The organism is Aeromonas sp. FDAARGOS 1408 (genome assembly GCF_019048665.1).
Lineage (GTDB): Bacteria > Pseudomonadota > Gammaproteobacteria > Enterobacterales > Aeromonadaceae > Aeromonas > Aeromonas dhakensis.
This window is the reverse complement of sequence record NZ_CP077394.1, coordinates 4,657,486-4,769,633: the sequence shown is the minus strand read 5'-3', so window position 1 is coordinate 4,769,633 and position 112,148 is coordinate 4,657,486. Positions and strand designations below refer to the sequence as shown.

The window sequence follows — 112,148 nt, the reverse complement described above, 5'->3', positions numbered from 1 at the left end:
CGTGGCCAACGCCATGGGCACGTCGGTCGGCACCAAATCCCTGACCATCCGTCAGGCGATCATCATCGCCATGATCTTTGAATTTGCCGGTGCCTATCTGGCCGGTGGTGAAGTCACCGCCACCATCCGCAACGGCATCATCGACAGCAACGCCTTTGCAGCCACCCCGGATCTGCTGGTGCTTGGCATGATCGCCTCCCTGCTGGCCGCCGGCGCCTGGTTGATCCTGGCCTCCTACTTCGGCTGGCCCGTCTCCACCACCCACTCCATCATCGGCGCCATCGTCGGCTTCGCCGTGGTGAGCGTGGGCCCGGAAGCGGTGCAGTGGAGCAAGTTCGGCGGCATCGTCGGCTCCTGGGTGGTCACTCCGGCCATCTCCGGCGTCATCGCCTACTTCATGTTCATCAGCGTGCAGAAGCTCATCTTCAACACCGATGATCCCCTCAACAACGCCAAGCGCTACGTCCCCTTCTACATGTTCCTGACCGCGCTGGTGATCTGCCTGGTCACCATCAAGAAGGGGCTGACCCACGTCGGTCTGCACCTGAGCGATGGCGAGGGTATCCTGCTCTCCGTCGCCATCTCCATCGCGGTGGCCTTTGCCGGCTGGATCTACATTCGTGGCCAGCAGTACAACCCGCAGGATGACAGCAAGATGCACTTCGCCAACGTGGAGAAGGTGTTCGGCATCCTGATGATCATCACCGCCTGTGCCATGGCCTTTGCCCACGGCTCCAACGACGTGGCCAACGCCATCGGTCCGCTCTCCGCGGTCGCCTCCATCGTGGCGGCCGGCGGCGAGATCGGCGGCAGCTCCCACATCGCCTGGTGGATCCTGCCGCTCGGCGGCATCGGCATCGTGATCGGTCTGGCCACCATGGGCGAGAAGGTGATGGCGACCGTCGGCACCGGCATCACCCACCTGACCCCGAGCCGTGGCTTCGCCGCCCAGCTGGCCACCGCCGCCACCGTGGTGATCGCCTCCGGTACCGGTCTGCCCATCTCCACCACCCAGACTCTGGTCGGTGCTGTCATGGGCGTGGGTCTGGCCCGCGGTATCGCGGCGCTGAACCTGGGCGTGCTGCGCAACATAGTGGTCTCCTGGGTCATCACCCTGCCTGCGGGTGCCATCCTGGCCATCGCCATCTTCTACGTGCTGCAGATCTGCTTCTCCTGAGGCGCACCGCAGTGAAGAGCCCGGGTCATTGACCCGGGCTTTTTTGTCTCTCTCCCCTTATCCCTCCCTGTCAATGCAGGCTGCTTGCATCACCCGCCCGGCAGGCGCAGACTGTTTGGCCTTGTCTCGACTCAAGGCTCTCATCATGACACCAGCCATCAACCTGCTGAAAAAGCTCAAGATCCCTCACAAGCTCTACCCCTACGAGTGCGAAGCCCACGACGACTTCGGCAAGCATGCCGCGACCCAGCTCGGTCTGCCGGAAGCCCAGGTGTTCAAGACCCTGATCGCCCATCACGACAAACAGGCGGTGGTGGCCATCGTCCCCTCATCCGGCCTGTGCAGCCTCAAGCAGCTGGCCAAGGCCACCGGTCTCAAGAAGGTGGAGATGATGAAGCCGGCAGAGGCCGAGAAGCTGACCGGCTACAAGGTGGGCGGCATCAGCCCGCTGGCCCAGAAGAAGCTGCTGCCCACCGTGCTCGACGACTCTGCCATGCAGTTTGACGAGATCCTGGTGAGCGGCGGCAAGCGCGGCCTCTCGGTCGGGGTGGCCCCCGCCGACATGCTGCGCCTGATGAAGTGGATTGCCGCCCCCATCGGCGAGCACCATGAGTAACGCTGAAATGACAGAGGCCCCGCGAGCGGGGCCTCGTATGTCTTGTCACTGCAACTGGCCATCGGCACGACAAGCGGTGGTCAGTTCGGACAACCGCAACCGCTGCCTGCCGCGCTCATCGAAGTTGTCGGGCGCCAGCCAGCGCGCAAAGCAATCCTGCAGCGCCGGCCACTCACTGTCGATCACCGAGAACCAGGCGGTATCCCGCGTGCGCCCCTTGTCCACCCTGCTCTGGCGAAAGGTCCCCTCATAGCTGAAACCGAGCCGCAGCGCCGCCTGCCAGGAGGGCTTGTTCAAGGCATTGCACTTCCATTCGTAACGCCGGTAGCCGAGGGCGAAGGCATTGGCCATCATCAGCGCCATGGCCGCCGTCGCCAGCCTTGAGCGCTGCAGGGCGGGGGAAAAGTGCAGCCAGCCCACCTCTATGCTGCCCGCCAGGGGATCGATGCGCAGGTAGCTGGCCAGCCCCAGCGGCTGTTCGCCATGCTCGTCGAAGATGGTGTAGAACTGGGGGTCTGTCTTGGCGGCGCACTCTCGCAGCCAGACCCGCATGTCTGCCTCCTCTGCGTAAGGGCCTGTGGTCAGATAGGTCCACATGGCCCCGTTGTCGGCACTGAAAGCCTGCCACAGGCCGGGACCGTGACGCTCGGGATCCAGCGGCTCCAGCCGGCAGCCCCAGCCGTTGAGCGTGCGGCGGGGCGGAAACTCGGCGCCCCGCCAGTCGGGCAGCGGCGCACCGACCGGCTGGCCGAACTCGTTCAGATGGATATCAGCAGCCACAGGCAATCCCTCCCGTTTGCAGCACGCCAGGTTCGCTACCGGTGGCGATGGCAAAGCCATCCTGCCGCCACCAGTGCAGCCCACCGATCAGCTCCTTGACCTGAAAACCGAGCGCCGCCAGCTTGCAGGCGCCCCGGGTCGAGCCGTTGCAGCCGATGCCGTCGCAATAGCAGACATAGACCTTGTCCCGCGCCAGCGCGGCCGTGCTGGCCGGGTTCATGGTGGCGTGGGGGAAGCTGATGGCACCGGGGATGTGCCCCTCGGCGTAGTGACCGGCAGAGCGGGTGTCGATGACGACGATCCGCTCTTCACCGGCCAGCAGATCGGCGGCCAGATCCGCCGGATCGGTGCGAAAGGCCAGCTGGGCCTCGAAGAAGAGGCGGGCCTGTTCGGCACTGGCCAGCCCGCTGCTCAATACATGACTCATAGTGACGCTCCTTGTACTCACACCCGGATCCGGGTGGTGATGACTGTGGTGACCGAGTTGGCGATGAAACACTCCTCGTGGGCCTGGTGGTGCAACTGCTCAAGCGCGGCCAGCTCCGGCTGACGTTCGCCGCCAAACTGCACCAGCGGCTGCAAAGTGACCCGGGTGATGGCCTGACGAGCGCGGGCATTGGCCTCCATGATGCCCACCGCCTCGTCCCGGTAGCTCTCCACCCGATAGCCAGCCCTGGCTGCCAGCCAGAGGAAGGTGAGCATGTGGCAGCTGGAGATGGCCGCGACGAAGGCCTCTTCCGGATCGACGTGCTCGGCCACCGACCAGGGCAACGGCACCACCTGGGGGGACGAGGAGGCGGGCACCCTGACGCCGCCGTCGAACTCCCACCAGTGGGCCCGGCTGTAGCGTTGATCGACGAAGGGCTCGCTAGCCCCGCGCTGCCAGCTGATGGTGGCGCTGTACTCCGACATGCAGACTCCTTTCATTGCCAATCGTTGTGGATCCCGAACCTTGCGCCTCAATGTAGCGACATAATGGCCTTGCCACGCCGACCAATTTTGCCAATATGAGCAGACCAATTCGCGCCCGGGAGCTCCCCATGCCTGCCCTGCCCACCCTGTTTGCCACCCAGCAAGCCAGCGATCTGCCGCTGCACGAACAGCTGGTGCGCACCCTGCGTTCGGCCATGCTGGCCGGCCACCTGCCCCAGCACAGCCGGCTGCCCGCCAGCCGCATGCTGGCCGCCGATCTGGGGGTCTCTCGCAGCACGGTGGAGCTGGCCTATGGCCGGCTGGAGGCGGAAGGCTATCTGGTGCGCAAGGTGGGGGCCGGCAGCTTCGTGGCGCTGGCCGCGGTCTCCCCGACTCCGCGCCCGCCCCAGTCGGCGGCCGGTCTGTCGCGCCGTGGTCAGGAGATGGCCGACCGCGGCGCCTGCCACGACGTGCCCGAGGTGGGCCGCTCCTTTGCCTCCAGCCAGCCGGATCCGCGCCTCTTCCCCCAGGCCCTGTGGGGCCGGTTGATGCAGCAGCAGTGGCGCCGGCACGCCGGCGACTGGATGAATTACGGGGATCCGCAGGGGCTGGAGGCGCTGCGCGGCGCCATCAGCAGCTATCTGGTGCAGTCGCGCGGCGTGGTGTGCGAGCCGGACCAGATCCTGATCCTCACCAGCTCCCAGCAGGGGATCCTGCTGGCGACCCAGCTGCTGATCGATGCTGGCGACACCGTCTGGGTGGAGGATCCCGGCTACCCCGGGGCCCGCACCGCCATGGAGAGTGCCGGCGCCCGGGTGCACCCGGTGCCGGTGGATGAAGAGGGGCTCAACCCGCAGGGGGCACACCCGGCGCCGCGGCTCATCTACACCACGCCCGCCCACCAGTATCCGCTCGGCGTGCCCATGAGCCTGCCGCGGCGGATGGCGCTGCTGGCCGAGGCCGAGCGGCACGGCGCCTGGATCCTGGAAGACGACTACGACGGCGAGTACCAGTACGATCAGCGGCCACTCCCCGCCCTGCAGGGGCTGGATGGTCAGGGACGGGTGCTCTACGTGGGCACCTTCAGCAAGGTGTTGTTCGGCTCGCTGCGCCTCGCCTACCTGGTGCTGCCCAGGCCGCTGATGGAGTCCTTCTGTCGGGCCAGGGCCGCGGTCGACGGCCACAGCAACCAGCTGCTGCAGGCGGTCACCGCCGACTTCATCCGTGCCGGTCACTTCGCCACCCACCTGCGCCAGAGCCGGCTGGTCTACCAGAGCCGCCGCGACCTGCTGCTGGCCGAGCTGGCCAGCCACTGTCCCGCCCTCACCCCCATTCACAGCGGAGCCGGCCTGCAATGTGCCGTGCTGCTACCCCCCGGCGGCGAGGCTCGCTGGACAGAGGCCGCCAACGCACAGGGGCTGGGGCTGCGCCCCCTCGGCCAGTTCTACCTAGGCCCGCCGACGCAGGAGGGGTGGCTGCTCGGCTTTGCCTCCCTCGACAACCAGGCCTTGCGCCGTCTCTGCCGCCAGCTGGGAGTGTTGCTGCAGATCTGATCTGCGCTCACGTTTCCCGATCGCAGTCTACCGCGCCAGATCCATCGAACTATAATGGGAGGCATCATGTCGTCGGGCCAAGCCAAGATGTATCGATTGTCGTTGTTGCTCCTCTCACTTGTCTTCTCTCCCCTGCTGCTCGCCAGCAGCCGTTTCAGCCTCATTGGCCCGGAAAGCCACGGTGATGAACGCATGCGTTATTACCGCGATGTGATGACTCTGGCGCTTGAAAAGACCCGGCCGGAATATGGTGATTACGAGCTGGTCACCTCATTGAGAATGAACAAGGCCCGCATGCGTCTTGAGGTACAGAAGCGCGGCAAGGAGGCGCTCTTTATCGTCGACAGCTGGCCGCTGCAATCCCAGCATGGACAGGCCGCCTTCATCCCCTTTCCCATCGACTTCGGCATTCTTGGCTATCGTATCTGCTTTGTGAACGAGCAAAAGGCTGAGACGCTGGGCAGGGTTACCACCCTCGCTCAGTTGCAAGACTTCACCCAGGTTACCGGCAGTGGCTGGCAGGATGCCGACATCCTGCGCCGAGGTGGCTTCAAGGTGCGTGAGGTGGATAACTACGAATCCCTTTTTCGCATGGTAGCCCGTGGTCGCAGCGACCTCTTTTGCCGCGGCGCCAACGAGATCTTGCCCGAATGGCAGGCTCATCAGCTCCTGCAGCCCACACTACGCGTCGACAGCCATGTTGCTATCTTCTACCCCCTCATTCACGTGCTCTACAGCCACGCCAGCTATGAAAAGGAGCGCGCGCGACTTCAACGGGGCATACTGCTGGCCTGGCAAGATGGCTCTTTGCAACGACTCTGGCGCGATCATTTTCGTGACTCCCTGCTGTTTGCCAATCTGGGACAGCGCCGCATATTCCGGCTGGCGAACCCACTGCTGCCGGAACAGGGGTTCGACTACCGGCCCTATTTGTATGATCCTGCACGGGATGACTTCGGCATTGCACCCTAAAGGATCGTCGAGTCGACAATGCCAACCCCGGAGGGACCCTCCATGGGCTACTTGAGTCTCCTGTTGCTATTCTGACTGCTGCCAGCCTGCGGCCGGGCTTGCATCGACAACAGCGACTCTCCCACCTGGCTGCCAGCGCATCTGGAATACTGTCGAAACCGTGCGCCGCGCTCCGTCCATACCTGCTTTATCGCCAGCGCTGAACCGGTAGCGAAACACCTGAAAAAGGTGTCAACGTGGCTCGCGGCAGAGCGCCAGCCAGGCCTCGGCGGTGCGGGAGAGGTAGCGCTCGCTCGGCCAGATCACCCCGAGCCGCCAGCTCAGCTCGGGCACCAGCGGCCTCAGCACCAGGCCGTCAGGCGCCAGCCGCCGGCAGATGGGCTCGGGCAGAAAGGCGACCCCCATGCCGCTGCGCACCATGGCTGTGAGAAAGTCCCACTGACTGCTGCGCGCCGCCACCTGGGGCTCGAAGCCGGCCGCTCGGCATGCCTGCTCCAGCCGCTCGCTCAGGGTGAAGGCCTGGGTGTAGAGCAAGAAGGGCTCGTCGCAGAGCGCCTCCAGCCGGATTTCAGAACAATCCCGCCAGCGCGGTAGGTCGGGCAACACCACCTGGATCGGGTACTGGTCCAGCTCCAACGCACTGAGGGCCCCCCCCTCTTTGGTCGGCAGCATGGTGATGGCGAGATCCAGCTCCCCTTCCAGCACCGCCTGCTCGATGCGCCGGCCGCCGTACTCGACGATGGAGAGTTCGACCTTGGGGTAGCGACTGCGGTAGGCGCGGATCAGATCGGCATAGACGTGACCCACCATGGGCGGAATGCCGAGCGCCAGCCGGCCGAATTGCAGGCTCTGCAGATCGGCGAGTTCCGCCTCCAGCTGCTGCATCTCGGCCAGAATGGTCTGGGCCCGGTTGAACAGCACCCGGCCGCTGTCGGTCAGGGTGAAGCGGCGCCCCGCGCGGCTCAGCAGCGGCTGACCCAGCTCCTCCTCCATATTGCGGATCATCTTGCTGATGGTGGGCTGGGTGACGAACAGCTTCTCGGAGGCGCGGGTGAAGCTTTGTTCCCGCACCAGTTCGACAAAGTAACGCAGGGCGCGGATGTCCATGGCTCTCTCCTAGCGGACGGCAAAACCTAATCATGCCTCTTTGGCATGATTTTGATAATTTAAATTCATTTTTTGCAGGTTTTGCCTCTCTCTATACTGTGAGCAAGTTCACAGAAAGACCTAGATCATGAAAGCCCTCTGCATTCGCTGGTTCCAGACCCCCTTCCAAATCGCCCTGCTGGCCGCCATCTGGCTGCTGGCCGATCTGGCGGTACGTACCTTCCATCTGCCGCTGCCTGCCAACCTCACCGGCATGCTGGCACTGCTGGCCTTGATCCTGCTCGGCGTGGTCAAGACCAAATGGTTCAGCGCCGGCGCCCGCTGGTTGCTGGCCGAGATGCTGCTGTTCTTCGTGCCGGCGGTGGTAGCAGTGGTCAACTATCAGGATCTGCTGCTGCAGGAGGGGTGGCGCATCATGGTGGTGCTGCTGCTCAGCACCATACTGGTGCTCGGCACCACGGCGCTGGTGGTGGACCGGGTCTATCGCCTTGAGTTGAAACTGGCCCGCCGGAGTCGTCGTCATGTCTGATACCTTGCTCGGCCTGCTCTGCTTCGCCCTCACCCTGCTGTTCTACTACGCCAGCAAGTGGCTCTACGGCAAGAAGCGCATCCTGCCCTTGATGCCGCTGCTGCTGGCCCCCACCCTGCTGGTGGCGGTGGTGATGCTGTTCCACATCCCCTATCAGGACTACATGGCCGAATCCCACTGGCTGCTGTGGCTGCTGGGTCCGGCCACCGTCGCCTTCGCGGTGCCGGTCTACGAGAACCGCCAGCTCATTCGCCGCCACTGGCTGTCGCTGTCGGTAGGGGTCGTCGCCTCGGTGGTGATGGCCGTGGGCAGTACCGTGCTGCTGGCCCGCTGGCTCGATCTCTCCGACATGCTGCAGCGCAGTCTGGCGATGCGCTCCATCACCACCCCCTTTGCGGTGGAAGCTACCCGCGCCATCGGCGGCCAAACCGATCTCACCGCCCTGTTCGTGGTGCTGACCGGCGTCATCGGCATGGCCGTCGGCGAGAGTGTGCTCACCGTGCTGGCCATCCGCAGCCGGCTCGGCAAGGGGGCGGGCTTTGGTGCCTCGGCCCACGGCGCCGGCACTGCCAAGGCTTATCAGATGGGCAACGAGGAGGGGGTGGTCTCCAGCATGGTAATGATGATCGCCGGCATGGTGACTGTGCTGCTGGCCCCCCTGCTCGGCCAACTGTTCTGGTAACCCGCGCGTCGGTAAAAGCCGCGTTTCCCGGTCCCTGGACCCCAGCCTTGACGCGACAGCCGCTACACTCAACTCAATGTGACAGCAGTGAGCGGTATGATGAACCACAGAGTGATGATCCTCGGGCTGCTGGCCGGCAGCCTGTTCTTCTCCCCCCTTCTCTCGGCCCTGGACATAGTGACCCACGTCAGCCCGGAGAGTGAGCGGGACATGCGCACCCTCTATGGCCAGCAGCTGCTGCAGCTGGCGCTGGAGAAGACCCGCGACAGCTTCGGCGACTACGAGTTGCGTCCCGCCCCGCCCATGAGCCGGACCCGGCTGCGTCAGGTGCTGCAGTACAACCTCTACCCCAACCTGCTGGCGATTGACAGCTTCCCGCGCCCGGAGGGCAGCCACGACCTCGACTATGTCCGCTTTCCGGTAGATCTCGGCATCCTCGGCTATCGCATCTGCTTCGTCAGCCCCAAGCAGCAGCAAGCCGTGGCCCGGGTGCGCACCCTCAGCGATCTGCAGCAGTTCACCCATGGCCAGGGCCGCGGCTGGCAGGATGCCGACATACTGCGCGCCGCCGGCTTCAAGGTACAGGAGGTCGAGGGCTACGAGCGACTGTTCAAGCTGGTGGTGCGCGGCCGGGTGGATCTGTTCTGCCGGGGAGCCAATGAGCTACTGACCGAGCTGGATACGCACCGAGATCTGGAAAAATTGACGGTCGACCAGCATCTGGCGCTCTACTACCCCTTCATCCACCTCTTCTACAGCCACAAGGACAACCAGCACGCACTTCGCCGGGTCCAGGCCGGTCTGCAACTGGCCTGGCGGGACGGTTCACTGCAGGCGCTCTGGCTCAAGACCTTCAAGCCGGCGCTGGCGTTTGCCAGGCTGGACCAGCGGCTGCTGTTCAGGTTGGACAACCCCTTGCTACGGGGGCTCGACTTCGATTACCAACCCTATCTTTACGATCCCCTCACCCAGCGCTTCGGGCCCGGCGAGCCGTCCAGCGGCAAGCAGTGACTCCGGCGGCTCCCGCCCGCAGCCGGGAGAGCCACTACACTCAGAGGAGTCTCACCCTTTCACAGGAGCTCATGATGCACTGGACCCCGCTGCTCGCCCTGCTGACGGCCATGCCCGTGCTGGCCGGCCCGACCCTGTTCACCTACATGAGTCCGGAGAGCGAGCACGACCCCAGAAGCACCTATGATCGCGAAGTCCTGCGCCTGGCGCTGGAGAAGACCCGCGCCAGCCATGGCGACTACCGGATGCAGGCCGCCCCCCCCATGACCCTGGCCCGGATGTGGGTCAGCCTGCGCTTCAACCACTACCCCAATCTGTTCGCCATGGACAGCTACCGCGCCGACCGGGACATGAGCGGCATCGACTACGTGCGCTTCCCCATCCATATCGGCATCGTCAGCTACCGCATCTGCTTCGTCAGCCCCACCCGCAAGGATGAGGTTGCCAAGGCCACCAGCCTGGATGAGCTGAAGCGCTTCGACATCGGCCAAGGCAAGGGCTGGCTCGACGTAGAGATCCTGCGCCGGGCCGGCTTCAAGGTGCTGGAGGTGGAGGGCTACGAGCAGCTGTTCAAGATGGTGGCTCGCGGCCGTTTCGATCTTTTCTGCCGCGGGATCAACGAGTTGCCTCAGGAGATGCTGAACCACAAAGAGGTGGAAGGGCTGATGATGGATGAGAGCCTGGCCCTCTACTATCCCCTGCCTCGGGTCTTCTTCACCCACAACGGCAACCGGCAGGCCATCGACCGGGTGCAGCAGGGGCTCAAGGCCGCCTGGCGCGACGGCTCCCTGCAGGCGCTCTGGCTGAAGGCATTCAAGCCCTCCCTCAGCTTCGCCCATCTCAATACCCGCCGGCTGTTCCGGCTGGAGAATCCCTACATCAAGGGGATCGACTTCAACTACCAGGCCTACTTCTACGACCCGGTACATGAGCGCTTCGGCCCCGGTGACTAGGCGGCCATCCGCCATGCTGGCGCGACCATGAAAAAGCCCGGGTCACTGACCCGGGCTTTTTTGTCCATGCCTCGTCTCCATGCCTCGTCAATCCTCGAGGAAGGTCCACTCGTCGCGCACCCGGCTGATGGCATCGAGCCGGCGCTTGGCCAGCTGCTCGCGAATAGCCTCCCCCTTGAAGCCGGCCGCCACTATCTCCTTCACCGGCACCGCCTGGGCTGCCGCCAGCGCCTGCGCGACATAGTCGGGTTCGGCATAGACCCGTTCCTCGAAGCCGGTGCGGCCGTGGAAGTCGGCCCGGCAGGCGTCCAGCAGCTGGGCGAAGCGCTCGGGCCTGCGCCACGCGTCAGCCTTGTCGAATACCTTGAGCAGGGTCGCCGGCTTGAGCTCGAAGGCGATGTGGATATGGGTGTGCAGGTCGCTCACCAGCAGGGCCAGGTCACGACACTCGTTCGGTACCCGGAAGCGCTCGCAGAAGTCGCGGATGAGCGGCAGCCCCTTCTGGCCGTGACCGTGGTGGCTCGGCCAGAACTCCGGCGGGGTCAGCCCCTTGCCAAAGTCGTGGCACAGCGCCGCGAAGCGCACCGCCAGCTCGGGGGAGAGACGGCAGGCCTGCGCCAGCACCATCATGGTGTGGATGCCGGTATCGATCTCCGGGTGCCACTTGGCGGGGGCCGGCACCCCGAACAGGGCGTCCAGCTCGGGGAACAGGGCGGCCAGGGCGCCGCACTCGCGCAGCACCTCGAAGAACACCTGCGGGGTCGGCCCCAGCAGTACCTTCTCCAGCTCCTTCCAGACCCGCTCAGGGGTCAGGTGGGCCAGCTCGCCAGCCTCGGTCATCTCGCGCATCAGCGCCAGCGTCTCGGGGGCCACCACGAAACCCTGGGCGTGGAAACGGGCGGCGAAGCGGGCCACCCGCAGGATGCGCAACGGATCTTCGGCAAAGGCGGGGGAGACATGGCGCAACACCCGTTGTTTCAGATCCTCGATGCCGCCATAGGGATCGTGCAGTTGCCCCGCCTCATCTTCGGCGATGGCGTTGACGGTGAGATCCCGGCGCAGCAGATCCTGCTCCAGCGTCACCTCCGGCGAGGCGTGGCAGACGAAGCCGGTGTAACCCTGCCCCTGCTTGCGCTCGGTGCGGGCCAGCGCGTACTCCTGCTGGGTCTTGGGGTGCAGAAACACGGGAAAGTCGCGGCCCACCTGGGTAAAACCCAGCGCCAGCATCTGTTCCACGGTCGCCCCGACCACCAGGTGATCCCTGTCCCCCTGCGGCAATCCCAGCAGGCGATCCCGCACCGCGCCCCCAACCAGATAAGTCTGCAAGCTCTGTCTCCCTTGATAAACCTGTCCCGATTATACCGGTTTGACCGATGGAGACTATTCCCGGCCCGACATCGACGCCATACGAGCCCAGTTGGCGGGGCGCCGTCGATACTCACAGGCCCTTTTTCTCACCGCCAGCCGCCATGACCGCAGCCCTGATTTCCCCACCGGGAGATCAGGGTGCGCGCTGGCCCCCCTTATGGCATCCGGGTCTTTGACATCCCTTGGGGGAGGCTTTAACCTGCCGCCCATAACAACGGAATGGATCCTTATGTACACACAGTTCTTCGGTCTGTCGGAGCACCCGTTCTCCATCTCGCCCAATCCCAAATACCTCTACATGAGTGAACGGCACGGGGAAGCCCTCGCCCACCTCAACTACGGGTTGCAGGATGGGGGCGGCTTCGTGCTGCTGACCGGGGAAGTGGGCACCGGCAAAACCACCGTCTCCCGCTGCCTGTTGCAGCAGTTGCCGGCAGAGACCGAGATCGCCTACATCCTCAATCCATCCCTGACCGAACGGGATCTGCTGGCGGCCATCTGCGACGAGTTCCAGCTGGGCTATGGCCAGGATGCCGGCCTCAAGCAGCTGTTCGACCTCATCCGTGATCACCTGCTGGCCAATCTGGCGGCTGGCAAGCGCAGCGTGGTGCTGGTGGACGAAGCCCAGCACCTGCTGCCCGGCGTGCTGGAGCAGTTGCGTCTGCTCACCAACCTGGAGACCGACGAGAAGAAGCTGCTGCAGGTGGTGCTCATCGGCCAGCCCGAGCTGCAGCAGATGCTGCGCCAGCCCCTGCTGCGCCAGCTGGCTCAACGCATCACCGCCCGCTACCACCTGCTGCCGCTCTCCTGCCAGGACGTGGACGCCTATGTCCGCTTTCGTCTGCAGGTGGCCGGCTGCGTGCAGCCCATCTTCACCCCCAAAGCTATCCAGACCCTGCACCGCCTCTCCGGCGGCATTCCGCGCCTCATCAACCTCATCTGCGACCGCGCCCTGATCGCCGCCTTCGCCCGCGGCAGCCACAAGATAGTGCACGGCGACATCAGCCTGGCGGCCTTCGAGGTGAGCGGCATCCGTGACGAGGGCACCTGGCAGTCCAGCCTGATGGTGGCACTGGTTGGCGCCTTGCTGGTGGCCACCGGCTGGTGGGGCTGGCAGTTCTTCGGGGTCTTCCCAACTCGCCCGGTGGTGACGGTGGAGGTACCGGTCAAGGTGGACGACACCCCGGAGCAGCAGGAGCAGCTGACCCGCGCCATCAATCAGGCGCTGGAGCCGGACAGCGCCATGCAGAATCTCTACAAGGTGTGGGGCTACCAGACCGAGCTGGATGAGGCCACCTGCGACAACGCGCCGCGCGCCGGCCTGCGCTGCCAGGAGGGCGAGGCCTCCCTGGCCGATCTGCAGGCGCTGCAGTATCCCGCCCTCGTCAGCCTGACCGACGAGACCGGCGGCACCTATTACGCCACCCTGGTCAACCTCGGCCCCGACAAGGCCAACCTGCTCATCGGCAACCAGAGCTGGCAGGTGGACCGGCAATGGCTGAGCGATTACTGGGGTGGCAGCTACACCCTGCTGTGGCGCATGCCCAAGGGCGGCGTCACCCTGATCGGCAACAACGCCGGCCCCACTCAGGTGCAGTGGCTCGACAACGCCCTCAGCCGGGCCCTGCAGCAGCCGGATCGCAAGGTCCGTCGCTTCGATGCCCAGCTCAAGACCAAGCTGCAGCAGTTCCAGCGCGAGCAGGGGCTGACGCCGGACGGCATCGCCGGCAGCAACACCCTGCTGCGCCTCAACGTGATGGCCGGCGAACCCATGCCGAAGCTGGAGGATGACGCCCAGCGAGCCAGCAAACCGGCCAAGCCGGATCCGGCAGAGGATGATGCCATCAACACACTGTCGGAGGAGGCTTCCTGATGTCCACCCTGCTCAAGGCGCTGCGGCGGGCCGATCAGCCCCAGTTCACCCCGCACATTCCGGCGATGGGGCTGCCGGTCAGCCAGGATGAGGAACAACCCAGGCGCTGGATCTGGTGGCTGCTGGCCCCGCTGGCGCTGGTGATGGGGGCCGCCGCCAACTATGGCTGGCACCTGCTCAACAACCGCCCCATCGAGAAGACGGTGGAGGTGAAGGAGGTGGTGACGCCCCCCTTCGTGCGGGTCGAGCCCAAACTGATGATCACCCGACCGCTGCCACCGCCCGAGCCCGTGGTCACCCCCAAGGTCCATGCACAGCCTGCAGCGGCGCCCGCCGACAGCAGCCAGGGACTGGCCGAGCGCATCCTCAACGCCCTCAACAACACTCCGTTGCAGGAGCAGGGCGCGCCGCCGCAGGTACCGGAAGAACTACATGCCACGCCGCTCAGCGCCCTGCCGCAGGCGCTCCGCCAGCAGGTGCCGCCGCTGGCCTACGGCACCCACGTCTTCTCCTCCAACCCGGCTAGGCGGGCCGTTACTCTCAACGGACGCACCTACCGGGAAGGGAGCGAGGTTGCCCCCAGCGTCACCCTGCTCGCCATCGCCCAGGATTACATCATCCTGCAGGTGGGTGGGCAGAATGCCAGCCTCAAGGCGCTGCAGGACTGGCGCGGCTGAACCGCGCGCATGCCACCGCCATTTCAAGAGGGAGCCTGAGAGCTCCCCTTTTTAATCAATGACATGAGAACAACGTGAGCAATCCGAGCAACACCACCTTCGCCAACCGGGCGTTGCACTGGTATCAGCGCCAAGACCGCTACACGTTAGTCAATTTAGTTTTAAATCAATAATGTGAGCATAATGTGAACAACTCAGATAACGCGACCTTCGCCACCAGGATCCTGGACTGGTATCAGCTCCACGGTCGCAAGACCCTGCCCTGGCAACAGGAGAAGACCCCCTACCGGGTCTGGGTCTCGGAAATCATGCTGCAGCAGACCCAGGTCACTACGGTCATTCCCTACTATCAGCGCTTCATGGCCCGCTTTCCCGACGTGCTGTCGCTGGCCGATGCCCCCATCGACGAGGTGCTGCACCACTGGACCGGGCTCGGCTATTACGCCCGCGCCCGCAACCTGCACAAGGCGGCCCAGCAGATCCGCGACCTCCATGGCGGCCTCTTTCCGGAGCGGCTGGAGGAGGTGATGGCGCTGCCGGGGATCGGCCGCTCCACCGCGGGCGCCGTGCTCTCCCTCTCCCTTGGCCAGCCCCACGCTATCCTGGATGGCAACGTGAAGCGGGTACTCACCCGCTGGCTGGCCCTGCCCGGCTGGCCCGGTCAGAAACAGGTGGAGAACGATCTGTGGGAGCTGGCCATCCGCCTCACTCCCAAACTCGGGGTGGCCCACTACAACCAGGCCATGATGGACATGGGCGCCACCGTCTGCACCCGCAGCAAGCCCGCTTGCGAGCGCTGCCCGGTGCGGGAGGATTGCCAGGGGCTGTCGCAGGGCAATCCCACCGCCTACCCCAACAGCAAGCCCAAGAAGAGTATCCCGGCCCGTACCGGCATCATGCTGCTCATCCGCCACGGCGATCAGCTGCTGCTGGAGAAGCGGCCGCCGCAGGGGATCTGGGGCGGGCTCTACTGCTTCCCCCAGGTGGAGTCGGACGCCGAGGTGGCGGGGCTGTTGCAGCGGCTCGGCCTGACCGGCAGCGAGCCCCGCGAACTGGCCGGTTTTCGCCATACTTTCAGCCACTTTCACCTCGACATCCGGCCCATGCTGATCGAAACCGACGCGCCGCCGGCCCCCCTGCTCATGGAAGCGGATAACCGACTCTGGTATAACTTACGCCATCCTGCAGAGGTGGGTCTGGCGGCCGCCACGGCCCGTCTGCTCGCCTATCCGGACTTACAACCATAGAGGTCAACATGAGCCGTACCGTATTTTGCCAGCGCCTGAAAAAAGAGGGCCCGGGTCTCGATTTCCAGCTCTACCCCGGTGAACTCGGCAAGCGCATTTTTGACAACATCAGCAAGGAAGCCTGGACTGAGTGGCAGAAGAAGCAGGTGATGCTGATCAACGAAAAGAAGTTGAACATGATGAACCTCGAGCATCGCCAGCTGCTGGAGAAAGAGATGGTGAACTACCTGTTTGAAGCGGGTGAAGTGGCCATCGACGGTTATACCCCGCCCAGCAAATAACCCGTGAGCGGGGCCGGCCTGCGCAGGCCGGCCCCGCCGACTCACGGCAACGACGGAAGTGACGGGCGGCCCGCCGCCCAGTTTGAGGACTCTATGGGCCGAATTTTCTGGCTGCTGTGCACCCTGCTGTTTCTCTCTGCCTGCTCATCCTCCCCCAAGCCCAATGGCAACGAGGATGACGATCTCGTCAACGGCAAGGACATCCGCGGCTTTGAACACATGATCAGCGCGCTCTCCCACAACGTGAACGAGATTTGGGGGCGTGAGGCGCTGTTTGCGGGCAAGTTTGACTACGTCAAATACACGGATCAATACAAGAGCCGGGCCCACATCGACTTCTCCAGCGGCCACATCATGGTCGAGACCGTCTCCGGCATCGACCCGCGCTCCCACCTGCGCCGCGCCATCATCGAGACCCTGCTCACTCCGGACGATCCGGCGGAAGTGGATCTCTACTCCGACGCCGAGATCCTGCCCGGCGGCGAGCCCTTCCTCTACGGCCAGGTGCTGGACAACCAGGGCCAGCCGATCCGCTTCGACTGGCGTGCCGAGCGCTATGCCGACTACCTGCTCAACACGGCGATGAAGAAGCGCACCCTCGGCATCCGTACCATCTTCTTCGTCGACATCCCCATGGTGGCCAACCACGAGGATCGACGGGGCTACAAGTACGCCAGCCTGATCCGGGAAGCCTCCCGCAAGTACGGGGTGGCGGAGAGCCTGATCTACGCGGTGATCAAGACCGAGAGCAGCTTCAACCCCTATGCGGTCAGCCATGCCAACGCCTACGGCCTGATGCAGGTTATCCCGGCCACCGCCGGGCGGGACGTCTACGTGCGGGTCAAGGGCAAGAGCGGCCAGCCGACCCGGGAGGACCTGTTCAACCCGGCCTACAACATAGACGTGGGCACTGCCTACCTGCACCTGCTGCAGACCGTCTATCTGGTGGATATCCAGGATCCGCGCTCGCGTCGCTACGCCGTCATCTCGGCCTACAACGGCGGTGCCGGCGGGGTGCTCAATACCTTCTCCAGCGACCGCAAGGCGGCGCCCGGCATGATCAACCAGCTCTCGCCCGAGGCGGTCTACCAGATCCTGACCGAGCAGCACCCCAAGGCGGAAGCCCGTCGCTATCTCTACAAGGTCAATCAGGCCGAGAAGGGGTTCAAGCGCACGCTGGCCCGCACCGGCTAAGCAGACCAAAGCAAAAGGGCGCCTCATGGAGGCGCCCTTGTTACGTCTGGCGTGCGGAATCAGCCCTTATTTGGCGATGAAACCACCCTTGCTCTGCGGGGCGGCGCCCACCTTCTCCAGCTTCTCCACCTCCACCTCGGTCTTGTTCCAGCTGTGGTCCACCTCGCCACGGATGCGGATCAGATCGTCCGGGCCCACTTCGGTACCACGCCACACGTCCTGATCCACTTCCACCTCCACCTCGCCACTGGCGTCGCGGAACAGGTAGTTCTCGCCGCCCAGGTGCTTGACCAGCTTCCCTTCCAGGGTGGCCCAGCTGTCATCGGCCAGATCCTTCAACTGCGCGACGGACACCTTGTTCTGCTCCTGCGGGCCGGTATAGGCCGCCATGGCGAAAGAAGAGATGGACATCAGGGTCAACAGACCGATTACGCTTGCCTTGTTCATTTCATGCCCCTGTCATTGGGTACGGGTGCAGTCTGCCTGCCGGGGCGTGAAACAAACGTGAAGCCTCCCCATCTGGGGGAAGGGGATGTGACCGTAATCGATTTAATCAGCCCGCACTGCTGCGAAATAAAATTCGGCCTTATACCCTGCAAGATGGCAAAACAGCTTCCCAGCTCCTTTGCCTATCGAGGAACAGCCTGCAGGCACCACCTGCTTCCAATCAATGAGAACAACAAGATGAAGAAATGGTTTGTGTGTTTATTGGGACTCTTCGCGCTGACAGTTCAGGCAGCCGACAGTCGCCCCGCCTTCTCCCGGATCGTGATGTTTGGCGACAGCCTCTCCGACACCGGCAAGATGTACAGCAAGATGCGCGGTTATCTCCCCTCCAGCCCTCCCTACTATCAGGGCCGCTTCTCCAACGGGCCGGTCTGGCTGGAACAGCTGACCCGGCAGTTCCCAGGGCTGACCATCGCCAACGAGGCGGAAGGGGGCGCCACCGCGGTGGCCTACAACAAGATCTCCTGGAATCCCAAGTATCAGGTCATCAACAACCTGGATTACGAGGTGACCCAGTTCCTGCAAAAGGACAGCTTCAAACCCGATGATCTGGTGATCCTCTGGGTCGGCGCCAACGACTACCTGGCCTATGGCTGGAACACCGAGCAGGATGCCAAGCGGGTGCGCGACGCCATCAGCGATGCGGCCAACCGCATGGTATTGAATGGCGCCAAGCAGATTCTGCTGTTCAACCTGCCGGATCTGGGTCAGAACCCCTCGGCCCGCAGCCAGAAGGTGGTCGAGGCGGCCAGCCATGTCTCCGCTTACCACAACCAGCTGCTGCTGAACCTGGCACGCCAGCTGGCCCCCACCGGCATCGTCAAGCTGTTCGAGATCGACAAGCAGTTCGCCGAGATGCTGCGCGAGCCGCAGAACTTCGGCCTGAGCGACACCGAGAACGCCTGCTACGGCGGCGGCTATGTGTGGAAGCCGTTTGCCTCCCGCAGTGCCACCAGTGTCGCCAGCGACAGCAGCCTCTCCGCCTTCAACCCGCAGGAACGCCTCGCCATCGCCGGCAACCCGCTGCTGGCACAGGCCGTGGCCAGCCCCATGGTGCGGCGCAGCGCCAGCACCCTCGACTGCGAAGGCAAGATGTTCTGGGATCAGGTTCACCCCACCACCGTCGTGCACGCCGCCCTGAGCGAGCGGGCCGGTGCCTTCATCGAGGCTCAATACGAGTTCCTCGCTCACTGATGAAAAAGGGCCGACGACAGTCGGCCCTTTTTGTTGCGCAGCCCTCACAGGCTGGCACGACTCAGCGGTAGCGCTTCACGATGCCGTCGTAGATGCCGTTCTGCTTGATGGTGGCCAGCGCCTCCTGCAGCCGCTTGACCACCTCGGGCGAGGTTTTCAGACTCGCCGCCACGTAGAGATCCCCCCCGGTAAAATCCTCGATGTCGTGCACTATCTTGAGGGTGGACGGCCCATAGCCCGCCTGGCGCGCATAGTAGTAGGCCGTCTCCTGCGACACTGGCCAGAGATCGATGCGCCCCATCAACAGTTTGAGCAGATTGGCTTCATGGTTGTTGTTGCGCTGCAGGTTGGAAAAATTGCGGCTGATGAGGTACTGCTCCAGCGCGTCGTTGCGCACAGTGCCGATGGACCAGGCCCGCGCCTGCGACAGCTGGCTAAAGGGCTTGATATCGTCGCGCTTGGCCAGGGCGAACACATGGAAGTCGATACGCGCTATCACCCCGATCCACTGGAACTGCGCCTCCCGTTCTGGGAAGCGGCTGATGCTGTAGATGAGCACGTTGGGACGGCTGCGCGCCAGCGAAATGGCCCGCGCCCAGGGGTAGATGTCCAGGCTGTATTCGAAGCCGGCCTCTTCCAGCATGGCCTCCACCACCTCGGTGCCCAGCCCCTTGACCTCGGCCTCTTCCAGATAGTTGTAGGGGGCATAGTCTTCGGTCACCACCTGCAGGGGCTCGGCTGCCCAGCCCGGCACCAGCCATAACGCCCAGCACAGCCATATCCACCTGATGTTCATGCTCACCTCGCTGCAGACCCGCCTCGATTAACTATTGCGCCCCCTCGGCAGAGCGCAAATCACGGCGGCGAATTGCGGCGATGAAAATCACATTATGTTTTATATCAGTTGCTTGAGAACCCGAGGAAAGCGACTACCCTTACTCTGTTGTGGCTGTGCTATAAGCCCGACCCATAAGGAGAGGCGACCCCGTCAACCTCCCCTCAACAATATGAAATTGCAGAGGCTCAACATGAATAAAACACTAATTACCTTGCTGGTTTCAGGCTTGCTTGCGGCCAACGCCCAGGCAGCCGGACAGGACAACACCTGGTATGGCGGTGCCAAGCTGGGTTGGTCCAACTTCTATGGCGTCGATCACAACCAGGACATCAAGGACAACGACGCCATCAGCGAAGAGGACAAGAACGATGTCGGCGCCGGCGCCTTCCTCGGCTATCAGGTCAACCAGAACCTGGGCTTCGAACTGGGTTACGACTGGCTCGGCAAGTACAAATACACGGCGACCGACAAGCTGATCCCCACCGACATCGGCCGGGACGAGATAAAAGCCCAGCTGGCCCAGCTCACCATGAAGATCGGCATGCCGGTCAGTGACAGCCTGGATCTCTATACCCGCCTCGGTGGCGCTTACGCCTGGACCGACAGCAAGCAGTTCGACAATGACAACGGCGCCGCCTTTGTCGGGGCGTTGGGGGCGGAATACGCCTTCAACCGTGACTGGGCCGCCCGCCTCGAGTACCAATACACCACCCCGCTCGGCGACAACTCGCTTGACAAGACCGGGGCCGAACTCGACAACGGCCTGCTGGCGGTCGCCGTGGTCTATCGCTTCGGCCAGGTCGCCCCCGTGGTGGCGGCGCCGATGCCGGCTCCGGCCCCCGAACCCGTGATGGTCGACAAGCAGTTCACCCTGAGCTCGGACGTGCTGTTCGACTTCAACAAGGCGACCCTCAAGCCGGCCGGTGGTCAGGCGCTGGATAACCTCTACAGCCAGATCGAGCAGGCCAGACCCAAGGATGGTGTCGCCACCGTGATCGGCTACACCGACCGCATCGGTTCCGATGCCTACAACCAGAAGCTCTCCGAGCAACGTGCCCGGACCGTCGCCGACTACCTGGTCGGCAAGGGTCTGCCAGCAGACAAGGTCAACGTGGAAGGGCGCGGCAAGGGCAATCCGGTCACCGGCGACAGCTGCACCAGCAAGTCCAAGCGCGAGCTGATCGTCTGCCTGGCCCCGGATCGCCGGGTCGAGGTCAAGGTCGAAGGGATCTCGGAAGTTCAGCAGTGATCCTCAAGCGTGACTGACAGCCACGAATGAAAAAACGGGAGGCCAAGGCCTCCCGTTCCATTTTGAGTCAGTGCATCGGTACAGCGTCAGGCACTCTTGCGCACCTCGGCCGCAATCTGGTCGAGCAGCTGCTGCCAGCCAGCCCCCAGTTCGCTCACCAGAGTGCCGTAGCCATCGGCAGGCAGCACCCGCACCTGCTGGAAGGGGACGTCACGCAGTACCGTGCCCTCTTCGGTCAGCAAGCGCCAGCGGCCGCTCAGCACGGCGCGACCGTCGTGGCGGCCCTGGAAGCGCTCCACCGAGATGGTCAGCACCGGCCCCTTGCGGGCTCCGTCCTGCCGCACCACCCAGCCCGGCAAGCGGCTGGAGAGGCCGTTCAGGGTCAGCTGATCGAGCTGGGCATCCAGCGACCCCGCCCAACGATGGTACTCGGCGAAGTGCAGCTCCTTGCCCTCCAGCTGATAGACCAGGCTCATCCGATCCAGCTGGCCGGACAGAGAGACAGGTTTGAGCACCAGCTGATGCTGCGGCTGCGCCACCACGGCGGCCGGTTGCTGCGCCTCGGCGTCGAGGGAGTAGTAGTGCAGCTGCGTCGGTGCCGCGCTGCAACCCGCCAGCAGGCCCAGCAAGGCCAGCGTCATCATCCGTTTCTTCATCATTGACCTCGCTTGGGCTCGGGATCACGGGGACGAGCCCGATCGAAAATCAACGAGCTCGGCTGCTCGTTGAGCGAATGTACCAACGGCTGCAACTCGCGCATCAGCTGGTTGAGCGACTGCACCGACTGCCGCAGATCCTGGTTGGTCTGGGAGTTGGCATCATACTCCTGCAGCGTGCTCTGCAGCTGTTTCAGGCTGTCGTTGAGGGACGCCGGCAACTGCTGGGTCGCACTCTGACCGGTGAACTTGTTCAGGTTGGCACTCAGCGCACTGACATTCTTCAGGGTTTGATCCAGGGTCGCCAGGGTGTGGTTGACCTGGTTCAGGGTCTGGGCGGTGTCCATGTCGACGAACTTGTCGAGGATCTGGTTCACCTTGCGTTCGATCTGATCCAGCCCTGCCTGCACGGTCGGGAATACCTGATAGCCCGCCAGCTTGGTGGGCTGGAACTTGGGCGCATCGGGGTAGAAGTTCAGATCCACCACCTTGCCCCCGGTCAGCAGGCTGGAGGTCTTGAGCGTCGCCCGCAACCCCTCCTTGAACTGCTTGCCGAACAGGGCGCGCCACTGCTCCTTCTCCGCGTTGGCATAGCGATGGGAGAGACGCTGTACCTCGATCCGCGCCAGCACCGGGATCTGCCGGCTCTGGAACATCTGCACCCCTTTCTCGTCGATGAGATAGGGCGCCGAGATGACGGTACCGACCCGGATGCCGCGATACTCCACCGCCGCGCCCGGGTGCAGGCCGCCGACGCTGTCCTCGAACAGGAACACGTAGTCGATGAACTGGTCCAGGCTACCGGCCAGCACGCTGGCCTGATCCTGGAACAGGGTGAAGTCGTCCATCTGCTTGACCGGCTCACCGGGTGCCCAACCAGGGGGCAGCCCCATGGTGATGCCGCCGTCCAGCAGGCTCTCCAGCGAATCCATCTTCACCTTCATCCCCTCGCTGCTCATGGAGACCTCGAAACCCGGGGTCATCCAGAAGCGGGAGTTGCTGCTCACCAGCACGTCATAGGGGGCGTTGATGAAGATCTGGTACTGCATCTCGCTCTTCTCGGGCAGGAACTTCGCCTCTTCCACCTGGCCTATGGTGAAGCCCTGGTAGTTGATGGGCGAACCCACCCCGAGCGCCCGGGTATCCCGGCTGCTCAGCGATAACCGCAACCCCTTGGCGTCCTGCGAGGCCAGCGGCGGTTTGTCCAGCATGGCGTACTCATCGCGCGCCTTGCCCTTCTTGCCGGGGGCCAGCTCGATATAGGCGCCGGAGAGCAGGGTGCCTAGGCCCGACACCCCTTCGCGTCCCACCCGCGGCTTGACCACCCAGAACTGGCTGTCCTTCTTGAGCATGCCGGCGGCGGCATTGGTCAGGCGGGCCTTCAGCACCGCGTGGCTGTAGTCATCGCTGAGCTCCACCGCCTCGATGCGACCCACCTCCACCTCGCGGGAGCGGATCATGGTCTTGCCCGCTACTATGCCTTCGGCCGTTGCCACCGTCAGGGTGAAACTGGGACCTTGCGAATACCAGTGCTGGAACAGCATCCAGATCCCGATGAACAGCGCCAGCAGCGGCACCATCCAGATTGCGGCGGCCGAGCTCAGAAAGTCCGAGCCAGGTTTCCACCTCTTCTTACGCTCACTCACGTTCGCGTTCTCCTTGTTGTAAATCCCAAATCAGGCGGGAATCGAAACTCATGGCTGCCACCATGGTCACCAGCACCACACCTGCAAAAGCGACGGCCGCAGGGCCCGGATAGATGGTCATCAGGTTGTCGAGCCGGATCAGGCCCGCCAGGATGGCCACCACGAAGACGTCGATCATCGACCAGCGCCCCACAAATTCAGTCATGCGATAGAGCTTGAGCTTGCCAAGGGGCGAGGTGCCCTGCCCGCGCTGCACCATGTAGCAGAGCCACAACAGCGCCAGGATCTTCACCAGCGGCACTACCACGCTGGCGAAGAAGATCACCGCCGCGATGGGATAGGAGCCCATGGCCCACAGCACCAGCACCCCGCCCAGAATGGTGGAGGGGCTGTCATCCCCGAGGAAGACGGTATCCATGATGGGATAAAGGTTGGCCGGCACATAGAGGATGATGGAGGTAAAGAGCAGGGCCCAGGTACGGTTCAACCCGCCCGGCTTGCGGCTGTGCAGATGCTCGCCGCAGCGTTTGCAACTGTGGGCACCGGCTTCGCTCAGGGCGCCGCAGATGTGGCAACCCACCAGACCGGCGCTCATGGCGCTGGCCTCGTCGTCATCCACCGTCACGCCATGCGGCTCGCTCGGCCCGAACAGCCGCTGCCACAGCCACATCCGGTCCAGCGACGAGATCATCTTGATCAGCAGCAGGGTGTAGCCGACGAAGGCCCAGAACGACAACCCCATCTTGATGTCGGCCATCCCCATCAGTTTGACCAGGGAGATGAGCACCCCGATGAGGAAGACATCCACCATCAGCCAGGGCTTGATCCGGCACAGCAGCCGACCGAGAGAGCGCAGGGCATTGCTGTGCAGATCCTTGTCGACCCGCCACAGCACCAGCATGATGGAGCCCATGTAGACCAGTGGCAGGCCGATGAGGGTCAGGCTCAGCACGGCCCCGAGGAACAGGTAGCCCTGATCCACCAGGGTGGTGATGCACTGCAGGAAGGTCATCTCCTGCCCCACCCCCTTGGCGGAGAAGGACATGAAGGTAAAGGCGTTGGAGAGCACGAACATGATGATGGCCGCAAAGCCGTAGGCGATGGGCCTGCGCTCCTGCTCCGGCAGATGGCGGCTCAGGGTATGACCGCAGCGCGGACAGCTGCTCGCCTCCCCCACGGCCAGCGTGGTGGCCGGCACCAGCAGGTCGCACTCTTCGCACGCGGTGGCGTCATGGGTATAGGTGGGTTGATGTTGGTGTGAAACCGGATGCAAGATGAAACCCCAGCATTAGGCCCGCCACGGGGCCAGAACCGCCAATTATTACAGCAGCGGCCCGTGCCGACCAGCCCTCTCGTTGCACCACCCCGACCGGGCGTGAGAATGACTTTGACAAGCAAGTGACCATTTAGCACAATCAAACGCCACTTTTTTTCCGCGGGACAATAATTTATGACAACTGAATCCCCAAGCTACTCCACGATCGAGCAAGCCTTCTCCCTCGGGAACGGGCAAGATTCTGCCCTCAACTGGTTGCGCAAAAACCGCAGTCAGGTCGCCATCTTCCTGGTGAGCGGCATCAAGCTGGAGGGGACCATCAGCGGTTTCGACCAGTACAGCGTGCTGCTGACCGATGCCCATGGCAACCAGCAGCTGGTCTACAAGGCCAAGATCTCCACCATCGCCATGCACTCCGGCCGGCCGCAGGTCAATATCCAGCGTGCTCGCAAGCCTCGCGTCTCCATGGCGCCGCGCCCCCACGGCGCACCCGGTCGTTACGACGACAACCAGGGCGGCAACAGCGACCAGTAAGGCCATGCCCATGTCACCCCGCGACCATCGCTGCGTCAGAGGGTGACCGAGTCCATTCCCATTTGTCATGACAGTCCCGTATGGGAATGGACTTTCTACCTCAGCGCCCATGATGACGCTCTCTGCCCAGATTCAATGCGGCAGCTTCAATACTGCAAGCCGACCGGTCTGCCCTCCCTGACCATGCAGGTCTGCATACCCGCAGCCTGACCGGCCTGTACGCCAATCCCCGTATCCTCAAACACCAGACAACCCGCCGGATCGACCCCCAGCTTGCTGGCCACCAGCAGGAAGGTATCCGGGTGGGGTTTGTGCAGCTCGACATCATCGGCCGTCACCACCACGGAGAAGTAGCGATCCAGCCCGGTATTGCGCAACACGGCGGCGGCATTGACCCGCGGTGAACCGGTGCCTATCCCCATGGGGATGCGGCCATGGTAACGCTCGACCAGTGTCTGCATGGCCGGGAAGACGGTTGCTTTGTGCAGGTTGGCCACGTAGTGCTCAGTCTTGCAACGGGTCACGATGAGCGGATCGAGCGCGATCTGCTGCTGCTCGGCCACCAGCAGGGCTATCTTGCGGCTCGGCATGCCACCCAGCTCATAGAACCAGTCGGGATCGAAGTGAAAGCCAAACTCCCGGGCCGTGTGCGCCCAAGCGGCGAGGTGCAGCGGCATGGAGTCCACCAAGGTGCCGTCGAGGTCAAATACCAGGCCTTGAAATCCGGATAGGGTCATGTGCGGAGTCTGTCTCTGAACAAAGGGTCCCCATTCTAGCCAGAGCCATCCCCGCTCGCCACGACCTAGGTGGCGAGAAACGCTTGCCCCCACATTTGTGCCTGAAAATAGATGGGAGTCAGCTTGGCGGGATCCAGCTGATAAGTCGGCGCCAGCTGGGCCAACAGTGGCCAGTCGCCCTGTTCATAGCACTTCACCAGCTGAAACAGATGAAACAGCGGCCCCTCGCGGGACTCCAGCGCTCGCTTCACGTCCTTGGGCAGATGGGCCTTGAGCTGTTCGGAGAGCAGCGAGCCGTCCAGCACCAGCCCCACCAGGAAGGCCCAGCTGGCGGCGGACTTGCCGAGCGCGCTCAGGGCGATCAGCTCGCAGAAGCGGCCGCGGGCAATGGCCATGCGGGTGCAGGCCTCCGGAATGTGCTGGCTGACCCTGGCCAATCCGTAGATGAGCACGAACTTGCGGATCTCCTGCTCCCCCAGATAGGAGAGCGCCCGGTTAACCGAGACGATGGGGCTGGCGTGATCGAAACCGGGAGCGTTGACGTAGCTCAACAGCTGCCCCGGCAGCCAGGCATCCTGCTGCAGCAGGGTCGCCACCCGGGCGAAGGAGAACTCCTCGTGGCAGATGAGCTGCAGTATCTCCTGCACCAGCTTCATGTCCGGCTGGGCGGCGCGCTGGTTCACCAGCTCCGGGCGGGCGAGAAAACCGCCGGCGAAGAAGTCGACCCCTGCCTCCTTGAGCGGCAGAAAATCCCCCCAGCTCTCGATGCCGAGGGCCATCCGCTTGTGTTCGGTCGGCTGACGGATCCCCTCCTCCCCCATCCAGAACACCAGCAGACGGGAGGCGCTGAGCCAGCGCTGCTCGCGCTGGGCACCGTGCACCGCCAGCCGGCGCCGGTAGTCGCGCCACTGCTCCAATACGGGAAAAGAGGTGGGCAACCGTTCGGCCGAAGCTTCTACCAGTGGAATGGTGTCCTGATCGAACAGCAGAGGGCGCAGCTCATCGAGCTGTTCGTGGGTGAAGGGCAGCAGATATTGGCGCCCCTGAGCCAGCAACCGGCACTGGGCGGCCAGCAGGGGCCATTCGGCAGGGTCGGCAAGCTGATAGTCAATGCCATAGGCCACGAGAGCGAGACGACGGTTGAAGATGGGATAACGACGTAACAACATGGGCTCACCGATAGGCTAGCGTACACGCCCTCCCCTGCGATTTGGCATGATAGAGCGCCTGATCGGCCTGTTCGGTCAGGCTCTGCCATGTTCCATCCAGCGAGGGAACCAGATAGCTAAAGCCTATGCTAACCGTAATGAAATCAGCAACTCGGGAGGCCGGATGCGGGATTTTTAATTCACTGAGCCCCTGGTGAATCTGTTCCGCCAGCCGCTCCGCCTCACCGGGTTGCGGACCGCACAGCAGGATCACGAACTCTTCGCCGCCGTAACGCGCCACCAGGTTGGTACGCCGCCGTTCCGCATCCTGCAGCAGGGCGGCCACCTGCTGCAGACACTGATCCCCCTTGGCATGGCCGAAGTGGTCGTTGTAGGACTTGAACTCGTCCACGTCGATCATCAGCACCGCCAGCAGACTCTGGTGCCGGCGCGCCCACTCCCACTCCCGCTGCATGGTGAGATCCCACTGGCGGCGGTTGGCGATGCCGGTGAGGGGATCTTCCAGCGACAGCATGGAGAGCCGTTTGTTGGCCTCCGCCAGTGCCCGGTTGCTCTCCGCCAGCTGCATGGTGCGCTCGCTGACCCGCTGCTCCAGCTCGCGGTTGAAACGCTCGAGTGCCGCCTGGGTACGCTGGCGGATCAGCAACTGGGAGAGCATGGCGGCATACTGCTTGAAGATCTCGCTCTGATAAGCCTTGAGCGGCCGGCGCCACAGCAGGTTGTCGGCGGCGATCCAGCCGATGGGGGTGGCCCCGTCCCACAGCGAAACCATGGCATTCCAGCCACGCCCCACCTCCTGCTTTTCGTAGTAGAGCGGCGCATCCTCCAGCACCAGCACATAATCCTTGCGGCGCAGCGCCTCCTGCACCGTGGGGTGATCAGGGATCGGGCTGATGAAGTGGTGCTCGTCGATCAGCTCGCCCACCTCGTTGGTACCCCAGGTGCCGTGCATGGTCTTGAACTCGGCATCCACCAGGAAGATGGCGATGCGGTCGAACTGCAGCTCCTGGCGAGCCAGCGCCACCGCATCATGCAGCAGCTGGTGTTCACTGTCACAACGCGCCAGCTTGACTCCCACCTGGTGCAGCGCCTGCAGCATGCTGAGGAAGGAGCCTTGCAGCGCCTGACTGCGGATGAGGTCAGCCTGGGTGTGCAGCCGCTGATCCCGCTCCAGATCGACCTGGCTGGCCAGCAGCCGGCTCTCGAGCTCGGCGGCAAGATAGTGCATCAACAGCTGGATGCCCTGTTGCTGACGCCGGGGCAGGCGATCGATACGGCGGCGGGTCTCCAGGTAGACCACGGCCTCCAGCCCCTTGTGGCGCTTGAGCGGGAAACAGGCGCGCAGGCGCACCGTCTGTGGCTCGACCGTTTCCCACAGCTCGTTGTGCTGGGCGAGCGGCTCCACCATCAGTTGTCCCTTGTCGAGGGCGTGTTCGATGAAGAGGATCGGCAACTTGAGGGAGGCGACGGCATCGGCCGTCAGGCTGACCAGCCCCTGATCGAGCTGGAAGCTGTAGAGCTGCGACTCGGGGGCGCGCAGCCACAAATAGATCTGTTCGGCTTCGGTTTTTTCCCTGATTGCCGCCAGTGTCACTTCACAGAGGTGTTCAAAGCTGGTGAAGTGCTCTGGATCCCATTCCTGCATGCCTGCCATCCTTGGTTGTATCCAAGCGAGTATATCGGCAAAGCCTGCACTTTAATTGACTGGCCAGTCAAAAGCGCGATCCAGAGCCCATTTTTTATAACAAATTCAAGGCGTGCATCGCCTCGCGGATGCGGGTACGCGTTGCCTCGGAGAGCGGCATCACCGGCAGGCGGCACTCCTCGCTGCAAAAGCCCAGCAGGGAGACGGCATACTTGGCACCGGCCGGGCTCGGCTCGGCAAACATCGCCTGATGCAGCGGAATGAGTTTGTCTTGCAGTTCACGCGCAGCTTGCCACTGGCCGGCCAGCGCCAGGTTCTGCACCTCGGCCACCAGCCTGGGGGCCACGTTGGCCGTCACCGAGATACAACCCTGACCGCCGCCGATGTTGTAGGCCACGGCGGTGGCATCTTCGCCGGAGAGCCAGGCGAACTGCGTCTTGATCAGCTGGCGCTCCACCCAGGGGCGGGCCAGATCGCCGGTCGCATCCTTCACCCCGGCGATGCGCGGCAGCTCGGCCAGGCGGGCCAGGGTTGCCGGCTGCACGTCGACGATCGCGCGCGGCGGGATGTTGTAGACGATGATGGGCTTGCTGGTGGCGTCGTGCACCGCCTTGAAGTGGTGATAGAGCCCCTCCTGATTGGGACGGTTGTAGTAACCGGCCACGTGCAGGGTGGCATCGGCCCCCATCTGCTCGGCATAGCGGGTGTATTCGATGGCTTCAACCGGGTTGTTGGAACCGGCCCCGGCGATCACCGGGATGCGGCCAGCCACCAGCTTGACCACCAGCTCCACCACCCGGCAATGCTCGTCGTGGGTCAGGGTCGGACTCTCCCCCGTGGTGCCCACCGGCACTATGCCGTGAGTACCCTGTTCGATATGCCACTCCACCAGACGTGCCAGCGCCTCTTCATCCAGCTTGCCCTGTCGAAAGGGGGTGATCAGGGCGACGATTGAACCTTTGAACATGGAATTTCCTTCTCCGTTGACTCATGAATGTGGCAATAAAAAACCCCGGTACGATGTGCGCAACCGGGGTTTGAATCTGCTCAGGGATGAGAGGTTACGCGCGAACGTCGGCAGGCCCGAATGTCAGGCTTTTTTTATGCTTTCGTTTCAACCCGTTGAACCGCATTGCGTCATCTCTGCTCAAAAAATGGTGTCTGGGCATATTTCGGGAACACGGCATAAATGTCAAGGTGAAAGCGGCTATGTATAATGGCCGCCCAAAATTGCGTGGAGAGACCCGATGAGCAGCCCGATCAGTGCCGTCAGCCAGATGCTGGAACGAAACCAAGCCCTCTTTGTCGGCAAGCGGCTGCTGGTGTGCGGCGCCCTGGAGGATGACTATCCGCGCCAGCTGGCGACCCTGACCCACTCCCTCACCGTGTTTACCACGGATTACTGCTATTACCGCAGCCAGCAGGCCGCGCTGGGCGACGCCATCCTGTTCGATCACCAACTGGGTGGCGCCCCCCGCTTCGATGCCCTGCTGCTGCTGATGCCCAAGGCCAAGGCCGAGGCCCAGTATCTGCTGGCCATGATGACCCCGCTGCTGGAAGCCGGTGCCGAGCTGTTCCTCGCCGGCGAGAACCGCGGCGGCATCAACGGGGCCGACAAGCTGCTGGCTCCCTATGGCGAGAAGCCGGTCAAACGCGATTCGGCACGCCGCTGCTCCCTCTATCACGGCGAACTGAGCAAACCGGTGGCCCCGTTCGAGCTGGACGCCTGGTTTGGCCGCTACCAGTGCCAGGCTGGCGATACCGAGCTGACCGTGCTGGCGCTGCCCGGCGTGTTCAGTGCATCCGAGCTGGATCTGGGCAGCCAGATGCTGCTGGCCAGCCTGCCGGCCATGCAGGGAACGCTGCTCGATTTCGGTTGCGGTGCCGGGGTGATCGGCTCTGTGCTGGCCAAGCGCAATACTGAACTCAGGGTCACCATGGTGGACATCAACGCGCTGGCGCTGGAATCCAGCCGCCGTACCCTGGCTATCAACGGTCTGCAGGGCGCGGTGCGGGCGTCCGACGTCTATTCCGACATCCAGGAAAAATTTGACCGCATCGTCTCCAACCCGCCGTTCCACGCCGGTCTCAAGACCTTCTACGCCGCCACCGAAACCTTCCTGGCCAAGGCGCCGGAGCATCTGTCGCAGCAGGGCACCCTCACCATAGTTGCCAACGCCTTTCTGCGATATCAGCCTATACTGGAGACGCACTTCAAACGGACGGAAGTGATCAGTGGCGATGCCAAATTCAAGGTCTATCTGAGCAAAGTGTAAATAAGTGTAAGCAGTCACCGGAAACAGGTAGAGAGCCCCATACGGGATCTGATAAGGTAATTGACACACCTCAAACCACCCCTTTAGGGGTGTTTTTTTGCATCAGGCTGAAAACCTTTTCATAGTATGAATTCAGGGAGAGAAATACGATGGCAGGCATACTCACCATGATCCTGGCGGGCGGCGAAGGTACTCGCCTCCAGCCACTCACCACCACCCGCAGCAAGCCCTCGGTTCCCTTTGGTGGCAGCTACCGACTGATCGACTTCGTGCTCAACAACTTCGTCAACGCCGACTTCCTACGCATCTATGTGCTCACCCAGTTCAAGTCCCAGTCCCTCTATCTGCACATGAAGAAGGGCTGGAATATCGTCGGCATCACGGATCGCTTCATCGACCCCATTCCGGCCCAGATGCGGATGGGAAAACGCTGGTATGACGGCACGGCCGACGCCATCTATCAGAACCTGCGCTTCATCGAGATCTCCGACCCCGAGCACGTCTGCATCTTCGGCTCCGACCACATCTACAAGATGGACGTGAGCCAGATGGTGAGCTTCCACAAGCAGAAGGCCGCCGCTCTGACCGTCGCCGCCCTGCGCATGCCCATCGAAGAGGCGAGCGCCTTCGGGGTGATCGAGGTGGATCAGGAGGGCCGGATGATCGGCTTCGAGGAAAAACCCAAGCGGCCCAAGCACATCCCCGGTGATCCCACCCAGGCGCTGGTCTCCATGGGCAACTACATCTTCGAGACCGAGTCGCTCTATCGCGAACTCAAGCGCGACGCCGCCGAGGAGAACTCCAGCCACGACTTCGGCAAGGACATCATTCCCAGCCTGTTCCCGCGTGCCCCAGTCTATGTCTACGACTACAGCACCAACGTGATCCCGGGCGAGAAGCCCAACGTCTACTGGCGCGACGTGGGGACGCTGGACTCCTACTGGCAGGCGCACATGGACCTGGTGGCCGACGATGCCCCCTTCTCCCTCTACAACCGCAAGTGGCCGCTGCATACCCACTATCCGCCGCTGCCGCCCGCCACCTTCGTCGACACCGACGACTGCAAGGTGAAGATCGCCAACTCCTTGATCTCCGGTGGCTGCTTCATCCAGGGCAGCCAGATCCAGCGATCCATCCTGGGTTTTCGCTGCAACATAGGCCCTTGCAGCCACATCAGCGAGTCGGTTCTGCTCGGTGACGTGAAGATTGGCGAGGGCTGCTCCATCCGCCGCGCCATCATCGACAAGAACGTTGAAATTGCGCCCGGCACCGTGATCGGTGAAAATCTGGACCATGACAGAGAGCGATTTACCGTGTCCGAAGGCGGTATCGTCGTGGTACCTAAGGGAGCAAGAGTTGGCTATTAACCCACTGAAAATCCTGTTCGTTGCCTCGGAAGTTGAGGGGCTTGTGAAGACCGGGGGCCTGGCGGACGTGGCCAGAGCCCTGCCGCTGTACCTGGCCCAGAAGGGACATGATGTCAGGATCATGCTCCCTTTCTACAAGACGATAAAGCGACGGGATGAGGCCAAACTGCTGGTCTCGCGTTGGTTGCCAACCCACCCGGGCCTGCCAGATATCGGCTATCGCATCTATCAAATGGATCTCGAAGGGGTCTGTGTCTACCTGCTCGACTGCCCGCAGTACTTTGATCGCCCCCAGCTCTATGCCGAAAACAACCAGGCCTATCCGGACAACGGCGAGCGTTTCGCCTTCCTGGCCGCCGCCGCGCTGCACGCCTGCGAGCAGCTCGCCTTTGCCCCCGAGATAGTGCACTGCAACGACTGGCACACCGGCCTGCTGCCGCTGCTGCTGAAAACCCGACATGCCCACAACCCCTTCTTCCAGCACACTCACAGCGTGATCAGCATTCACAACGCGGCGTTCCAGGGGGTGTTCGAGCGCCAGCAGTTCTGGGCCGTGCCCGAGATTGCCGACTACGAACAGCGCATCAGCTATGACTACGGCCACGTCAACCTGCTCAAGTGCGGGGTGCTCTATGCCGACAAGATCAACGCGGTCAGCCCCAACTATGCCAGCGAATTGCTGACCCACCTGGGGGCCCACGGCATGGCCAGCGTCTTCCAGCAGCGGGCGGCGGATCTGCGCGGCATCCTCAACGGCTGCGACTATCAGGACTGGGATCCGGCCTTCGACGACTTTCTGCCGGCCACCTATGACGTCGACAACCTGGCCGGCAAGGGCGTCTGCAAACAGAGCCTGCAGCAGGAGCTGGGCCTGCCGGTGGTGGACCTGCCCATCTACGGCATGGTGTGCCGGCTGACCGAACAAAAAGGCGTTCATCTGCTGCTGCCGGTGCTGGACAAGTTTCTCCATCACAAGGTGCAGGTGGTGATCGTCGGCTCGGGAGATCCCTCCCTCGCCACCCAGCTGCACACCCTGGCCCAGCAATTCCCGGACCGGCTCGCCTTCATCAATACCTATGACGACCGGCTCGCCCACCTGGTGGAGGCCGGTGCCGACTTCTTCCTGATGCCCTCCCTGTTCGAGCCATGCGGCCTCAACCAGATGTACAGCCTGGCCTATGGCACCCTGCCGCTGGTAAGGGCGGTCGGCGGTCTGAAGGATACTGTGGTGGACTGGGATGCCGATCCGGCACATGCGACCGGCTTCTGCTTCAACGATCCGACCGCCAACATACTGCTCGATGCCATGCGCCGCAGCCTGCTCTATTACCTGCAGGACCCCGAGCAGTTTGCCCGGGTTCAGCGCAATGCCATGAACACCCGCTTCAACTGGCCCGATTCGGTTATCCAGTACGAGCAGATGTATCGGGACGCCCTGGCTCGCCAGTGACGCTAATTGCTGAAGTTTTGTCCCCTTGATGCTGCTTTGGGTGTCAACAGCGAAAAAAGTACCTTCTGGCTGTTGACGCCCCCCCAAAACTCTATAGAATCCCCCACCGCAGTGATGCGAAGGTGGCGGAATTGGTAGACGCGCTAGCTTCAGGTGTTAGTGTCCCACGGATGTGAGGGTTCGAGTCCCTCTCTTCGCACCATACTGCAACATGCTCTTATCAGACGGCATGTAAATTCAGACTGATAACCCGATGTGCGAAGGTGGCGGAATTGGTAGACGCGCTAGCTTCAGGTGTTAGTGCCCCCCGGGTGTGAGGGTTCGAGTCCCTCTCTTCGCACCATGCTTTTATCAGACAGCATGTAAATCCAGACTGATAACCCGATGTGCGAAGGTGGCGGAATTGGTAGACGCGCTAGCTTCAGGTGTTAGTGCCCCCCGGGTGTGAGGGTTCGAGTCCCTCTCTTCGCACCATGCTTTTATCAGACAGCATGTAAATCCAGACTGATAACCCGATGTGCGAAGGTGGCGGAATTGGTAGACGCGCTAGCTTCAGGTGTTAGTGCCCCCCGGGTGTGAGGGTTCGAGTCCCTCTCTTCGCACCATGCTTCTGGCATGTAAAACGCAGAAAATGCGCTCCAACCGCATTTAAAAACCAGCTGGAGAAAATCAGTGTGCGAAGGTGGCGGAATTGGTAGACGCGCTAGCTTCAGGTGTTAGTGTCCCACGGATGTGAGGGTTCGAGTCCCTCTCTTCGCACCATTCATTCTGCAAAAGGCCCATCACGAAAGTGACGGGCCTTTTGTTTTTACCCCTTGTTATGACTATGCTTTTGACGACTCACCGCCCATCGTCATGCCAAGGAATGCATATGATACTGGATACCGACATTCACAACTTCTACGAGCATCTGGTGCTCAAGGAGATTGAGAAACAGGGGCTCAGCCAGACACTGAGCGCCAACCAGATGGCCGATCTCTGCTGCCTGACCCTAAACCAGCTCCCCTCCCACTATATTCGCCACGACGTCGATATGATCTACTTCCTGACCGATGCCAAGCGCAACGAGATGGAGAAGAACGTCATCACCTCCCTCAAACAGGCGCTGGAAAAGGTGCAGAGCGCACCGGCCACCTCGTCATAACCAGGGCTGCTGCCAGACAAGGGCCGCCACTCCGGTCATGCCGGCCACCGGCAGCAGGATCAGCGCTGGTCTCAGCCTGGGTTCGAACATGACCCAGGCGGCCAGCAAGAAGCCCAGACTCCATACCCCGTACTCCCTCTCCTGACCCCAGATCAGGATGGCCAGCAGCCCGATCAGCAGCATGGCCCTCACTATCCATCTCATGACACACTCCCCTCCAACAACTGATAACAATTATCATTTGTATTTTAGGAGTATGCAATCGGACTTTCCTATCGGAGTCGAATGTCCCATCGGGGCAGACAGAGCACTCAAAAACGGGTTATGAGATCAACTAAATTGTAAGTTTTTCAATCAAAATTGCATTTTTGCCAAATCAGTTGGGATTTGTCCCCCCTGGTTTGTGGTAGATTGCGGCCTCTTTTTGGGTGGGCCCCTCGGGATACGTGTATCCACAGGACGAGAGGGACCGACCTTGGCGAGCAAGAGTTTAGGAAGTATCTATGCAAAACCAACACAACCACATCCGATTGCCGGGCATGTCGCAGGTGTTTACCTGTCTGGCCATTTTCCTGGCCCTGGCCTTCTCCTTCACCAGCGTGCTCGACCTGCCAATCCAGTTGGCACTGTTCATCGCCTGGTTCGTCATCATGGGGCTCGGCATCAAGCTCGGCCATGATTACAAATCCCTCGAGCAGGCGGCCGTCGACGGCGTCGCCAAGGGGATGGGGGCCATCCTGATCCTGGTCTCCGTCGGCGCCCTGGTCGGTACCTGGATTGCCGGCGGCATCGTCCCCAGCATCATCTACTTCGGCCTCAAGGTGATTCACCCGTCCATCTTCCTGCTGGCGACCCTGATCATCTGCTCCCTCACCTCGCTGGCCACCGGTACCTCCTGGGGCTCGGCCGCCACCGCCGGCATCGCCATGATGGGGATCGGCCACAGCCTGGGGGTGCCAGCGCCGCTGGTGGCGGGGGCCGTGCTCTCCGGTGTCTACTTCGGTGACAAGCTCTCTCCGCTCTCCGACTCCGTGGTGCTGGCCTCGACCATGTCCAACGTCGACGTGATGGAGCACATCAAGGGGATGCTGCCCATCAGCCTGTTCTCCTATGTCATCACCGCCGCCCTGTTCACCGTGGTCGGCATGCAGTACTCCGGCAACGTCAGCCTGGAGCAGGTCAACCTGGTGATGGAGGCGCTCGACAAGCAGTTCAACATCACCCCGCTGGCCATAGTGCCCGTGGTGCTGGTGCTGGGCCTGTTGGCCAACCGCAAGCCCGCCTTCCCGGTGATCAGCTTCGGCGCCCTGCTGGGCCTTGTCTGGGCCATCCTGTTCCAGGACATGGATCCGGTGAAGGCGATGCACTCCGCCTACAGCCCGTTCGCCATCACCTCCGGCGTCGACTTCATCGACAACATCCTGGGCCGTGGCGGCATGGAGTCCATGCTGGGCTCGGTGGCCGTCATCATCTTCGGTCTGGGCTTTGGCGGCCTGCTGGAGAAGGTCGGCATCCTGGAAGTGATTGCCAGCGCCTTCGAGAAGCGCATCAAGGGTGCCGGCAGCCTGACGACCCACACCATAGGCACCGCCTTCCTGGCCAACGTGTTCGGCTCGGCCATGTATGTGTCGCTGATCCTGACCCCCAAGATCATGGCCAAGAACTACGACCGGCTGGGGCTGGCACGCAAGAACCTCTCCCGCAACGCCGAGTTCGGCGGCACCCTCACCTGCGGCATGGTGCCCTGGAGCGACAACGGTATCTTCATGGCCGGGGTACTGGGAGTGGCCACCCTCGACTACCTGCCCTACATGTGGCTCAGCTTCACCTGCATCATTGTGACCATCACCCTCGCCTATCTGGGCAAGGCGGTGAACCGAATCCCGGTGATCGAGGCGGCCAGCTCCCGCTAACCGCCGGAAAAACCATGACAAAGGCGCCAACACGGCGCCTTTTGTCTGGGTGCGATTCGAGGTTAAGCTGGCACTCACCTTGATCGCACGCGGCAGGACGCCCAGATGAACTTCACCTTTCGCCAGATCCGCTATTTCGTGGCGGTGGCCGACAGCTTCTCGGTCAGCCGCGCCGCTGCCGAGCTGCACATCTCCCAGTCGGCAGTCACCAGCGCCATCCGCGAGCTGGAGAGCGAGCTCGGCGCCCCCCTGTTCGATCGCAACCCGCGCGGGGTCAGCCTCACCACTCAGGGCCACCAGTTTCTGCTCCACGCCCGTCGCATCCTCGGCGCCATGACCGAGGCGAGCCACTCCCTCAAGGCGGTAGCCCAGCAGGATCAGGGGCGGCTCACCATAGGGGTGACGACGCTGGTAGCCGGCTACTACCTGTCGGAGGCGCTCGGCCGCTTTCGCCGCGCCTTCCCGGCGGTACAGATAGAGGTGAAGGAGGACGAGCAGCCCTATCTCGAGCACCAGATCGTCAACGGCGAGGTGGACGTGGGGATCCTGATGACCAACCGCACCATCCGCCAGGAGGCGTTCGATACCGAGCTGCTGACCCGCTCGCCGCTGCGGGTCTGGCTCGCCGCCAACCACCCGCTCTGCGCCGAGTCGACCCTCTCTCTCAAGGCGCTCGGCGAAGAGCCCATGATCTCGCTGACCGCCGACCAGCTGGATCAGATCATCGGTGGCGGCCTGCGCCGTTACGGCATAGCGCCGCGCATCGTGCTACGGACCGCCTCGGTGGAAGCGGTGCGCAGCCTGGTGGCCAGCCAGCTCGGGCTCGCCCTGCTGCCGGACTTTGCCTACCGCCCCTGGTCGCTGGAGCAGGAGCGGGTCGAGGCCCGCGCCATCAAGGAGCCGATCCCCGCCATCGACATCGGCCTGGTGTGGCGGCGCGGTTCACGGCTGGAGTGGACCGCCCGCGAGTTCATCGACATAGTGCGGGATCAGAGCCGGCTGCGGGCCCGGCAGGCACTGCCTCGCTAACCCTCTCTTGCCGAGCTACCACTAAAATTCAGATTCATCTGCACTCGATATCGATTTAGCAGATACCTTTGGCGTTAAAAATTGAAATTCTCATTGCTCAGCGCTTCTCCTACGCTCATGACTGGTTAACAGGATGTTAATTGTCAGCGTGGCATCACCACAGTGCCCGCCCCAGCAAGGAGAGCAAGATGAAACTGACCCCCCTCACCCTGGCCCTGATCCCCGCCCTGCTGGCAGGCCAGACCCAGGCAGCCCCCACCACCCTCGGCAAGGGTGAAGGCCAGCTCAACATCGTAGCCTGGGCCGGCTACGTGGAGCGCGGCGAGACCGACAAGAACTACGACTGGGTGACCGGCTTCGAGAAAGAGACCGGCTGCAAGGTCAACGTCAAGACGGCGGCCACCTCGGACGAGATGGTGGCCCTGATGAACGAGGGGGGCTTCGATCTGGTGACCGCCTCCGGCGACGCCAGCCTGCGCCTCATCGCCGGCGGCAAGGTGCAGGCGCTCAACCTGGCGCTCATCCCGAGCTACGGCAAGATAGATCCCCGTCTGCAGAATGCCCCCTGGCACACGGTGGATGGCAAGCACTACGGCGTGCCCTACCAGTGGGGCGGCAACATCTTGATGTACAACACCAAGGTGTTCCCCAAGGCCCCCGACTCCTGGAGCGTGGTGTTCGAGGAGCAGACCCTGCCGGACGGCAAGTCCAACAAGGGACGGGTGCAGGCGTTCGACGGCCCCATCCACATCGCCGATGCGGCCCTCTATCTGATGAGCCACCAGCCGGCGCTCGGCATCAAGGATCCTTACGAGCTGAACGAAGATCAGTACAAGGCCGCCCTCGACCTGTTGCGCCAGCAGCGTCAGCTGGTGGGGCGCTACTGGCACGACGCCTTCGTCCAGATCGACGACTTCAAGAACGAGGGGGTGGTCGCCTCCGGCTCCTGGCCGTTCCAGGCCAACACCCTGATCGCCGACAAGCAGCCCATCGCCACCACGGTGCCCAAGGAGGGCGTCACCGGCTGGGCCGACACCAGCATGGTGCACAGCGAGGCCAAGAACCTCACCTGCGCCTACAAATGGCTGGAGCACTCCCTGAACAACAAGCTGCAGGGGGATCTCGCCTCCTGGTTCGGCTCCGTGCCCGTGGTGCCGGCCGCCTGCGAGGGCAATGCCCTGCTCGGGAAAGAGGGGTGCAAGACCAACGGCATCGACAACTTCGATCGGGTGCGCTTCTGGCGAACTCCCGTCTCCCAGTGCAAGAGCCAGGGAACCTGCGTGCCGTATTACCGCTGGGTCTCGGACTATATCGCCATCCTGGGTGGTCGCTGAAGTTGCCTGAGTAAATGCCGATATGGGGCCGGACAGGAGTCCGGCCCGCTTCCCACACAGACAAGGACGTCCCATGAACGCCGTACAATTTGACCGGGTCAGCCGCCACTATGGCGAGGTGAAGGCGGTCGACGACATCTCCTTCCAGATCCCCGCCGGCGAGTTCTTCACCCTGCTGGGGCCAAGCGGTTCCGGCAAGACCACCTGCCTGCGGATGATCGCGGGCTTCGAATACCCGAGCGAGGGGGAGATCCGGCTGTTCGGCGAACCCTGCTCCACTGTGCCCCCCTACGACCGCAACCTCAATACCGTGTTTCAGGACTACGCCCTGTTTCCCAACATGGATGTGCGCGACAACATAGGCTACGGCCTGATGCTCAAGGGCGTGGCCAAGGCGGAGCGCTACCGCAAGGTGGACGAGATGCTGGAGCTGGTGCGCCTGCCCGGCGTCGGCAACCGCAAGCCCGGCCAGCTCTCCGGCGGCCAGCGCCAGCGCATCGCCATCGCCCGGGCACTGATCAACCAGCCGCGCATCCTCTTGCTGGACGAGCCGCTGGGGGCGCTCGACCTCAAGCTGCGCGAGCAGATGCAGCTTGAGCTCAAGGCCTTGCAGCGCCAGCTCGGCATCACCTTCATCTTCGTCACCCACGATCAGCAGGAGGCGCTCTCCATGAGCGACCGCATCTGCATCTTCAATCAGGGCAAGATCGAGCAGATCGCCGCACCGGACACCATCTACGACGCCCCCGCCACCCCCTTCGTCGCCCGCTTCGTCGGCACCGTCAACCTGTTCGAGGGGGAGCAGGCCAGGCGCCTGTGTGGCGATGAGCACCAGATGATGGTGCGCCCGGAGCGGATCCGGCTCGCCGAGGCCGGTACGCCCGGCTGGTCAGGGGAGGTGCGCGAGGTGGAGTACCTCGGCCCCTTCGTGCGCTACCGGGTCGATCTCGGCGAACAGATCGAGCTTATCGTCAACCACCCCAACGAGGGCCAGGCCCGTCTGCCCCGCGGCACCCGGGTCAGCCTCAGCTGGCCGGAGCAGGCGATCCACCGCCTGCACACCGCCCACCAGGGAGCTCAACCATGAGCGCCCCCCACAGTGCGAGCCTTGCCATGAGCCACGCTACCGACTCCGTTCGCGTCAGGCCGCTGCGGCGCCTCTCCACCCTGCTCTACGGCCGCTCCGGCCTGCTGCTGGCCATCCTGCTCGGGCCGCCCCTGCTCTGGCTCGGCATCATCTATGTCGGCTCCCTGCTGATGCTGCTCTCCAATGCCTTCTTCGGGCTGGACGAGTTCAGCGGCCAGATCCGCCACGAGCTGGGGCTGCAGAACTTCGTCGCCCTGCTGCGGGCGGAGAATCTGGACGTGATCCTGCGCACCGTCGGCATGTCCCTGCTGGTGACCCTGGCCTGCGCCCTGCTCGGTTTCCCGGTGGCCTACTACATGGCGCGCTACACCAGCGGCAAGACCCGAGCCCTGTTCTACGTCGGCATCATGCTGCCGCTCTGGTCCAGCTATCTGGTGCGGGTCTACGCCTGGAAGCTGATCCTGGCCAAGGAGGGGGTCATCAGCTGGCTGGCCGACACTCTGGGACTGGACTGGCTGCTGGACGCCATCCTCTCGCTGCCAGTGATCGGCGGGCCGTCGCTGTCGTTCTCGCGCCTCGGCACCTTCATCGTGTTCGTCTACGTCTGGCTGCCCTTCATGATCCTGCCCATCCAGGCGGCGGTGGAGCGGATCCCGCGCTCCCTACTTGAGGCGAGCGGCGATCTCGGCGCCACGCCTGCCCAGACCTTTCGCACCCTGATCCTGCCGCTGGCCCTGCCCGGCGTGGTGGCGGGCTCCATCTTCACCTTCTCCCTGACGCTCGGGGACTACATCATCCCCGGCATCATAGGTAACTCAACCATGTACATAGGTCAGGTGGTCTACATGCAGCAGGGCACGGCGGGCAACCTGCCCTTCGCCGCCGCCTTCTCGCTGGTGCCGATCCTCATCATCGCCATCTACCTCACCATCGCGAAACGCCTGGGGGCCTTCGATGCGCTCTAATACCTCCATGAAACGGGACCATGGCAGCCAACCCTCCGGTCTGCTCAAGTACGCGGCCATCGGCGGCCTCCTGTTCCTGCACTTCCCGATCCTGTTTATCTTCCTCTACGCCTTCACCAGCGAGAGCAAGAGCTACCAGTTCCCGCCCCCCGGGCTCACCCTCAAGTGGTTCGAGGTGACCCTCAACCGCCCCGACGTGTGGCGCGCCATCCAGCTGTCGCTGGAGGTGGCCGGGCTCGCTACCCTGGTGGCCATGGTGCTTGGCACCCTGGCGGCGGGGGCCATCGCCCGCAGCCGCTTCTTCGGCCAGGAGGTGGTGTCGCTCTTGCTGGTACTGCCCATCGCCCTGCCCGGCATCGTCACCGGTATCGCGCTGCGCTCCGCCTATGGGGTGATGGAGATACCCTTCAGCTTCTGGACCATCGTCATCGGCCACGCCACCTTCTGCGTGGTGGTGGTCTACAACAATGCCCTGGCGCGCTTTCGCCGCACCAACCAGAGCCTTATCGAGGCGTCGATGGATCTCGGTGCCGACGGCTTCCAGACTCTGCGCTACGTGATCCTGCCCAACCTCGCCACCGCCCTGCTGGCGGGTGGCATGCTGGCGTTTGCGCTGAGCTTTGACGAGGTGATCGTCACTACCTTCACCGCCGGCCAGCAGACCACGCTGCCGATCTGGATGTATCAGGAGCTGATCCGGCCACGGGACAGGCCGGTCACCAACGTGGTGGCGCTCATCATAGTGGCCTTCACCACCATTCCCATTCTGCTTGCCTACTACCTCACCCGCGACGGCCAGGACGTCGCCGGCAGTGGCAAATAACGACTCAACGCGTGCGCAAGGATGCAACCATGAAACTCTCTACCCAACTCTTGATCGACGGTCAGTTCGTCACCGGTGACGGCCCGGCCGAGCCCATCCTCAACCCCGCCACCGGGGAGCTTCTCGCCTCGGTGCCAGAAGCCTCGTTCGAGCAGGTGAACCGGGCGGTGAACGGCGCCCAGCGCGCCTTCGCCCAGTGGAGCCGCACCACCCCGGCCCAGCGCAGTACCCTGCTGCTGCGCCTGGCCGATGCCATCGAGCGCCACGCCGAGGAGTTCGCGGCGCTGGAATCCCTCAACTGCGGTAAGCCCTATCTGGCGGTGCTGAACGACGAGCTGCCGGCGGTGGTGGACTGTTTCCGCTTTTTCGCCGGCGCGGCTCGCTGCCTGCAGGGGCCACTCGCCGGGGAGTATATCGAGGGACACACCAGCATGATCCGCCGCGACCCCATCGGCGTGGTGGGCAGTATCGCCCCCTGGAACTACCCCCTGATGATGGCGGCCTGGAAGATGGCCCCGGTGCTCGCCGCCGGCAATACGGTGGTGCTCAAGCCCTCCGAGCAGACCCCGCTCACCGCCCTGCGCCTGGCGGAGCTCGCCAGCGAGCTCTTCCCCCGCGGCGTCATCAACATCGTCTGCGGCCGGGGCGAGAGCGTGGGGGCGCCGCTGGTGGAGCACCCGCTGGTGCGCATGGTGTCTCTGACCGGTGACATCGCCACCGGCCAGAAGATCCTGCAGAGCGCCGCCCGCACCATGAAGCGCACCCACCTTGAGCTGGGGGGCAAGGCGCCTGTCATCATCTTCGACGACGCGGACCTGGAGGCCGTGGTGGCGGGCATTCGCACCTTCGGCTTCTACAACGCCGGCCAGGATTGCACCGCCGCCTGCCGCATCTATGCCCAGGGCAAGATCTACGACAAGTTTGTCGCCGCCATGACGGATGCGGTGGCCTCCATCAAGGTCGGTGGTCCGCGCGAGGAGGGGGTGGAGATGGGGCCGCTCATCTCGGACCGGCAGCGCAACCGGGTGGCGAGCTTCGTGGAGCGAGCCCAGAGCAGCGGCCACGTGGAGGTGACGGCGGGTGGCAAGATCCATCCCGGCAACGGCTTCTTCTTCGAGCCGACCCTGATCGCCCATGCCCGTCAGGAGGATGAAATTGTGCGCCGGGAGGTATTCGGCCCCGTGGTGTCGGTGACTCGCTTCAACGACGCCGAGCAGGTGGTGCAGTGGGCCAACGACTCGGACTACGGCCTCGCCAGCTCGGTCTGGACTCGGGACCTCGGCCTTGCCAGCAAGGTGGCCAGCCACCTGCAGTACGGCTGCACCTGGATCAACACCCACTTCATGCTCACCTCCGAGATGCCCCACGGCGGCATGAAGATGTCCGGCTACGGCAAGGATCTCTCCCTCTACGCCCTGGAGGACTACACGGTGCCGCGGCATATCATGGTGAAGTTGTAGAGGCGTATCAGGAGGCGCTCGACCGAGTGCCTGGCCTGTGGCAAGCATGAGCCCTCCCTGGCCGGGAGGGTTCATTCGTCTTGGAAATACACCGGGTAAGGAAGATGCGGCTGTAATGGGGGCACGCTATTGACTCCCCTGACCCTCGCCGAGGCGAGTTGCGCGGCCAACCACCGAGATGCCCCCCGGTTGGGGATTGTCCCTTCCCTTATCCCAAGCCCCATAATGGCCACTCATTGAAGGAGGCCTGCATGTTTATCCTTGAGACCGAGCGCCTGAGGCTGCGCGATATGCGCCTCGAGGACGAGGCGGCCTTCGTGGCCATCACCCAGGACGAGCGCTATCAGCGCTTCTACAGCGAGGAGGATGGCCGGGCGCAGAAGTACCGGGAGCTGACCCGACTGTTTGTCGAGCAGGCCGGCGAGCACCCCCGGCGCGCCTATCAGCTGGCGATAGAGCATAAGGCGACGAATGCCCTGATCGGCACAGTCTGCCTGCGTCTGGAGAGCGATCAGCAGGCCTCGATGGGGTGCGGCATGGCGCGCCACAGCCAGGGACGCGGACTGATGCAGGAGGCGGCCTCGGCCCTGGCGGGCTTCGGGTTTGCATCGCTCGGGGTGCACCGCATCTATGCCGAAACCCTGTCCCTGAACCGGGCAGCCATACGGCTCTGCTCCTCGCTCGGGATGCGCCAGGAGGCGCACTTTCGCGAGCATCGCTACTTCAAGGGGCAGTGGTGGAACACAGTGGTGTTTGCCCTGCTGCGAAGCGAATGGTCCCATCAGGGCTGCGCGGCGCCCACAGAGCCGGCCACTTGCGGCTCACCCCATCCCCCAACCGGGCCGACTGATGAGTCGGCCTGACCCACACAGGAAGATGATATGTTGAGCAACCGACACCTTGGCCTTCACGCGCTAAGGTCATCAGCGAGCCGACCAGTGCGCTGGCTGCTGTGGTCCACCCTGCTGATGATCTGCCCTCTCGCGGGAAAGGCCCAGAGCCAGCCACAGATAGACGCCAATCCGACAGGCTACGCCCTGCTCTATACCGGCCCCATCTCGGACCCGGATAGCAACGAGGCGATCGCCGCCGTGGTCAAACAGGCCGGCCTCCCCGTGGTTTATCTCGACAACCTGAGCGATCTCCCGGCCAAGCTGGCGGGCGCCCGTCTGTTTATCATCGGCGGGACCGAAGATGACGTCGAGCCCCTGGTTCATCGGTTCACCCCGGCCATCGCCGGGGCGCTCAAACGCTATCTGAGTCAGGGCGGGCGCTATCTGGGGATCTGCGGCGGTGCCTTTGTCGCGTCTCTGGGCTGGGCCGACGAGGGCAATTATGTGAAGGCGCTCGGTTTGGTGCCGGTAGAGTCTGACGACTACGACGGTGACTTCTCTCCCAAGATCCATGACATTCGCTGGCTCGGGGAGGTGCGCCGCATGTACTACCAGGCCGGCCCTACCTTCGCCCTGCAGCCAGGCACCGAACCTGTGCGTGAACTTGCCTACTTCGACGATGGCCGGATCGCCGCGTTGATGAGTGCCTACGGCAAGGGCAAGGTGGCCGTCTCAGGGCCCCATCCGGAAGCCCCCGACAGCTGGAAAGCCGAGGCACAAGATGGCGATACCATGGACACAAACATCCCGCTGGCCGTGCAGCTGGTGCAGGAGCTCCTCTCCGATCGCCCCGTCCTGACACCTCGCTAGCGCCGGCATCAGTTCGCCAGATCCCAGGGGCACACCTTGGCCAGCCCCTCCTTGCCACTGCTGGCCAGGGCCTGCTGCACCATCCGTTTGTAGCGATTCTTGATGTGCGCGGACAGAGCCGGCACCAGCAGGCGCTCGTCAAATTCAGGCAGGGCCTGCGGTGGCAACACGGCCTGCTCCTCCGGGGTAAGCGGGGGGCGGGCCGATCCATTGCTGCCGGAAACCGTCGGTGTGCCCATCAACATGCGGCTCTGTAGGGGTTCGCTCAACAGGAAGTCGATCAGCAGGTAGGCCGCCTTGAGCCTGGCCGGATCATCCCCGACATCCCGCGCAATCGAGAGGGCATCAAGGGCATAGATGGCCCCCTCCCTTACCATGGCGATGCGCCACTGCTGACCGTTTTGCCGATTGCACTCCACCAGCTCCAGCCCCCAGGTGGTGGCCAGGTGCTGATGGCGCAGATCCTCGCACCGATTGGCCTGATTGAACCAGAAGCCCCGGCTCGCCTTGAGCCGCCGGGTCAGTTGCCCTTCCACCTCGTTCTGCAACGGGCTATCGGCCAGCATTTCACCGCTGGCAAAGAGGGCGGGTGACTTGCCAAGGGAGAGCAGTACGGAGAAGAGCAAGGGCTCAAACTGATCGCAGAAAACCGCAAATTGCCCCTGCCGCGTCGGCTCTGCCAACGCCTGCCAGCTGGTGGGCGGGGTGCTTTCCTGCTTGCTGTCGTAAGCCAGGCTGAACATGGCATAGGAGAAGGGCACGGAATAGTTGCGCTCCCCCAACTTGTCATACTCGGTATTCTTGAGGGCCGGCCTCACCTCCTGGTAATGGCGCAAGCGGCCAAAGTCGATGGGCAGCAGCAGCTTGAAGAGGGGTTGATGATGCGCCTTGTAGAAGTAGCTGGTCGGCATCACCACGTCGGCACTACGGGTACGCAGAGCACGATAGACGCTGTCAAAGTCGGTGAGCAGCGGTTCGATCCGGGTCACCGTCGCCTCCACCCCCTCGCGCTTGGCGTACTCGGCAAATTGCTGTTCATATCCGGCGGGCAGATACCCCCACTCCAGCAGCCTGAGCTGCACCGGGGCAGCCAGGGCCGACCCCATACAACAGCAGGCCAACAAGACGAGACTACGCATGATCACCACTCCCACAACAGGTTCTTCAGGGAGTATAGGCTCCCGTCGAACGGGGAAACGGCAGGCGGCAGGCTGCTGTCAGCGGATGGATGTCGCCAAGCAGACCCGCGCAATGCGTTGAACAGGCAGAATGTGTGCAAGCTGCACGGCACCGACGGTATGGTCGGGCAGGGAAATGAAAGGCGGTATATCGGACGAGAAGACCTGTCGCGCTCGCGGTGCGGGAGTGTGGCGCAAGAGTGCGCTGCGAGCTGGCCGCGCCGAGGAGCTGTCGTATGGCGATCGACGGCGGGCTTGCACCTGTGAGCTCGGTGGCCAGAGCCGGGGCGAGCGATTGTCAACGACGACAGGGAGGCCTAGGCCTCCCTGTCTTGTCTCGCATGGGTGTCCGGTTGCCCGGGGATCCCTTAGCGCTGACGCCCGCTGCCGATACCGAACGGAATGCGGTAGTCGCTGCTCTGCTCACCCAGGCTCACGGTCAGGTTGCCCTGGGTACGGCTCGGGATCTGCACCTGCTGGCTGCCCATCAGGTTGGCGTGCACGGAGGCAACCAGGTCACCAGACTCGTCACGTACTTCCAGCATGGGGTTGCCCTTGCCTTCGACGGCTGCGGTGGCGTGCCAGTTTACAAACAGCACACCCGGGGCGGCGTTGAAGTCAGCCGGAACGGAAGCCTGGGCAAAACCTGCGGTCATCAGGCCTGCAACGGCCAGCATCTTGATTACGTTTTTCATGTTCATTCACTCTCTTGGTTTCTATGTCATTGCCTGGGCCGACGGCCCCGAATCAATGCATCCATGCAAGAGGTTATTCAAATAGTGTGTAGTTCTTTCACCAACATCAGACCTCCTATTTGAAGGTCTCACAGCCTTGAACGACCAGTTATTTGGCCGCTTGGCGTTCCTGCCTAAGCGTTGAGTGAATATTAAACATCCAGGCTCGTCATTGTTAGCGAGATAAACTGGCCTAGATGTTCAAAAAATCTGAAGTGGCTGTACATCCCAGGTTCAGCCAATGACGGACAAGAAAAAGGGCAGGATAACCTGCCCTTGGTGTTGGAAAGTGCGCGCTGGCCGGTACCACTAGCCACCAGCCAACTCTGCTGCCGTCATGGGCCGCAGCACCTTGCAGGGATTGCCGGCCGCCACCACGCCCGCCGGCACATCCTTGGTCACCACGGAGCCGGCGCCGATCACGCTGTTGTCCCCTATGGTGACGCCGGGGCAGATGACGACGCTGCCACCGATCCAGACGTTGTGGCCGATCCGCACCGGCTTACCGAACTCCACCCCCTTGATGCGCGGCGCCACCGCCACCGGGTGAGCGGCCGTGTAGATCTGCACACCGGGCGCCAGCAGCACGTTGTCGCCGATGTGCACCTCGCACACGTCGAGGATGGTGCAGCCCACGTTGGCGTAGAAGTTCTCGCCGACGAAGATGTTGGCGCCATAGTCGCAAAAGAAGGGTGGGTTGATGGCGCACTCCTTGCCGCGGCCCCCAAGCAGTTCATGGAGCAGAGAATCGCGCGCCGGTTTCTCCTGCCAGCTGGTGTTGAAGGTGTGATAGAGCCTGCGGCAGCGCTCGCGCGCCGCCTTGAGCTCGGGGTTGCCCGCATCATAGGGCTCCCCCGCCACCATCTTCTGCCACTCGGGGCCACGCACCGCCGCCTTCATCATCACCTCGCTCATCGCCTACTCCACCAGCCAGATCAGGGATTCATAAGGGCGCAGCATACAGGATTGCGGCCGGGCCGGGCTATCCGGGTAGTTGCCAAGCAGCAGACGCCCCTTGCCGGTGGCCAGCTCCTCCGGCAGTGCGAAGCTGATCGGCTCGCCGTAGAAGTTGCTCACCACCAGCAGGGTCTGACCGTCGGCGCGGCGGGCATAGGCCCAGATCTGCGGGTGCCCCGCCAGCAGCTCCTGATAATCCCCGTGAGTGAAGATGGGATGACTCTTGCGCAGGCGGATCAGATCCCGGTAGTGCCAGAACACCGAGTCGGTGTCGGCCAGCGCCGCCTCGGCATTGATCGCGGGATAGTTGGCGGCTGGCTTGAGCCAGGGGGTGCCGGTCGTAAATCCGGCATTGGGGGCAGCGTTCCACTGCATCGGGGTGCGCGAGTTGTCACGGGACTTGGCGCCAAGAATGGCCAGGATCTCGGCCTCGCCCATCCCTTCGGCCTGCTTGATGGCGAAGATGTTGCGGCTCTCCACGTCCTGATAGTCATCGATGCGCTGATAGCCGGGGTTGGTCATGCCGATCTCCTCCCCCTGATAGATGTAGGGGGTGCCCTGCAAGCCGTGCAAGGTGCTGGCCAGCATCTTGGCGGCAACCACCCTATGTTCGCCCTCGTCACCGAAGCGGGAGACGATGCGCGGCTGATCGTGGTTGCACCAGAACAGGGCCGACCACCCCTTGCCGTGCATGCCGCTCTGCCAGTGGTTGAAGATGCGCTTGAGTTCGAGGAAATCGAACGGCGCCTTGGTCCACTTGTCGCCATTGGGGTAGTCCACCTTGAGGTGGTGGAAGTTGAATACCATGGAGAGCTCGGAGCCATCCAGCGCGCCATAGCGCTGGCAGTGCTCCAGGCTGGTGGAGGACATCTCCCCCACTGTCATGGCGCCCACCGGGGCGAACACGTCGCGGCTCACGTCCTGCAAAAATTCGTGGATGCGCGGCCCGTCGGTGTAGAAGCGGCGGCCATCGCCACTGTCGTCGCTCGGGAAGCGCTGATCCTTGGAGATGAGGTTGATGACATCGAGGCGGAAACCGTCCACCCCCTTCTTGGCCCAGAAGTGGATGATCTTCTTCACCTCGGCGCGCACCGCCGGGTTCTCCCAGTTCAGGTCCGCCTGCTCGCGGGCAAACAGATGCAGGTAATACTGGCCGGTGGCCTTATCCAGCTCCCAGGCGCTGCCGCCAAACTTGGATTGCCAGTTGTTCGGCACACCACCCTCCACCGGGTCCTTCCAGATGTAGTAATCGCGGTAGGGGCTGTTCTTGTCCCCCAGCGCCGACTTGAACCAGGCGTGCTGGGTGGAGGTGTGGTTGACGACGATATCCATCACGATGCGGATGTCGCGCGCGTGGGCGGCGGCCAAGAGCGCCTCGAAATCGGCCATGGTGCCGTAGGCGGGATCAATATTCAGGTAGTCGGCGATGTCATAGCCGTTGTCCACCTGCGGCGAGACGTACACCGGAGTCAGCCAGAGGGCGTCGACGCCGAGGGTCTTGAGATAGTCGAGGCGGGCCATGATCCCCTTGAGATCGCCAGTGCCGCGCGCGCCACTGTCCTGAAAGCTCTTGGGGTAGATCTGGTAAATCACGGCGCTCTGCCACCAGGGTGTTTGGCTCATGGGTCTTGCTCTTGTCTCGAATGAAAAAGGGAGAGGGCGACCCCTGCGGGTCGCCCTGATGCGTGGAGTCAGGCGCTGGCCTGAGCCAGCTTGCCGGCCGCCTGCTGGCGCTGGTAAACCAGCAGAGTCAGCACGATCGGCACGACGATGGCCACCAGCATGGCGACGGCATAGACGGCCCAGTATTGCGGCTGGATGGAGAGGATGCCCGGCAGGCCCCCAACCCCGATGCCGTTGGCCATCACCCCGGCGAAGCCGCAGATGAGGGCCGCAAGGCTCGAGCCCACCATGGCGCACAGCATGGGGAACTTGTACTTGAGGTTGATGCCGTACATGGCCGGCTCGGTCACCCCCAGATAGGCGGAGATGGCGGCAGGTACCGAGATCTCCCGTTCGTTCTCCTTGCGGCTGATCAGGATGATGCCGACCACCGCAGAGGCCTGGGCGATGTTGGAGAGGGCGATCAGCGGCCAGATCGGGGTGCCACCCATGCTCTGCATCAGCTGCAGATCCACCGCGTTGGTGGTGTGGTGGATGCCGGTGATGACCAGGGGCGCGTAGAGGAAGCCGAACAGGGCGGCACCGATGGGGGCAAACGAACCTGTCATGGCGGCCTTGGCAGCAAAGCCGACGCCGTCACCCAGCCAGCGACCGAACGGACCGATAAAGGCGTGGGCCACGATCACCGCCAGCAGCAGGGAGATGAAGGGGACGATCACCAGATAGAGATAGGCCGGGATGATCCGCTTGAGATTGGTCTCCACCCAGGCGAGGAATACCCCCGCCAGCAGGGCCGGGATGACCTGGGCCTGATAACCCACCTTCTGGATGACGAACAGACCGAAGTCCCACACCTCGGGAGTCTGCTGGCCGATGCCGTAGGCGTTCATCAGCTGGGGCGAGACCAGGGTGATACCGAGCACGATACCCAGGATCTCGGAGCCACCCATCTTCTTGACCGCAGACCAGCAGACGCCCACCGGCAGGAAGTGGAAGATCGCCTCGCCCAGCAGCCAGAGGAAGGCGTGCACCTGAGCCCAGAACTGGCTGATCTCGGTGAGGGTGTGGGTGCCATCGTCGAACATCTTGATGTCGCCGATGACGTTGCGAAAGCCCAGGATCAGACCGCCGGTGATGATGGCCGGCAGCAGGGGCACGAAGATCTCCGCCAGGTGGGAGATGCCCCGCTCCAGCGGATTCATGTTCTGGCGCGCCGCCTGCTTGGCGGCCTCCTTGCTGCCGCCGCTGACGCCGATCTCTTCGGTCAGCGCCTTGTACCACTGCTCCACCTCGTTGCCGATGACCACCTGGAACTGGCCGCCCTGGGTGAAGCTTCCCTTCACCGCCGGTATGGTTTCGATGGCCTTGCTGTCGGCCTTGGCCGGATCGTTGAGGACGAAGCGCAACCGGGTCAGGCAGTGACTGACGGTTGCGATGTTCTCCTTGCCACCGATCTTGTCGATGAGCGTGGCCAGATGTTGTGCGTTGATCTTGGACATGAGCCTTCCCTCTGTGACTCCATTGATATTGGTCTGCGTCGCCCTTTTGGGCCAGTCTGTGGGCCCGAGCGTTTTTGGTATCGTTCCCATTTAGCATGCCGCCAATTGGTCACGATCAAAATGGGAACGTTCCCAGTTCGTGGGCGAGGTCACAAAAAGCGCATTTTTTGTGCGGCGCTAGGTGATGGAGTTCACAAAGAGTGGCAGGGAGCTATGGTCGCCAGCGGGGGCTGATCCTGCTCGATCTGGCCGAGCAGCTGGCGCGCGGCCTGCTCCCCCGCCCCCTTGTAGCCGAGATCCAGACTGAGGGCGTTGGGGAAGAGAAAGGTGAGCATGGGGTTGTTGCCAAGGCCGGTCACCAGCACCTCGCTGCGCCCCTGCTCCTGCAGGTACTTGGCGGCGCCAATGGCCAGGGTATCGCTGGCGCAGACCAGGGCGCCCGTGGTCGGGGTGAGCAGCTCCCCCGCCAGCCGGTAGCCGCTCTGCAGGCTGAGATCACCGAGGGCGCTGCGCGCCGTCAGTCCCTGTTCGGCGCAGTAGCCGAGGTAGGCATCGAGCCGGCGCTGACCGGTGGTGAGATCGGCGGTGTCCACCCCCAGGTAGGCGATGTCGTGGATGCCGCGGTTAGCGAGCTGGTCCAGCATGGTGCGCACCGCACCGGCATCGTCGAAACAGACCGAGGAGAAACCGGGATGGTCGCGGGCCACCAGCACCAGCTTCTCCCTGAGCGGCGCCATGGCGGCATAGTCCAGATCGTTGAAGGCGAACAGAATGATGCCATCCACCCCGCGCCGCTCCAGCACCGCCAGATGCTCCTGCACCTTGGCGGGGGAGAACTTGCTCTCCATCAGCACGGCGTCGTAGCCGCGCCGGTAGAGGGTCTCCAACATGCCGCGCACCGCCTGGTTTTCCGAGCTGGAGTCGAGCCGCGAGACGATGATCCCCACCACCTGCTGGCTCTGGCTGCGCATGGCCCGCGCCGACTTGCTCGGCACGAAGCCGTGCTCGGCGATGATCTGCTCCACCCGCTCGCGGGTCGCCTGCTTCACCTTGGGATCCTGGTTGAGCACCCGGGAGACGGTCGACTTGCCGACACCACAGAGTCGGGCGATATCGAGGATGGTCAGTTTTTTGTCCATGAAGTGGCTCACAGGGGCTCGGCGGTGGAATTGCCCACATTGTTGTGATTAACCCCTGTGAATACAAGCCCATGGCGTTAGAATGCCCTTTTGGCGCCGGCGCATGCCGTGCCACCCGCCATCGCACAGGACGCGCATCATGGATCTGTTGGCCAGTCTGCACTTCTCCCTCTCCATCACGGGCCCCATCTGCGTGGTGCTGCTGCTCGGCATCTGGCTCAAGCAGCTGGGCCTGCTGCCGGACAGCTTCGTCGAGTCCGCTTCCCGCCTGGTGTTCCAGGTCACCCTGCCGGCGCTCCTGTTTCTCAGCATGGTGCGCACCGATTTCTCCACCATGCCGAGCCCCTGGCTCATCGTCTACGGCCTGCTCGGCACCCTCACCGGCTTTCTGGTGCTGGAGCTGCTGGCAGCCCGCTTCATCCCGGAGCGGCGCCAGCGCGGCATCTTCGTGCAAGGGAGCTTTCGCGGCAACATGGGGATCATGGGGCTGGCCTATGTGCAGAATGCCTACGGCGCCGAGGGTATCGGCGCCGCCGCCCTGCTGGTGGGCTCGGTCACCGTGCTCTACAACGTGCTTGCGGTGATCACCCTGACCCGCAGCCTGGGGGGCAGCAAGGGGATCAAGCCGATCCTCAGGGGGATCGCCAAAAACCCGCTGATCATCGCCATCCTGGCGGCCCTGCCGTTTGGCCTGCTCGGCATCGAGCTGCCCCAGCTGGTGATCACCACCGGCAACTACTTCGCCAACATGACCCTGCCGCTGGCGCTGCTCTGCACCGGCGCCAGCCTCAACCTCAAGGCCCTGCGCGGCGGCGCCCTGCTGACCGGCTGGGCCACCGCCAACCGGCTGCTGTGCATCCCGGTGCTGCTGGTGATGGGCGCCTGGGCGCTGGGTTTCAGCCCGCAGGCCCTCGGCATCCTGTTTCTCATCAGCTCCACCCCCACCGCCGCCGCCAGCTATGTGATGACCCGCGCCATGGGGGGCGACAGCGCCCTGGCGGCCAACATCATCGCCACCACCACCCTTGGCTCACTCGTCACCACCAGCCTGGGCGCCACCCTGATGAACTACCTGGGGCTGATGGGCTAGCCAGCAGCAAACGTGCTGGCCCTCACCCCTTCATCACCCCCTTGACCTTGCCGCGGGCGGCAGCTTTACGCTGACTCTCAATCAACAGAGGAGATATCCCATGACCATCGAACTCACCGTCTCCGGCATGTCCTGCGGTGGCTGCGCCGCCAGCCTGCAAAAAGCCCTGCTGGCCCAGCCTGCCGTCAGCAGCGCCAGCGTCGACTTTGCCAGCAGCAAGGCCGTCATCGAGAGCGAACTGAGCAAGGCCGAGCTGATCGCCCTGATCGAAACCAAAGGCTTCTCGGCGAGTTAAATTATCTCCATATAGGTATAAAACAGGTTAAAATTCTGTATCCAGCTGTTTTTTGGTGAGAGTCATCACAAACCCCTGCAACAGAAAGCGCAAACTTGCTGCAATTTTTATCACCCAGAAGGAATTGCAGCATGACTCTCCCGATCCGCAAGACCCTGCTCGCCGCCGTCCTCGGCCTGACCCTCTCCCCGATGGCCATGGCCCTGCCCAACGTCCATATCCTGGCCACCGGCGGCACCATTGCCGGGGCGGGGCAGTCCGCTACCCAGTCCAACTACGAGGCCGGCAAGGTGGCCATCGAGACGCTGATCGCCGCCGTGCCCGAGATGAAGAACGTGGCCGACGTGCAGGGCGAGCAGGTGGTGAAGATCGGCTCCCAGGACATGAACGACGAGGTGTGGCTCAAGCTCGCCAAGCGGGTTAACGAGCTGCTGGCCAGGGATGACGTGGATGGCATCGTCATCACCCACGGCACCGACACCATGGAAGAGACCGCCTATTTCCTCAATCTGACCGTCAAGAGCGACAAGCCGGTGGTGCTGGTCGGCGCCATGCGCCCCTCCACCGCCATGAGCGCCGACGGCCCGATGAACCTCTACAACGCCGTGGTCACCGCCTCCGACCCCGCCTCCAAGGGGCGTGGCGTCATGGTGGCGATGAACGACACCGTGCTCGATGCCCGCGACGTCACCAAGACCAACACTACAGGGGTACAGACCTTCGCCTCCCCCAACTTCGGCCCGCTCGGCTACATCCACAACGGCAAGATCGACTATCAGCGCAGCCCGGCCCGTCTGCACACCAGCAAGACCCCGTTTGACGTGAGCAAGCTCGACAAGCTGCCCCAGGTCGGCATCGTCTACAGCTACGCCAACGCTTCTGATCTGCCGGCCAAGGCCCTGGTGGATGCCAAGTTCGATGGCATCGTCAGCGCCGGGGTGGGCAACGGCAACCTCTACCACACCCTGTTCGACACCCTGGCCAAGGCGAGCAAGGACGGCATCCGGGTAGTGCGCTCGGCACGCGTGCCGACCGGCTCCACCACCCTGGATGCCGAGATCGATGACGCCAAGTACGGCTTCGTCGCCGCCGAAACCCTCAACCCGCAGAAGGCGCGGGTCCTGCTGATGCTTGCCCTGACCCAGAGCAAGGATCCGGCCCAGATCCAGCGCTGGTTCCAGCAGTTCTGATCTCCCTGCCGGCCTCGGCCGGCAGAGGGAATGACCATAAAAAAGGCGGGATACTATCCCGCCCTTGTTCGTGACAAATGGCACGTCAGCCCATGATCAGCCAGCCGCAGAAGCCAAGAGAGATCAGCCCCACCCAGGCGAGCCTGCCCGCCGTCATCCGCTCCCGACTGAACCCCCACCACAACAGCACCACCGCCAGCAGCGTCACCAGCGAGGAGACCATCATGGTGCTGTCCAGCAGCCAGGGGGTGAACAACAGGCAGAACGCCTTGGGAATGGTGCCCTGGATCATCATGGCCCCCGAGATGTTGGCCAGCGCCAGCCGGTGCTTGCCCTGCCGCACCCAGATCAGCACGTTCATCAGCTCGGGCATCTCGGTCGCCACCGGGCTCAGCAGCAGGGCCGCCAGCACCGGCGAGAGGCCGAACAGCTCGCCCATGCTCTCCAGCTGGTGAACGAACAGCTGGGCCGCCAGCGCCACCACCACCAGCGCCACCAGGGTTTGCAGCAGCACCTTGCCGAGCGCCGGGATCTCGGCGCCCGGATCCAGCTTGAGGGGCTCTGGCAGCTCGACCTCGTGGCTGTCGGTCTGTTTCAGCTCGCGCCGCACATAGACCAGATAAACCAGTACGAACAACGGGGCCAGCCAGGCCTTGCCGGTAAAGGCCACCATGCCGAGGGCCACCGCCACCAGGAAGATGCCGACGAACCAGGCCTGATCGCGGCCTATCTCGCGCTGCACCTCGCCATCGATGGCTCTATGCTCCCGGCTCATGCACAGCAGCAGGGTCACGCCGACGGCGGCATAACCTATGGTGGCCAGCACCAGCGGGCCGCCGAGGGCGGCACCTATGCCTATCTGCTGCTGAGCGGGGGCATCCCCCATCAGCAAGGCGGTCAGGGTGACGATGCATTCGGGCAGGGCCGTGCCGAGGGCCGCCAGCAGGGAGCCGGTGGCGCTCTGGGATAACTTGAAGTGGTGGCCGGTCCATTCGATGCCGTTGACGAAATATTCGCAGGCCAGATAGATGGTGACGGCAGAGAGCAGAAATAACAGCAGGGTGATCAGCATGATGGGTAACCGCCAGGCGAGCAGAACAACCAATGGACCCGATATGGCTCGCCCGGCTGGCTTGCATATCGAGGCCAAAGGTCTTGCAGAGCGATGGATGCCATCGCCGCCCATGCCATGGATCTGAGGATCCAAGAATGTTGACATGAGCCCTGCCCGGATCACGGGCGGGTTGCTACTCCCCTATGACAGTGCGGGCTTTTTACCAAGTTGACCGCCCCCCCACAAGGCAAACTAATGATCATTGACTCAACAAGTTGTAAGGGAATGTAACCGTCCACCCATCGGCTTTGCCATCCGGATCCACTCCAATGCCGGTGAGTTCCTCGCCTTGGCACACCGTTTGCTATGAGATGACTACTGTCCACACTGATTTGGGAAGGGTGAACGATGAAACGGTGGATCCAACATTTCTATCAACTGAACCGCCTCAACTGGCTGATGGTCTGGCTGCTGCTCTGCTGCAGCATCATTCTGCTGTTTCCGGCCGGTTTGATGCAGGGGGCCGTCAGCCAGTGGGCCGCCACACACGCCGCCTGGCTCGGGGTCGGCATGCTGATCGCCATCTCCTACTTCTGCAGTCAGGGCTTCCTGATCGCCTGGGAGTGGGCCTGTGACGAATGGCAGTCGCGCCGTCAGCAGGATCAGCTGGCCCAGATGGTCTCCTTCCTCGACTTCAACGAGAAGGCGGTGCTGCGCGAGTTCGTGCTGCAACGAAAAAGCGTCATAAACTTGCCGATCACCGAGCCCGCCGTCAAAAATCTGATGGATGCCGGTGTGCTCACCTACGCCTATGGCAAGCCGGCCCGGGAGAAAGAGGACGAGAACCAGATCCGCGCCCTGATGATCGCCCTGCCCGCCCGCCCGCTGCTCACCTACAAGGTGCTGGGGCTGTCGCGCGGCAAGATGAGTGACGAGCAGGTGGAGCAGATCATGAACGCCAGACCCAAGTTCGCGCAGAAAAGCTTCCAGCGCTGATCGTCGTTCCCGCCAATAAAAAGAGCCGGCCCTGTGGCCGGCTCTGTCGTTTCTGCCCGTTACTGGGTTCTGGCCTTGAGATACCCGGCATAGTCAGGGATCTGCACGCTGAACGCCTGGCGCATGTGGGGGCTGTCCATGATGAAATCGGCCGTTGCCTCGTTGGTGGCGACCGGGATGTTCCAGACTGCCGCGAGGCGCAGCAAGGCCTTCACGTCCGGATCGTGGGGCACCGCATTGAGGGGATCCCAGAAGAAGATCAGCACGTCGATCTTGCCCTCGGCGATCAGGGCGCCAAGCTGCTGGTCGCCCCCCATGGGGCCGGAGAAGAGACAGGTGATGGGCAGCTGTGCCTGCTTGCCGAGCATGGTGCCTGTGGTGCCGGTGGCGTAGAGGTGGTGGAGCTTGAGCTCCTCCTTGCGCCGCATCACCCAGTTCAGCAGAGGGGTCTTCATGTTGTCGTGAGCCACCAGCGCCACTCGCTTGTGGGGCGCCATCTCACGGGCGATCTGTTCCATGGACATCATCCGTAGCAGTGTTGTTTGAATAGAGCCGTATCCTAATCGAAAGCGGCGCCCGTTGCCTTGCCGGGCGCCGTAACTGTGATCACTTCGACTGTTCAATCCACTGCCTGTTCTTCTGCTCCAGCACCGAGATGGGCAGCATGCCGTACTCCAGCACATGGTGGTGGAACGCCTTGAGGTCAAAACCTCCGCCCAGCGCCTGCTCGGCCGACTCCCGCATCCGGATCAGCGCCAGCTGGCCCGCCTTGTAGGAGGTCGCCTGGCCGGTGTAGGCCATGTAGCGCGGCACCTCGGAGCTGATGTCCCCGTCCCCCAGCGCCGAGTTCTCCTTCATGTAGCTGGCGGCCTGGTCGTGGTTCCAGCCATACCAGTGGATGCCGGTATCCACCACCAGCCGCATCGCCCTCAGCATCTCCTCGTTGAGGCGACCGAAGTACTGCAGCTGGTTGTTGAAGGCGGACGATCCCTCGACCTTCACGTCCCCCACCGCCGGATCGTAGAGACCGCGCCCCTGATAGAGCCCCATGTCGTGATCCGCCAGGTATTCGGTGTAGAGCGCCCAGCCCTCCGCATAGGCGGTGTAGGAGGCATTCGCCACGTACTGCGGGAAGTCGGGATCCTTGGCGGCCAGCTCCTGGGCGATGGTGATCTGGAAGTGGTGGCCCGGCGCCGCCTCGTGGGCCAGCAGGGTGCTGATGTTCCAGCTCTGCAGGCCATAGGGGTAGTAGGTGTTGAGGAAGAAGCGCCCTTTGCGGCCGGTCTGCGGGTTGCCGTCCTGATACCAGGCCACTCCGCCGTATGGCGCGTCCTTATAGGAGACGGGCACCACCTCGTAATCCAGCTTGGGAATGGTGCGCTCGGCATCGAAGAAGTCCGGCAGCACCAGCGCCGCCTTGCTCTTGAAGGCGTTGTACTCCTGCAGTGCCCGCTCGTGCTCGGCCAGCGCCTGCTGCTGCGGCCCGCTCAGGGTCGCACCGGCGGCGTTGCCGGGGTTGAGGCCGGCCGACCAGACCGCCAGCGGGTTCTGATAGAAGAAGGCCGGTTCGTTCAGGTAGCGGAAGAAGGCGTAGATCTGGCCGCTCTGCTTGCTCTGGGCCACGTCGTCGCTGTCGCACTTGCCGACGGTATGGCACACCTTGACCATGGCGCCGAAGATCCGCGCCACCTCGCTCAGCCCCAGCTCATGCACCTGCTCCGGCGTCATGTCGGTGGTGGTGTGCTTCTTCAGCAGCCAGCGATACCAGTCACGCCCGTTGGTCATGCCGCAGAAGCCGTCGTCGCACTCGCCGCTGCCAAGGCGCACCGCATAGGCACCGCCGTGCTGGTAATCCAGGTAGTCGCGCAGCGCCAGATAGCGGCCGTTGATGCTGTCCAGCACCCCCTTGTACTCGCTGCGCAGCGCCTCGTCCGCCTCTCCCGGCAGCTGCTGCCAGCCGAGGTAGGAACCGGCGATCGCCTCGCCCTCCAGCTTGCTGTCTAGCTGGGCCAGCAGCCGGTCCACCAGCTCGTCCGGCAGGGTATTGCCCTGGGCGCTGCCCAGTTCGAACTGGTGCTTCACCTCGGCAAGGTAGCCGTCATAGGCCTTGAGCCAGCTGAGGTGCTCCTGATACCAGGCCAGTGGTGCGGTGGCGACCCTCGCCTTGCTGGCCACAACCGGTGCCGCTGCCGGGCGATCGATGTCGCGCCGCCAGGTGGCATCCCCCGGCGCGACCCGCTCGGCCGAGCTCTGCTCGAAGTAGTCGAAGCCGGGCTCGACGATGCGGGCAGCTTTGCCGCTGGCCGGGGCGGCCCCCACCTCATCGACCAGATCAACCACCCGGTTGCTGAAGTGGTGGATCGGGATCTGGGACTGGGGCAGATCGTAACCGGTCAGGTTGATCTGCAGATCCCAGCGGATCATGTCGTAGAACAACCGGTCCCGTTCGCTCAGCACGCTCGCGTCCAGGGCATCCAGCCGCTTGAGCAGGGCGCTGTCGAGGGCCTTGCGCTTGGCGATGCTGGCGGCATCGATGGCAAAACCGTAGGGGTCGAGCGCCTGGCTCTCGCGCAGGGCCTCGTCCATGGTCTGCATCAGGGAGGTCTTGGTGGCGGCGGGATCCGCCGGCGCGTTGGAGCTGTTGTCATTGCAGGCAGTAAGCGAGAGTGCGATGGCACAAGCCAGCGCCAGTTTGTTGGGCAAGAAGTGCATGGTGTAGTCCTTTAACCGTTGTTATTGTTTGCCCCCGAAAAGGGGTTCCAATAGTGCATCTCTCTCGCTCGCTTTTTTGCGACATGATTAACAAAAATAAGCTTACTTTTCATAATGATAAGTCTCATGAAAAGCTATGCAGACGGACATTAAAAAACCCGCCTGAGCGGGTTTTTTAATCGTTTTTTCATGCCATAACTATTCAGGAACCGCCGTGATGCAGCTGGGATTGCTGATAGTTCTCCAGCCCGATGCGATCGATGAGATCGAGCTGGGTCTCCAGCCAGTCCACGTGCTCCTCCTCGTCTTCCAGAATATCCTGGAACAGGTCGCGGCTGATGTAGTCCTGCACCGACTCGGCGTAGGCGATGGCCACCTTCAGATCCGGGATGGCATCCATCTCCAGCGACAGGTCGCAACGCAGCATCTCCTCCACCGTTTCGCCGATGCGCAGCTTGCCCAGATCCTGCAAGTTGGGCAGCCCTTCCAGAAACAGCACCCGCTTGACCAGCTCGTCGGCGTGTTTCATCTCATCGATGGACTCGTGATACTCCTTGTGCCCGAGCGCCTTGAGGCCCCAGTCATCATAGATGCGGGCATGCAGAAAATATTGGTTGATGGCTATCAGCTCATTGGCCAGCACCTTGTTGAGGTGGGCGATGATCTTGGGATCTCCTTTCATCGACAGTGCTCCTTGGTTCGTGCCTGAGGCTTAGATCCTTAGAGCTTAGTCCAGAAAGATGACAACAAGAGGTCCGGCGAGCTTGCTCGCCAGCGGGAAGGGATTGAAAAGACGGGCCGGTTTTGCCGGCGACGGGCTCTGCTCAGGCCACCTCGTAGTAGAGCGGCGCCTGCTCCAGCTCGGCCTTGTCGAGTTCGGCGGCGATGATCTCCATGGTCATGCGCACGCATTTGCCGCACTGGACACCGACGTCGAGCGACTGCTTGAGCTGGCGAAACTCGGTCTTGCCTGCCTGTACCGCCTTGCGGATCTGGGAATCTGTGATGCCGCGGCACAAACAGACGTACATAGTGTTTACCTCATGCTGAATTGCCATGAAATCTAAATGAGAATGGTTCGTAGTGCAAATAACGATTGGTAATAAGATCCCCCGCTTGCCAGCCATCAACCCCTTGGTGACAATGCCCTGTCACTGAGGGAAACATCATGCTCAAGAAACTGTTCACTGCCCTGTTTGGCGGCCAGCCCGCTCCGGTCGCCGAAGTCACCCCCACCGAATATGCCGGCTACCTCATCTATCCCGAGCCCATGGCCGAAGGGGGTCAGTATCGGCTGGCGGGCCGCATCACCAAGGAGCTGGACGGCGTGCTGCAGACCCACCGCTTCATCCGCTCCGATCTGTTTGCCAACCCCGCCGATGCGGAGCGCTTCATGGTGCAGAAGGCGCACACCTTCATCGACCAGATGGGGGATCGCATGTTCGAGCCCCGCAAACCGGCCGACAACGCAGCCTCATGATGCCGGCTGCGCTCGACGAGCTGCACCAGGCGCTGGCCCGCGCCGGCGAACGGCGGCTGATCTGGCTGGAAGGTGATGAAGCTGATTGCATCGCCCGGGCCGAGGCGTTGCTTGGCGGCGTCAGCTACTGGCTGGGGAATGGCCCGGCCGAGCACCACCCGCAGCCGGCGGCCAAGGCGCTGCAGCGACTCGGTCAGGAGTGCGACACGCTTGTATTCAATGCGTTCAGCGGTTTTCACCCCGATGCGTTCGGGGCGCTGGCGGGCACCTTGCGGGCGGGCGGCCTGCTGCTGCTGCTGACCCCGCCGCGAGCCCAATGGCCTGCCTGGCCGGATCCGGACCGGGTGCGGCTGGTGGCACAACCGGAAGATATGGCGCTGGCGGGCCACGGCTTTCTCGCCCGGCTGGTGCGGCAGCTTGCGGGCGACCCTGCCCTCGAGCTAGCCCCTCCTGCAACGGCAACCCAGTGGCAGCCGGTTGGGCCGGCGCGGCCATTGAGCTGCGATCAGGCGCGCGCCCTGCCCGCCATCCACAAGGTGTTGCACGGTCACCGCCGCCGCCCGCTGGTGTTGAGTGCGGATCGGGGCCGCGGCAAGAGCAGCCTGCTGGGGCTGGCCGCCGCCGAGCTGCTGCGCCAACAACCCGATCTGCAGATCCTGGTGACGGCCCCCTCCCAGGCCACGGTCGCCACCCTGTTTGCCCACGCGGCCCATGCCCTTGAAGACGCGCCGCAACTGCTGACTGGGCTCAGCTACTGCTCGCCGGATCGGCTGGTACACGAACCGCTGCAACCCGACCTGCTGCTGGTAGACGAAGCCGCCGCCATTCCCACCCCGCTGCTGGAGGCCATGCTGGCCCGGCACGGTCGCATCGTCTTCGCCACCACGGAGCACGGCTACGAGGGCACGGGGCGCGGTTTTCACCTGCGTTTCAAGCGGGTGCTGGATCGCGAGACGCCCGGCTGGCAGGAGATCCACCTGGCCGAGCCGCTCCGCTGGAGCAGCCGGGATCCGCTGGAGCCACTGGTGTTCCGGCTGCTCGGCCTCAACGCCGAGGTCGAGACTCCGCCTGCCCCCACCCAGCCTGGCTGGCGCCGGCTCGAGCAGGATGCACTGGCTGCCGACGAGGGACTGCTCCATCAGGTGTTCGGCCTGCTGGTGCTGGCCCACTACCAGACCACGCCGAGCGATCTGCGCTACCTGCTGGAGAGCCCCGCCCTCGACATCCACCTGCTGGAGCAGGGTCCGCATCTGCTCGGGGTGGCGCTGGTGGCCCGGGAAGGAGAGATAGATCCTGAGCTGGCCGAGGCGATCTGGGCCGGACGGCGGCGCCCGCGCGGCCATCTGCTGCCCCAGTCGCTGCTGGCGCACGCCGGCTTCAAGACCGCAGGTGCGCGCAGCTACGCCCGGGTGATGCGCATCGCCATCCACCCGACTCTCCATCGCCACGGGCTGGGGTCGCTCCTGCTGGCCCACCTCGAACAGCATTATCAGGCGGCAGGGCTCGACTATCTGGGCTCGGCCTTCTCGGCCAGCGCCGATCTGCTGCCTTTCTGGCGCAAGGCCGGGCTCAGGGTGCTGCGCATCGGCCTGCAGCGGGATGCCGCCAGCGGCAGCCACGCCGCCCTGCTGCTCAAGGCGCTGCAACCGGCCCGCGCCGCCGAGCTGGCCGAGTGGCACCAACGCTTCGTGTGCCAGCTGCCCACCCTGCTGGCAGGCGAGCTGAAAACCCTTGAATCCGAGCTGGTGTGGCAGTGCCTGCAGGATGCGGAGGCCAGCTCGAGCGGGCTCGATGGCTTTGATAAGGATGAGCTGGCCTGCTTTGCCCACCACCACAAGCCGTTCGAGCTGTGCCAACCCAGCCTGCAACGCTGGCTGGCGGGCAACCTGACGAAACTGGCACAGCTTGATCCCGCCGAGCGGCAACTGCTGATCGCCACCATCTGGCAATATGCCGACTGGGGAGCGCTGGCGGCCAGGCTGCAACTGGCGGGCAAGACGGCGGTCATCAAGGCGCTGCGCAGCCTGCTGGCCCGGTTGTTGCCGCCCACTACCATTCGATAGGCGTGCCTCGCCAGTCGAGGTAGCTCAGTTCGCCATCCGGCATCAGCAGCGCCATCAGCGTCACCAGATCCGCGGCAGCCTGTTGCGGGCTGTGCAGGCTGCCGGCGGCCAGGTTGCCGTGAAACGGTCGCGAGAGCGGGGTATCCACCGTGCCCGGATGAAACGCCAGCAGCTTGACGCCGGGCGCCCGTCTGGCGAGCTCGATGGCGGCGCACTTGAGCAGCATGTTGAGGGCTGCCTTGGCGGCGCGATAGCCATACCAGCCCCCGGCGCGGTTGTCGCCAATGCTGCCGACCCGGGCACTGAGCACGGCCAGGGTACAGGGGCTCGACCCCAGCAGGGGCAGCAGCTGGCTGATCCAGCGCAGCGGCAGCAGGGCGTTGGTCTGGTAGAGCTGGGTCATGGCCTCGAGGTTGAGCGCCTCTAACCGTTTCTCCGGCCGGATGCCTCCCTGCTGCAGCAGACCGTTGCATATCACCAGCCAGCGCGGCCTCGGTGCCAGCTCACCGATGCGGGCCACCGCCTCTGCCAGCTGTTCATCACTGTAATCGCAGCGCAGCCAGTGCAGCTTGCTGCTGTCGAGCCCCGCCGGTTGCGGCTGGCGGCTGATGGCGATGACAGGCGCGGCACCTGCCGCCAGCCAGTGCGCCACTAGGGCGCTCCCCAGCCCACCGCCGGCACCGATCACCACGACACTCTCTTCCATGACTCCCCCTTGCGGCGAGTGTGATGGCCTTCTCCATCGCCCCGCGCTTTTCCTGATAGGCTGATACGCGCCTTCCAGCCTGCGGGATCAAGCGGTTATGGAGGCGATCTTGTGTGGATCCCGTCGTCAGCGGCAGATCCATTCCTATACTGAGGGAAAACCGCAGCGGCTGCTGCCAGCGCAACCAGAAGCACGAGAGTGACCATGATGGCCAAAGACGGGGAAGAGCGTAAATCCATTCTGACCGAGAGCGGCACCAACGAGCTCGAGATCATCGAATTCCACCTCAAGAAGCAGCTGCCCGATGGCCGCGAGAAAATAGCCTACTACGGCATCAACGTCGCCAAGGTGCGCGAGGTGATCCGGGTGCCGGAGACCACCGACTACCCCAACGCCCAGCGTCACATGGTGGGGGTCTTCTCCCTGCGCGAGCGGCTGATCCCGCTGGTGGATCTGGCCGGCTGGCTTGGCATCAAAACCAACCCGGACAACAGCAACAAGGTGGTCATCGTCACCGATTTCAACAAGATGGCGAACGGCTTCCTCATCGACAGCGTCAGCAGGATCCACCGGGTCTCCTGGGAGGATGTGGAGTCCCCCAGCCAGTTCCTGGAGGCGGGCGAGAATGACTGCGTGGTGGCGGTGGTCAGGCGCGACGGCAACCTCATCATGATCCTCGACTTCGAGAAGATCATCGCCGACATCAACCCCGAGCTGAGCATGGAGAAGTACGATGTGACCCAGGATCGCAAGGTCATCATCGACGATCGCATGATGGCCATGCGCCAGGCCAAAACCATCCTAGTGGTGGACGACTCCGCCTTCATCCGCAAGATGATCGAGACCACCCTGCGCACCGCGGGCTATAACGTGGTGACCGCCAAGGACGGAGGCGACGGGCTGGAGATGCTGATGGAGTTCGATCGCCTGTCGCAGGAGGAGAAGATCCCGGTGGCCGAGTTCGTCAGCGGCATCATCACCGACGTGGAAATGCCCCGCATGGACGGCATGCACCTGCTCAAGCGGCTGCGCGACACCCCCGCCTTCAAGACCATTCCCATCGTCATGTTCTCGTCGCTGATGAGCGATGACAACCGCCAGAAGGCGCTGCAGCTGGGGGCCAACGACACCATCACCAAACCGGAGCTGGGCCGCATGGTCGGCATGATGGACAACTTCCTGCTCGGCATCCCCATTCCCAAACCGGGCAACCTGTGAGGCCGCCAGTCGGCCACGCAAGCAAAAGGGCGCCTCGGCGCCCTTTTGCTGCTTGATGGATCAGCCCAGCCAGAGGTAGAGCTGGTGAGCCGCCACCCCGGCGCACAGGCCACCGACGGTGTGGGCCACGATGGCGCGGGAGGTGAGATGACGATAGCCGAGTGCATCCAGCATGGCGGTGTGGGTGCTCAAAAAACCGCTCCAGCACATGCCCATGGCGGTGAACACTGCCACCTCGTTGCCGGTGATCCAGCCCTTGCCGATGAAGGGGGGCACCAGCGACATGGCGGCCCCGACCGCCCCCAGCGAGGTGACCGAGAAGGCCACCAGCTCGGCGTGGGTGAAGCCGAACAGCAGCTCGAACAGCCAGCCCACCTTGGCCGCCAGCACCGGCAGCAGCGCCACCCCTTGGAAGGCCTCGCCGGTATAACCCTGCTCGCCCGGGCCGAAAGTCAGCAGCATCACGAAGGTGCTGATGATGAGCACCCCGGGGATCACCGCCATCCCCAGCTCCACCCCGGATTTGCCGCCATCCAGCAGGGCGTTGAGCACCCGCAGCCAGGTCGGAGCGGCTTCCTGGCTGAGCCCCGGTTTGGCCCCCACGCTCTCCACCTCGTCGGAAATCGGGGTCTCCCCCACCAGCGGGCGGATCATCCGCTGCATCAAGCGGGTCGATACCACGGAACCGATGAGGGCGCCGAGCAGGCCGATCAGCGCGGCACTGGCGGTAGACTCTCCCCCCGGCAGCTGCAGGGTGGCCATGAAGGTCACCACGATCAGCCCCATGCCGAAGGCGGTGCCGAAGTTGGTGAGCGAGACCAGCTGCCAGGGGGTGAAACCCTTGCGAAAGCGGCTGTCCCTGGCGAGGCTGATCACCGCCGGGTTGTCGGAGAAGAAGGTCATCAGGGCCGCCAATGCGGTGCGGCCCGGCAGCCGGAACACCGGCTTCATCAGCGGCGCCAGCAACACCTCCAGCAGGCGGATCACCCCGAATTCGCTGAGCAGCTGGCTGAGCGCGCCCGACAGCACGGTAATGCCCATGATGAAGAGCACTGTGTTGAGCAGCAGCTGGTGGGCGGTGTTGAACAGGGTGTTGACCAGTGCGGAGAGGCCCATCTGGCTGCCTAGGTAGCCAAACAGGCTGCCGAGGATGGCCAGCACCAATACCGGCTCCAGCCAGCGGCGAAGGGAGGCCGCCCCCTGGTGAGAATCTTTAACTGCTTGATTTTCCATACCAATCCTGAAATCTGTCGCTGTGTGGTGAGTATTGTTGTTATGGCACCCATAAAGCAGGAGCCCTTGTCTTGCGACAAGGGCTCCTTGCATTGATTCTTCTGCCAGGCTCGAACTGTGCCATGCGGGCTGACTGCCCACCACGCTGGCGACTGAACCGGGGAGGAGAAAACGGGTGGCCGGACGATCCTGTCCAGTCTGCCCGTCTCGCGTCAGCGCGCCGGCCCACGGCCAGCCCGGCGACGAAACGGGGCGGCAGTATAGCAACTGGGGCCGGTCGGCGAAACAAGGGGCGACCGGAGCGGATTGCCGCCCACCGCCTGCGCAGGTAAGCTTCCCCATCGGCAATCGACTCCGTCATTTACCATCCGGCAGCAACATGGGCAGCACCATGAACGACCTCGTGACCTATATCAGGGCCATCCATCGCCAGGCAGGACCGGCGATACTCGTCCGCCAGCAGAGCGAACAACACAGCGAGCAGGACGAGAGCGGCACCCTGACCCACCACCGGCAGACCCATTACTGGTTCGCCAACGGCGTGGTCATCTGTCACCAGCTGGAGCTGGACGAAGAGCCCTCCCCACAAGTCTGCCCGGAGTGCTGGATCAGCTACCGGGTGGTCGCCAGCCCCATCCCCATCACCCCTGTGCGCAAGCTGTTCCACAACCCCTGCCAGGAGGCCTTCTGGCTCAAGATGCAGGAGATCACGCCAGCCGGCTGACCTGCTCGGCCAGTGACCGGCGCGCCGTCAATACTGCTTGGTCTTGGAGGCAAACCCCGCCAGGAACAGCCCGGTCAGGAACATGCCGCAGAAGGCCTCGATGGCCGACAGCAGCTGCAGCGGGGAGGAGGTCTGGGAGATGTCGCCATAGCCCAGGGTCACGAAAGTGACGATGCTGAAATAGAGCGAGCGCCCAAGATGGTCATGGGTGGCCGATCCCGGCGCAAGATAATAGGTCAGGGTCGCCAGCAGGATCACCCCCATCGACAGCAGCAGGCTGCGGATCGGCCGCTCCCCGAAGCCCCAGGTGATGAAGCTGATGAACTTGGCGGCACACTTCAGGTAGCACAGCAGGGTGAGCCAGCCTTTCTTGAGCCAGCCGCTGCGCAGCCAGCACTCCTTGAACAGCTCCCTGGGGCTCGCCAGCGACTTCATCTCGTGCAACTTCTCCTTGTAGTAGCACTCGCCGGCATCGACGGTGTCGCCCACGCTGGAGAAGAGCCGCTTGGCGTTGCGATAGAGCTTGCTGGCCTCGCTGTGATCGACCCGGCCATTCTCGTTGTAGGCCACCTGCACCTTGTCCAGGTTGGTGTGCTCCATGGTGGCGTCGAAGTTCTTGGCCCGCACGTTGAAGTTTTTCAGCACCGCCCGGGAGGAGTGAAAGCGGATCTCCTCGCACTCTATGGTGAAGTCCTGAAACACCCCGTCTTCCAGCGCCAGCTCCCGCTTCTTGGCCCAGGCTCTGTGGTCCCACAGCAGGGAGTCGAACAGATCGAGCCCGATCACCCCGCCGTTGACCCTCACCCCCTTGGCCGAGCAGTGCCACAGATAGACCTTGGAGTTGTTGACGGCGCCATCCAGCGAGAGCTCGTCCAGGCAGGTGAAGTCGAGCAGCCGGCCGGAGATGATGGGGCTTTTGAGCTCGACGCCGCCGATGTTGAGCAGCCGGTGCCTGCCCAGCACCTGGGCCTCCCCCTTGTTGTTCTCGGAGACCGAGAGCAGGCTCTGTACCCGCTTCACTTCATCCTTGCCATGCTTGCCGGCCAGCCACATGCAGTAGGGTTCAAAGCGCGTCTCGGCGCGGATCAGCCCGCTCTTGCGCAGGGACTCCAGCGCGCTCGAGGCTGTCTCATAGAGTCTGATCTTGTCGTCGCTCATGTAGAGGCACAGGCTCAGCACGCAGCGGGAGCTGATGAAGCGGGCGATGCCGATCTGGAAGATCACCTGCTTGTCGATCTTCTGCTCCGTCATCCAGTCGTCGAAATGGGGCAGCGATGCCACCAGCAGATCCCAGATCAGGGGATAATCGTTGGCCCGGCGCCACTCGTTGAACTGTTCGGGGGAAAGCTGCCAAAGCTCTGTTGCATTCATGGATGACCTCACTCAAGAAAGCGGTCCCGTTCTCCTGCGCCCACCGATGCGACAGAGGCCGCCAGGGCAAGATGGGCAGAATAGGGACTCATCACGCCATCATACTAGGCGGGCGGGGGAAGTCACTGGCGGGAACGGTACGGCAGGGGCACTGCGACAACTTGCCGCCAAGCTGGCGAGATCTTGCTCAGTGGGGCACCGGATGCCGGAAAACGGGCAAAGAAAAAGCCCAGCATTGCTGCTGGGCTTTTGAATTGGCTCCTCCTGCTGGGCTCGAACCAGCGACCTGCGGATTAACAGTCCGTCGCTCTACCGACTGAGCTAAGGAGGAATTATAAGTGGTGCCCAGAGACGGAATCGAACCGCCGACACGGGGATTTTCAATCCCCTGCTCTACCGACTGAGCTATCTGGGCAAATGGTGCCGGCTACCGGAATCGAACTGGTGACCTACTGATTACAAGTCAGTTGCTCTACCTACTGAGCTAAGCCGGCACACTTTAAACCATTGTGCATGAACAAGTTTTTCTTTCACGACACCAAAATTTGGTGCCCAGAGACGGAATCGAACCGCCGACACGGGGATTTTCAATCCCCTGCTCTACCGACTGAGCTATCTGGGCGTGGGCGCTATTAAACGGATTTTAAGGCAGGTGGTCAACGGGAAATTTCACTTTTTGTCTCGTTCGTCTCTTTTTTGCTCAGGATCATCCATTTCCAGCACTTCTTCCTGCTCGGCGCGGTTCTGGCGGCCCCAGACTCTGGGCTCCTCCCCTTTCAGCAGGCGGGCGATGTTCTCGTGATGGCGGATCAGAATGAGGCAGGAGAGCAGAGACACCGGCAGCGTGTATTCCGGCTTGAGCAGGTAGGTAAAGAGCGGGGTCAGCAGCACGGTAATGATGGAGGCCAGCGACGAATAGCCGCTCACCAGCAGCACCAGCAGCCAGGTGCCGATCACCGCGCCCCCCATGGTGAAGCCGATGGGCATCATGGTGCCGAGCGCCGTGGCTACCCCCTTGCCGCCACGAAAGTGGAAGAAGATGGGGTACATGTGGCCGAGACAGGCTGCCACCCCGATAAAGCCGAGGTAGACGGGTTTGATCTGCAGATACCAGGCGAGATAGACGGGAGCCGTGCCCTTGAGCACATCGAGCAACAGCACCACCACGGCCGCCAGCCGACCACCGAGGCGCAGCACATTGGTGGCCCCCGGGTTGTGGGAGCCGTGATCACGGGGATCCGGCAGACCCGTGATGCGGGAAACCAGCACAGCACTGGACAGCGAGCCGCCCAGGTAGGCCAGAATAATCATCAAAATCGTCAGGGCCGTCATCTTGGTCGTTTTTACCACGATATGAATGGGGTATGATGCGGGCCACATTCTCTGGCGCCTGCGTGGGGTTGCCCACCGCGTGTCGCCCAAACCGGCCGCCGGCACTCATCCGCTGGCCAGGCCTGCATCCCTGCGCTGTCATCACAGCCCATCAAGAGTAAAGAAGAAGTACTGTCATGGACAAGGTGTTTATTCGCGGACTCGAGGTTTTGACCACTATCGGTGTATACGAGTGGGAGAAAGGCATTCGCCAGAAGCTCTGTTTCGACCTCGAGATGGGGTTCGACAACCGCCCCGCCGCCGCAACCGACGATATCAATCTGGCACTGGATTACGCCACCCTCTCTCGCAAGATCTGTGATCACGTCGCCAGCAAGGTGGTGGAGCTGGTCGAGACCATGGCCGAACAGGTCGCCATGCTGGTGCTGGCCGACGAACGGGTGCAGTGGGTCAAGGTCACCCTGACCAAGCCGGGTGCCGTCCCCAATGCCGCCGGTGTCGGTGTCGAGATCCTGCGTCACCGCACCCCGGCCGCGAGCGCCAACTGATGACCCGCATCTATATCAGCCTGGGTTCCAGCCAGATGACAGGGAGCGCTGCATGACCTGTATCTACATCAGCCAGGGTTCCAGCCAGATGACAGGGAGCACCGCATGACTCGTGTCTATATCAGCCTGGGATCCAACATCGAGCGGGAACGCCATATCCGCGCCGGCCTCGATGCCCTGCAGGCCGAGTTTGGCGAGCTGCAGGTCTCCCGGGTGTTCGAGAGCGAGGCGGTAGGCTTCAACGGCCGGCCCTTCTACAACCTGGTGGTGGGTGCCGACACCGAGCTGCCGCTGGCGACCCTGTGCCAGCGACTGCGCGCCATGGAGTTCGCCCACGGCCGCGAGCCGGACGCCAAGAAGTTCGCCCCGCGCACCCTGGATCTCGATCTGCTGCTCTACGGCGAGCTGGTCTGCGAGACGCCGCTGGTGCTGCCGCGCGGCGAGATCCTCACCAACGCCTTCGTGCTCTGGCCACTGGCCGAGCTGGCGCCCAAGTTCTGCCACCCCGTCGATGGCCGCACCATCGGCGAGCTGTGGGCGTGCTACGACAAGGCCTCCCAACGGCTCTGCCCCATCCCCTTTCACTGGGAAGCGGGCGCATTGCAGCACCACTGAACGACAAGGGCACCTCACGGTGCCCTTGTCGTTGATGGACGGAGCTGATAACGGATAAGAAACCGTGATTGGGCCTGTGCCGCGGCAAGTGGCAGGATGGCCGCCATCACAGGAGAACCCCATGCCACTCGATACCATTCACGACTTCAACTGCCGGCTGCTGGCCGAACTGCCCCATCAGCGTTTCGAGCACGAGCCCATCCTCGACTACGCCACCGATGAAAAGGTGAGAGCCCGCCTCGGCTGGCAGGCCGAGTTCAGCAAGACCCTGTTTCTCAAGTTCAAGGATGGCCGCTTTGCGCTGCTGCTGACCCACAGGGATGGCCGGCTCGACAACAAGGCGGTCAAGGCGGCGCTCGGCGCCAAGCCCTCCATCTGCACCGCCGACGAGATGCAGGCCGAGATCGGCTGCCTGCCGGGCGCAGTCTGCCCCTTCCTGCCCCGCGCCGACATCCCGTTGCTGGTGGATCCCGTGCTCATGACCCACCACGCCTTTACCTGGACGCCGGGCCACCCCGAGCAGACCTTCCTGCTGGAAACCGCCCACCTGGCCGGACTGCTGGCCCAGCTGCCCTGCCAGGTAAGCTACCTGCCGGCCCCCTGAGCCCGCGACTCAGCGCTTGTCCCGCGCCAGCTGGGCAAAGATCAGCGCCGCCAGCATCGACATCAGGCCGATGCAGAGGTAGGTGAGGTGAAAGCCCCCCAGCCACTGGCCATCCGCCGCCGACGAGCCGGCAGAGAAGAGCCCCAGCAGGCTGGCGGCGATGGCCACCCCCAGGCTCATGGAGAGCTGCATCACCACCGATAGCAGGCCGTTGCCGCTGCTGGCGAACTCCGGGCTGAGATCCTGCAGGGTCAGGGTGTTCATGGCGGAGAACTGCAGCGAGTTGATGGCGCCGAACACCATCAGCCAGCCCAGCAGCACCCCGTAGGGGAGCTGGTTGTCGATGAGGGAGAAGCTGGCGATCATCACCCCCAGCGCCAGGGTGTTGCCGATCAGGATGCGGCGATAGCCGATGCGCGGAATGAGCTTGTTCACCAGCGTCTTGGTCAGCATGGCCCCCAGTACGGTGGGGATCATGGTCATCCCCGCCTTGCTCGGCGAGAAGCCGAGCCCCAGTTGCAGAAACAGCGGGGTGAGAAACGGCATGGCGCCGCTGCCGAGGCGGGCGAACAGGTTGCCCCAGATGCCGATGGCGAAGGTGCTGGTCTTGAACAGTCCCAGCCCGAACAGCGGCTCCTCGGCATTGGCAGCGTAGAGCCAGTAGCTCGCCATCGCGGCCAGCCCGAACAGCAGGGCAAACAGCGCCCAGCCGGTGGAGATGCTGTGCTCCCCCAGCCCCTGCAGGCCCACCGACACCAGCACCATGCCGGCGCTGAACATCACGAATCCCTGCCAGTCGAACTTGGCCGTGCTCTGGCGCAAGTCCGGCATGAAGTACCAGCTGGCGATAAAGCCGAGCAACCCCACCGGCAGGTTGATGAGAAACACCCAGTGCCAGCTCGCCACTTCCACCAGCCAGCCCCCCAGCGCCGGGCCGATGAGCGGCCCCACCAGGCCGGGGATGGTGACGAACGACATCACCCGCAGCAGCTCGTGCTTGTTGTAGACCCGCAGTACCGCCAGCCTGCCGACCGGCATCAGCAGGGCGCCACCGATCCCCTGCAGCACCCGGGCCACCACCAGCATCTGCAAGGAGTTGGCGGCGGCGCAGGCCAGAGAGCCCAGGGTAAACAGCAGGATGGCGGCCAGATAGATGCGCCGGGTACCGAATCGGTCCGCCAGCCAGCCGGAGGCGGGAATGAGCAGCGCCACCGTCAGCATGTAGGCGATGATCACCGACTGCATCTGCAGCGGGCTCTCGCCCAGGGTCTCGGCCATGCTGGGCAGGGCGGTGTTGAGGATGGTGCCATCCAGCGTCTGCATGAAGAAACCGACCGCCGTGAGCGGCGGCAGCCATTTGCGCTGGGCAGGGGTCACCATGTGTGTGCTATCGGGCATCTGCAGCCACCTCCTCTTCAGACAAAAAAAGACCCGCACAAGCGCGGGTCATCTCATTACATCAGGCATCAGGCTGGCCGAGCATGGCTCTGAGCTGCTCTTCCAGGCTGGGCTCGGGCGCCTTGAGGGTATCAAGGAACAACCGCTCTATGCCCGCCTTGTCCTGACTCTTTACGATGAACACCAGCCGGGACTGGGCCTTGCCCTCCGGCCACTCCCCCAGCACCTGCAGCGGATAGAGCTGACCGTGGACGCCGTGGATCACCACCGGCTGGCTCTCCCCTTCCAGCTGCAAGATGCCTTTGAGCCGCAGCAGGGCATCGCCGTATTGCGCCTGCACCGCGTCGATGGCGGCCAGCAGGCGGGAGGGCTTGAGCGGCTCGCCGATGCGCAGGGAGAAACTTTCGATATTGCCGTGCTCGAAGTGGGTCGGCGCAGCCGTGCCCACCTTGGCGGCGAACGGCTTCATCTTCGGCTGCATCGGCGAGGCCAGCCCCTGTTTCGGGGATTCGGTGCGCAGCCAGGCCAGCAGCTGGCGCACGTCGCGCCCGGCCGCCTCGTTGTAGGCCCCCAGCTTCTCCAGCACGGCGGGCGAGAGCACCCCGTTGCTGACCCGCTCGACGGGGGCCGCCGGGTTAAGGGTCGCCAGCTGGGCTTCGACCCGTGCCAGCGTCTCCTCATCCACCAGGTCGCCCTTGCTCACCACCAGCAGATCCGCCAGCGCCACCTGTTTCACCGCTTCATACTGAGCCGCCAGCTGCTGCTCGATATGGCCGGCATCCACTACTGTGACGGTGCCGTCGAAGCGGTAACGCTGGGCGATAAAGCCCTCTTCCCTCAACGTGAAGAGCACGGGGGCCGGATCGGCGAGGCCTGTGGTCTCGATGATGAGTCGTTTGAACGGTTTGATCTTGCGCTGAATGGCCTTCATAAACAGCCCCTGCAGCGCCTCCACCAAAGAGCCCTGCACCGAGCAGCAGATGCAGCCGGAATCGAGCAGCACCACCTGCTCGTCCACCTGCTGCACCAGGTGGTGATCCAGTCCCACCGAGCCGAACTCGTTGATCAGTACAGCGCACTCGCCAAGCTCGGGCTGCTTGACCCAGTGGTTGAGCAGGGTGGTCTTGCCACTGCCGAGAAAGCCGGTCAGCAGGGTCACTGGGATGCGGGTATCTTGCATATCGGTCATGTCAGATCCTTACCGGTTGGCAAACAGGTTGGCGAGCCAGCGGTTTTCGAAGCGGCCGTGGGGGTCGAGCTCGCCCTTGAGGGCCAGGAAGTCGTGCCAGCGCGGCAGCAGGGCCGGGAAGTCATAGAGATCCATCGCCAGGTGCTTGCCAAAGTGCGGGATGCCGCCAAGCGGCACCAGCAGTTGCTGCAGCTCGCGCATCTGCTCCATGGAGCCGTTGACGAAGGTGCCGTCCGCCGCCAGATAGACCAGGAACCCGATCCAGCACACCGACTGATCATAGGCGGCGCTGAGCCAGGCCTTGGAGGGGCCGGTGCAGCGCAGGATAAAGGGGTAGTGCAGCACGCCGGGGTTGGCCTGCTGCCACGCCTGCAGGGTCTCCAGCGCCTCGTTCATGCGATTAAGCGGCACCGCTACCTCGCAGTTGATCTGGGGCGCCGGGATCCCTTTGCAGAGGATCTGGTAGACGTTGCCCACCAGATCGGAGGCATCCTTGAAGCGGCGCACCGTCTCGAAGTGCTCGCCGGCCAGCGCCTCATCCTTGGTGTCCTTGGCCATCTTCTGCAGAGTTGCATCTATGGTGGCATTCATGCGGGCGTCGATGTCGCCCTCCAGCAGCAGCGGCTCGCTGCCACCGGCGCGGTAGCGGGCCACCTCCTCCTCAGAGGCGGGGTCCACCAGCCAGATGTGGCTCTCGCCGGTCCAGGCGAACCACCAGCTTTTCACGAAGGCGTGCTCGCGGTTGAGCCGCTCGTTGTGTTCCAGCAGGAAGGGGTAGTCGGTGGTGAACTTGGTGCAGCGCATGATGCGGTTGGGCACAGTCTGCAGGGTGACGTCGAGCAGGATGCCGAGCATGCCCATCCCCATCACGAAGGCACCGAAGCGGGGGTCGGTACGATCCACCCGGATGATGTCGCCACTGGCCAACATCACGGTCAGGGCCGCCACCGCATCACAGAGGGCGGACTGGTGCAGCCCCTGGCCGTGAGTGCCGGTGCTGAGCGCACCGCCCAGGGTCTGGATGCCGATGACGCCGGGGGAGGCCGGCAGCATACGCTCCATGGCGATGAGATCGGCGTAGACGGTGTCGAGCGGGGTGCCCGCCTGATAGGTGACGGTGTCGGCGGTCTGCCCTAGCTGACCGCGCAGGTGGTGCAAGTCTACCAGCAGCGCCTGGCTGCCCTCGGCATAGACGCTGTGGATGGGTTCGAAGGAGAGACCGGAGCCGATGAGGCGCAGCTTGCGCTCGGGATTTTCCCGCAGCAGTTGCTGCAGTTCGTCGCGATTCTTCGGACGCCACACCTGCTCCAGTGCGCCGAGGGGATTGGTCCTGGACCAGTTGAACAGCACCTCCCGCTGACCTATCGCCTTGATGCTGTGAAATGCCTGGAACCTGACCGTCATACCGCCCCTCATCTTTATTGACGTCAAAATGAGCGCCAATTCTACCGAAAAGCGGACCACAAGGCATGAAAAACAAGCCCCTACAGTCGGGGGTGGATAGGGGAGAGCGCCTCTCCCCTCGCCTCAGCGCGTCTGCTGGGTCAGTGCCAACAGCATGCCGAATCCCACCAGCAGAGCGCCAAACACCCGATCAATCCAGTGGCGCACCGCCAGCAGCCGACCCCGTACCGAGTCGGTGGAGAAGAAGATCGCCACCGCGCTGAACCAGACGGCGTGGGCCAGCACGATGAAGGCGCCGTAACCGAGCTGGACCGCCAGCGGCGTCTGCGGCTGCACCACCTGCATGAACAGGCTGACGATGAAGATGGTGGTCTTGGGGTTGAGCACATTGGTCAGAAAACCGGTGCGCAGCGCCCCCAGGCTGGAGAGGACAGGCTGCTCGGCCAGCACCTCGGCGCTCGCCGGTTTGGCCCGCAGCATCTTGATGCCGAGGAAGATGAGGTAGGCGGCCCCCGCCAGCTTGATGAGATTGAACAGCCAGAGCGACTGCTGGATCAGCAGCCCCACCCCGAGCAGGGTGTAGGTGACGTGCACGCAGACCCCGGCACCTATGCCGAGCGCCGTCAGCACCCCGCTGCGGCGCGAGAGCAGCAGGCTGTTGCGTGACACCATGGCGAAGTCGGGCCCGGGGCTGATGACGGCAAAGAAGGTAATGGCCACTACGGCTAACAGTTCGGTCATGAAAATAGTCCTGATTACATGGAATATCGGCTATTTTATTTGGCCATGATGCCAATAACGAACGATAACTTCTGACATGAACGGTGAGAATAATTCACAGAAAAACCTGTCACTGCCCGCCCTGACCGCGCTGCGCTGTTTCGAGGTGGCGGCCCGCACCGAACACTTCAGCCGCGCTGCCGACGAGCTGCACCTCACCCACGGCGCCGTCAGCCGGGCGGTGCGCCTGCTGGAGGAGGATCTGGGAGTCATGCTGTTCGAGCGGCGCCAGCGCCGGGTCTTTCTGACCGAGGCGGGCGAACGGCTCTATCAGGCGGTCAGGGAGGGGCTGAGCGGCATCCGCCAGACGGCGCAGGCACTGCGCCAGCAGGGGCGGCCATCCTCGCTGGTCATCTCCTGTGAGCCGACTCTGCTGATGCGCTGGCTGATCCCGCGCTGGCCCGCCTTCCAGGCCCTGCACCCCGAGCTGGACGTGCACCTGATGGCCGGTGGCGGCGCCCTCAACTTCGGCAGCGGCGTCGATCTCGCCATCCGGCGCAACGACTTCCAGTGGCCCGCCGAGCTCTACAGCCAGCCGCTGTTCGAGGAGCTGACCGGGCCGGTCTGCCAGCCGGGCAAGGTGGCGCACTTCTTCGAAACGGGGGCCAACGGCCCGGCCCTGCGCCCTGGCGCCCCCCGCCTGCACACCAAGACCCGGCCGGGGGCCTGGCAGGAGTGGTTGCAGCACGCCGGCCAGTCCGCCGGCGAGGAGGCACCGGGGCAGACCTTCGAGCACTTCTACTTCAGCCTGCAGGCGGCGGTTGCCGGGCTGGGAGTCGCCATCGGCCCCTACCGGCAGGTGTGCGACGACATAGAAGCCGGCCTGCTGGTAGCGCCGCTCGGCTTCATTGCGGATGGCACCGGCTATCACCTGCTCGCCCCCGCGCCTCCCGCCCCTGGCAGTGCCCACGCCAGGCTCGCGGAGTGGCTGCACGCCCTCACCTGACGACTCAGGCCGAGAGCGCCTGCCGCGCGGGATCGACGCAGGAGTGGCGCAGCACCTCCTGAAATTCGCGCAGCGGCAGCGGGCGGCCAAACAGATAGCCCTGCAGGTAGTCGACCCCCTTGCCCCTCAGGTAGTCGGCCTGCCGGCGCGTCTCCACCCCCTCGGCCACCAGAGCGAGACCGAGCCGGGTTCCCAGATCGATCACGTTGTCGACTATGTGCTCGGAGAGGGATTCGGTGCCGATCCTGCCGATAAATGACTTGTCTATCTTGAGATAGTCCACATGGAACTGCTGCAGATAGTGCAGGCTGGAGTGGCCGGTACCAAAGTCGTCGATGGCCAGCCTGACCCCCATCTCGTCGAGCCGGCGAAACAGCGCCAGCGTCTTGGGATCCGCCACCAGCAACTCCCGCTCGGTCAGCTCCAGCACCAGCACCACCTGGCCAGGCGCGAAGTGATCGAGGAAGCGCCGGCACCCGGCAAGCAGCGTCATGTCGCGGCAGTGGACGGCACTGATGTTGAAGCTGATGTGAAAGCCGTGGGGCACCAGCTCTCGCGCCATGCTCAGCTCGCGGGCCACCTCCTCCATCAGCAGGGTGGTCATCGGCACGATCAAGCCGCTCGCCTCCGCCTGGGGGATGAAGAGATCGGGGCGGATCAGCCCGGCCGTCGGGTGTTGCCAGCGCATCAACACCTCGCCTCCCATCACCCGACCACTCCCCGCCTCCACCAGCGGTTGCAGATAGGGTACGAACTCCCGGTTGCGCAGGGCACGGGCCAGCTCGATCCCGGGGGAACGGGGTCGCCCCAGCAACCACCAGATGAGCAGGGCAAAACCGAAGCAGATCCCCAGCAACAGCAGGATGGCCCAGGGGCGGGTCTGCCAGAGGGAGCGCCAGAGCGAAGGGAGCTCGTGCCCGGCATAGATGGAGAGCGGGTAGCGGGCAGAGCGGATCTCATGGCCGGCCAGCATGGAGGGCGCCTGTGGCTCTTCACTCAGCACGCCCCGCTCATCCAGCCACTGTTTGCCTACGTGCAGCAGCAGGGTGCAGGGGTGGCCACTCAGCACCAGCATGAAGCGCAGGTAGTCGCCGTCTATGGTGCTGAAGATGGCGCCCTTGCCCTCGCTGTCGCGCAGCGCCAGCAGGGGGTGATCGGCCCGCACCTGATTGCCGGCCATCAACCGCAGCCGGCCACCGCTGTAGTGCTCGAGCCGATCCGGCCACTGGATAGCACCGAACAGCGAGTTGCAGTAGATCCCCTGCTCCCCCACCAGGTTGACGGTGCGCACGAAGGGCACCAGCGCCACCTGCTGGCGCAGGGTGAACAGGGCCTGCTCGCACGGTTTGTCAACGAAGGGACGCAAGGCCTGGTTGGCCTCCTCTGCGTGGGTCAGCATGGTCTCCATCAGGGTGACCGCCTGCCGGGCCGAGCGTTGCGACTGGCGATCCAGCGTCTGCAGATGACCTTGGTAGATGGTCCACAGCCCGAGCGAAAAGGGCAGCATGAACAGCAGCAAGGTGCATCCGAACCTTAGCCAGGTACGGGAGAAATCCAGGTTGAGCGGCGACATCGACATGGCGGGACCATACGGCAAACATGGCAGCCCACCTTAACAGCCGATGCTGAATCAGGCCCTAACATGCGCAAAGATTGACCAGCTGCTGACAGCGAGACAAACAAAAGCCCCGGCACGGGCCGGGGCTTGGAGTCAATACGGATGCGCCCTGTCGGCGCCTCCCCTTATACCGCTTGCTGCAGGATCACCGCATCGGCCTTCTTGGTGTAGGAGGCGATCTCGTTGAAGTTGAGGTAGCGATAGGTGTCGGCGGCAGTGGCATCCAGCGACTTGGCATACTGCAGGTACTCGGCCACGGTCGGGATCTTGCCGAGGATGGCGGCAACCGCAGCCAGTTCGGCAGAAGCCAGATAGACGTTGGCACCCTTGCCCAGACGGTTCGGGAAGTTGCGGGTGGAGGTGGAAACCACGGAGGCCCCTTCCGCTACCCGCGCCTGGTTGCCCATGCAGAGGGAACAGCCGGGTATTTCGATGCGGGCACCGACCCGGCCGAAGATGCCGTAGTAGCCCTCTTCGGTCAGCTGATCCTTGTCCATCTTGGTGGGCGGGGCGATCCACATGCGGGTCGGCAGCTCGCCCTGGTACTTCTCGAGCAGTTTGCCGGCGGCACGGAAGTGGCCGATGTTGGTCATGCAGGAACCGATGAACACCTCGTCGATCTGGTCGCCAGCCACGCTGCTCAGCAGGCGGGCGTCGTCCGGATCGTTCGGCGCGCACAGGATCGGCTCCTTGATGGTAGCCAGATCGATCTCGATGATCTCGGCATACTCGGCGTCCTTGTCCGCTTCCATCAGCACCGGATTCGCCAGCCACTCTTCCATCCCCTTGATGCGGCGAGTAATGGTGCGCACGTCGCCGTAGCCTTCGGAGAGCATCCATTTCAGCATCACGATGTTGGACTTCAGATACTCGATGATCGGCTCTTTATCCAGCTTGATGGTGCAACCGGCGGCGGAGCGCTCGGCGCTGGCATCCGCCAGCTCGAACGCCTGCTCCACCTTCAGGGTCGGCAGACCTTCGATCTCGAGGATGCGGCCGGAGAAGATGTTCTTCTTGCCTGCTTTCTCGACGGTCAGCAGCCCTTTCTGGATGGCGGCGTAGGGGATGGCATGGACCAGGTCACGCAGGGTGATGCCCGGTTGCAGTTCGCCCTTGAAGCGCACCAGCACGGATTCCGGCATGTCCAGCGGCATCACGCCGGTGGCGGCGGCGAAGGCCACCAGACCGGAGCCCGCCGGGAAGGAGATGCCGATGGGGAAACGGGTGTGGGAGTCACCACCGGTACCCACGGTATCCGGCAGCAGCATGCGGTTCAGCCAGGAGTGGATGACGCCGTCACCCGGACGCAAGCTCACGCCGCCGCGGTTCATGATGAAGTCCGGCAGGGTGTGGTGAGTCTGCACGTCGATGGGCTTGGGATAGGCCGCGGTGTGGCAGAAGGACTGCATGGTCAGGTCGGCGGAGAAGCCGAGGCAGGCCAGGTCTTTCAGCTCGTCGCGGGTCATCGGGCCCGTGGTGTCCTGGGAGCCGACCGTGGTCATCTTGGGTTCGCAGTAGGTGCCCGGGCGGATGCCCTTCACGCCGCACGCCTTGCCCACCATCTTCTGGGCCAGGGTGAAGCCCTTGCCGGTGTCGGCGACAGGCTGCGGACGACGGAACACGGTGGAGAACGGCAGACCCAGCGCCTCGCGGGCCTTGTCGGTCAGGCCACGGCCGATGATCAGCGGAATACGGCCACCGGCACGCACTTCGTCGATCAGCACGTCGGTCTTCAGTTCAAACTGGGCCAGCACCTGGTCGGTGCCGTGCTTGCAGATCTTGCCCTGATACGGGTAGATGTCGATCACATCGCCCATTTCCAGCTTGGAGACGTCCACCTCGATGGGCAGGGCGCCGGCATCTTCCATGGTGTTGAAGAAGATGGGGGCAATCTTGCCACCCAGGCAAACGCCGCCGGCACGCTTGTTCGGCACGAACGGAATGTCGTCGCCCATGAACCAGAGCACCGAGTTGGTGGCGGATTTACGGGAAGAGCCGGTACCGACCACGTCACCCACGTAAGCCAGCGGGAAACCTTTCTCTTTCAGGGCATCGATGGTCTTGATGGGGCCGATGACGCCATCCTTGTCCGGGGTGATGCCGGGACGGACGTTCTTCAGCATAGCCAGCGCGTGCAGCGGAATGTCCGGGCGGGACCATGCGTCCGGCGCCGGTGACAGATCGTCAGTGTTGGTTTCGCCGGTCACCTTGAACACGGTGACGGTGATCTTCTCGGCCAATTCGGGGCGGGAGAGGAACCACTCGGCGTCGGCCCAGGATTGCATCACCTGCTTGGCGTGGGCATTGCCGGCCTTGGCCTTCTCTTCCACGTCGTGGAAGGAGTCGAACATCAGCAGGGTGTGGGAGAGGCCCTTGGCGGCAAGAGGAGCCAGGGTCGCGTCGTCCAGCAGGTCGATCAGCGGCTGAATGTTGTAACCACCCTGCATGGTACCGAGCAGCTCGACGGCTTCGGCAGCGGTGAGGATGGGAGAGTGGGCTTCGCCCTTGGCAACGGCGGTGAGGAAACCGGCTTTGACATAGGCCGCTTCATCAACGCCTGGGGGAATACGGGAGGACAACAGCTCTTTCAGAAAGTCTTGTTCACCGGCGGGCGGGTTCTTGAGCAGTTCAACCAGGGCGGCGACCTGCTCTGCGTCCAGAGGTTTGGCAACCACGCCTTCGGCGGCACGTTCTGCGACGTGTTTACGGTATGTTTCAAGCACGACTAATTCCTCTTTGGTCTTTTTTTGGGGTTCGCCCACGCTCGCGGCGATCGTCCTTGCGGGACACCCGTAGGGTGCCCCCCACTATATAAGTTTTAACGACTAATTAAAATCCAAGGTCTGTACATATATTCACCAAAACAACATAACCATCTAAACTTGCTGATGTTTTACAAGCGGATAAATGGCACACCATAAATAAGTTAACAAAAAGGCATCATTTTCCCGTTATTCGAACGTGCTGCCCAATTGCAGATAGAACATGTCGTTGCCCCCCTCCGCCATGCCGTAGCCGAGGAAGATGGGGCCGAGGAAGCTCTCCACCCCGACGTAGACGGAGCCGGCGGTGAAAGAGCTCTCCACGCTGATATCCCTGCCGCTGTTCCACACCCCACCCTGCTCGATGGAGCCCCCCAGATAGAGCGGGGCCCGCAGCGCGCCGAAGTCGTTGTCAGCCACCCGGTAGATGTAGCGCAGCCCGCCAAACAGGCTGTAGCGGCCGCTCAGCTGGTAGCGCTGGAAGCCGGACATGCGGAACAGTCCGCCCAGATCCTGCACGAACAGCGGGTACTCCTCCTGGGAGGTGGAGCCCCCTCCCTCCAGCAGCAGGTTGAGGCTGTGTCTGTCCCAGGACCAGGGCTTGATCATCGCCAGGTGGTAGTTGACCCCCTCGTAGCGATCATTGATGTCACTGCTGTCATCCAGCCGGACGGCGGAGTAACCCCCCTTGATGTCCCAGTAGGCGCCCTGATAGGGGAAGTAGCGGCTGTCGAGGGTGTCGTGCTCGAAACGGACATAGGGGCCCCAGGAGGAGGCATCCACCTTGGCATCCGCCACGTTGCGAATGTCTATATCCCCCATTTTTCCCTCCAGCCCGAGCGAGAGACGGCTCCAGGGCTGACGATTCCAGCCCACCGCCAGATCGACGCTGGTGAAGCTGTATTCGGAGTCGACATAGCTCACCCCATCGGCCGCCCGCGTCTCCTCGGGCATGAAGATGCGGCGCTGGGTCTTGTCATAGGCCAGGCTCGCCTCACCGAAGAAGGTCTGGGAGGGCTCCAGCGGGGTATAGAAGTCGGTCTTGAAGTGCTTGGCGGTACCGAGCGATGCCTCGGTCAGCCACTCGCCCCCCCAGTCGTTGACGTTGGTGAGGGTGTAGGACATGCCCACGTTGTAGTTGGAGCTGCTCTCGAAGTCATCGGAGAAGCCGAACTGGAAGTTGAGGTAACCCGGCCCCCAGTTCTTCTCGCTGGCGTCAACCACCAGCACGTTCTCGCCACCCCGCTCCACCACCTCGTAGGTGATGCGATCGAACGACTCCAGCGCATAGAGCCGGCGAATGCCTGCCTCCAGGCTCTCGTTGGTCTGGATCTTGTCGGGACGCACCTTCAGCATGGCGCGCACCGTCTCGTCGGAGAGACGGGACTTGTTGATGATCTCCACCTTGTCGATGTAGTAGGCGGGCTGGCCGCTGCGCTCGGCACGCCGGCTCAGCTTCTGGTTGCGATAGGCGGCATAGGCGGCCGGCGAGAGGGAGAGCTTGTCGAGCCGGGCCGAGGCGCGGTTGGCCACCTCCTCCCCGAGCTTGATCCCCTCCGGCATCAGGGCGAAGTCGGCGATGCCCATGTTGCCAAACTCGGGCGTCAGCAGAATGTCGTCTGACCCCATCAGCGCCTTCTGTTTCTCGGTGCCAACCTGGGTCATGTAGGTGGTGAGCTGGTCGATCATGGCGAGCCCCGACTTCAGGGACTCGCGGGTGCGCAGCCTGGCGCTGATGTCCACCGCGATCACCACGTCGGCCCCCATCGCCTTGGCCACGTCCACCGGCATGTTGTTGACGGTACCGCCATCGGCCAGGATGTGCCCCTCCCACTCCACCGGTTTGAGGGCGCCGGGAATGGACATGGAGGCCTGCATCGCCTTGGCCAGGCTGCCGTGGTCCAGCACGAAGGGGGTCACCGTCTCCATGTCGGTGGCCATGGCGCGGTAGGGAATGGGCAGATCGTTGAAGCTCTTCTGTACCGGCAGGTTGGAGGTGGCGTGGCGCAGCAGGCTGGCCATGGACTGGCCCTGGAAGAAGCCGTCGGGGAACTGGACCGAGTCGCCGTTGATGCCGATGTCGGTGCGCAGCTGGTACTGTTCGCTCTGCTGCTTCTTGCGCAGGGAGAGTTCGTCGCGCCCTACCTTGTCCTGATAGCCCTTGTTCCAGTCGATGGCCAGGGTGGTGCGCTCCACCTCTTCGGCGCTGAGCCCCATGGCGTACATGCCCGCCACGTAGGAGCCCATGCTGGTGCCCACTATGATGTCGACCGGGATGCGCTTCTGCTCCAGCACCTTGAGGATGCCGATGTGGGCCGACCCTTTGGCGCCGCCGCCGCTGAGTACCAGGGCAATTTTGGGCCGCTCGGACTGGGCCGCCGCCATCAGCGGCAGGCAGGCCAGCAAAATCAGGAACAGGGGGTTCCATCCTCGACGAAAGATGCGCATATGATTTTCCATTGAATCCAGGGCGAGCCAGCTAGGCAGTGAAGCCTACTATAAGGTGCGCAAAGCGAACCGCAACAGTTGGCAGGGTTATCGGCGCGCATTCCGACGCAGGCGGGTACGGCCCGGTCAGGCGGCAATGTGAGCGCAAACGTAATCCATCAATAAAGTGGGCCGGCCTATCAAGGGTGGCGCCGGGCTGCCGCTAATATGTGCTCAATCCCGCGTTCATCCATCCGAGTCACTCTTATGCTTGCAAGCCTGACACTCAAACAGAAAATCCTGGCCACAGTCACCCTCGCCGTGGTGCTCTCCTGCCTGCTGGTAGGCTACTTCAGCCAGCGTTCGGCCCAGCAACTGATCGAAACCCGCATGTTCGAGCAGGAGCTGCCCAACCTGACCCAGCGCATCGGCAAGGAGATCGAGAAGGATCTCACCTCGGTCGCCGGCGCCGCCAGACAGCTGGCCAACGATCGCTTCGTGCTGGACTGGGTCGAGCGCGGCATGCCCAAGGAGCAGGAGTCCATCCTCATCAACCAGCTCAAGGACATGACGAGCCAGTATGGTCTGGTCACCGCCTCCTTCGCCGATCGCCAGAGCGCCGCCTACTACAACCAGGATGGCTTCCTGCGCAACCTCACCCCGGAGCAGGACGCCTGGTTCTACGGCTACACCAAGAGCCAGCAAGACCTGATGCTCAGCATCTTTCGCGAGAGCAACGGCGAGGTGAAGCTGTTCGTCAACTTCCAGCAACTCAATGGCCGCGGCCTCGCCGGTCTCGCCAAGTCCCTCGACAGCATGGTCAGCATGCTCGCCAACTTCCGCATCGGTGACAGCGGCTTCGTCTTCATGACCGATGGCAGCGGCAAGGTGAAGCTGCACCCCGACGCCAGCCGCATCGACCGGGACAGCCTGACCCAGCTGGCAAGCGGCAGCGGCAACCTGCTGGCCAAGCAACCCTTTGCCGCCACCCACGCCGAGGTGGATGGTCAGCCGGTGGTGCTGGCCAGCAGCTACATCCCCCTGCTCGACTGGTACCTGGTGGCCCAGGTACCGGAAGCGGAGATCTATGCCGAACTGGATCGGGCCCGCCTGCACATCCTGCTGGTGAGCCTGGCCATCGCCGCCGGCATGGGCCTGCTCGGCATGCTGCTGGCCGGCTCGGTGAGCCGCCCGCTCAACCAGCTGGCCCGCCTGTTCCGCGAACTCGGCAGCGGCGACGGCGACCTGACCCAGCGCCTCAAGGTGGAAGGGCGGGATGAACTGGCCCAGGTTGCCACCGGCTTCAACAACTTCGTCGCCAAGATCCACGGCTCCATCGAGCAGGTGGCCGACAACTCCCGCCAGCTCGCCGCCACTGCCAACGAGGTGGCCGCCAAGGCCCAGCTGACCCAGCACAACTGCACCGCCCAGCGCGATCGCACCGTGCAGGTGGCCACCGCCATCCACGAGATGGGGGCTACCGTGAGTGAAATCGCCGGCAATGCCTCGCTGGCGGCAGACGTGGCCAAACAGGCCAACGAGCAGGCCGACGCCGGCGCCGTGGTGGTGGCCCAGGCCCGTCACGGCATCGTCGGCCTCTCCGGCGAGATTGAAGGGGTGGCCGGGGTCATCGAGTCGCTGGCCAGCCAGACCGACTCCATCGGCAGCATCCTCGACACCATTCGCAGCATCTCGGAGCAGACCAACCTGCTGGCGCTCAACGCCGCCATCGAGGCGGCCCGTGCCGGTGAGCAGGGCCGCGGCTTCGCGGTGGTGGCCGACGAGGTGCGCAACCTCGCCAGCCGCTCCGCCGCCTCCACCGCCGAGATCCAGGGCATGATCAACCGGCTGCAGGAGCAGAGCGCCCGCGCCGTCAGCGCCATGGCCCAGGGTCGCAACCAGAGCCTGGAAGTGGTCTCCCAGGCCGATGCGGCCAACGGCGCCCTCGGCCAGATCACCGCCCACATCACCCAGATCAGCGACATGAACATCCAGGTCGCCACCGCCACCGAGGAGCAGTCCAGCGTGGTGGGCGAGATCAACCGCAACGTGGAAGACATCAACCAGCTCACCATGGAGACCGCCGACATCGCCCACCAGCTCACCGAGTCAAGCCGCAGCCTGCAGCACCTCTCCGGCGAGCTGGACAAGCTGGTCGGCAACTTCCGACTTTGAGGCTTTTGACATCACAAGGGGCGCATGGCGCCCCTTTTTGTTGGCCGTTTGTTAACAAAGGCTCAAGTTGGCGCCAGATCCGTCGATTTATACTGTGATAATTCACATCGTCATGATCAGCGAGGAGAACCCATGCTAGAGGGTAAACTGACAATCAAGAGCCAGTTGATACTGGCTGTCGCCGTGCCCTGCCTGGCGCTGCTGCTGGTGGGCGCCGCCAGCCTTCGCAGCATGGGCGCTATCGAACGACAGGCCACCGAGCTCTACGAGAACACTGCCACCCCGATGCGGGCCATGGCAGAGGTAGTGTCGCGCATCCCCCGCATGCGGGTGGGGCTCGACATGATGCTGCTGCAAGAAACCTCGCTCAAGGATGAAAAGGGGGTGTTGACCCGGGTCAAGGAGACACGGGAAGAGGACATCCCCGAGATGCGCCAGGCCATGCAGCTGGCGGTCAACGCCCAGGTCGATCCTGCCGCGCGGCAAAATGCCCAGCAGCTGTTCGAACAATTCGAGGCGATGGAAAAGAGTGAGTTGCAGCCCATGCTGGCCGCAATGGAGCAGGGTGACATGGAGAGTGCACGGCGCATCTACAAGGAGCGCTACGCGGTGACCTACGGCACCATGCGCAAGAGTGCCAATACCCAGCTCGACGAACTGATGAAGCTGGCCCAGCAGCGTCACGCCATCAGTCAGCAGAGCTTCGCACGGGGCGAAAGCCAGATGCTCGCCATCATAGGAGGCGCACTCGTCATCTGCCTGCTGGTCTCCTTTCTGGTACTGCGTGGCCTGCGCAATCGCGTCAGCTTCCTGCAACAGTACATTGGCTATGCCGCCGAACACCTGGCGCTGGATTCCCGTGCCCAGCTGAAGGGCAATGACGAGCTGGCGGAGATCACGGTGAGCTTCAATCACTTCGTCAGCAAGATCCACAGCGCCATCGAGCAGGTAGCCCGCAACTCCCATCAACTGGCCGCCACCGCCGACGAGGTGGCCGCCAAGGCCCAGCTAACCCAGCACAACTGCACCGCCCAGCGCGATCGCACCGTGCAGGTAGCCACCGCCATCCACGAGATGGGGGCCACCGTGAGCGAAATCGCCGGCAATGCCTCCCTCGCCGCAGAGGTGGCGAGACAGGCCAACGAGCAGGCGGATGCGGGGGCCGGCGTGGTCGCCCAGGCCCGTCATGGCATCGTCGGCCTCTCCGGCGAGATTGAAGGGGTGGCCGGGGTCATCGAGTCGCTGGCCAGCCAGACCGACTCCATCGGCAGCATCCTCGACACCATTCGCAGCATCTCGGAGCAGACCAACCTGCTGGCGCTCAACGCCGCCATCGAGGCCGCCCGCGCCGGCGAGCAGGGCCGCGGCTTCGCGGTGGTGGCCGACGAGGTGCGCAACCTCGCCAGTCGCTCCGCCGCCTCCACCGCCGAGATCCAGGGCATGATCAACCGGCTGCAGGAGCAGAGCGCCCGCGCGGTCAACGCCATGACCCAGGGCCGCAACCAGAGCCTGGAAGTGGTCACCCAGGCCGATGCGGCCAACGGCGCCCTCGGCCAGATCACCGCCCACATCACCCAGATCAGCGACATGAACATCCAGGTTGCCACCGCCACCGAGGAGCAATCCAGCGTGGTGGGCGAGATCAACCGCAACGTGGAAGACATCAACCAGCTCACCATGGAGACCGCCGACATCGCCCACCAGCTCACCGAGTCGAGCCGCAGCCTGCAGCACCTCTCCGGCGAGCTGGACAAGCTGGTCGGCAACTTCCGGCTGTAACTTTTGGCGCCCACTTCATCACCCGACAGAGGGCGCCGCGGCGCCCTCTGTCGCCACCACGGCAAGCCGTGACGCAGGCGCTTTTGCGCCGCCTCCACCGGCTTCTGAAAATGCCCCATAATCAGGAAAATGAGAGGAGGAGTTATGGGCAAGCTGGTAGTGATGATAGTGCTGGGGGGGCTGCTCAGCGCCTGCAGCAGCGGACCAGTACGGGTGCACGGTGCCGACGTGAGCGTGGACGATACCCGGATCCGGGTCAGCGACGGAGATCGGGGGGGCTACGGCACCTTCTGCCCGCCCGGCCAGGCGAAGAAGGGGCGCTGCTGACAACCAGCCGCCTGCCGCTGAAAAACAAAAAGCCGCTCGATTGAGCGGCTTTTTCATGGGGCGGGAAGAGAATTACTTCTTCTTCTTGGCCTTGGCGTTCGGCAGGTCGGTGATGGAGCCTTCGAACACTTCGGCAGCCAGACCCACGGACTCGTGCAGAGTCGGGTGAGCGTGGATGGTCAGCGCGATGTCTTCGGCGTCGGCACCCATCTCGATGGCCAGACCGATTTCACCCAGCAGTTCACCACCGTTGGTACCCACGATGGCACCACCGATGACGCGGCCGCTCTCCTTGTCGAAGATCAGCTTGGTCATGCCGTCGGAGCAGTCGGACGCGATGGCGCGACCGGAAGCAGCCCATGGGAAGGTGGCGACTTCGAAGTTCAGCCCTTGTTGCTTGGCTTCCTTCTCGGTCAGACCAACCCAGGCCATCTCCGGCTCGGTGTAGGCGATGGACGGGATCACTTTCGGGTCGAAGTAGTGCTTCTTGCCAGCGATGACTTCGGCAGCCACGTGGCCTTCGTGCACACCCTTGTGAGCCAGCATCGGCTGACCGACGATGTCGCCGATGGCGTGGATGTGCGCCACGTTGGTACGCAGCTGCTTGTCCACCTCGATGAAACCGCGCTCGGTCACGGCAACGCCGGCCTTCTCGGCATCCAGCATCTTGCCGTTCGGCACGCGACCTACGGCAACCAGCACGTTGTCGTAACGAACCGGCTCGGCCGGGGCGTGCTTGCCTTCGTAGGAGACGTACAGGCCGTCTTCACGGGCTTCAACTGCGGTGACCTTGGTCTCCAGCATGATGTTGAATTTCTTGGCAACGCGCTTGGTGTAGATCTTGACGATGTCTTTGTCAGCAGCCGGTACCAGCTGGTCGGCAAATTCCACCACGTCGATCTCGGAGCCCAGGGAGGAGTACACGGTCCCCATCTCCAGACCGATGATGCCGCCACCGATGACCAGCAGCTTGCCCGGAACGGTAGTCAGCTCCAGCGCATCGGTAGAGTCCCATACGCGCGGGTCGTCATGGGGGATGAACGGCAGTTTCACCGGACGGGAACCGGCGGCGATGATGGCGTTGTCGAAGGTGACGGTGGTCTTGCCGTCGGCGCCTTCCACTTCCAGGGTGTTCGGGCCGGTGAACTTGCCAAAGCCGTTCACAACCTGGACTTTACGCATCTTGGCCATGCCAGCCAGACCGCCGGTCAGCTGGTTGATGACCTTCTCTTTCCACAGACGCACCTTGTCGATGTCGGTCTGCGGGGCACCGAAGACGATGCCGTGCTCGGCCAGCGCCTTGGCTTCTTCAATGACTTTGGCGACGTGCAGCAGCGCCTTGGACGGGATGCAGCCCACGTTCAGGCAGACGCCCCCCAGGGTGGAGTAACGCTCGACGATAATGGTATCCAGACCCAAGTCAGCCGCACGGAAGGCAGCGGAATAACCGGCAGGGCCAGCACCCAGTACTACGACCTGGGTTTTGATTTCTTTACTCATCATGACCTCTTTGTCGTTCTTATATCCCCGGACAGCGCAGTCTTAAGCCAGGACAAGGCGGCTGCAGCCGTGAAAAAAACGGGGCAAGTTTACAATCCTGTTAACGAAATGAGAAGTAAAAAGGGCAGGCTCTGGGCCCGCCCTCTCACTTACAGGACCAGTCGACGGATGTCGGACAGCACGCCGTTCATGGTGGTGATGAAGCGGGCTCCATCGGCACCATCGATGACGCGGTGGTCGTAGCTCAGGGCCAGCGGCAGCATCAGACGCGGCGCGAACTCTTTGCCGTTCCACTTCGGCTTCATCTCGGACTTGGAGACGCCCAGGATGGCCACTTCCGGCGCGTTGACGATCGGGGTAAAGCTGGTACCACCGATGCCACCCAGGCTGGAGATGGTGAAGCAACCGCCCTGCATGTCGGCAGCGGTCAGCTTGCCGGCACGGGCCTTCTTGGAGATCTCGGCCAGATCGCGAGACAGCTCCATGATGCCCTTCTTGTTGACATCGCGCACCACGGGCACAACCAGACCGTTGGGGGTATCCACCGCCACACCGATGTGGATGTACTTCTTCATGATCAGCTTGCTGCCATCTTCGGACAGGGAGCTGCAGAAGCGCGGGTGAGCTTCCAGCGCCTTGGCGGCGGCTTTCAGGATGAACACCAGCGGGGTGATCTTCACGTCTGCCTTCTGCTTCTCGAGCATCGCGTTCTGCTCTTTGCGGAACGCTTCCAGCTCGGTGGTATCGGCTTCGTCGAACTGGGTGACATGGGGGATCATGACCCAGTTGCGGTGCAGGTTCGGACCAGAGATCTTCTGGATGCGGGTCAGATCGACCTCTTCCACATCACCGAACTTGCTGAAATCGACCTTCGGCCACGCCAGCACACTCATGCCGTTGCCGTTACCAGTACCTTGACCTGCAGCCGGAGCGGACTCGGCGCGCTTGACCGCATCCTTCACGTAGGCCTGCACGTCTTCTTTGACGATGCGACCCTTGCGACCGGAGGCTTTCACCTTGGCCAGGTTGACACCAAACTCGCGAGCCAGACGGCGTACCGCCGGAGAGGCGTGTACGTAGGCATCGTTGGCAACGAAGTCGGAGGCGGCAGCAGCCTGGGCAACCGGCGCAGGAGCAGCGGCAGCCGGAGCGGCAGCAACAGGTGCAGCGGCAGGAGCCGGAGCAGCCACGGCAGCCGGAGCGGCACCAGCCACTTCGAATACCATGATCAGGGAACCGGTGGAGACCTTGTCACCCGCCTTCACCTTGATCTCTTTGACCACACCGGCGAACGGCGCAGGCACTTCCATGGAGGCCTTGTCACCTTCCACGGCGATCAGGGACTGGTCGGCTTCAACCTTGTCACCCACGGCGACCATGATCTCGGTGACTTCGACTTCGTCGCCACCGATATCCGGTACATTGACCTCTTTGGCAGCGGCGGCAACCGGGGCAGCAGCCACGGGAGCGGCAGCCTGGGCCGGTGCAGCAGCAACGGCAGGAGCGGCGCCAGCCACTTCGAACACCATCACCAGGGAGCCGGTAGAGACCTTGGCGCCAGCGGCAACCTTGATCTCGACCACGCGGCCCGCGAACGGTGCCGGCACTTCCATGGAGGCCTTGTCACCTTCCACGGCTATGATGGACTGGTCGGCTTCAACCATGTCGCCCACGGCAACCATGATCTCGGTCACGTCCACTTCGTCGTCACCGATGTCCGGCACGTGCACGTCTTTGCGAGCGGCGGCAGCAGGAGCGGCGGCCGGTGCGGCTGCAACCGGTGCAGCGGCCTGGGCCGGCGCAGGTGCGGCAGCACCCTCGGCTTCGAAGATCATGATCTGGGAACCGGTGGCAACCTTGTCGCCCACCTTGATCAGGATCTCTTTGACGATACCGGCGGACGGGGCCGGGACTTCCATGGAGGCCTTGTCGCCTTCTACCGCGATGATGGACTGATCGAGTTCGACCTTGTCACCCACGGCCACCATGATCTCGGTGACTTCAACTTCATCGGCGCCGATATCCGGCACCATAATCTGTTTGGACATTGTACTTTATCCTCTTGCGTGCATCCGCGTGACCGACTGCTGTCACGCGTCTCTCGCGTTAACCTTTGCAAGGTCGTGCCGGGCAGCGAGTCCCGGCACGACACTTGATCCTCTTACGCGTACAGCGGGTTGACCTTGTCGGCATCGATGCCGTACTTGGCGATGGCCTCGGCCACAACCTGCTTGTCTACCTCGCCGCGCTTGGCCAGTTCGGTCAGGGCAGCAACCACTACGTAGAACTCGTTCACTTCGAAGTGACGACGCAGGTTGGCACGGCTGTCGGAACGGCCGTAACCGTCGGTACCCAGCACACGGTAGTTTTCGGTCGGCACGAAGGCACGCACCTGATCGGCGAAGGACTTCATGTAGTCGGTCGCGGCGATGGTGGCTTCGCTGCCCAGCACCTGAGCGATGTAGGGAACGCGAGCCTCGGCAGTCGGGTGCAGCATGTTCCAGCGATCCGCGTCCTGACCGTCACGAGCCAGCTCGTTGAAGGAGGTGACGCTGAACACGTCGGAACCAATGCCGTATTCGCTGGCCAGGATCTGGGCGGCGGTGCGCACGTGACCCAGGATGGAGCCACAACCCAGCAGCTGTACCTTGGCCTTGGTGCCGGCCACGGTTTCCAGCTTGTAGATACCCTTGCGGATGCCTTCCTCGGCGCCTTCCGGCATGGCCGGCATGGCGTAGTTCTCGTTCAGAGTGGTGATGTAGTAGAACACGTTCTCCGGGTTCTCACCGTACATGCGGCGCAGACCGTCCTGTACGATCACCGCTACTTCATAGGCGTAGGACGGGTCGTAGGAGACGCAGTTAGGGATGGTGTTGGCCAGGATGTGGCTGTGACCATCTTCGTGCTGCAGACCTTCGCCGTTCAGGGTAGTACGACCGGAGGTCGCACCCAGCAGGAAGCCACGGGCTTGCTGGTCACCGGCTGCCCACGCCATGTCGCCGATCCGCTGGAAGCCGAACATGGAGTAGTAGATGTAGAACGGGATCATCGGGCAATCGTTGGTGCTGTAAGAGGTCGCAGCAGCCAGCCAGGAGGACATGGCGCCCAGCTCGTTGATACCGTCTTGCAGAACCTGACCCTGCTTGTCTTCCTTGTAGTAGGAGACGATGTCGCGGTCTTGCGGGGTGTACTGCTGACCGTGCGGGCTGTAGATACCGATCTGGCGGAACAGGCCTTCCATACCGAAGGTACGAGCTTCGTCAGCCAGGATCGGCACGATGCGCTTGCCGATGGACTTGTCTTTCAACATCACGTTCAGGGAACGCACGAACGCCATGGTGGTGGAGATTTCACGCGCCTGTTCACCCAGCAGCGGACCGAAGGCATCCAGCGCCGGGATTTCCAGCTTGGTGGTGCTCTCGCGCAGACGGGTCGGAACATAACCCTTCAGAGCGGCACGACGGGCGTGCAGGTACTTGTGCTCTTCGGTACCCTCTTCGATCTTCAGGTACGGCAGGTTTTCCAGCTGCTCGTCGGTCACCGGCAGGTTGAAACGATCGCGCAGGTGACGCACTGAGCCCAGATCCATCTTCTTGACCTGGTGAGCGATGTTCTTGCCTTCGGCCGCTTCGCCCATGCCATAGCCCTTGATGGTCTTGGCCAGGATCACGGTCGGCTTGCCCTTGGTCTGTGCAGCCTTGGAGAAGGCGGCAAACAGTTTGCGAGGATCGTGACCACCGCGGTTCAGGGCGAAGATCTCCTCGTCGGTCATGTCTTTGACCAGCGCGGCGGTTTCCGGGTAACGGTTGAAGAAGTGCTCTCGCACGTAGCCGCCATCGCGGGACTTCATGGTCTGGTAGTCACCATCCACGGTCTCGTTCATCAGCTGGATCAGCTTGCCGGAAGTGTCTTTCTTCAGCAGCTCATCCCACTTGCGACCCCAGATAACCTTGGTGACGTCCCAGCCGGCGCCAGCGAACAGGCCTTCCAGCTCGTTGATGACCTTGCCGTTGCCGACAACCGGGCCATCCAGACGCTGCAGGTTGCAGTTGACCACGAACACCAGGTTGTCGAGCTTTTCACGCACGGCAACGGTCAGGGCGCCCTTGGCTTCCGGCTCGTCCATCTCGCCGTCACCCAGGAAGGCGTAAACGGTCTGCTCGGAGCAATCCTTGATGCCACGGTCGGTCAGGTACTTCAGGAAGCGGGCCTGATAGATGGCGGCGATGGGGCCCAGACCCATGGAGACGGTCGGGAACTGCCAGAATTCCGGCATCAGTTTCGGGTGCGGGTAGGAAGGGATACCCTTGCCATCCACTTCCTGACGGAAGTTGTCCAGCTGCTCTTCGGTCAGGCGACCTTCGGCAAATGCACGGGCGTAGATGCCCGGGGAGATGTGACCCTGGAAGTAAACCAGGTCGCCACCGTCTTTCTCGTTGCGGGCACGGAAGAAGTGGTTGTAGCAGACTTCGTAGATGGTCGCGGAAGAGGCGAAGGAAGACATGTGACCACCCAGGTCCAAGTCTTTCTTGGAGGCGCGCAGCACTATCATCATGGCGTTCCAGCGGATGATGGCGCGAATGCGGCGTTCCATCTCCAGGTCGCCCGGGTAAGCCGGCTCGTCGCTGGACGGGATGGTGTTGATGTAGTCGCGATTTGCCTTGGCAGCCACGTCCACACCGCTTGCGCGGGCTTTCTCGGCCAACTGTTCAAGGATGAACTGAGCGCGTTGCGGACCCTCTTCACGCAGCAGGGATTCCAGAGAGGCAAGCCACTCCAGCGTTTCTATCGGGTCCACATCGTTCTTCAGGATATCAGACATGGCTGGTTCCTATTATGTTGTGATTGCACGGCATTGCACGGCGAAGGGCGCAAGCATTCGACAATAAAGCCTTGTGGGATTAGTTTTCCTGCTGACGGATCCGACGCATGGATCGCTGGATCCGGCTGTCTTCCCTCTGCATATCCAACAAGGTGTCCTCGATAAAGGCCAGGTGCTCATGACAAGCTGCCCTGGCCCGCTCCGGAGCCCCCGACAGGATAGCCTCGATCAGATGCGCACGATGGCGACGGATCTTGGCGACCACTCCCGGACGGCGATTCAGAATTTCGTTATTGCGTAAAATGTTCTGCTCAAGCATGGGGCCCATGGCCCGCAGCAGATGCAACAGCACCACGTTGTGGGACGCCTCGGCCACCGCCAGATAGAACTGGGTGACGGCAGCGGATTCGGCTACCAGCGAGCCTTGCTGGCCAGCCTCCTCGATGGCTGATTGCACCTGACGGATCCGCTCGAAATCGGCTTCCGTTCCCCGCAATGCAGCATAGTAGGCACAGATGCCTTCCAGCGCATGGCGAAACTCCAGCAGGTCGTACTGGGCTTCCGGGTGGGTGCTGAGCAGCTCGAACAGGGGATCGGCGATCCCTTTGCTCAGGGCATTCTGTACGTAAGTGCCGCCGCCCTGACGACGATACAAGAGTCCTCTTGCCTCGAGGCGCTGGATGGCTTCGCGCAGCGAAGGGCGCGAAACCTGAAACTGGATGGCCAGTTCCCGCTCGGGCGGCAACTTCTGGCCCGGCTGCAAACTGCCTTCCAGAATCATCTGTTCCAGCTCGGCGACAATGGCGTCGGCCAACTTGGGTTGAGTAATCTTGAGATAGGGCATGAGGCTGCTTTGTTAAATTGGTATTACCAATTTCATGAATGGGGCGAAAATTAGCAGAGGGCATGGGAAAAGTCCACCCAAAAGATGATCTGAATCAAGAATCAACCTTGCCACTTAAGGGGTAAATAGAGGGATTTATGATTTGCCTCATAGAAATTGGTCAGACCAATATTTTTGACATGGCTCACAGGCAACATTTGATCAACAGCGAATAAAAATGGCCTGCCATAGAGGCAAGCCATTGTTTTAAAAACACAAACTTATTTTTAGAATATTTACTTAAAGTTGAGTGCCTGGCGATATCGCTGCCATTCGAAACTCTCACCCGGATCCGTCTTGCGCCCCGGCGCTATGTCGCAATGGCCGACGATGCGATCCGCCGTGATGGCGGGATAATGACTCGACAAGGTTCGGCTGAGCCCAACCAATACCTCATACTGTGCGTCCGTGTAGGGCAGTTCGTCGGTCCCTTCCAGCTCGATTCCGATGGAGAAGTCGTTGCACGCCTCCCGCCCCTGCCAGCTAGATACCCCGGCATGCCAGGCTCTGGCACCAAACGGCACATACTGCACCAGTTCACCATCGCGCCGGATCAAACAGTGGGCCGAGACCCGCAGCTGATGGATGTCGGCAAAGTAGGGGTGAGCCACGGGATCAAGCCGCCCCAGAAAAAGGTCATCGATGAAGGGTCCGCCGAACTCGCCTGGCGGCAGGCTGATGCCATGCACCACCAGCAGAGAGATGTCGCTCGGGCTGGCCCGCTCGTTGTGGTGGGGAGAGGGCACCTTGCGAGCCTCCCGGCACCAGCCGGCGGCGTCGATGGAAAACGTGAGGTCAGGATGGGTCATCGGCTACTCGATACGAGTTGAGGGGAAAAGCGCGATCCGGGCCGGCATCTTGTCACCAAGCCGCTGAATCAGTGGAAAATTGTGTGTTAGGCTGGGTCATCTTTGGCTCGATGTGGATGAGGTATGCAGCAAACGGCGCGCTGGTTCTGGCTACTGGCCTGGCTCTCTTTGATGGGCCTGCTGACCCTCTACTTCCACTCCCGCACCCAACCGAGTGTCACCAGCAGCGGCGAACTCCTGCTGAGGGCCGACCAGAGCGGCCACTATCGACTGGAGGGTGCCATCAACGGCCAGCCGGTGCAACTGCTGCTCGATACCGGCGCAACGCTCATCACAGTGCCGCAACGGGTCGCCGAGCGGCTCGGCCTGACCGCCCACGGCAGCAGCCAGGTGAATACGGCAGCCGGGTATATCCGGGTCGGCAACGGCACCATCGAAACGCTGGCGATGGGACCATTGACCTTGTACGATCTGGCCATCTTTATCAACCCGGCGGCGGCTGGCGACGAGGTGCTGGTAGGCATGAATGCCCTCGGCCGGCTGGAGCTGGTTCAAAAGGAGCGGCAATTGCTGCTCAGACCTTTGCAGGAATAAAGGCATGCTACAACAGGACATCCGTCGCGCCGTGCGCGCCGCATTACTCGAAGACTTGGGCGACGCCCTCACCGCGCTGGACCAACCGGATGCCAGCGCCGATATCACGGCCCAGCTGATCCCGGCAGATCGCGTCTCGATGGCCCGAGTCATCACCCGCGAAGCCGGCGTCTTCTGCGGCCAGCCCTGGGTAGATGAAGTATTCACCCAACTTGGCGGCGATGTGCAAGTGGAGTGGCTGGTGCAGGATGGTGAAGTGCTCGCCCCCAATCAGGAGCTGTTCCGTCTGCACGGCCCGGCTCGCACCCTGCTGACCGGCGAGCGCAATGCGCTGAACTTCGTGCAGACCCTCTCCGGCGTCGCCACCCTCACCGCCCGCTACGTGGCCGAGCTGGCAGGCACAGATTGCCGCCTGCTCGACACCCGCAAGACCCTGCCCGGCCTTCGCAGCGCCCAGAAATATGCGGTCACCTGCGGCGGCGGCAAGAACCACCGCATCGGCCTCTATGACGCCTATCTCATCAAAGAGAACCATATTCTCGCCTGTGGTGGCATAGCGCAGGCCATTGCCGAGGCTCGCCGGCTCAACCCGGGCAAACCGGTGGAAGTCGAGGTCGAATCCCTGGCCGAGCTGGCACAGGCATTGGCCGCTCACGCCGATATCGTGATGCTGGACAACTTCGACGTGCCCATGATGCGCGAGGCCGTTGCACTCAATCAGGGGCGGGCCAAGCTGGAGGTCTCCGGCAACGTCACACTGGATACCTTGGCCGAATATGCGGCTACCGGTGTCGACTTCATTTCGGTCGGTGCCCTGACCAAACATGTGCGGGCCCTGGATCTCTCGATGCGTTTTATCTAGCCGAAGGGCGTTCACCATGCCCCGTCGGGCCGGTGACATATAACAAGATGAAGGACTTGCAAAAGGCGCCATGGGCGCCTTTTCTTTAAGGCAGGATCCCTCGGCAAAGGAGTGTGAGATGGACCCATCCCCGCCAGCTACAAAGAGTCGATAGGGGCTCTTCATCCATGATTTATATCAAATTTTTCGCAAATGACAGAAAGATTGTTAACAAAGACCCCGACCTCTGTTGCCAAGTCGGACAGCTCGGATAAGATACTGACGTGTGGATAGTTTTCCACCGGCACTTCCCAGGAACCAAGGACAAAAAGGATATTTGAAATGAAGAAACAATCAGGCTTTACCCTTATCGAATTGATGATCGTGGTCGCGATCGTCGCCATCTTGGCCGCCATTGCGCTACCGGCGTATCAGAACTACACCAAAAAAGCGAAAATGACTGAGGTTGCGTCAGCTACAGGTAAGTACAAAACAGCGATCGAGGTCTGTGTGCAAACCAATGGTACTGGGTGTGTTCTTGCCAACATTCAAAGTGGTGCAGTCACACAAGGCAATGTCACCACTACTGTGGCTGGTGGCGGAACTACTGCATGGACAATCACATCAGCCCCCACAGCGAGTGCTGCTGCCGGGACTCTCTCCCCATTGGTAACTGGTGACACCTACACACTGACAAGTTCCACACCAAGCAATTCCGATCCGCTGACATGGACAGGTTCCTGCTCAGCTACTGCGACAGATTACTGCCCAGGTAAGTGATGACATCATCACCTCATAGCGGCCTGGCGTTAAGCCTGGCCGCCTCTTCCCTGCTCAGTGAGTCCGACTCACAGCGCTATCTGAGCCAGGCCAAGGCGCAGCGCAAGCCCTTTGTGACCTTTCTGATCGAGAACGAAATCCTCGACAGCAAGGCGCTGGCCGACTTCTGCGAGCTGGAATATGGGGTACCTCTGCTGGATCTTGCCGCCTTCGACCTGGCCGAGATCCCGCAGAAGTACCTCAATCAGAAGCTGATTGAGAAACACCATGTGCTGCCCATCTACACCCAGGGCCACACCCTCTATATCGCCATGTCCGACCCGACCAATGTGTCGGCACTGGAGGATTTTGGCTTCAGCTTCGGGCTGCACACCGAGGCCTTGCTGGTCGAGGAGAACAAGCTGACCGCCGCCATCAGCAAGCTGATGGAGAGCGATCAGGACGCCCTTGGCATGGAGGAGATCGACGAGTCCGAGATTTCCGAGCTGGAAGTGTCTGACGAGGGGTCACGACTCGACGAGAGCGTCAACACGGCGGACGATGACGCCCCCATCGTCAAATACATCAACAAGATCATGATGGATGCCATCAAGCGCGGTGCATCCGACCTCCACTTCGAGCCCTATGAGACCAAGTACCGTATTCGCTTTCGGATAGACGGGATCCTGCATGAGGTAGCAACGCCGCCGGTCAATCTGGCCAACCGCTTCTCGGCCCGACTCAAGGTGATGGCGCGCCTGGACATTGCCGAACGGCGGCTGCCCCAGGATGGCCGCATCAAATTGAAAATGTCGCGCAACAAGTCGATGGACATGCGGGTCAACACCCTGCCTACCATGTGGGGCGAGAAGATCGTTATCCGTCTGCTCGACTCTTCCGCTGCGCGCCTCAATATCGAGCAGCTCGGCTTTGACGATCGGCAGAAGGCGCAATATCTGCGTGCGCTCTCGAAGCCTCAGGGCATGATCCTGGTGACCGGCCCGACCGGTTCGGGCAAGACGGTGTCGCTCTACACCGGCCTGAACATTCTCAACACCACAGAAGTGAATATTTCGACCGCCGAAGACCCAGTGGAGATCAACCTGCCAGGGGTCAATCAGGTACAGGTCAACCCCAAGGCCGGGCTCACCTTCGCCAGTGCCCTGCGCTCCTTCCTGCGCCAGGATCCCGATGTGGTGATGGTCGGGGAAATACGGGATCTTGAAACCGCCGAGATCGCCATCAAGGCGGCACAAACCGGCCACCTGGTGCTCTCCACATTGCACACCAACTCGGCGGCCGAAACACTGACCCGGATGATGAACATGGGGGTGCCCGCCTTCAACATCGCCTCCTCGGTTACCCTGATCATGGCACAGCGACTGGCACGCAAGCTGTGTGACCACTGCAAGGCCCCCGAAGTGGTGCCGGAGGCTGAACTGCTGGAGTTGGGGTTCACCCAACAGCAGCTGGCCGCAGGCTTGCGGCTGTTCAAGCCGGTTGGTTGCAAGGAGTGTTCGGGCGGCTACAAGGGGCGGGTCGGCATCTACGAGATCCTGTTGATGTCAGAAAATATTGCAAAATTGATCATGCAGGGAGCCAACTCCATGCAAATTGCGGCCATTGCCCAGAAGGAGGGCATGCGCACCTTGCGTACCTCCGGTCTTGAGAAGGCCCGACTGGGGGTGACCAGCCTGGCCGAGATAAACCGGGTAACAACCAACTGACAGAGTCTATCGCTCAGCCGATTCATCCAGGTGCCGCCGGCCCTGGCGATTTCCATCAGGCCGAGGCTGCTTCTCTTAGCGACAAGCAAGCCGGGCCCCATTGCAGGACGCAGTGATGGCAACGCTAACCCAGAAACAGAATGCCCCCAAGAAAGTCTTCGCCTTTCGCTGGAGCGGGGTGAACCGCAAGGGCCAGAAGGTCTCCGGCGAGCTGCAGGCCGACAGCATCAACACGGTCAAGGCCGAGCTGCGCAAGCAGGGCGTCAACGTCACCAAGGTGAGCAAGAAGAGCCAGGGGCTCTTCTCCAAGGGCGGCGCCAAGATCAAGCCGATGGACATTGCCGTCGTCTCCCGCCAGATCACCACCATGCTGTCAGCCGGCGTACCTCTGGTCCAGAGCCTGCAGATCATCGCTCGCAGCCACGAGAAGGCGGCCATGCGCGAGCTGATGGGCCAGATAGCCGCCGATGTGGAGACCGGTACCCCCATGTCCGAGGCGCTGCGCCGCCATCCCCGCCACTTCGATGCACTCTATTGTGATCTAGTTGAGGCGGGCGAGCAGTCCGGCGCCCTGGAGACCATCTACGACCGCATCGCGACTTATCGCGAAAAGTCCGAAGCGCTCAAATCCAAGATCAAGAAGGCCATGTTCTACCCCACCATGGTCATCCTGGTGGCCATTGTCGTCACCTCCATTCTGCTGCTATTCGTCATTCCACAGTTTGAGGACATCTTCAAGAGTTTCGGCGCCGAACTGCCCGCCTTTACCCAGTTCGTCATCGGCATCTCCCGCTTCATGCAGAACTGGTGGTATATGATCTTTGGCGGGGTTGCACTCGCCATCTTCCTCTACGTGCGAGCCTGGCGTGCCTCGCAGAAAGTCAGAGACAACACCGACAAGTTCATTCTGACCATCCCGGTGGTCGGCATGATATTGCACAAGGCCGCCATGGCCCGCTTCGCCCGCACCCTCTCCACCACCTTTTCTGCCGGTATCCCGCTGGTGGATGCCCTGATCTCCGCCGCAGGCGCCTCCGGCAACTATGTCTATCGCACCGCCGTCATGGCCATTCGCAACGAGGTGGTGGCCGGCATGCAGATCAACGTGGCCATGCGCACCGTGGATCTCTTCCCCGACATGGTGATCCAGATGGTGATGATTGGCGAGGAGTCAGGCGCCATCGATGATATGCTCTCCAAGGTCGCCACCATCTTCGAACAGGAGGTGGACGATCTGGTCGACGGCCTCACCAGCCTGCTGGAACCTCTCATCATGGTGGTGCTGGGGGTACTGGTCGGTGGCATGGTGGTCGCCATGTACCTGCCCATCTTCAAACTGGGGTCGGTCATCCACTGACCCCCAACCAATCCGGAACCCGATGTTGCTGATCACTGACGTTTTTCACAGCCTGCCCTGGCTCTATTTTTCGCTGGTATTCCTCTTCTCCCTGATGATCGGCAGTTTTCTCAACGTGGTGATCCATCGCCTGCCCATCATGCTGGAACGGGAGTGGCAGGCCGAATACCTCAGCTATTTCAACCCAGAGACACAACTGCAACAGGAAGAACGCTACAACCTGATGGTGCCGCGTTCTGCCTGCCCCCATTGCGGCCACGCCATCACGGCCATGGAGAATATCCCCCTGCTCAGCTGGCTCTGGCTCAAGGGTCGCTGCCGTGAATGTCAGGCCCCCATCTCGGCCCGTTATCCGCTGGTGGAGCTGCTGACCGCCCTGCTCTCGCTGGTCGTCGCCGCAACATTCCCACCGGGCTGGGGCTTGCTGGCCGCCCTGCTGCTCACCTGGGTGCTGGTGGCGCTCACTTTCATCGACCTGGACAAGATGCTGCTGCCGGATCAGCTGACCCTGCCACTGCTGTGGGGCGGCCTGCTGTTCAATCTGGCAGGGGGATTCGTTCCGTTGGCCGATGCGGTGATCGGTGCCATGGCCGGCTATCTGGTGCTCTGGAGCCTCTACTGGGCCTTCAAGCTGCTCACCGGCAAGGAAGGGATGGGCTACGGCGACTTCAAGCTGCTGGCGGCGTTGGGGGCCTGGCTGGGTTGGCATGCCCTGCCCATCGTATTGCTGCTCTCCTCCCTGGTCGGCGCCATCATAGGGATAAGTCTCATCCTGCTGCGCAACCACCATCAGGGCAAACCCATCCCCTTCGGGCCCTACCTGGCCATCGCCGGCTGGATCGCGCTGCTGTGGGGCGATACCATCACCCGCTGGTACCTCACGACGTTTCTCTGATCAAAGGCAGCACTGACCCATGTATGTAGTCGCAATTACTGGCGGGATTGGCAGCGGCAAGACCACGGTTGCCAATCAGTTTGCCGAGCTGGGCATCGAAGTAGTGGATGCGGACATCATCGCCCGCGAGGTAGTGGAACCCGGCACCCCAGCCCTGGCCGCCATCGCCGCCCATTTTGGCGCAAACGTCATCGCCCCCGATGGCCGGCTCGATCGCCGCCAGCTGCGTGAGCGGGTCTTCACTAACCCGCAGGTCAAGGGCTGGCTCAACGCCCTGCTCCATCCCCTCATTCGCAGCGAGATGCAGCGCCAGTGCGCGGCCGCGCGCTCCCCCTATTGCCTGCTGGTGGTGCCCCTGCTAGTGGAAAACCGGCTCACCGCACTGGCCAACCGGGTACTGGTGATCGACGTGGACGAAGCGACCCAGATTGAGCGTACCTGTCGCCGGGACGGCGTGAGCCGGGAGCAGGCTGAGGCCATCCTGGCCGCCCAGGCGAGCCGGACCGAGCGGCTGGCGGCAGCCGACGATGTGCTGGACAACCAGAACGGCACACCCGAGGCAATAAAGAGCCGAATTTTCGCGCTGCACGAGACATATCTGGCATTTGCCTCTCAACAAGCCCGCCAACTGTGAGTACACTAGGCCGGTTTATGGCTGGCCAGGATTAGGCATGATTTACGATTTTCCCCTCAATGAAAAAAGCCGGACCTATCTTCGTCTGGAGTCCCTGTTTTCCCAGATCCGCGACAATCTGGAGAGCGACCAGCCCTGGGCACACATCGCCTTTTTCAAGGGCCTGTTCGACCTGCAGGAGTTGCTGGAGCGCGGTGACCTGCGCGCCGACCTGATTAAAGACCTGGAGCGCCTCAGCCAGCGCCTGAGCCACTGGGCCAGCCTGCCAGATGTCGACCTGGAGCAGATCAACCTGATGCAGCAGGAGAGCACCCAGCTCTCCCGCAACTTGCTGAGTGCACCGCGTCCCGGTGCCCGTCTGAAAGAAGATCGCCTGCTTGGATCCATCCGCCAGCGCTTCTCCATCCCGGGCGGGTTGTGCGCCTTCGACGTGCCGCAACTGCACCACTGGCTTGCCACCCCGGCCATCACGCGCCATCAGCAGATGCAGCTGTGGCTGAGCGACATCAACCTGTTGATGAACGCCATCTCCCTGCTGCTGCGCCTGTGGCGTGAATCCGGCAACTTCAGCGAACAGGTGGCCGTCAACGGCTTCTTCCAGGATACCGCCGAGAGTGCCGAGCTGATCCGCATTCGCCTGAGTGACACCCAGCAGTGCTACCCGACCCTGAGCGGCCACAAGAACCGGTTCGCCCTGCGCTTTTTGCCGACCGCAGAGCAGCAGATCGGTGACGTGCCCTTCCAGCTGGCCTGCTGCTAAGGAGCATCCATGGTGACCAAGGTAAAGTGCCCGACCTGCCAGACCGAGCTGGAGTGGGGCCCGCAAAGCCCGTTTCGCCCGTTCTGCAGCAAGCGCTGCCAGCTGATCGATCTCGGCGAGTGGGCCGACGAGGAGAAGCGGATCCCGGGGGAAATAGACCCGGAGCTGCTGCCCTACCCCGAAGAGGGGGAGCAGTGGCAATAAGCCAGCAAGCAAAAAGGGCCGATACGGCCCTTTTTATTTTGGTATGCACTGCGGCTCACATCAGCCCTGTGCGGCCAGCGATGCCTGCAGGCGCGTCACGATCGGGCCATTGGCGTCGGGAAAGTGGTACTCATGCAGCGAGGCCAGCGGCACCCAGCGACACTCCTGCCCCTCCTTGCCAAACGGCTCGCCGCTGAAGCGGGTCACCTTCCAGATATCCAGCAGTACCTGCTTGTCCGGGTAGTCGTGATGCAGCTCCATGAAGGGAGCACAATCCTGTACCCGGATCCCGATCTCTTCCCACAGCTCCCTGTCCAACGCGGTGAGCAGATCCTCTCCGGCTTCCACCTTGCCGCCGGGGAATTCCCAGCGATCCCCCTGATGACGATCGGCGGAGCGTCTGGCGATGAAGATATCGCCCCGTTCGTTCTCGATGACGCCGACCGCCACCCAGATCCGTTTCTTCTGTTCCATCATTGTCCTCAGCGTAAACATGGCGAACGGGCAATCCAGGGCGCCAGCCGGCGGGCCTGTGTTTCCCCTTGTGCCGTAAAGATATCCTGCCCCACATGCTCGCTCCCGTCCGGGGCGGGCAGCGGCCAGGGGATGGCGCCAGACGGCGTGAAGCAGCGGTCATGCACCAGACAGCTCTGCGAGAGATAACCCCAGAGCCGGTCGCGCAAAAACCACTGGTCGATATTCGGCGTCTCCATGACGTCCGGCTGATAGGCTTCGAGCAGGGGCGCCAGTGGCGGCAACACACCGGCCACTCCACCCCACATACCCGCCAGCACCAGATCGGTATGACTCCACCAATCGCGCATGATATGAAACCAGCGCGTCGATGCAAGCCACTCCTGTACCGCCAGCCGCTCGCGTACACCCGGTACCGAATCCACATCCCGCACCAGAAAGCGTCCCACCCGCGGATCGTTGGCTACCTGAAAGCGCCAGCAGAGGCGCCGACCCAAAGATTGACCGGCGGGTTGCAGCAACAGCTCGGCCCCCAGTTCGCGCAGTGCAGCGAGCAGCTCGGCGGGCACGCTCTCATCCACGTAGAAACGCACCCGCCAACCCGGATAGAGATAGGCGGCCGCCAGCACATTGTCGATGGCGCCCCGCAGGTAACGAGGGGCACTGCCCCACAGCGAGAAGGCGATGACATCCGGTTTGTCTGCCGCCAGCCAGGCCGACGGTGCGACTGCCGGCAGAGCCCAGTCTGACGGCGCCTTGTCGCTCACCCGAGCCTTTAGCTCCAGCGAGCGGGTTCCCGCCACGGCAGCCTCGGCGTGGCGCTCCAGCTTGGCCAGCGAGGCGCAGAGAGCATCCAGCGCATGGAAGTCGTCGGGGAGACGCTGCAACAGGATCTGCAGCCGCGCCACCGCCTGTTCGTATTGACCGGACCGTGACAGACAAGAGCAGAGGTTGCGCAGCACCTCGTCGTTGCCAGGTTCGGCCTTGTGAGCCATCTCCAGTACCTGGGCCGCCGACGCCGGGTCACCGCACAAAAAGAGGTAATAGGCAAACTGCAGCTGCAGAGCCACCGGCTTGACCGCGTTGGCATTGAGTCTCGCCAGCAGTTGCTGGATGGCACCCTGACGCTGGCCAGCCAGCCAGCTGGTGTGGGCCGCGGCATCCCAGCCCGTCGGCATCTTGCTCATTACGCTTCTCCTCCCTTGCCAGAAATGAATGCACCGCCCGGAGGCGGTGCATCATGGTCATGGCGCTATCAGGTCAACTGACCGTGGCAGTGCTTGTATTTCTTGCCGGAGCCACAGGGGCAGGGATCGTTGCGCCCCACCTTCTGCTCGTCCCGCACGAAGGTGACCGGGCCCGCTTCGGCCTGCTCTTCATCGGCCAGCTGGTTGTCGGCCGTCGCGTGGGTGTAGGTACGGGGAGCGGCTTCGGCCTGCTGGCGCTGCTGCTCTTCCATCGCCTCCACGTCGCGCTCCTGCACCTGTACCCGGCTCAGGATGCTGACCACGTCGCGCTTGAGGGTCTCCAGCATCTGGGTGAACAGATCGAAGGACTCGCGCTTGTACTCCTGCTTGGGGTTCTTCTGGGCGTAACCGCGCAGATGGATGCCCTGACGCAGGTGATCCATGGCCGCCAGATGCTCTTTCCACAGGCCGTCCAGGGTCTGCAGCATGACCGCCTTCTCGAAGTTGCGCAGCACCTCTTTACCAACCAGCTCTTCCTTGTGGGTATAGAGCTTGGTGGCTTCATCCAGGATGCGCTCGCGCAGCTTCTCTTCATACAGCTTGTCGTCTTCCGCCAGCCACTGCTGCAGCGGCAGATCCAGCGCGAAGTCGGACTTCAGGCGGGCTTCCAGACCCGGCACGTCCCACATCTCTTCCAGAGACTGGGGCGGGATGTACTCGTCGATGATGGCGCCGTAGACGTCGTCACGGATGACGTGGATGGTCTCGGAGATGTCGCTGGTGTCCAGCAGCTCGTTGCGCTGCTCATAGACCACCTTGCGCTGGTCGTTGGCCACGTCGTCAAATTCCAGCAGGCTCTTGCGGATGTCGAAGTTGCGACCTTCCACCTTGCGCTGGGCGTTCTCGATGGCCTTGGTCACCCAGGGGTGCTCGATGGCTTCGCCCTCTTCCATGCCCAGCTTCTTCATCATGCCGGTCACGCGATCGGAGGCGAAGATCCGCATCAAGGTATCTTCCATGGAGAGGTAGAAGCGAGAGGAGCCCGGGTCACCCTGACGACCGGAACGGCCGCGCAGCTGGTTGTCGATACGACGGGATTCGTGACGCTCGGTACCGATAATGTGCAGACCGCCGGCGGCCAGCACCGCATCGTGGCGCACCTGCCAGGCGGCCTTCAGTTCGGCGATCTGCTCTTCGGTCGGGTTCTCCAGCTGGGCGATTTCCGCTTGCCAGTTGCCACCCAGCACTATGTCGGTACCACGACCGGCCATGTTGGTGGCGATGGTGACGGCGCCGGTCTGGCCAGCCTGGGCAACGATCTCCGCCTCCATGGCGTGGAACTTGGCGTTCAACACCTTGTGCGGGATCTTCTCCTTGGTCAGGATGCCGGAGAGCAGCTCGGAGTTCTCGATGGAGACGGTACCGACCAGCACCGGCTGGCCGCGTTCGACGCAACCACGGATGTCTTCGATGATGGCGGCATACTTCTCGTTGGCGGTCAGGTAGACCAGATCGCCCATGTCCTTGCGCACCATCGGCTTGTTGGTCGGGATAACCACGGTATCCAGGCCATAAATCTGCTGGAATTCAAAGGCTTCGGTATCGGCAGTACCCGTCATGCCCGCCAGCTTGTCGTACAGACGGAAGTAGTTCTGGAAGGTGATGGAGGCCAGCGTCTGGTTCTCGTTCTGGATCTTGACCCCTTCCTTCGCCTCGACCGCCTGGTGCAGACCGTCGGACCAGCGACGACCCGGCATGGTACGGCCGGTGTGCTCGTCGACGATGACGATCTCGTCCTTCTGGACTATGTAGTCGACGTTGCGTTCAAACAGGGTGTGCGCACGCAGGCCGGCGTTGACGTGGTGCAGCAGGCTGATGTTGGTGGCGGAGAACAGGGAGTCGTCTTCGGCCAGCAGCCCCTCTTTCTTGAGCAGCTCTTCCACGAAGATCTGGCCGTTTTCGGTCAGCAGCGCCTGACGGTTCTTCTCGTCCACCGTGTAGTGGCCGTCGCCGGTGTACTCTTCAGAGTCTTCTTTGTCCTGCTTCACCAGCAGCGGGATCAGCTTGTTGACGCGGATATAGAGCTCGGAGCTGTCTTCGGCCGGGCCGGAGATGATGAGCGGGGTACGGGCTTCATCGATGAGCACCGAGTCCACCTCATCCACCAGCGCGTAGTTGAGCGGACGCTGCACGCGCTGCTCGGGCGAGAACGCCATGTTGTCGCGCAGGTAGTCGAAACCGAATTCGTTGTTGGTACCGTAGGTGATGTCGGCAGCGTAGGCGTCGCGCTTCTGGGACGCATCCATGCCAGGCACGTTGCAGTCGACCGTCATGCCGAGGAAGGCAAACAGCGGGCGGTTCGCCTCGGCGTCACGCTTGGCCAGATAGTCGTTCACCGTCACCACGTGCACACCGCGGCCGCTCAGGGCATTCAGGTAGGCCGGCAGGGTGGCGGTGAGGGTTTTACCTTCACCCGTTTTCATTTCGGCGATACGGTTGGAGTTCAGCACCATGCCGCCGATCAGCTGCACGTCGAAATGACGCATGCCGAACACCCGACGGGAGGCTTCACGCACGGTGGCAAAGGCCTCCGGCAGCAGCTGCTCCAGCGTCTCACCCTGCTCCAGACGCTGACGATACTCGGCCGTCTTGGCCTGCAGCTGTGCATCGGACAGAGCTTCGAACTGCGGCTCCATCGCGTTGATCTGTTTTACAATTTTACGCAAAGCCTTGAGCGTTCTGTCGTTCCGGCTGCCGATAATCTTGGTAAGCAGTGTGCTAATCATGGGTACCAACTATTTCTGGTTATATAAGCGTTCCGTCACTGGAACCTGGAGAAAAAAACCTAACCCCGTCTGGCATTGAGAAAACGCGCGGGGTCCACCTGACGACCATCTTTCAACACTTCGTAATGCAAATGGACCCCGGTCGCGCGACCGGTGCGTCCCATCAAGGCAATTTTCTGGCCCTCATCGACCAAGGTGCCCACTTCGACCAGCAACTTGGAGTTGTGGGCATAGCGGGTCACCAGACCATTGCCGTGGTTGATCTCCACCATGTTGCCAAATTCCGGATGACGGCCCGCCCAGCTTACAACGCCTGGGCCCGTTGCCAGGATGGGGGTGCCGGGCTTGCCACGGAAATCCACCCCTTTGTGCATCTTGGCACGACCATTGAACGGATCGACCCGGCCACCGAAGCCAGAGGAGACCCAAACCCGCTCCTGCTTGACCGGTGTTCCGGAGATGAAACCGGCATCGGTTATATGGTGATTCATGATGAAAGATTCAAGTACCGACAGCTGCTCTTCACGACTACTGAGCTGTTGGCTGAGATGCTTCATGGAGTCCTGCAGCTCGTTGAGACTGACTTCCAGATCCGCATCATAGGAGGGACCGCCCATGGGGGGCAGCTCCTTGAAATTGAACTCCTCGGGGTCGAGGTCGGCTTTTTCGGTCAGCCGCTCTCCGAGTGCATTGAGTCGACCCAGCTGCCCCTGCATGGTGCCCACCTGGGCGGCCAGCATGGCAAGCTGTTCGCGGGCTTCGTCAGCCCCTTGCGTGGATTTTTGCTGTTCGGCCATGGCCAGCGCCACTTCCAGCGCGTCCATCTTTTGCTGCCAGCTCTGCCAGAGCCAGCCGCCCCCCAGGGCCAATACAGTGAAGAGGATACCGCCGACCCAGGCCAGACGTTGTTTGGGCAAGTGCAACCTGCGTCGCTGCTTACCGTGGAGGATCAGGGTAATGCTCATAGAAATCAGTCTGCTCGGTCAGGTGTGGCCATGGGCCGACACGGAAAATAAAACCGGGAGATAATCGGTATTACAGAATGGAGTAAACAAATGACGGAACGTCGGTGCGGAGAGAGGACCGACGTTCCGTTGCACGGCTATCAGGCCAGAACCAGACCGTTATCGTAGTAAGCGATAGGCGCTTTGTCGCCCTCACCCTCGAAGGTCACCAGTTCCCAGGCCTCCTGCTTGGCCAGCAAGGCACGCAGCAGTTTGTTGTTCAGGGCATGGCCGGTCTTGTAGGCACGGAATTCGCCAATGATGCTGCGATTGCACATGTACAGATCGCCAATCGCATCCAGCATCTTGTGTTTGACGAATTCGTCTTCGTAGCGCAGACCATCTTCGTTCAGTACCCGGTAGTCATCCAGCACCACGGCGTTTTCCAGGCTGCCGCCCAGCGCCAGGTTCTGGGAACGCAGGTACTCGATGTCACGCATGAAGCCGAAGGTACGGGCACGGCTGATCTCTTTCACGAAAGAGGCACCGGAGAAGTCCAGCACGCAACGCTGATTGCGTCCTTCAAATACCGGATGCTGGAAGTCGATCTCGAGATCCATCTTGAAGCCGTTGCGATAGGGGTGGAATTCCGCCCACTTGTCGCCGTCTTCAACCCGGATGCTCTGCTTGATCCGCACAAACTGCTTGGGCGCATTCTGTTCACGGATACCAACTTCTTGCAGCAGGTAGATAAAGGGGTGCGCACTGCCGTCCATCACCGGGATCTCGGGCGCATCAACCTCGACATAGAGATTGTCGATGCCCATCCCGGCCAGTGCGGCAGAGAGGTGCTCAATGGTAGAGACACGGACACCGGCTTCGTTCACCAGAGCGGTACAAAGCACGGTATCACGCACCTGATCGGCATTGGCTGGCAGCTCTACCACAGGATTCAGATCGGTACGCAAGTAAACGATCCCTGTGTTAACAGGCGCCGGACGGAACGTCATTGTGACTTTCCGGCCCGAATGCAGGCCGACACCAGTGGCCTGGACACTCGTTTTCAAGGTTCTTTGTCTAATCATGGGCGTATCCGCTTAACAGCTCAAATTCCTGACCAGATGGTCGTGGGCAGGCCATCTTAGCACATTCCTTAAGCAACAAACAAACCAGCGTCATTAGAGGCTTAGTCAGCTTGCTTGCGCAGGAACGCAGGAATATCGAGATAATCCGGTTCGCGACGAGCTTGCGGCTCGGCGTTGACCACCTTGGCCGGCGCCTCTTCCATCACGCGAGACTGCAGGGCTTCGCTGATCAGGGGCTGACGGGCCGGACGCTCTTGTACCATGTTGTTCTTCACCAGGGTGATGTCGGGCTTGCGCTCGGCACCGATACCGGTAGCAACCACGGTCACGCGCAGTTCGTCGTGCATTTCCGGGTCGATTACGGTACCCACCACCACGGTGGCGTTTTCGGAGGCGAAGGCCTTGACCGCGTTACCGACGGTTTCGAACTCTTCGATGGTCATGTCCATGCCGGCAGTGATGTTGACCAGGATGCCGCGGGCACCGGCCAGATCCACGTCTTCCAGCAGCGGGCTGGAGATGGCCTTCTCGGCCGCTTCTTCGGCACGGTCATCACCGGAGGCGGAACCGGTACCCATCATGGCGGTACCCATTTCGCGCATCACGGTACGCACGTCCGCGAAGTCGACGTTGATCAGACCCGGACGGGTGATCAGTTCGGCAATGCCCTGTACCGCACCCAGCAGTACATCGTTGGCCGCCTTGAAGGCGTCCAGCAGGGAGATGCCACGACCCAGCACCTTCAGCAACTTGTCGTTGGGGATGGTGATCAGGGAGTCGACGTTCTTGGACAGCTCTTCGATACCGTGAGCGGCGAAGCCCATCCGTTTTTTCCCTTCGAAGGAGAACGGCTTGGTTACGACAGCAACTGTCAGGATACCCATCTCGCGGGCCACTTCGGCCACGATCGGGGCAGCGCCGGTACCGGTACCACCACCCATGCCGGCGGCGATGAACACCATGTCGGAGCCGGTCAGCAGCTCGCGCAGCGCTTCCCGATCTTCCATGGCCGCGTCACGACCCACTTCCGGGTTGGCCCCGGCCCCCAGACCCTTGGTGATGCCACCACCGATCTGCAGGGTTGTGTTGGCACTGGAGTTGCGCAGCGCCTGGGCGTCGGTGTTGACGGTAATGAACTCGACACCTTCGATGTTTTGACGAACCATGTGTTCGACCGCGTTGCCGCCGCCGCCACCCACACCAATCACTTTGATGACGGCTTCGTCAGTGTGGCTATCCATAAATTCAAACATGTTGTCTCTCCGCTTTATTTGCCTGACTCAGCAAAATCTTTTAGAACTCGCCACGCAACCAGTTGCTGACCCGTTTGACCAGCCCACCTACGCTTGCCTTGGCGGCATATTCCTTGCTACTGCCGGTGGATTGATGGGTGCGGCCATACTGCAGCAACCCGACCGCAGTCGAGTACACAGGCGCCTGCACGTAATCACTCAATCCCCGGATATTCATGGGCTCCCCTACCCGGACCTGGCTCTGGAAGATCTGCTCTGCGCACTCCACAATGCCTTCGATCTGGGCAGCGCCGCCGGTCAAGACCACACCGGCTGCAAGCTGATGCTTGACCCCCTGCGCTTTCAATTCGCTTTGTACCCGCACCAGCTCATCATTCACCATGGAGAGCAACTCGGTGTAACGGGGCTCGATCACTTCGGCCAGTGTCTGCCGCTGCAGGCTGCGCGCCGGACGACCGCCGACACTGGGTACTTCAATATTGTCTTCCTTGCTGACCAGCCGGCCCAGGGCGCAACCGTAGCGCACCTTGATCG

Annotated in this window: 102 protein-coding genes, 9 tRNA genes and 1 riboswitch (2 of these 112 only partly in view); of the genes, 58 read left to right on the top strand and 53 right to left on the bottom strand. The window is 62.8% G+C overall.

All coding sequences use genetic code 11. From position 1 onward, the window contains the following. Nucleotides 1-1,177, top strand: partial view of an inorganic phosphate transporter gene (locus I6L38_RS22150; RefSeq protein ID WP_005305360.1) — the 3' portion only. It extends 89 nt beyond the left edge of the window; 1,177 of the gene's 1,266 nt are visible here — the last part of the coding sequence; its start codon lies off the left edge, out of view; it ends in the stop codon at nucleotides 1,175-1,177. 145 nt (nucleotides 1,178-1,322) lie between these two features. After that, nucleotides 1,323-1,793 carry a Cys-tRNA(Pro) deacylase gene (gene ybaK, locus I6L38_RS22145; protein ID WP_005305363.1) on the top strand — a complete coding sequence of 157 codons (471 nt, stop codon included), beginning with the start codon at nucleotides 1,323-1,325 and terminating at the stop codon, nucleotides 1,791-1,793. Between the two features lie 45 nt (nucleotides 1,794-1,838). On the opposite strand, the gene I6L38_RS22140 is transcribed toward ybaK, so the two are convergent. Genes I6L38_RS22140 through I6L38_RS22130 form a run of 3 tightly spaced genes read right to left on the bottom strand, consistent with a single transcriptional unit; the run spans nucleotide 1,839 to nucleotide 3,485 of the window. After that, entirely contained in the window at nucleotides 1,839-2,573 is a 735-nt protein-coding gene (locus tag I6L38_RS22140) for a GNAT family N-acetyltransferase (RefSeq protein ID WP_216988946.1), read from the bottom strand. Then, nucleotides 2,563-3,000, bottom strand: a complete 438-nt coding sequence (locus I6L38_RS22135) for a rhodanese-like domain-containing protein (protein WP_043171329.1) — start codon at nucleotides 2,998-3,000, stop codon at nucleotides 2,563-2,565. Before I6L38_RS22135 ends, I6L38_RS22140 begins: the two co-directional genes overlap by 11 nt. Before the next feature lie 17 nt (nucleotides 3,001-3,017). Continuing rightward, a complete protein-coding gene (locus tag I6L38_RS22130; RefSeq protein WP_216988945.1) occupies nucleotides 3,018-3,485 on the bottom strand; it encodes an OsmC family protein in 468 nt (155 codons plus the stop codon). A 128-nt stretch (nucleotides 3,486-3,613) separates the two neighbouring features. On the opposite strand from I6L38_RS22130, the gene I6L38_RS22125 reads away from it, so the two are divergent. Both I6L38_RS22125 and I6L38_RS22120 read left to right on the top strand, forming a co-directional pair. Beyond that, the gene (locus tag I6L38_RS22125) at nucleotides 3,614-5,038 is read left to right on the top strand and encodes a PLP-dependent aminotransferase family protein (protein WP_216988944.1); all 1,425 of its coding nucleotides are present in this window, start codon (nucleotides 3,614-3,616) and stop codon (nucleotides 5,036-5,038) included. 54 nt (nucleotides 5,039-5,092) lie between these two features. Then, a complete protein-coding gene (locus I6L38_RS22120) occupies nucleotides 5,093-6,010 on the top strand; it encodes a hypothetical protein (RefSeq protein WP_240183835.1) in 918 nt (305 codons plus the stop codon). Between the two features lie 231 nt (nucleotides 6,011-6,241). Here the strand turns inward: I6L38_RS22120 and I6L38_RS22115 are convergent, their stop codons facing one another. After that, nucleotides 6,242-7,117 (bottom strand): LysR family transcriptional regulator, encoded by an 876-nt coding sequence (locus I6L38_RS22115; protein ID WP_017785025.1) that lies wholly within the window; start codon nucleotides 7,115-7,117, stop codon nucleotides 6,242-6,244. A 127-nt stretch (nucleotides 7,118-7,244) separates the two neighbouring features. On the opposite strand from I6L38_RS22115, the gene I6L38_RS22110 reads away from it, so the two are divergent. The 4 genes from I6L38_RS22110 (at nucleotide 7,245) to I6L38_RS22095 (ending at nucleotide 10,292) form a co-directional block, all read left to right on the top strand. Beyond that, a complete protein-coding gene (locus tag I6L38_RS22110) occupies nucleotides 7,245-7,646 on the top strand; it encodes a CidA/LrgA family protein (RefSeq protein ID WP_042064790.1) in 402 nt (133 codons plus the stop codon). Then, nucleotides 7,639-8,328, top strand: coding sequence for an LrgB family protein (locus I6L38_RS22105; RefSeq protein ID WP_024944703.1), 690 nt, complete (start codon nucleotides 7,639-7,641; stop codon nucleotides 8,326-8,328). The genes I6L38_RS22110 and I6L38_RS22105 overlap by 8 nt, the downstream gene beginning before the upstream one ends. 96 nt (nucleotides 8,329-8,424) lie before the next feature. Continuing rightward, nucleotides 8,425-9,339 (top strand): hypothetical protein, encoded by a 915-nt coding sequence (locus tag I6L38_RS22100; RefSeq protein WP_216988943.1) that lies wholly within the window; start codon nucleotides 8,425-8,427, stop codon nucleotides 9,337-9,339. A 74-nt stretch (nucleotides 9,340-9,413) separates the two neighbouring features. Then, complete coding sequence (locus tag I6L38_RS22095) at nucleotides 9,414-10,292, top strand: ABC transporter substrate-binding protein (RefSeq protein ID WP_005305398.1); 879 nt, start codon at nucleotides 9,414-9,416, stop codon at nucleotides 10,290-10,292. A gap of 87 nt (nucleotides 10,293-10,379) precedes the next feature. Here the strand turns inward: I6L38_RS22095 and I6L38_RS22090 are convergent, their stop codons facing one another. Continuing rightward, complete coding sequence (locus I6L38_RS22090; protein WP_017765382.1) at nucleotides 10,380-11,618, bottom strand: multifunctional CCA addition/repair protein; 1,239 nt, start codon at nucleotides 11,616-11,618, stop codon at nucleotides 10,380-10,382. Nucleotides 11,619-11,889: 271 nt separating this feature from the next. Here I6L38_RS22090 and exeA point away from each other — a divergent pair, with 271 nt between their 5' ends. The 5 genes from exeA to mltC all read left to right on the top strand — a co-directional run bounded on the left by exeA (nucleotide 11,890) and on the right by mltC (nucleotide 16,932). Then, on the top strand, nucleotides 11,890-13,533 hold the full coding sequence (exeA, locus tag I6L38_RS22085) for a type II secretion system protein ExeA (RefSeq protein WP_216988942.1): 1,644 nt from the start codon (nucleotides 11,890-11,892) through the stop codon (nucleotides 13,531-13,533). Then, nucleotides 13,533-14,210, top strand: coding sequence for a GspB family T2SS assembly factor variant ExeB (gene exeB / locus I6L38_RS22080; RefSeq protein ID WP_216988941.1), 678 nt, complete (start codon nucleotides 13,533-13,535; stop codon nucleotides 14,208-14,210). Before exeA ends, exeB begins: the two co-directional genes overlap by 1 nt. A 185-nt stretch (nucleotides 14,211-14,395) precedes the next feature. Then, the gene (mutY, locus tag I6L38_RS22075) at nucleotides 14,396-15,457 is read left to right on the top strand and encodes an A/G-specific adenine glycosylase (RefSeq protein ID WP_017788188.1); all 1,062 of its coding nucleotides are present in this window, start codon (nucleotides 14,396-14,398) and stop codon (nucleotides 15,455-15,457) included. Between the two features lie 8 nt (nucleotides 15,458-15,465). Further along, nucleotides 15,466-15,738: an oxidative damage protection protein gene (locus I6L38_RS22070; protein ID WP_005305420.1), complete on the top strand. Its 273-nt coding sequence runs from the start codon at nucleotides 15,466-15,468 to the stop codon at nucleotides 15,736-15,738. Nucleotides 15,739-15,831: 93 nt separating this feature from the next. Beyond that, entirely contained in the window at nucleotides 15,832-16,932 is a 1,101-nt protein-coding gene (gene mltC / locus I6L38_RS22065; RefSeq protein WP_005305423.1) for a membrane-bound lytic murein transglycosylase MltC, read from the top strand. Nucleotides 16,933-16,998: 66 nt separating this feature from the next. On the opposite strand, the gene I6L38_RS22060 is transcribed toward mltC, so the two are convergent. Beyond that, the gene (locus tag I6L38_RS22060; protein WP_005305426.1) at nucleotides 16,999-17,379 is read right to left on the bottom strand and encodes a YgiW/YdeI family stress tolerance OB fold protein; all 381 of its coding nucleotides are present in this window, start codon (nucleotides 17,377-17,379) and stop codon (nucleotides 16,999-17,001) included. 237 nt (nucleotides 17,380-17,616) lie between these two features. On the opposite strand from I6L38_RS22060, the gene I6L38_RS22055 reads away from it, so the two are divergent. Then, a complete protein-coding gene (locus I6L38_RS22055; protein WP_005305430.1) occupies nucleotides 17,617-18,633 on the top strand; it encodes an SGNH/GDSL hydrolase family protein in 1,017 nt (338 codons plus the stop codon). Nucleotides 18,634-18,694: 61 nt separating this feature from the next. On the opposite strand, the gene I6L38_RS22050 is transcribed toward I6L38_RS22055, so the two are convergent. After that, nucleotides 18,695-19,429: an ABC transporter substrate-binding protein gene (locus I6L38_RS22050; RefSeq protein ID WP_123246623.1), complete on the bottom strand. Its 735-nt coding sequence runs from the start codon at nucleotides 19,427-19,429 to the stop codon at nucleotides 18,695-18,697. A gap of 232 nt (nucleotides 19,430-19,661) precedes the next feature. Between I6L38_RS22050 and ompA the strand changes: the two genes are divergently transcribed. After that, nucleotides 19,662-20,720, top strand: coding sequence for a porin OmpA (gene ompA, locus I6L38_RS22045; RefSeq protein ID WP_216988940.1), 1,059 nt, complete (start codon nucleotides 19,662-19,664; stop codon nucleotides 20,718-20,720). An 86-nt stretch (nucleotides 20,721-20,806) separates the two neighbouring features. Here ompA and I6L38_RS22040 read toward each other — a convergent pair whose 3' ends face one another. The 3 genes from I6L38_RS22040 to I6L38_RS22030 are packed head-to-tail and all read right to left on the bottom strand — an operon-like array spanning nucleotide 20,807 to nucleotide 24,295. Further along, complete coding sequence (locus I6L38_RS22040) at nucleotides 20,807-21,376, bottom strand: membrane integrity-associated transporter subunit PqiC (RefSeq protein ID WP_025201103.1); 570 nt, start codon at nucleotides 21,374-21,376, stop codon at nucleotides 20,807-20,809. After that, nucleotides 21,376-23,022, bottom strand: a complete 1,647-nt coding sequence (pqiB, locus tag I6L38_RS22035; protein ID WP_005305443.1) for an intermembrane transport protein PqiB — start codon at nucleotides 23,020-23,022, stop codon at nucleotides 21,376-21,378. The genes I6L38_RS22040 and pqiB overlap by 1 nt, the downstream gene beginning before the upstream one ends. Further along, nucleotides 23,015-24,295 carry a paraquat-inducible protein A gene (locus tag I6L38_RS22030; RefSeq protein ID WP_026142031.1) on the bottom strand — a complete coding sequence of 427 codons (1,281 nt, stop codon included), beginning with the start codon at nucleotides 24,293-24,295 and terminating at the stop codon, nucleotides 23,015-23,017. The genes pqiB and I6L38_RS22030 overlap by 8 nt, the downstream gene beginning before the upstream one ends. A gap of 177 nt (nucleotides 24,296-24,472) precedes the next feature. On the opposite strand from I6L38_RS22030, the gene hfq reads away from it, so the two are divergent. Then, on the top strand, nucleotides 24,473-24,832 hold the full coding sequence (gene hfq / locus I6L38_RS22025; RefSeq protein ID WP_005305447.1) for an RNA chaperone Hfq: 360 nt from the start codon (nucleotides 24,473-24,475) through the stop codon (nucleotides 24,830-24,832). Between the two features lie 146 nt (nucleotides 24,833-24,978). Here the strand turns inward: hfq and I6L38_RS22020 are convergent, their stop codons facing one another. From I6L38_RS22020 to dapA, 4 genes are all read right to left on the bottom strand, one after another. Then, on the bottom strand, nucleotides 24,979-25,569 hold the full coding sequence (locus I6L38_RS22020) for an HAD family phosphatase (RefSeq protein ID WP_024943147.1): 591 nt from the start codon (nucleotides 25,567-25,569) through the stop codon (nucleotides 24,979-24,981). Nucleotides 25,570-25,634: 65 nt separating this feature from the next. Continuing rightward, complete coding sequence (locus I6L38_RS22015) at nucleotides 25,635-26,738, bottom strand: EAL and HDOD domain-containing protein (RefSeq protein ID WP_010636011.1); 1,104 nt, start codon at nucleotides 26,736-26,738, stop codon at nucleotides 25,635-25,637. Nucleotides 26,739-26,742: 4 nt separating this feature from the next. Next, the gene (locus tag I6L38_RS22010; protein WP_017782484.1) at nucleotides 26,743-28,383 is read right to left on the bottom strand and encodes a diguanylate cyclase; all 1,641 of its coding nucleotides are present in this window, start codon (nucleotides 28,381-28,383) and stop codon (nucleotides 26,743-26,745) included. A gap of 94 nt (nucleotides 28,384-28,477) precedes the next feature. Then, nucleotides 28,478-29,350 carry a 4-hydroxy-tetrahydrodipicolinate synthase gene (gene dapA / locus I6L38_RS22005; protein WP_216988939.1) on the bottom strand — a complete coding sequence of 291 codons (873 nt, stop codon included), beginning with the start codon at nucleotides 29,348-29,350 and terminating at the stop codon, nucleotides 28,478-28,480. A 280-nt stretch (nucleotides 29,351-29,630) separates the two neighbouring features. On the opposite strand from dapA, the gene rsmC reads away from it, so the two are divergent. The 9 genes from rsmC (at nucleotide 29,631) to I6L38_RS21960 (ending at nucleotide 34,620) form a co-directional block, all read left to right on the top strand. Continuing rightward, nucleotides 29,631-30,659 carry a 16S rRNA (guanine(1207)-N(2))-methyltransferase RsmC gene (gene rsmC / locus I6L38_RS22000; RefSeq protein WP_216973444.1) on the top strand — a complete coding sequence of 343 codons (1,029 nt, stop codon included), beginning with the start codon at nucleotides 29,631-29,633 and terminating at the stop codon, nucleotides 30,657-30,659. Nucleotides 30,660-30,808: 149 nt separating this feature from the next. Next, entirely contained in the window at nucleotides 30,809-32,026 is a 1,218-nt protein-coding gene (glgC, locus tag I6L38_RS21995) for a glucose-1-phosphate adenylyltransferase (protein ID WP_005305468.1), read from the top strand. After that, entirely contained in the window at nucleotides 32,016-33,476 is a 1,461-nt protein-coding gene (gene glgA, locus I6L38_RS21990; RefSeq protein WP_211030361.1) for a glycogen synthase GlgA, read from the top strand. The genes glgC and glgA overlap by 11 nt, the downstream gene beginning before the upstream one ends. Before the next feature lie 116 nt (nucleotides 33,477-33,592). Next, nucleotides 33,593-33,678: transfer RNA gene (locus tag I6L38_RS21985), tRNA-Leu, on the top strand. A gap of 55 nt (nucleotides 33,679-33,733) precedes the next feature. Next, nucleotides 33,734-33,819 (top strand) — tRNA-Leu (locus tag I6L38_RS21980). A 45-nt stretch (nucleotides 33,820-33,864) separates the two neighbouring features. Further along, nucleotides 33,865-33,950 (top strand) — tRNA-Leu (locus tag I6L38_RS21975). Between the two features lie 45 nt (nucleotides 33,951-33,995). After that, nucleotides 33,996-34,081: transfer RNA gene (locus I6L38_RS21970), tRNA-Leu, on the top strand. Nucleotides 34,082-34,152: 71 nt separating this feature from the next. Next, nucleotides 34,153-34,238 (top strand) — tRNA-Leu (locus I6L38_RS21965). 109 nt (nucleotides 34,239-34,347) lie between these two features. Next, complete coding sequence (locus I6L38_RS21960; protein WP_005305474.1) at nucleotides 34,348-34,620, top strand: late competence development ComFB family protein; 273 nt, start codon at nucleotides 34,348-34,350, stop codon at nucleotides 34,618-34,620. Here the strand turns inward: I6L38_RS21960 and I6L38_RS21955 are convergent. Then, nucleotides 34,615-34,824, bottom strand: coding sequence for a hypothetical protein (locus I6L38_RS21955; protein WP_017766456.1), 210 nt, complete (start codon nucleotides 34,822-34,824; stop codon nucleotides 34,615-34,617). The two genes, I6L38_RS21960 and I6L38_RS21955, sit on opposite strands and share 6 nt — an antisense overlap. 299 nt (nucleotides 34,825-35,123) lie before the next feature. Between I6L38_RS21955 and nhaC the strand changes: the two genes are divergently transcribed. From nhaC to I6L38_RS21910, 9 genes are all read left to right on the top strand, one after another. Next, nucleotides 35,124-36,533: a Na+/H+ antiporter NhaC gene (nhaC, locus tag I6L38_RS21950; protein ID WP_017782481.1), complete on the top strand. Its 1,410-nt coding sequence runs from the start codon at nucleotides 35,124-35,126 to the stop codon at nucleotides 36,531-36,533. A gap of 105 nt (nucleotides 36,534-36,638) precedes the next feature. Continuing rightward, entirely contained in the window at nucleotides 36,639-37,562 is a 924-nt protein-coding gene (locus tag I6L38_RS21945) for a LysR family transcriptional regulator (protein WP_005305481.1), read from the top strand. Between the two features lie 188 nt (nucleotides 37,563-37,750). Further along, on the top strand, nucleotides 37,751-38,896 hold the full coding sequence (locus I6L38_RS21940; protein WP_017766455.1) for an ABC transporter substrate-binding protein: 1,146 nt from the start codon (nucleotides 37,751-37,753) through the stop codon (nucleotides 38,894-38,896). 73 nt (nucleotides 38,897-38,969) lie between these two features. Further along, the gene (locus I6L38_RS21935; protein ID WP_216988938.1) at nucleotides 38,970-39,983 is read left to right on the top strand and encodes an ABC transporter ATP-binding protein; all 1,014 of its coding nucleotides are present in this window, start codon (nucleotides 38,970-38,972) and stop codon (nucleotides 39,981-39,983) included. Then, the gene (locus I6L38_RS21930; protein WP_024943139.1) at nucleotides 39,980-40,948 is read left to right on the top strand and encodes an ABC transporter permease; all 969 of its coding nucleotides are present in this window, start codon (nucleotides 39,980-39,982) and stop codon (nucleotides 40,946-40,948) included. The genes I6L38_RS21935 and I6L38_RS21930 overlap by 4 nt, the downstream gene beginning before the upstream one ends. Nucleotides 40,949-40,955: 7 nt before the next feature. Continuing rightward, a complete protein-coding gene (locus I6L38_RS21925; protein ID WP_010636002.1) occupies nucleotides 40,956-41,771 on the top strand; it encodes an ABC transporter permease in 816 nt (271 codons plus the stop codon). Between the two features lie 29 nt (nucleotides 41,772-41,800). After that, on the top strand, nucleotides 41,801-43,231 hold the full coding sequence (locus tag I6L38_RS21920) for a gamma-aminobutyraldehyde dehydrogenase (RefSeq protein ID WP_216988937.1): 1,431 nt from the start codon (nucleotides 41,801-41,803) through the stop codon (nucleotides 43,229-43,231). A gap of 251 nt (nucleotides 43,232-43,482) precedes the next feature. Continuing rightward, entirely contained in the window at nucleotides 43,483-44,094 is a 612-nt protein-coding gene (locus I6L38_RS21915; protein WP_216988936.1) for a GNAT family N-acetyltransferase, read from the top strand. Between the two features lie 75 nt (nucleotides 44,095-44,169). After that, nucleotides 44,170-44,934: a hypothetical protein gene (locus I6L38_RS21910; protein ID WP_216988935.1), complete on the top strand. Its 765-nt coding sequence runs from the start codon at nucleotides 44,170-44,172 to the stop codon at nucleotides 44,932-44,934. An 8-nt stretch (nucleotides 44,935-44,942) separates the two neighbouring features. Here the strand turns inward: I6L38_RS21910 and I6L38_RS21905 are convergent, their stop codons facing one another. From I6L38_RS21905 to treR, 6 genes are all read right to left on the bottom strand, one after another. Next, entirely contained in the window at nucleotides 44,943-46,040 is a 1,098-nt protein-coding gene (locus I6L38_RS21905; RefSeq protein WP_216989607.1) for a PotD/PotF family extracellular solute-binding protein, read from the bottom strand. A 440-nt stretch (nucleotides 46,041-46,480) separates the two neighbouring features. Further along, entirely contained in the window at nucleotides 46,481-46,813 is a 333-nt protein-coding gene (locus I6L38_RS21900; protein WP_094698753.1) for a hypothetical protein, read from the bottom strand. A gap of 342 nt (nucleotides 46,814-47,155) precedes the next feature. Further along, nucleotides 47,156-47,761 carry a sugar O-acetyltransferase gene (locus tag I6L38_RS21895; RefSeq protein ID WP_216988934.1) on the bottom strand — a complete coding sequence of 202 codons (606 nt, stop codon included), beginning with the start codon at nucleotides 47,759-47,761 and terminating at the stop codon, nucleotides 47,156-47,158. Between the two features lie 3 nt (nucleotides 47,762-47,764). After that, entirely contained in the window at nucleotides 47,765-49,426 is a 1,662-nt protein-coding gene (gene treC, locus I6L38_RS21890; protein ID WP_216988933.1) for an alpha,alpha-phosphotrehalase, read from the bottom strand. 68 nt (nucleotides 49,427-49,494) lie between these two features. Further along, nucleotides 49,495-50,925 (bottom strand): PTS trehalose transporter subunit IIBC, encoded by a 1,431-nt coding sequence (treB, locus tag I6L38_RS21885; protein ID WP_005305515.1) that lies wholly within the window; start codon nucleotides 50,923-50,925, stop codon nucleotides 49,495-49,497. A 191-nt stretch (nucleotides 50,926-51,116) separates the two neighbouring features. Next, a complete protein-coding gene (gene treR, locus I6L38_RS21880) occupies nucleotides 51,117-52,064 on the bottom strand; it encodes a trehalose operon repressor TreR (protein ID WP_216988932.1) in 948 nt (315 codons plus the stop codon). Between the two features lie 139 nt (nucleotides 52,065-52,203). Between treR and I6L38_RS21875 the strand changes: the two genes are divergently transcribed. The 3 genes from I6L38_RS21875 to ansB all read left to right on the top strand — a co-directional run bounded on the left by I6L38_RS21875 (nucleotide 52,204) and on the right by ansB (nucleotide 54,639). After that, entirely contained in the window at nucleotides 52,204-53,154 is a 951-nt protein-coding gene (locus tag I6L38_RS21875; RefSeq protein ID WP_010635992.1) for an AEC family transporter, read from the top strand. Nucleotides 53,155-53,254: 100 nt separating this feature from the next. Next, complete coding sequence (locus I6L38_RS21870) at nucleotides 53,255-53,449, top strand: heavy-metal-associated domain-containing protein (protein WP_010635991.1); 195 nt, start codon at nucleotides 53,255-53,257, stop codon at nucleotides 53,447-53,449. Nucleotides 53,450-53,580: 131 nt separating this feature from the next. After that, nucleotides 53,581-54,639, top strand: a complete 1,059-nt coding sequence (gene ansB, locus I6L38_RS21865; protein ID WP_126880594.1) for an L-asparaginase 2 — start codon at nucleotides 53,581-53,583, stop codon at nucleotides 54,637-54,639. A gap of 85 nt (nucleotides 54,640-54,724) precedes the next feature. Here the strand turns inward: ansB and I6L38_RS21860 are convergent, their stop codons facing one another. Continuing rightward, nucleotides 54,725-55,711: a sodium:calcium antiporter gene (locus I6L38_RS21860; RefSeq protein ID WP_254204173.1), complete on the bottom strand. Its 987-nt coding sequence runs from the start codon at nucleotides 55,709-55,711 to the stop codon at nucleotides 54,725-54,727. 89 nt (nucleotides 55,712-55,800) lie between these two features. Further along, nucleotides 55,801-55,907: riboswitch (yybP-ykoY riboswitch) on the bottom strand. 194 nt (nucleotides 55,908-56,101) lie between these two features. Here I6L38_RS21860 and I6L38_RS21855 point away from each other — a divergent pair. Continuing rightward, on the top strand, nucleotides 56,102-56,689 hold the full coding sequence (locus tag I6L38_RS21855) for a superinfection exclusion B family protein (RefSeq protein ID WP_216988930.1): 588 nt from the start codon (nucleotides 56,102-56,104) through the stop codon (nucleotides 56,687-56,689). A 59-nt stretch (nucleotides 56,690-56,748) separates the two neighbouring features. On the opposite strand, the gene I6L38_RS21850 is transcribed toward I6L38_RS21855, so the two are convergent. The 4 genes from I6L38_RS21850 to I6L38_RS21835 form a co-directional block, all read right to left on the bottom strand. Further along, a complete protein-coding gene (locus I6L38_RS21850) occupies nucleotides 56,749-57,207 on the bottom strand; it encodes a methylglyoxal synthase (RefSeq protein ID WP_005305534.1) in 459 nt (152 codons plus the stop codon). A gap of 88 nt (nucleotides 57,208-57,295) precedes the next feature. Beyond that, a complete protein-coding gene (locus tag I6L38_RS21845) occupies nucleotides 57,296-59,401 on the bottom strand; it encodes a DUF885 family protein (protein ID WP_216988929.1) in 2,106 nt (701 codons plus the stop codon). Nucleotides 59,402-59,603: 202 nt separating this feature from the next. Continuing rightward, nucleotides 59,604-60,083, bottom strand: coding sequence for a bacterioferritin (gene bfr / locus I6L38_RS21840; RefSeq protein WP_010635985.1), 480 nt, complete (start codon nucleotides 60,081-60,083; stop codon nucleotides 59,604-59,606). Nucleotides 60,084-60,225: 142 nt separating this feature from the next. Beyond that, nucleotides 60,226-60,432 carry a bacterioferritin-associated ferredoxin gene (locus I6L38_RS21835; RefSeq protein ID WP_216988928.1) on the bottom strand — a complete coding sequence of 69 codons (207 nt, stop codon included), beginning with the start codon at nucleotides 60,430-60,432 and terminating at the stop codon, nucleotides 60,226-60,228. Nucleotides 60,433-60,569: 137 nt separating this feature from the next. Here I6L38_RS21835 and I6L38_RS21830 point away from each other — a divergent pair, with 137 nt between their 5' ends. Together I6L38_RS21830 and I6L38_RS21825 are read left to right on the top strand one after the other, a co-directional pair. Beyond that, nucleotides 60,570-60,881, top strand: coding sequence for an HlyU family transcriptional regulator (locus I6L38_RS21830; RefSeq protein ID WP_017788213.1), 312 nt, complete (start codon nucleotides 60,570-60,572; stop codon nucleotides 60,879-60,881). Then, nucleotides 60,878-62,944: a tRNA(Met) cytidine acetyltransferase TmcA gene (locus I6L38_RS21825; protein ID WP_043171472.1), complete on the top strand. Its 2,067-nt coding sequence runs from the start codon at nucleotides 60,878-60,880 to the stop codon at nucleotides 62,942-62,944. Before I6L38_RS21830 ends, I6L38_RS21825 begins: the two co-directional genes overlap by 4 nt. On the opposite strand, the gene I6L38_RS21820 is transcribed toward I6L38_RS21825, so the two are convergent. Further along, nucleotides 62,931-63,650: an SDR family NAD(P)-dependent oxidoreductase gene (locus tag I6L38_RS21820; RefSeq protein ID WP_043171473.1), complete on the bottom strand. Its 720-nt coding sequence runs from the start codon at nucleotides 63,648-63,650 to the stop codon at nucleotides 62,931-62,933. The two genes, I6L38_RS21825 and I6L38_RS21820, sit on opposite strands and share 14 nt — an antisense overlap. A 204-nt stretch (nucleotides 63,651-63,854) precedes the next feature. Here I6L38_RS21820 and I6L38_RS21815 point away from each other — a divergent pair, with 204 nt between their 5' ends. Further along, complete coding sequence (locus I6L38_RS21815) at nucleotides 63,855-64,868, top strand: chemotaxis protein CheV (RefSeq protein ID WP_005305558.1); 1,014 nt, start codon at nucleotides 63,855-63,857, stop codon at nucleotides 64,866-64,868. A gap of 60 nt (nucleotides 64,869-64,928) precedes the next feature. Here the strand turns inward: I6L38_RS21815 and I6L38_RS21810 are convergent, their stop codons facing one another. Then, entirely contained in the window at nucleotides 64,929-66,101 is a 1,173-nt protein-coding gene (locus I6L38_RS21810) for a nucleoside recognition domain-containing protein (protein WP_216988927.1), read from the bottom strand. A 379-nt stretch (nucleotides 66,102-66,480) separates the two neighbouring features. On the opposite strand from I6L38_RS21810, the gene I6L38_RS21805 reads away from it, so the two are divergent. Beyond that, nucleotides 66,481-66,825 (top strand): hypothetical protein, encoded by a 345-nt coding sequence (locus I6L38_RS21805; RefSeq protein ID WP_017766437.1) that lies wholly within the window; start codon nucleotides 66,481-66,483, stop codon nucleotides 66,823-66,825. A gap of 27 nt (nucleotides 66,826-66,852) precedes the next feature. On the opposite strand, the gene I6L38_RS21800 is transcribed toward I6L38_RS21805, so the two are convergent. From I6L38_RS21800 to plsY, 6 genes are all read right to left on the bottom strand, one after another. Continuing rightward, nucleotides 66,853-68,196, bottom strand: coding sequence for a potassium channel family protein (locus I6L38_RS21800; protein ID WP_216988926.1), 1,344 nt, complete (start codon nucleotides 68,194-68,196; stop codon nucleotides 66,853-66,855). A gap of 255 nt (nucleotides 68,197-68,451) precedes the next feature. After that, a tRNA-Asn gene (locus I6L38_RS21795) sits at nucleotides 68,452-68,527 on the bottom strand. An 8-nt stretch (nucleotides 68,528-68,535) separates the two neighbouring features. Further along, a tRNA-Phe gene (locus tag I6L38_RS21790) sits at nucleotides 68,536-68,611 on the bottom strand. A 3-nt stretch (nucleotides 68,612-68,614) separates the two neighbouring features. After that, nucleotides 68,615-68,690: transfer RNA gene (locus tag I6L38_RS21785), tRNA-Thr, on the bottom strand. A gap of 52 nt (nucleotides 68,691-68,742) precedes the next feature. Then, nucleotides 68,743-68,818, bottom strand: a tRNA-Phe gene (locus I6L38_RS21780). A gap of 47 nt (nucleotides 68,819-68,865) precedes the next feature. After that, nucleotides 68,866-69,528, bottom strand: a complete 663-nt coding sequence (gene plsY, locus I6L38_RS21775; protein WP_016352149.1) for a glycerol-3-phosphate 1-O-acyltransferase PlsY — start codon at nucleotides 69,526-69,528, stop codon at nucleotides 68,866-68,868. Nucleotides 69,529-69,704: 176 nt separating this feature from the next. On the opposite strand from plsY, the gene folB reads away from it, so the two are divergent. From folB to I6L38_RS21760, 3 genes are all read left to right on the top strand, one after another. Next, complete coding sequence (folB, locus tag I6L38_RS21770) at nucleotides 69,705-70,076, top strand: dihydroneopterin aldolase (RefSeq protein ID WP_010635977.1); 372 nt, start codon at nucleotides 69,705-69,707, stop codon at nucleotides 70,074-70,076. Nucleotides 70,077-70,181: 105 nt separating this feature from the next. After that, nucleotides 70,182-70,691 (top strand): 2-amino-4-hydroxy-6-hydroxymethyldihydropteridine diphosphokinase, encoded by a 510-nt coding sequence (folK, locus tag I6L38_RS21765; protein ID WP_017782461.1) that lies wholly within the window; start codon nucleotides 70,182-70,184, stop codon nucleotides 70,689-70,691. 121 nt (nucleotides 70,692-70,812) lie between these two features. After that, nucleotides 70,813-71,295 (top strand): YbaK/EbsC family protein, encoded by a 483-nt coding sequence (locus I6L38_RS21760; RefSeq protein ID WP_017788220.1) that lies wholly within the window; start codon nucleotides 70,813-70,815, stop codon nucleotides 71,293-71,295. A 9-nt stretch (nucleotides 71,296-71,304) separates the two neighbouring features. Here the strand turns inward: I6L38_RS21760 and mdtD are convergent, their stop codons facing one another. The 4 genes from mdtD to I6L38_RS21740 form a co-directional block, all read right to left on the bottom strand. Next, nucleotides 71,305-72,693 (bottom strand): multidrug transporter subunit MdtD, encoded by a 1,389-nt coding sequence (gene mdtD, locus I6L38_RS21755; RefSeq protein WP_042006217.1) that lies wholly within the window; start codon nucleotides 72,691-72,693, stop codon nucleotides 71,305-71,307. A gap of 61 nt (nucleotides 72,694-72,754) precedes the next feature. Next, nucleotides 72,755-73,882 carry a GTP-binding protein gene (locus I6L38_RS21750; RefSeq protein ID WP_216988925.1) on the bottom strand — a complete coding sequence of 376 codons (1,128 nt, stop codon included), beginning with the start codon at nucleotides 73,880-73,882 and terminating at the stop codon, nucleotides 72,755-72,757. Between the two features lie 9 nt (nucleotides 73,883-73,891). Next, nucleotides 73,892-75,286: a D-arabinono-1,4-lactone oxidase gene (locus tag I6L38_RS21745; RefSeq protein WP_216988924.1), complete on the bottom strand. Its 1,395-nt coding sequence runs from the start codon at nucleotides 75,284-75,286 to the stop codon at nucleotides 73,892-73,894. A gap of 123 nt (nucleotides 75,287-75,409) precedes the next feature. Next, nucleotides 75,410-76,027: a LysE family translocator gene (locus tag I6L38_RS21740; RefSeq protein ID WP_017788221.1), complete on the bottom strand. Its 618-nt coding sequence runs from the start codon at nucleotides 76,025-76,027 to the stop codon at nucleotides 75,410-75,412. Nucleotides 76,028-76,103: 76 nt separating this feature from the next. On the opposite strand from I6L38_RS21740, the gene I6L38_RS21735 reads away from it, so the two are divergent. After that, entirely contained in the window at nucleotides 76,104-77,012 is a 909-nt protein-coding gene (locus I6L38_RS21735) for a LysR family transcriptional regulator (protein WP_216988923.1), read from the top strand. 4 nt (nucleotides 77,013-77,016) lie between these two features. On the opposite strand, the gene I6L38_RS21730 is transcribed toward I6L38_RS21735, so the two are convergent. The 3 genes from I6L38_RS21730 to I6L38_RS21720 all read right to left on the bottom strand — a co-directional run bounded on the left by I6L38_RS21730 (nucleotide 77,017) and on the right by I6L38_RS21720 (nucleotide 83,840). Then, nucleotides 77,017-78,591: an EAL domain-containing protein gene (locus I6L38_RS21730; protein WP_216989606.1), complete on the bottom strand. Its 1,575-nt coding sequence runs from the start codon at nucleotides 78,589-78,591 to the stop codon at nucleotides 77,017-77,019. A 164-nt stretch (nucleotides 78,592-78,755) separates the two neighbouring features. After that, the gene (acnB, locus tag I6L38_RS21725) at nucleotides 78,756-81,353 is read right to left on the bottom strand and encodes a bifunctional aconitate hydratase 2/2-methylisocitrate dehydratase (protein WP_043171608.1); all 2,598 of its coding nucleotides are present in this window, start codon (nucleotides 81,351-81,353) and stop codon (nucleotides 78,756-78,758) included. 228 nt (nucleotides 81,354-81,581) lie between these two features. Further along, nucleotides 81,582-83,840 carry a patatin-like phospholipase family protein gene (locus I6L38_RS21720; RefSeq protein WP_043171609.1) on the bottom strand — a complete coding sequence of 753 codons (2,259 nt, stop codon included), beginning with the start codon at nucleotides 83,838-83,840 and terminating at the stop codon, nucleotides 81,582-81,584. Nucleotides 83,841-84,086: 246 nt separating this feature from the next. Between I6L38_RS21720 and I6L38_RS21715 the strand changes: the two genes are divergently transcribed. The 3 genes from I6L38_RS21715 (at nucleotide 84,087) to I6L38_RS21705 (ending at nucleotide 88,100) form a co-directional block, all read left to right on the top strand. Further along, a complete protein-coding gene (locus tag I6L38_RS21715; RefSeq protein ID WP_026141278.1) occupies nucleotides 84,087-85,994 on the top strand; it encodes a methyl-accepting chemotaxis protein in 1,908 nt (635 codons plus the stop codon). Nucleotides 85,995-86,126: 132 nt separating this feature from the next. Further along, a complete protein-coding gene (locus I6L38_RS21710; protein WP_010635966.1) occupies nucleotides 86,127-87,773 on the top strand; it encodes a methyl-accepting chemotaxis protein in 1,647 nt (548 codons plus the stop codon). A 144-nt stretch (nucleotides 87,774-87,917) separates the two neighbouring features. Further along, nucleotides 87,918-88,100: a hypothetical protein gene (locus I6L38_RS21705; protein ID WP_017779057.1), complete on the top strand. Its 183-nt coding sequence runs from the start codon at nucleotides 87,918-87,920 to the stop codon at nucleotides 88,098-88,100. A 72-nt stretch (nucleotides 88,101-88,172) separates the two neighbouring features. Here the strand turns inward: I6L38_RS21705 and lpdA are convergent, their stop codons facing one another. The 5 genes from lpdA to ampD form a co-directional block, all read right to left on the bottom strand. After that, entirely contained in the window at nucleotides 88,173-89,600 is a 1,428-nt protein-coding gene (lpdA, locus tag I6L38_RS21700) for a dihydrolipoyl dehydrogenase (RefSeq protein WP_005305622.1), read from the bottom strand. A gap of 149 nt (nucleotides 89,601-89,749) precedes the next feature. Beyond that, on the bottom strand, nucleotides 89,750-91,648 hold the full coding sequence (gene aceF / locus I6L38_RS21695) for a pyruvate dehydrogenase complex dihydrolipoyllysine-residue acetyltransferase (protein WP_017766425.1): 1,899 nt from the start codon (nucleotides 91,646-91,648) through the stop codon (nucleotides 89,750-89,752). A 113-nt stretch (nucleotides 91,649-91,761) separates the two neighbouring features. After that, a complete protein-coding gene (gene aceE, locus I6L38_RS21690) occupies nucleotides 91,762-94,422 on the bottom strand; it encodes a pyruvate dehydrogenase (acetyl-transferring), homodimeric type (protein WP_005305627.1) in 2,661 nt (886 codons plus the stop codon). Nucleotides 94,423-94,501: 79 nt separating this feature from the next. Further along, nucleotides 94,502-95,266, bottom strand: a complete 765-nt coding sequence (pdhR, locus tag I6L38_RS21685; protein WP_005305630.1) for a pyruvate dehydrogenase complex transcriptional repressor PdhR — start codon at nucleotides 95,264-95,266, stop codon at nucleotides 94,502-94,504. A gap of 275 nt (nucleotides 95,267-95,541) precedes the next feature. Continuing rightward, a complete protein-coding gene (gene ampD, locus I6L38_RS21680; RefSeq protein WP_017782450.1) occupies nucleotides 95,542-96,114 on the bottom strand; it encodes a 1,6-anhydro-N-acetylmuramyl-L-alanine amidase AmpD in 573 nt (190 codons plus the stop codon). Nucleotides 96,115-96,237: 123 nt separating this feature from the next. Between ampD and I6L38_RS21675 the strand changes: the two genes are divergently transcribed. The 9 genes from I6L38_RS21675 (at nucleotide 96,238) to yacG (ending at nucleotide 103,885) form a co-directional block, all read left to right on the top strand. Continuing rightward, on the top strand, nucleotides 96,238-96,708 hold the full coding sequence (locus tag I6L38_RS21675) for a TIGR02281 family clan AA aspartic protease (protein ID WP_017782449.1): 471 nt from the start codon (nucleotides 96,238-96,240) through the stop codon (nucleotides 96,706-96,708). Between the two features lie 4 nt (nucleotides 96,709-96,712). Next, on the top strand, nucleotides 96,713-97,570 hold the full coding sequence (gene nadC, locus I6L38_RS21670; RefSeq protein WP_216988922.1) for a carboxylating nicotinate-nucleotide diphosphorylase: 858 nt from the start codon (nucleotides 96,713-96,715) through the stop codon (nucleotides 97,568-97,570). 321 nt (nucleotides 97,571-97,891) lie between these two features. After that, nucleotides 97,892-98,329: a prepilin-type N-terminal cleavage/methylation domain-containing protein gene (locus I6L38_RS21665; RefSeq protein WP_216988921.1), complete on the top strand. Its 438-nt coding sequence runs from the start codon at nucleotides 97,892-97,894 to the stop codon at nucleotides 98,327-98,329. After that, nucleotides 98,329-100,035: a PilB family type IVa pilus assembly ATPase TapB gene (gene tapB / locus I6L38_RS21660; protein WP_216988920.1), complete on the top strand. Its 1,707-nt coding sequence runs from the start codon at nucleotides 98,329-98,331 to the stop codon at nucleotides 100,033-100,035. Before I6L38_RS21665 ends, tapB begins: the two co-directional genes overlap by 1 nt. 115 nt (nucleotides 100,036-100,150) lie before the next feature. Continuing rightward, nucleotides 100,151-101,392, top strand: coding sequence for a type II secretion system F family protein (locus tag I6L38_RS21655; protein ID WP_216988919.1), 1,242 nt, complete (start codon nucleotides 100,151-100,153; stop codon nucleotides 101,390-101,392). A gap of 22 nt (nucleotides 101,393-101,414) precedes the next feature. After that, a complete protein-coding gene (locus I6L38_RS21650; protein WP_216988918.1) occupies nucleotides 101,415-102,287 on the top strand; it encodes an A24 family peptidase in 873 nt (290 codons plus the stop codon). A 19-nt stretch (nucleotides 102,288-102,306) separates the two neighbouring features. Continuing rightward, on the top strand, nucleotides 102,307-102,921 hold the full coding sequence (coaE, locus tag I6L38_RS21645; RefSeq protein WP_216988917.1) for a dephospho-CoA kinase: 615 nt from the start codon (nucleotides 102,307-102,309) through the stop codon (nucleotides 102,919-102,921). Nucleotides 102,922-102,958: 37 nt separating this feature from the next. Continuing rightward, a complete protein-coding gene (gene zapD, locus I6L38_RS21640) occupies nucleotides 102,959-103,681 on the top strand; it encodes a cell division protein ZapD (RefSeq protein WP_043171619.1) in 723 nt (240 codons plus the stop codon). Nucleotides 103,682-103,690: 9 nt separating this feature from the next. Further along, the gene (gene yacG / locus I6L38_RS21635; protein WP_005305661.1) at nucleotides 103,691-103,885 is read left to right on the top strand and encodes a DNA gyrase inhibitor YacG; all 195 of its coding nucleotides are present in this window, start codon (nucleotides 103,691-103,693) and stop codon (nucleotides 103,883-103,885) included. Nucleotides 103,886-103,945: 60 nt separating this feature from the next. On the opposite strand, the gene mutT is transcribed toward yacG, so the two are convergent. From mutT to ftsA, 7 genes are all read right to left on the bottom strand, one after another. Beyond that, a complete protein-coding gene (gene mutT / locus I6L38_RS21630; protein ID WP_005305665.1) occupies nucleotides 103,946-104,359 on the bottom strand; it encodes an 8-oxo-dGTP diphosphatase MutT in 414 nt (137 codons plus the stop codon). A gap of 8 nt (nucleotides 104,360-104,367) precedes the next feature. Further along, a complete protein-coding gene (locus I6L38_RS21625; RefSeq protein ID WP_043171621.1) occupies nucleotides 104,368-105,546 on the bottom strand; it encodes a tetratricopeptide repeat protein in 1,179 nt (392 codons plus the stop codon). Between the two features lie 68 nt (nucleotides 105,547-105,614). Further along, nucleotides 105,615-108,332, bottom strand: coding sequence for a preprotein translocase subunit SecA (gene secA / locus I6L38_RS21620; protein ID WP_201879848.1), 2,718 nt, complete (start codon nucleotides 108,330-108,332; stop codon nucleotides 105,615-105,617). 59 nt (nucleotides 108,333-108,391) lie between these two features. Beyond that, on the bottom strand, nucleotides 108,392-109,297 hold the full coding sequence (locus tag I6L38_RS21615; protein ID WP_005305673.1) for a M23 family metallopeptidase: 906 nt from the start codon (nucleotides 109,295-109,297) through the stop codon (nucleotides 108,392-108,394). A gap of 140 nt (nucleotides 109,298-109,437) precedes the next feature. After that, a complete protein-coding gene (lpxC, locus tag I6L38_RS21610; protein WP_011707578.1) occupies nucleotides 109,438-110,361 on the bottom strand; it encodes a UDP-3-O-acyl-N-acetylglucosamine deacetylase in 924 nt (307 codons plus the stop codon). Nucleotides 110,362-110,462: 101 nt separating this feature from the next. Further along, nucleotides 110,463-111,614, bottom strand: coding sequence for a cell division protein FtsZ (ftsZ, locus tag I6L38_RS21605; RefSeq protein ID WP_005305686.1), 1,152 nt, complete (start codon nucleotides 111,612-111,614; stop codon nucleotides 110,463-110,465). 40 nt (nucleotides 111,615-111,654) lie between these two features. Beyond that, nucleotides 111,655-112,148, bottom strand: partial view of a cell division protein FtsA gene (gene ftsA, locus I6L38_RS21600; protein WP_005305690.1) — the 3' portion only. 766 nt of this gene lie beyond the right edge of the window; only the last 494 of its 1,260 coding nucleotides appear in the window; its start codon lies off the right edge, out of view; it ends in the stop codon at nucleotides 111,655-111,657.

What these genes read in the sequence shown, in the direction of transcription:
- hfq (WP_005305447.1), top strand. Translation starts at nt 24,473, where the DNA reads ATGACAACTGAATCCCCAAGCTACTCCACGATCGAGCAAGCCTTCTCC.
- I6L38_RS21655 (WP_216988919.1), top strand. Translation starts at nt 100,151, where the DNA reads ATGGCAACGCTAACCCAGAAACAGAATGCCCCCAAGAAAGTCTTCGCC.
- secA (WP_201879848.1), bottom strand. Translation starts at nt 108,332, where the DNA reads ATGATTAGCACACTGCTTACCAAGATTATCGGCAGCCGGAACGACAGA.
- I6L38_RS21920 (WP_216988937.1), top strand. Translation starts at nt 41,801, where the DNA reads ATGAAACTCTCTACCCAACTCTTGATCGACGGTCAGTTCGTCACCGGT.
- I6L38_RS22120 (WP_240183835.1), top strand. Translation starts at nt 5,093, where the DNA reads ATGGGAGGCATCATGTCGTCGGGCCAAGCCAAGATGTATCGATTGTCG.
- ftsZ (WP_005305686.1), bottom strand. Translation starts at nt 111,614, where the DNA reads ATGTTTGAATTTATGGATAGCCACACTGACGAAGCCGTCATCAAAGTG.
- I6L38_RS21935 (WP_216988938.1), top strand. Translation starts at nt 38,970, where the DNA reads ATGAACGCCGTACAATTTGACCGGGTCAGCCGCCACTATGGCGAGGTG.
- I6L38_RS21710 (WP_010635966.1), top strand. Translation starts at nt 86,127, where the DNA reads ATGCTAGAGGGTAAACTGACAATCAAGAGCCAGTTGATACTGGCTGTC.
- I6L38_RS21675 (WP_017782449.1), top strand. Translation starts at nt 96,238, where the DNA reads ATGCAGCAAACGGCGCGCTGGTTCTGGCTACTGGCCTGGCTCTCTTTG.
- ybaK (WP_005305363.1), top strand. Translation starts at nt 1,323, where the DNA reads ATGACACCAGCCATCAACCTGCTGAAAAAGCTCAAGATCCCTCACAAG.
- treR (WP_216988932.1), bottom strand. Translation starts at nt 52,064, where the DNA reads ATGGACAAAAAACTGACCATCCTCGATATCGCCCGACTCTGTGGTGTC.
- I6L38_RS21940 (WP_017766455.1), top strand. Translation starts at nt 37,751, where the DNA reads ATGAAACTGACCCCCCTCACCCTGGCCCTGATCCCCGCCCTGCTGGCA.
- aceF (WP_017766425.1), bottom strand. Translation starts at nt 91,648, where the DNA reads ATGTCCAAACAGATTATGGTGCCGGATATCGGCGCCGATGAAGTTGAA.
- dapA (WP_216988939.1), bottom strand. Translation starts at nt 29,350, where the DNA reads ATGTTCAAAGGTTCAATCGTCGCCCTGATCACCCCCTTTCGACAGGGC.
- tapB (WP_216988920.1), top strand. Translation starts at nt 98,329, where the DNA reads ATGACATCATCACCTCATAGCGGCCTGGCGTTAAGCCTGGCCGCCTCT.
- I6L38_RS21835 (WP_216988928.1), bottom strand. Translation starts at nt 60,432, where the DNA reads ATGTACGTCTGTTTGTGCCGCGGCATCACAGATTCCCAGATCCGCAAG.
- aceE (WP_005305627.1), bottom strand. Translation starts at nt 94,422, where the DNA reads ATGTCTGATATCCTGAAGAACGATGTGGACCCGATAGAAACGCTGGAG.
- lpdA (WP_005305622.1), bottom strand. Translation starts at nt 89,600, where the DNA reads ATGAGTAAAGAAATCAAAACCCAGGTCGTAGTACTGGGTGCTGGCCCT.
- I6L38_RS21925 (WP_010636002.1), top strand. Translation starts at nt 40,956, where the DNA reads ATGAAACGGGACCATGGCAGCCAACCCTCCGGTCTGCTCAAGTACGCG.
- I6L38_RS21625 (WP_043171621.1), bottom strand. Translation starts at nt 105,546, where the DNA reads ATGAGCAAGATGCCGACGGGCTGGGATGCCGCGGCCCACACCAGCTGG.
- nhaC (WP_017782481.1), top strand. Translation starts at nt 35,124, where the DNA reads ATGCAAAACCAACACAACCACATCCGATTGCCGGGCATGTCGCAGGTG.
- bfr (WP_010635985.1), bottom strand. Translation starts at nt 60,083, where the DNA reads ATGAAAGGAGATCCCAAGATCATCGCCCACCTCAACAAGGTGCTGGCC.
- I6L38_RS21855 (WP_216988930.1), top strand. Translation starts at nt 56,102, where the DNA reads ATGAAACGGTGGATCCAACATTTCTATCAACTGAACCGCCTCAACTGG.
- treC (WP_216988933.1), bottom strand. Translation starts at nt 49,426, where the DNA reads ATGAGCCAAACACCCTGGTGGCAGAGCGCCGTGATTTACCAGATCTAC.
- I6L38_RS21900 (WP_094698753.1), bottom strand. Translation starts at nt 46,813, where the DNA reads ATGAACATGAAAAACGTAATCAAGATGCTGGCCGTTGCAGGCCTGATG.
- I6L38_RS22060 (WP_005305426.1), bottom strand. Translation starts at nt 17,379, where the DNA reads ATGAACAAGGCAAGCGTAATCGGTCTGTTGACCCTGATGTCCATCTCT.
- I6L38_RS21805 (WP_017766437.1), top strand. Translation starts at nt 66,481, where the DNA reads ATGGGCAGCACCATGAACGACCTCGTGACCTATATCAGGGCCATCCAT.
- mltC (WP_005305423.1), top strand. Translation starts at nt 15,832, where the DNA reads ATGGGCCGAATTTTCTGGCTGCTGTGCACCCTGCTGTTTCTCTCTGCC.
- I6L38_RS21820 (WP_043171473.1), bottom strand. Translation starts at nt 63,650, where the DNA reads ATGGAAGAGAGTGTCGTGGTGATCGGTGCCGGCGGTGGGCTGGGGAGC.
- I6L38_RS21740 (WP_017788221.1), bottom strand. Translation starts at nt 76,027, where the DNA reads ATGACCGAACTGTTAGCCGTAGTGGCCATTACCTTCTTTGCCGTCATC.
- I6L38_RS21705 (WP_017779057.1), top strand. Translation starts at nt 87,918, where the DNA reads ATGGGCAAGCTGGTAGTGATGATAGTGCTGGGGGGGCTGCTCAGCGCC.
- ompA (WP_216988940.1), top strand. Translation starts at nt 19,662, where the DNA reads ATGAATAAAACACTAATTACCTTGCTGGTTTCAGGCTTGCTTGCGGCC.
- I6L38_RS22125 (WP_216988944.1), top strand. Translation starts at nt 3,614, where the DNA reads ATGCCTGCCCTGCCCACCCTGTTTGCCACCCAGCAAGCCAGCGATCTG.
- I6L38_RS21800 (WP_216988926.1), bottom strand. Translation starts at nt 68,196, where the DNA reads ATGAATGCAACAGAGCTTTGGCAGCTTTCCCCCGAACAGTTCAACGAG.
- I6L38_RS22015 (WP_010636011.1), bottom strand. Translation starts at nt 26,738, where the DNA reads ATGTTGTTACGTCGTTATCCCATCTTCAACCGTCGTCTCGCTCTCGTG.
- I6L38_RS21875 (WP_010635992.1), top strand. Translation starts at nt 52,204, where the DNA reads ATGGATCTGTTGGCCAGTCTGCACTTCTCCCTCTCCATCACGGGCCCC.
- I6L38_RS21945 (WP_005305481.1), top strand. Translation starts at nt 36,639, where the DNA reads ATGAACTTCACCTTTCGCCAGATCCGCTATTTCGTGGCGGTGGCCGAC.
- I6L38_RS21750 (WP_216988925.1), bottom strand. Translation starts at nt 73,882, where the DNA reads ATGACCGATATGCAAGATACCCGCATCCCAGTGACCCTGCTGACCGGC.
- exeA (WP_216988942.1), top strand. Translation starts at nt 11,890, where the DNA reads ATGTACACACAGTTCTTCGGTCTGTCGGAGCACCCGTTCTCCATCTCG.
- I6L38_RS21825 (WP_043171472.1), top strand. Translation starts at nt 60,878, where the DNA reads ATGATGCCGGCTGCGCTCGACGAGCTGCACCAGGCGCTGGCCCGCGCC.
- I6L38_RS21870 (WP_010635991.1), top strand. Translation starts at nt 53,255, where the DNA reads ATGACCATCGAACTCACCGTCTCCGGCATGTCCTGCGGTGGCTGCGCC.
- lpxC (WP_011707578.1), bottom strand. Translation starts at nt 110,361, where the DNA reads ATGATTAGACAAAGAACCTTGAAAACGAGTGTCCAGGCCACTGGTGTC.
- folB (WP_010635977.1), top strand. Translation starts at nt 69,705, where the DNA reads ATGGACAAGGTGTTTATTCGCGGACTCGAGGTTTTGACCACTATCGGT.
- I6L38_RS22055 (WP_005305430.1), top strand. Translation starts at nt 17,617, where the DNA reads ATGAAGAAATGGTTTGTGTGTTTATTGGGACTCTTCGCGCTGACAGTT.
- I6L38_RS22105 (WP_024944703.1), top strand. Translation starts at nt 7,639, where the DNA reads ATGTCTGATACCTTGCTCGGCCTGCTCTGCTTCGCCCTCACCCTGCTG.
- I6L38_RS21845 (WP_216988929.1), bottom strand. Translation starts at nt 59,401, where the DNA reads ATGCACTTCTTGCCCAACAAACTGGCGCTGGCTTGTGCCATCGCACTC.
- glgC (WP_005305468.1), top strand. Translation starts at nt 30,809, where the DNA reads ATGGCAGGCATACTCACCATGATCCTGGCGGGCGGCGAAGGTACTCGC.
- yacG (WP_005305661.1), top strand. Translation starts at nt 103,691, where the DNA reads ATGGTGACCAAGGTAAAGTGCCCGACCTGCCAGACCGAGCTGGAGTGG.
- I6L38_RS21955 (WP_017766456.1), bottom strand. Translation starts at nt 34,824, where the DNA reads ATGAGATGGATAGTGAGGGCCATGCTGCTGATCGGGCTGCTGGCCATC.
- I6L38_RS21860 (WP_254204173.1), bottom strand. Translation starts at nt 55,711, where the DNA reads ATGCTGATCACCCTGCTGTTATTTCTGCTCTCTGCCGTCACCATCTAT.
- I6L38_RS21615 (WP_005305673.1), bottom strand. Translation starts at nt 109,297, where the DNA reads ATGAGCATTACCCTGATCCTCCACGGTAAGCAGCGACGCAGGTTGCAC.
- I6L38_RS21745 (WP_216988924.1), bottom strand. Translation starts at nt 75,286, where the DNA reads ATGACGGTCAGGTTCCAGGCATTTCACAGCATCAAGGCGATAGGTCAG.
- I6L38_RS22050 (WP_123246623.1), bottom strand. Translation starts at nt 19,429, where the DNA reads ATGAACATCAGGTGGATATGGCTGTGCTGGGCGTTATGGCTGGTGCCG.
- mdtD (WP_042006217.1), bottom strand. Translation starts at nt 72,693, where the DNA reads ATGCCCGATAGCACACACATGGTGACCCCTGCCCAGCGCAAATGGCTG.
- mutT (WP_005305665.1), bottom strand. Translation starts at nt 104,359, where the DNA reads ATGGAACAGAAGAAACGGATCTGGGTGGCGGTCGGCGTCATCGAGAAC.
- I6L38_RS21720 (WP_043171609.1), bottom strand. Translation starts at nt 83,840, where the DNA reads ATGCGCATCTTTCGTCGAGGATGGAACCCCCTGTTCCTGATTTTGCTG.
- I6L38_RS22095 (WP_005305398.1), top strand. Translation starts at nt 9,414, where the DNA reads ATGCACTGGACCCCGCTGCTCGCCCTGCTGACGGCCATGCCCGTGCTG.
- ansB (WP_126880594.1), top strand. Translation starts at nt 53,581, where the DNA reads ATGACTCTCCCGATCCGCAAGACCCTGCTCGCCGCCGTCCTCGGCCTG.
- I6L38_RS21915 (WP_216988936.1), top strand. Translation starts at nt 43,483, where the DNA reads ATGTTTATCCTTGAGACCGAGCGCCTGAGGCTGCGCGATATGCGCCTC.
- I6L38_RS21810 (WP_216988927.1), bottom strand. Translation starts at nt 66,101, where the DNA reads ATGGAAAATCAAGCAGTTAAAGATTCTCACCAGGGGGCGGCCTCCCTT.
- I6L38_RS22130 (WP_216988945.1), bottom strand. Translation starts at nt 3,485, where the DNA reads ATGTCGGAGTACAGCGCCACCATCAGCTGGCAGCGCGGGGCTAGCGAG.
- ampD (WP_017782450.1), bottom strand. Translation starts at nt 96,114, where the DNA reads ATGACCCATCCTGACCTCACGTTTTCCATCGACGCCGCCGGCTGGTGC.
- I6L38_RS21895 (WP_216988934.1), bottom strand. Translation starts at nt 47,761, where the DNA reads ATGAGCGAGGTGATGATGAAGGCGGCGGTGCGTGGCCCCGAGTGGCAG.
- I6L38_RS21650 (WP_216988918.1), top strand. Translation starts at nt 101,415, where the DNA reads ATGTTGCTGATCACTGACGTTTTTCACAGCCTGCCCTGGCTCTATTTT.
- I6L38_RS21735 (WP_216988923.1), top strand. Translation starts at nt 76,104, where the DNA reads ATGAACGGTGAGAATAATTCACAGAAAAACCTGTCACTGCCCGCCCTG.
- nadC (WP_216988922.1), top strand. Translation starts at nt 96,713, where the DNA reads ATGCTACAACAGGACATCCGTCGCGCCGTGCGCGCCGCATTACTCGAA.
- I6L38_RS21905 (WP_216989607.1), bottom strand. Translation starts at nt 46,040, where the DNA reads ATGGGGTCGGCCCTGGCTGCCCCGGTGCAGCTCAGGCTGCTGGAGTGG.
- rsmC (WP_216973444.1), top strand. Translation starts at nt 29,631, where the DNA reads ATGAGCAGCCCGATCAGTGCCGTCAGCCAGATGCTGGAACGAAACCAA.
- I6L38_RS21850 (WP_005305534.1), bottom strand. Translation starts at nt 57,207, where the DNA reads ATGGAACAGATCGCCCGTGAGATGGCGCCCCACAAGCGAGTGGCGCTG.
- treB (WP_005305515.1), bottom strand. Translation starts at nt 50,925, where the DNA reads ATGTCCAAGATCAACGCACAACATCTGGCCACGCTCATCGACAAGATC.
- pdhR (WP_005305630.1), bottom strand. Translation starts at nt 95,266, where the DNA reads ATGCCCTATCTCAAGATTACTCAACCCAAGTTGGCCGACGCCATTGTC.
- I6L38_RS21715 (WP_026141278.1), top strand. Translation starts at nt 84,087, where the DNA reads ATGCTTGCAAGCCTGACACTCAAACAGAAAATCCTGGCCACAGTCACC.
- zapD (WP_043171619.1), top strand. Translation starts at nt 102,959, where the DNA reads ATGATTTACGATTTTCCCCTCAATGAAAAAAGCCGGACCTATCTTCGT.
- I6L38_RS21665 (WP_216988921.1), top strand. Translation starts at nt 97,892, where the DNA reads ATGAAGAAACAATCAGGCTTTACCCTTATCGAATTGATGATCGTGGTC.
- I6L38_RS22010 (WP_017782484.1), bottom strand. Translation starts at nt 28,383, where the DNA reads ATGCAGGAATGGGATCCAGAGCACTTCACCAGCTTTGAACACCTCTGT.
- I6L38_RS22100 (WP_216988943.1), top strand. Translation starts at nt 8,425, where the DNA reads ATGATGAACCACAGAGTGATGATCCTCGGGCTGCTGGCCGGCAGCCTG.
- I6L38_RS22040 (WP_025201103.1), bottom strand. Translation starts at nt 21,376, where the DNA reads ATGAAGAAACGGATGATGACGCTGGCCTTGCTGGGCCTGCTGGCGGGT.
- I6L38_RS21960 (WP_005305474.1), top strand. Translation starts at nt 34,348, where the DNA reads ATGATACTGGATACCGACATTCACAACTTCTACGAGCATCTGGTGCTC.
- I6L38_RS22110 (WP_042064790.1), top strand. Translation starts at nt 7,245, where the DNA reads ATGAAAGCCCTCTGCATTCGCTGGTTCCAGACCCCCTTCCAAATCGCC.
- I6L38_RS21830 (WP_017788213.1), top strand. Translation starts at nt 60,570, where the DNA reads ATGCTCAAGAAACTGTTCACTGCCCTGTTTGGCGGCCAGCCCGCTCCG.
- I6L38_RS21930 (WP_024943139.1), top strand. Translation starts at nt 39,980, where the DNA reads ATGAGCGCCCCCCACAGTGCGAGCCTTGCCATGAGCCACGCTACCGAC.
- I6L38_RS22135 (WP_043171329.1), bottom strand. Translation starts at nt 3,000, where the DNA reads ATGAGTCATGTATTGAGCAGCGGGCTGGCCAGTGCCGAACAGGCCCGC.
- I6L38_RS22020 (WP_024943147.1), bottom strand. Translation starts at nt 25,569, where the DNA reads ATGACCCTATCCGGATTTCAAGGCCTGGTATTTGACCTCGACGGCACC.
- I6L38_RS22115 (WP_017785025.1), bottom strand. Translation starts at nt 7,117, where the DNA reads ATGGACATCCGCGCCCTGCGTTACTTTGTCGAACTGGTGCGGGAACAA.
- I6L38_RS22070 (WP_005305420.1), top strand. Translation starts at nt 15,466, where the DNA reads ATGAGCCGTACCGTATTTTGCCAGCGCCTGAAAAAAGAGGGCCCGGGT.
- plsY (WP_016352149.1), bottom strand. Translation starts at nt 69,528, where the DNA reads ATGACGGCCCTGACGATTTTGATGATTATTCTGGCCTACCTGGGCGGC.
- I6L38_RS21730 (WP_216989606.1), bottom strand. Translation starts at nt 78,591, where the DNA reads ATGTCGATGTCGCCGCTCAACCTGGATTTCTCCCGTACCTGGCTAAGG.
- exeB (WP_216988941.1), top strand. Translation starts at nt 13,533, where the DNA reads ATGTCCACCCTGCTCAAGGCGCTGCGGCGGGCCGATCAGCCCCAGTTC.
- I6L38_RS21815 (WP_005305558.1), top strand. Translation starts at nt 63,855, where the DNA reads ATGATGGCCAAAGACGGGGAAGAGCGTAAATCCATTCTGACCGAGAGC.
- folK (WP_017782461.1), top strand. Translation starts at nt 70,182, where the DNA reads ATGACTCGTGTCTATATCAGCCTGGGATCCAACATCGAGCGGGAACGC.
- coaE (WP_216988917.1), top strand. Translation starts at nt 102,307, where the DNA reads ATGTATGTAGTCGCAATTACTGGCGGGATTGGCAGCGGCAAGACCACG.
- I6L38_RS21760 (WP_017788220.1), top strand. Translation starts at nt 70,813, where the DNA reads ATGCCACTCGATACCATTCACGACTTCAACTGCCGGCTGCTGGCCGAA.